This window comes from Flagellimonas allohymeniacidonis, from assembly GCF_004296335.1.
GTDB classification, from domain to species: Bacteria; Bacteroidota; Bacteroidia; order Flavobacteriales; family Flavobacteriaceae; genus Flagellimonas; species Flagellimonas allohymeniacidonis.
In genome coordinates, this window is the sequence record NZ_SGIU01000002.1 from 935,489 (window position 1) to 1,050,831 (window position 115,343).

The following is a 115,343-nucleotide window of genomic DNA, read 5'->3' on the forward strand; positions in this document are numbered from 1 at the left end:
TCCAAAGTCTTTGCAATGGCAGCTACAGTAGAAGCTTTTTGTCCTACAGCAACATAAATACAATACACAGGTTCACCTGCATCATAAAATTCTTTTTGATTCAAGATGGTGTCGATACAAACGGTGGTCTTACCTGTTTGACGGTCGCCAATAACCAACTCCCTTTGTCCTCTACCGATTGGAATCATGGCATCAACCGCTTTGATTCCTGTTTGCAGTGGTTCGTTTACCGGCTGACGAAAAATAACCCCAGGGGCTTTACGTTCCAATGGCATTTCGTAGGTTTCGCCAGAGATAGGTCCTTTACCATCAATTGGTGCTCCTAACGTATCAACGACACGCCCAACAATTCCTTCACCAACATTAATGGATGCAATACGCTGGGTTCTTTTTACAGTAGCTCCCTCCATAATTTCTTTGGATGGGCCCAACAAAACTACACCAACGTTGTCTTCCTCTAGGTTCAAAACGATACCTTCCATACCGCCATCGAACTCCACAAGCTCACCATATTGAGCGTTGGAAAGTCCATATACACGTGCAATACCGTCCCCTACTTGCAGTACAGTTCCTACTTCATCCAAAGATGCCGTAGCTTCGAACCCGGATAATTGCTTTTTCAAAATTGCTGATACCTCAGCGGCTTTTACTCCTGCCATTTTTATAGACTATTTGTAAATTCTCTTTTTAAATTGTTCAGTTTGTTTGAAATGCTTGCATCATATTGCAAATCTCCTAACCTCAGCACAAATCCGCCGATGATGCTTTCGTCAACTTTATTCTCAAGGGTGACCTTGTTCCCTGTAATTTTGGTCACTTCACCCAATATTTTCTTTTCCAATGCTGCGTTCAATGGGACCGCAGTGGTCACGTAGGCAACATCCTCCCCTTTCAATTGTTCGTGAAGAATGATATACTTGAAGGCAACCTCTTGTAACATTCCAATCCGTTTATTGTCGGTCAATGTGTTTAAGAGGCCTTTGGTGATTTCATTGGAGCTCTTGAAGATTTCGTTCAATGATTTCTTCTTGATTTCCGCCTTGATCACAGGGCTTCCCAAAAGGTTTTGCAAATCCTCATTTTCGGTTATGGTGGCCGAAATGGTTCTCATATCCTTTTCCACAGCTTCAGCCGATTTTTTCTCGACCGCGTAATCCAAGGTTGCTTTTGCGTACCGTATTGCTGCTCTTGCCTCGTTCATTTCGGATTAATTCAGTTTGATGTCTCCCAACATATCGTCCACCAACTTGTGCTGTTTCTTTTTGTCGGACAGTTCTTCTTTGATTACTTTTTCAGCAATGTCTACAGAAAGATTGGCTACCTGAGCTTTGATGTCAGCCACAGCTGCTTTCTTTTCACTTTCAATGGCAGCCTGCGCCTGCTTGATCATTTTATCACCCTCCACTTGAGCTTGGTCTTTTGCTTCAGCTACAATTCTTTCCTTTATCTCACGTGCTTCTTTCAACAGCGTCTCTCTTTCCGCTCTTGCTTCTTTTAGAAGCTTCTCGCTATCGGCAGTAACATTCTGCATTTCCTTCTTGGCCTCTTCCGCTGCATCCAAAGCATTTTTGATTCCTTCCTCCCGATCGTTGACCGCATTAAGGATGGGCTTCCATGCAAATTTCCATAGAAGAAAAAGCAACAAGCCAAATAGCAAAGTCTGCCAGAAAAACAATCCTACCGAAAACTCTTCCAATAACTTTTCCATAATCTGTCTTTTATCTTATCAATTTTTAAACAAGCTAAGGCCGCAACCAACCGTTACGGCCTTTCGCTTTACTTGTTTTGATTACACTGCGAAAAGAGCAGCAAAACCAATACCTTCAATCAACGCTGCTGCAATCAACATCGCTGTTTGGATTTTTCCGTAAGCTTCAGGCTGACGTGCGATGGCCTCCATAGCAGAACCACCGATTCTACCAATACCTAAACCAACACCGATAACTACCAAACCTGCACCTACCATTACTGGAATTTCCATATCTATCTAGTTTAAAAATTAAATATTCAATTTATCAAACACCTCTCAAACATGTCTCGAGGTGACAATTCAATCATTGTTACTGTGCCACTTCGGCTTCATGTTCATGCTCATGCTCTTCTGAGGCAAACCCAAAGTATAGTGCAGAAAGCATGGTGAATATATAGGCCTGTAGCAATGCTACTAATATTTCTATCAATGAGATGGCAAAAGCCAATCCGAAAGACAATGGGCTTCCTATCCAACTTTTAAAAATGAACATCAACCCAATCAAGCTTCCTATCACAATATGCCCTGCTTGCATATTCGCATACAAACGAATCAACAGTGAGAACGGCTTGATTATCAATCCCAACAATTCAATAGGAACCAAGATGATGTACAAAACGATTTTTCCATACCAAGGTAAAGACTTGCCAAGCGGGTCAAATTGGTGCATCCAATAGTCTTTTGTTCCGGTAAAGTTGGTGATGATAAAGGTTAAAACCGCTAATGAGGTGGTAATCGCAATATTTCCTGTTACGTTTATACCTAGCGGGGTCATGCCGAACATGTTCAAAAACCATATAAAGAAAAAGATGGTCAACAAGAAGGGCATGTATTTTTTATAACGCTTCTCTCCAATATTGGGACGAGCGATATCGTCTCTTATATAAAGTACAATCGGCTCAAAGAAACGTCCCGCTCCAGTGGGAATACCATTGTTTTTGGCATAAGACCTAGCAAGACTTCCAAACAACAACAACATTAAAAGTCCCGTGATAATAATCATAACCACGTTTTTCGTGATTGAAAAATCCAATGGCTTTATGTTGGCAGGGTGATGCTCTTCATCATAATTGATGGTTCCTTCAGCATCTGTCTTATAGATTTTGTTGTGGTACAATTTGTAATAATTGCCGTCCACTTCTGCCAAGGTTTCCCCATGATGGAATTTTGAGGACGAAAATACCTGTAGTCCTTCGTCCCATAGAATCACAGGCAGTGGAAAACCTACATACTTATGTTCCCCATTTTCTTTGGTATATGAAAACAGTGAAAAATCGTGGGAATCCTTAAGGTGATGAAAAATGTAATCCTTTATCTCAGTCTTGAGGTCTGTACCTTGCTCTTCAGATATTGCCTCCTTGGCCTCACTAGCGAAGGAAAATTGACCTAAAAAAAGTGCTGCAATAAGTAGAAATCTCGTAAAAGTGTCTTTTCGCATTTCGCTCAAAATATCGGTCTCTCAAAAATCGGTGCAAATGTAAGCGTTTCTTACAAAAAGAAAAAAGCTTTCAAGCTTTTATTTTTGAGGTTTTTAAGAGTCTTGATTTACCGAGGAACCCTCTATTTTTTTAAGCAATTTTGAAATGAAAATCGTCTCAAAGATCAGGGCAATCGCGTAGGGAATAAAAAAGGCTCCAAATTCTAATCGCGACATGTCCCCATCTTGCTTGTAGGTGGGATAAAAAAGTATAAAGAAAAAGGCGAATTTGATCAAACTGCCCCCCATAAACAAAAACCCAATGAGGTTTTTAAGCTTTTCACGAAAAATATAGATCAATAGGAAAATGACAGCGGCCAAAATCGCATTGACCCAGTATGCACGGAAAATAAGATTTTCGAAGGGTGGCAAGTCCAGACTTTTCAATATTTGGGTATGAACCAAAAAAGAGAGGGACAGCAAGAAAACCAGAATCAAAATAAACTGGGCAGGTAAATTGGGTTTAGTCATTTAATATTTGATTCGTTTTAACTGCTGCAAAACTACCCAAATAGAAATTGCCACTCCCAAAAGAGTGGCAATTACCGTAAAAATATTCTTTTCGTTTTGATAATGGTCATCCAGCCATTTACCACCTTGAACAGATAGGTAAATGATGATCCCCATTTCAAACGCGATACCCGTAAGTACCGCCGCGTTTTTAAAAGCGTCCTTTTTCTTAGGAGACTTTGGCTGGCTCATTTGTCTTCGTCGGCTGCAATCTGTGGGTTGAGCTCGAAGCGCTGGAACTTGAAGAAGTTGAAGCGGCAGCTTTGCCCATGGTACATGAAGCATTGAAAGTGGCTCCTGGTTCTACGGCCAATTTGGCCACGGTCACCGTGCCTTCAATCACTGCAGAAGATTTCAGGGAAAGCAGGTCGCTCACATGGAGTTCTCCATTGAATTTTCCTTCTATGTCTGCATTGACACATTCTACTTTTCCTTTAATCAATCCTTCCCTTCCGATTACTACTTTTCCGGAGGTTTTTACATTCCCTTCCAATTTGCCGTCTATTCTAAAGTCAGCTTCGGAAGTAATATCACCTTTAATTTTGGTGTTCTTTTCAATTCTGTTGGGTTGTCCGCCAAGTTCTGTCATAGGTCGAGGTTTTTTGTTGTCAGAAAACATTGTGTTCTACGGTTTTGGGGTTAAAATTTGTTCTTTGTATGATTCTAAATTTTTATGGACCTGTATGATCTTGTAATTCAGCGACAAAACTACGAAATTATCGTTGTTGATCCTGTAGTCCTTGTTGTTTTTTATGAGCTCGGTGAAGCCTAAGGCAAATTCTTTTGATTTAAAGCCATGCACCACTACAAACTGATCTTCCAAATTATAAATGTCCTTGGAAATGATGTTCTTGTAATTGAGATCCTTTCGTACTTCTTCCAAGCGTTGCTTTAATTGTAACGCACTTTCGTTGTCAGATATTTTAAATGGGAACACAACTTTCCAATTTCCTTTCCCAGAAGAGCCTGTTTCGGGTGAAAAATCCTTGTTCTCCAACTTGGGCAATTGATCCTTCACCATCTGCTCGGCCTTCTTGCCCTCTGCATTGTTGGGATAGGTCAGCGCCACATAATTTAAAGCTTCCTTAAAAGATTCAAAACCCTGTAGCCTTCCAATGGCATTGGCCTTCAGCATTTCCAATTTTGGCACTATGGGGTCTCCCATAAACTTTTGGATATTTTCTTGGGTCTGGGTGATGACGTTCAGATATTCTTGCTTTTCGTAAAGTTTGTAAAGTGCTTCATACCTGGCATCAGGACTATCGGTATTGCCAACCAGCACTGCCTGTGGATTAAGAAGTATCTCCGCATAGCGGGTATCCGGATGGTTTGATACAATGTTCCTTTTCATATTCTCGGCCAACGGACTTCCCGATTCCTCATAAATTTTATAGAGATTGTACTTTGATGGAAGGATCAATCGCTCTTCCGGATTGGAAGCCAGTACATTTTCCAATTTTCCGGCGGCCAATAAATTTTCTTTAAACTTCTCCTTGTAGATTAATCCCAACTGATAGTTGGCAAAGTTCTTTTCTGTTTGAAGGCTGTCAATCACGCTCAAGTCGGTAGGCACTTGCTCCAGATAATACTCCAAGGAATACTTTTTATCCTCCGGTACTTCCTCTTGCTCATTGCTATCAACCGCGACCACATCACCGGTTGCCTCAGAAATCAAGGTTCTGTTTTTATTGCTCCATCGCCAATCGTCTTCAAGTTCGCGATTGCCCCATCTTGTTCTAAAGTCATTTTTGCCGTAGCCCAAGCTGGTGATGTTATAGAAATAGAATTTTCCCTTGTTCGCTTTTCCACCTTTGGATTCAGCAAAAGCCGCGAAACCTGCCGTTGTTCTTTGAAGTTCTTTCTCGGCGGCCTCTTCTTCCTTCCATTTAAGCTCGGCGATGTAGTCTTCAAAATATGAAGTTCGTTCCTCTTCTGGCATGTAATAGATGGTGATGACACTATCGGCATATTGAGCGATGTCTTCATATTTGATCACATCTTCTAAATTGTCCAACTTCTTCTTTATTCTTCTGTGCTTTTTTGTGTTCTCCTTCAGGTTGGTCAATGTACTGTCATAGTAAGCCCCTGACGTTTTGTAGAGGTCTTGATCAAAATAATAATCCGCTAGGCTTTGGTAGTTCAATGCACTTAATTTACGGTCGCCCCTGTTAGCTTTTAACGATTTGTTGTAATACACAATCGCTAAACTATCCGATTTTGTCGACAGATGAAACTGGGCAATCTCACGATATATTTTATCCAAAAAAGGGCGGTTTTCGCGGTTCTCCTCCAAATCAGTCAGATACTCCAATAACTCTTCTTCATTTGCTTCAGAAATCTCGGTGTTCTGAATCTTTTTTAGATGGGCATTGATCATATAGATTCTCGGAGATTTTCGGTTTAAGGCAATCACCTTGTCAAAGGCATAGTTGGCACTGTCTTTATATCCCAGTTGATTGTAAAGTTGTCCTATGATGAAAAGATATCTTCCTCTTTCGTTATTTTTTTTGGTGTAGGCTTGGGCAATTTTTAGTTTTTGAATCGCAGTATCCCGTACCTTGAGATTGATATAGCATTGCGCCAAAACAGCATTGGCATCCGCATATTCTTGGTCTTTCAAATCTTCAAACTTGAAAAGTCGCTTGATATTTTTTATCGCCAATTCAGGGTTGTCCAGCCGCATGTTGGTCTTTTCTCTCCAAATAGTGGCTTCATTGAGTTTGTTGCTCTCGGCATATTTTCGAAGCACGTAGTTGAAGGATTCCAATGCAGGAATGTACCGTTGATCAAAATAACGGGCCTTTCCCAAAAGAAGAAAGGCTTCATCAATTTGAGGATTGCGTTCCTCATCTTTGATATCCATGCTATGCTTCTGAATGGCCTTTGTGGCCTTTTCCTCTGCAATTATGAAGTTTGGATTGTTATCTTCTGAGTCAAGTTTGACCTCATCGGTCACCTCAAGGCGTTCCACAGGAAGCACCTCCCAATAGTCATCACGGTAGTTCGCATTGAGTTCTTCCCGACCTACTTCAAAAGCCAAATTACCATTGTACAAGGTATTGTACTTGGTGTTCAAGGCATGCCAGTTGCGGTTGATAAACTTGTCTTTTTTGACAGAACAGGAATTAAAAAATACCCCAGCCAAAAGAAGCGCCCCAAAAAGTTTAAAAAGAAGTTTCAAAATTGTTGCTAATCGTACTTAACCTAACTCAAAAAAAGCCATATTATTATAAGGCTTATCGACAAAATACGCCATTGCATAATGTATTGAAAAAAATGACTCCGATTTGATTCCCTACCAAGCGGTCAAACTATCGAACTGAGCGGTTATCCTATTGTATTTGCTCTTGTAGGCTACAGGGGACAATCCGACGTATTTTTTGAAAACGGTTCTGAAAGACTTTTGGTCCATGTAACCCACTTGGTACATTACCTCGTTCACATTTTGGGGTGTGGATTCCAGGCTTCTTTTTGCAGCCTCAATTTTTACCCTTTGAATGTATTCCAAAGGCGTGTTTTGGGTCGCTTTTTTAAACCTTCGTACAAAATTTCGACTACTAATGGCGTGCCGTTGTGCCAACCATTCCACAGATATTTTTTCCCGCACATTTTGTTCAATATAGTTCTGTGCTTCCTTTATGGCTTGATCATCATGGTCTTTCTGACCCTGAAATATGGCAAACTGATTTTGGTCTATCCGGTCAATCTCAATTTCAAAAAACTTGGAAAGATAAATTGCCGTAGGTCTTCCGCAGTATTTCTGCACCAGATGAATCATTAGATTTAAGAAAGAGTATGCTCCGCCGCTGGAATAAATGCCATCTTCTTCCGTCACAATTTTGTTGGATACCAAATGTACCTTTGGAAACATTTGTTTAAAAATATCCATCGCCGCCCAATGTGTAGCGCATTGTTTGCCATCGATCAAGCCGGTGCTGGCGAGTACAAAAGCTCCCAAACACATGCTGGCCACCTCTGCTTTATGAACCTCGCGCTGTTTTAAAATCCAGGGGATGTATCCCGCGTTTTCTTCCAATTCCTCCATCAAAAAATCTGGGCGAAAAGCTGGAATCAAGACAATGTCTGTTTTTTCCACCTCATCAATGGTATGTTCACAATGAATACGGAAAGCCCCGTCATAGAGCACAGTGTCCTTTTCCAGACCGACAATATGGATCTCAAAAAAATCATCTTCCCTTACCCCTGTTTTCTTCAAGAACTGATTAGCGGCCAATAGCACTTTGTAAGGCCCCACCACATTGCTCAAAATAGCATTTCGCTTGGGAACCAAAATAGATACATGTTTCATTTACTGGATGTTGTGATAGACTCAAAGGTAAAAAATGAGCTTGGCCGAATCAACCCTTTAAAGTGTCTTATTTGCCCTTATGGAGGAGGTGGGTGCTTTTGTAGTTTTGGGATAATGGAATTGGAAGCATTTGAAGAAATTAGAAAATTTTATTGTAGAAACCATCCTGAAGTGACCCAGGGCAAAATGATGAGCTCCCCTGCTATCCATTACAAAAACAAGGTCTTCGCCTTTCTTTCAAGAAAGAACAATATGGTTTTTAAACTTGGAAAAGGCTTCGATTTGAATTCCATAAAAGTTGAGCTTGGGGAATTTAGTCCCTTCAAGACCAAGAAGCCCTTGTCTGGCTGGTATGAATTGGGTTTTGAACACCGCGAAAATTGGATGCCGTTGACGGAATTGGCATTAAATCATATTAAATCTGAATAACTATGGGAACAAAAGGTGATAAGCTAACACCTGTTAGTCAAGCTGCTGCTGAACAACTTGTTTCCAGATTGGCAAAGGTTGAAGGAATTTCCGCCAAAAAAATGTTTGGCGGGCATGGCATCTTCCATCAAGGAAAAATGTTTGGGATTGTTGATTCTAAAGGTAATGTCTATTTTAAAGTCAATGATTCGTCATATAAGAAATATGCGGAACAAGATTCACACAAACATGGAAAAATGCCCTATTATTCAGTTCCTGTAAAGGTGTTGGAGAATGAAGTGACGCTTTTGGAATGGGCATGGGAATCCATTGAAATATCTAAACTATGATTACTTCAAAGTACAGCTCATTCTTCAAAGAGCTTGCCAAAAACAATACCAAAGAGTGGTTTCATGCCAACAAGGCACGTTATGAAAACGATGTTAAGTTGCCCTTTCTAAATTTACTTGAAGAGGTAATTCCTGAATTAATGGAGTGGAACAACCAAATTCAAACTGATCCCAAAAAAGCGCTGTTTCGGATTAATCGTGACATCCGATTTGCAAAGGACAAATCTCCTTATCACACCATAATGAAAGCGGGCTTTTCCGCTGGAGGAAAAAAATCGGAGCTACCAGGGTTCTACTTGGGTATCGATGCGGTACATGTTCATGTGGGTGGTGGACTGTTTATGGTAAGCACTCCACTGCTTAAAAAAGTAAGACACCATATTGCAAAAAATACAGACCAATTGTTGGGGATCGTGGGGGATACCAATTTTCAAAATGCATTTGGGAAACTAAAAGGTGAAAAGGCCAAGCGACTGGACAAAGATTTACAGCCCACCGCGGAGAAAACGGACCTCATTTTCCATAAGCAATTTTATGCCATGGCAGAGTTTCCCTTGGATCCCTTCTATGATTCCGATGCCTTGAGAGACGAAATATTGAACCATTTTGAAGCGATTCGGCCGTTGAATTCCTTTTTGAACGAAGCCTTGGAAGAAGGCTAAACAGATATCAATTAATCAATAAATACAAACAAAATGACTACACAAGAAGTTGCAGACAAGTTGGTATCCCTTTGTAGAGAGGGAAAATACGAGGAAGCTTATGGGCTCTATGCTCAAGATTCAGTAAGTGTTGAAATGCCGGGTTTGCCTAATGAGGTGACCGAAGGTTTGGATAACATTTTGAAAGGGTTCGAAAACTGGGCTAGCATGATTGCCGAATCCCATGGTGGTTCGGTAGGTGATCCCATTGTTGCAGGAAATCACTTCGCTGTACCAATGACCAGTGATGTCACTTTTAAGGATGGAAGAAGAGTAAATATGGAAGAGATTTCCCTTTACCAAGTGGAAAATGGAAAGATCAAAAAGGCTTCCTTTCATTATGATCCTTCTGTTATGTTCTAAACGAATGCCTTGAGGTTGTGAGTTGAGCGCTTCCGAATTGGAAGCGCTTTTTTTATCCTCCAAAGAAGCTTTCCAATTCCTTGAGGGTCTCTGTTGAAGTTTGAATATCTTTTACAATTTCTCCTTTATTGAGCACTACAATACGTTCGCAAACCTCCGTCACGTGAATCAAGTCATGGCTTGATACCAAAACCGTGACATCCTGTTTCGCTGCTAAATCCTTGATGATGGCCTTTAATCTAATTTGGGTGGTGGGGTCTAAATTGGCAAAGGGTTCGTCCAAAATAACGACTTCGGGATTCCCAATAAATGATGCCACGATTCCGGCTTTTTTTTGGTTTCCTTTGGAAAGGTCACGAAGGTATTTTTTCTGTCCCAAAATTTCTCCGTGGAAAAAGTCTTCAAATTGTGCCAGCAGGGCATCAACATCTGCCTTGTTACGGCCACGGAGCTCTCCGATGAAATAGAAGTACTCTTCCGGTGTCAAGTACCCGATAAGAAAAGTTTCATCAATAAAGGCCGACGTAAAAGGCTTCCATTCCTCACTGGCGTTCACCTGCACCCCATTGTTTTCAACTTTACCAGAAGTGGGTTGAATCAAATCGAGAAGTAGGCTGAAAAAAGTAGTCTTGCCGGCACCGTTGTTTCCCACCAAACCAAAACTTTGGCCTTTGGGAATTTCCAAATGATCAATGTTCAAAACTTCTTGTGAACCGTATTTTTTTGTGAGGTTATCTGCAACAATCATTGTAACAATTTTATAAAGGTGGTTATTTCAATTAGCTGTTTTTTTCTTTAAATCCCGCAATCATGCCATACTTCCTTTTTCGATATTGCTCGGTAATCTTATCCAGGAAATAATTCCGAAATGCGAATCCCACAATTCCCAGAACGGAAAGTACGATTACTGCGGCCTCTATTGAAATCAAGTAGTAAATCACTGTAAAAATCAAAATGGGCAAGCCCAAAACTGGAAGCATAATCAGAAATTGGGTGCCACTGGTCCCCTGCATATTACCAAAGGGGCTTTTGTCCAATTCGATACGCTTTTTGTTGAAGGAACCGAAATAGAGAATCACCGGAATGTTAACACCCAGATTATAGAGTGCACTACCAAAATTGACCGCAAGGGCTTTCCATCCGAAATATACATAGGGTATGGTCAGTAAGAACATCACCACAACGCTGACAGCTATTAGACCGGCTTTTGACTCAAGGTATTTGCGAAGCGGAATGTTTTGAGACATCATCATACCGTAGTAAGCACTATCCCATGCCGGAATGAACTGACCAAAATTGGCCAAAAAGATTCCTGTCATAAAAATGCCCAAAAAAGCATACATGGGCATCATGTTGGCGTAAACTTCCTGCGTGTAAAATATGAGTCCATAAAAAACGAACAAAAGTGAGATGAATACTTGGGCCTTGGTTCGCTTATTCCTCCAAATAAGTTTAAGGTCCAATCGCAGGAAGGGGGCTATATCCCCAAATCGACGAGTCCAAGCCAAATCGGAAGTATTCGCTTCTTGGGATTTGGCCTTAAGGGAGGCATCTAGAAAAATACGGTTCCTTAAATATTTGTAATTAATCCAATAAACCAATATCGCAAGGGCCATGGGAACGAGCACAGTAATGGGATAGGCATACAATCCGTGAAAAATTGGGCCAAAGAAAGCCTTAACAGGAAGTAAAGCGAAATAGTCCATGGCATAAAGGGCAACTATAATTCCCCCGATAACCAATAATGCCTTGTCGCTTTTGTTTACAATAAAGTTTACGTAGTTAACGCAAAGGACAATCGCAAAAATAGAAACGACCCAAAACAACACATTGACCGCTGGGTAACCCTTAAATATCAATACAATGGCAAAGGGTACAAAGAAAAAAATAGCCAACAAGTTGTAAATTGAAACTGCCGACCTTCCCAGGATGTAATGGGTAATGGCACTTTTTTTTATGGGATAGGATAGAAAAGGCTTAATATCCATGACTGGGAGTTTCTGCATGAAATACCGCAAAAACAGTTCAATGAGAATCCAATACACAAAATATTGGCTGATGAGCCACATCGGGTTGACATCTGGTGCCAGCTTTCGTAGAATAAAATACATTCCTGCCCCAGTGGCCACCAAAGTGGTCAACATATAAATCCCAAAAAAGATCATTAAAATTTTGAGTGCAATGCCTTTTCCGAAAGAAGAGGACCGAAAAAAGGATTTCCATTGCAGTCGAATGAAATGCTTGAACATGGTTGGCAATTTTTCACAAGTTAGTACCCAAAAGGAAAGATTTGTTACAATCCCATCCGTATTTGCAAAAAATTATGATCAAAAATCAAGCTAATCCTTAGTTTTGCACCAAAAATTGACTAGATGAGTGATTTTCATGCCCTCAAAGTTGTCTCAAAAGAGCAGCTTACCCCAAATGCAGTATCCCTTACTTTTGAAATCCCAGAGAATCTCAAAGAGACTTTTTCCTTTACTGCTGGGCAATACATTACCCTAAAGCATCAAGTAAATGGCGAGGAATTGCGCAGAGCTTACTCCATCTCCTCGGCGCCATCTTCAGGTAAGGTCACTGTTGGAATTAAAAAAATGCCAAAGGGTACATTTTCAGTTTACGCCAACGAAAGTGTCAAGGAGGGGGACTTGTTGGAAGTAATGCCCCCTGAGGGGCGTTTTATTTTTCAAGCCAATGGGACTTCAAAAAACATTGCGGCTTTTGCTGCTGGAAGTGGTATCACTCCCATTATGAGCATTGCGCAAACGGTTTTGGAAAGTAGTCCTGAAAACAAATTTGTGCTGGTTTTTGGAAATCAGACCGCAGAAGAGACCATGTACCTTTCGGCCATTGAGAATTTGCAAAAGGAGTACGGCGATCGATTCTTTGTTCAGCATATTTACAGCAGAGCTCAAGAGAACAACGCCATGTTCGGCAGAATCGAAAGATCCACGGTCAATTTTATTGTCAAAAATAAATTCAAGGATACCTCATTTGATGCTTTTTATCTGTGTGGCCCAGAGGAAATGATTGAAACCGTCACCGATACCTTAAAAAACAATGGGATCCCCCAAGAGCAAATTTTATTCGAACTGTTCTCTTCCCCGGAAACAGAAGACACCCTTGCGGAAAATCTAAAAGGGAAAACACAATTGGAGGTCATCGTTGATGATGAATCCTTTACATTGACGATGGACAAAAAGGAGTTGGTGTTGGATGTGGTTCTAAAGGAAAACATCGATGCCCCTTATTCTTGCCAGGGTGGGGTGTGCAGTAGTTGTATAGCCCGCATTACTGAAGGAAAAGCCGAGATGGTGAAAAATCAAATTTTGACCAATGGAGAGGTTGCGGAAGGCCTTATCCTCACCTGCCAAGCGCATCCATTAACTCCCACTTTGAAAGTGGATTATGATGATGTGTAATCCATGATAGGTCTAAAAATTGTATACGTCGCCAACATTCTGGTTGCCGGTTGGATAAGCTTCACCAGCTTGTTTTTTCCCAAAGTGGCCGTTCGTTCGATTTTCGAAAATTCCGTGGCTTATTCAGAAATTATTCGGTTGGTAGGTTCTTTGTGGGGGGCGATTTTTGTACTCTCCTGTTTGGGCCTAATTTACCCGAAGCGCATGGCCTTGGTATTGCTTTTTCAATTGATTTACAAAGGAAGCTGGCTACTTGCCGTGGCCTTACCTGCTATTTTGGCCAAAAAGCCTTTTCCATCCGGAATGGCAGTTTTCTTTCTTATTTGGTGCCTGGTTTTACCTTTTGTTATTCCTTGGAAAACCATTTTTCAATAGTCCTACTACCATGATCATATCCAATCATAAAGGCTTTTTCTATACCCTTCTTGTCCAAAACCCCAATTTTCTCCAACTCCAAGGGCTCTATATACAGATCACACTCCGTTAGTTTTTTATGACTTGATGCATAGATCATCAAGCCTGTGATTCTTCCGGCTAGTTGTAAAGAATTTTTGAGGTCTTTTTTTCGTACTTCCCCCGCGATGGAAACATTGCTGCCAATAACTAAGTCAACTTTGTCTTCCACATATTCTTTGGGAAAATTGTTCATCACACCTCCATCAGCATACAGAACACCATCAATGTCCACAGGGCTAAAAACAGGAGTTAAAGCTGCAGATGCCAAAAGGGGTTTGATTAGATCACCTTGATAAAATACTTTTTCCTCGCCTTTCATAAGGTCTGTGGTGACCACATGAAGCGGTTTGTCCAGGCTTTCAAAGGAATCATTGGGAAAATACCCTTTAAAAATGGGGTAGTACCTTTCCGTGTCAATAAATCCAGGTTTGTTGATGGCAAAAAAATTATACTTAAACAATGGGGTCTCCCTAAAAAACTGGAGCATGTCCTCGGCAGAATTTCCATTGGCATACAACGCCCCGACCAGCGCCCCTACACTTGTTCCAGAAATTACATCAGCTTCAAGACCATTTTCATGCATTGCCTTGATCAGTCCAATATGTGCCATTCCCCTTATTCCACCTCCAGAAAGTACAAGGCCGATAGTTTTTGGTTTTTTTTCGTTTTGGGACATGTTGTGGAACAAGTTCAATGCTTAAAATTAGACAGTACTTAACAAATTATGCCATACATCGATGAATTTAATAGAGAATTAACCAACTGCTTGGTCTGTTGTTTTTGTAAACGGTGGTGGTTTTGGAAACTTTATCCATAAAATAGGCCTAGTAAACGGCTTCACAGTTCTGAAATCGTTTCTTGCACCGACTTAGGCGTCGGTATGTTAAAAAAAGTGGTTGTTCATAGAATATGTAATGTGGTATCTTGATTCACGACTAAAAGAAAATACTTTTTTATCGTAAGTTTACGGAAAAGGCCCGTTCCCTTGAGAGCAAACCATCTTCAAGATATCGCTGTTTTGTTTTTTGCGAATTCCGCAATGGAGGACGCACGCCAAAAAAAATTCTTTGGAGAACCTTCACTCTTCAAAGCTTTATCCGAACAAACCTTAAAAACTATTAAGGCCTCCGGCCTTCCTTTTTTTCATTTCAGTGACACGGAGCAAAAAGGTGCCAATTTTGGGGAGCGATTTGCCCATGCCATTCAAGCCATAATTGAATTGGGCTTTTCAAAAGTCATAACCGTTGGGAATGACAGCCCCAATCTATCCAAACAACATATTGACAAAGCCGCTTTGCAACTGTCCCAGGGGAATTCAGTTGTAGGTCCTTCCAAGGATGGTGGTTGTTATCTTATTGGGATTCATGCAAGTGACTTTCATATGGAAGATTTTGTTGCGTTGCCCTGGCAAACCTCTAGCTTGCGCAAGGCGTTGAATCTTTTTATTTTGGCTAAGGGTAGAAGCGTCCGCCAGTTGAACCTTCTTGATGATATTGATTCCATTTCAGATTTAAAAAGGCTCTCCAATTTTGTAAGGCAAGTGGGTTTAAAATTGCTTCAACTTTTTTCCAACATCTGTTCGACTACAAAACACGTCTTTGAAATTGATTTCCTTTCAAGCCAACTTCATTTTTCAAACATTCCTTTCAATAAGGGCTCACCCTTAGGTTTTGCTGCTAGCAGAATCCAATAGACCCTAGCATTCCTATTTATTATTATAAAAGTACTTCTTCCGAAGAAGCACAATAATCTATTTAAAGCAAAACAAATGGCTAACTCATATTATGATCCAGCGGATCTTAGAAAATTTGGAAAAATAACCGAATGGAGCGAAGAACTTGGTACTAAATTCTTCGACTATTATGGAAAAGTTTTTGAAGAAGGGGCATTAAGTGCAAGGGAAAAATCATTAATCGCCTTGGCGGTTGCCCATGTGGTGAAATGTCCTTATTGTATCGATGCCTATACCAAAGATGGACTGGAACGTGGCATTACCAAAGAGGAAATGATGGAAGCCGTCCACGCCGGTGCCGCCATTGAAAGTGGAGCTACCCTAGTGCACGGCGTGCAAATGATGAACAAGTACAACAAATTATCCATGTAATCGTCCCTTATGGAACAGAGCATATTGCCGGAAATTAAAAAAGCAGCCAAAAAATCACTGAAAGCACGTGAAAATGAGCTCGCCTCTACCAACAAACAATTGGAAATCCTAAATGGTGGTCCCTTTGCGGAAGGGGAACTTCCCTATTTTAAGGACAAGATAGCCGAAATAGGACATGCCCCTTTACGTCCCAGAAAATTGGAAATTCTTCAAATCAATGTGGGCTATATGTGCAATCAGGTATGCGAGCATTGCCATGTGGATGCAGGGCCCGACCGAAAGGAAATCATGACACGGGAGACGATGGAGCTGTGCTTAGAAGTTATCCGCAACACAGGAGCGCATACCTTGGACCTAACCGGAGGTGCGCCTGAAATGAACCCCAACTTCAGATGGTTTGTAGAGGAAGCGGCCAAAGCGGGAATACAGGATTTCATTGTTCGTTCCAACCTTACCATTATCCGAGCCAATAAAAAATACTACGATTTACCAGACTTCTTCAAGAAGCATAACGTGCATGTGGTTTCTTCAATGCCCCACTATACTAGGGGAAAAACGGACAAGCAGCGGGGCGATGGGGTTTTTGATAAATCCATCAAAGCATTGCAAGAGCTGAATGCCGTTGGATATGGCATGCCCGACAGTAGTTTGCGACTAGATCTAGTCTATAATCCTTCCGGAGCTTTTTTACCAGGAGATCAAGAAGCCATGGAGCGGGATTTCAAAAAAGCATTGAAAGAAGATTTTGATATTGATTTTCATAGCCTTTTTGCCATTACCAACCTTCCTATATCACGCTTTTTGGATTATCTCATCGCTTCTGACAATTATGAAGACTATATGTATGCCTTGGTGGATGCCTATAATCCTTCCGCAGTGGCCAATGTGATGTGTACCAACACCATTTCCGTTAGCTGGGATGGATGGCTGTACGATTGTGATTTTAATCAGATGTTGGATTTAAAGGTGGGCAGTAAGGTAAAACACATCAAAGATTACAATGAAGACATTTTGAATGATCGGAACATTGTGATTTCACAACATTGTTATGGGTGTACCGCTGGAGCGGGCAGTAGTTGTCAGGGAACTGTGGCTTAAGTAAAACCCTTTTGTCTCCGTAATCAAACACTTAAACCGACCCTCTGGTCGGTTTCTTTCTTTGGGAAGATGCCGTTTTCTCAATTTTTGAGCTTTTTAACGATTTTTCTTAGGAGAACATCCCTTTTTGTTATCCCCCCTACTTGATTCACAGAACTTTGTAACAGACCAAAGGGTCTAAAACACCCAAAACCAAATCTTATGCAAAAGAACCTAAAATCAAGGGTTACCATAAACCGACTTTGTTATAAAGGACTTGATGTTTTTACCAAAAAGGGATACCACAATACCAGTCTTGATGATATCTTAAAAGAGTTGGAACTGTCCAAGGGGGCTTTCTATCACCATTTCAAATCAAAAGAGGATTATTTCATTTACATTATTCAAAATTTGGTGGTGCGTAAAATTTTCTCACTTTTAATCGAACCCTTGGATACGCACGACAATCCAATCCCGGTGATTGTCGAAACCATAGAAAATGCTCTGGAGCCCGACAAGAACAATGAACTGGCCTACGGGTTTTTATTATCAGATTTTTTGGCAGAGTTCAACAACCGAAATGAAGAAATAAACAAATACTTGCAGGACATCTTGAGTTTGTGGGAGGTCAACTTGGTTTCTCTTCTAAAAAAAGGAAAATATGATGGGCATATTGCTCGACATGTGGACTGCGAAGGTGCGGCGGCCTATATTATTGCTTCTTACCTTGGAATGCGAACCCTATTAAAAGGGTCAGATTCAAAACAGTTTGTTTATCGATACATTCAGCAACTGAAAAGCTATTTTAATAGTCTGAAGCCGATTGCGATTTATGCCTAGCTGACCAATAGTGCATTAATTTTGGCAATTACTTCTTCCACAGAAATCGATTCCATAACCTTCTCGTATCCCTTGGGAACTTTGTTTCCGTATACTGAAGTTGGGATTAAAGGGAATTGTTCCCGATCAGAAAGCAAGGCATTTTCCATAGGTTGATCAAAGGGATAAAACCCTGCATAGGGGTGGGTAACCCCCCAAAGGGTAATTACCGGAATACCATAATTTGCCGCCAAATGTGCATTTCCACTGTCCATAGATACCATCACATCCAAATTGGAGATCAATATCAATTCTTCAGAAAGGGATAGTTTTCCAGCAACATTGACGATATTGGTTTTTTCCTGAGCTAACCTGTCCAAATGAATGATTTCTTGTTCACCACCTCCAAACAATATAATTTTATACTTATTGGTATCATTTAAAGTGCTTATTACTTTTTCCATAGAGGACAATGAAAACATTTTGCCCTCGTGGGCCGCAAAAGGAGCGATTCCCACCCATTTTTTGGAATCTTGTTGAACAAGGTTGAGGAGTTTATCCGATAGTGGTTGTCTTTTTAGGAGCTGAACTTCGCGTAAATCAATCGGGAAATCCAAGACTGAAAAAACGTCTGCATAACGTTGATGAGTGGGCTTTAATGGCTTAAAGGCGTCTTCTTTTCCTTTGGTTAATGCCCGTTTTTCTTTTCTTCCCTTATCTATCTGCTGAAAAGGAATACCGCTTAAAAGAAAATATTTTTTGAGAACCTGGCTTCGCAAAACGTTGTGTAGGTCTGCTACCCCAGTGACTTTTAACTTTTCAAGTTCTTTGTACAACCGCCATAAGCCCATAAGCCCTTTATGTCGTTTTTTGACGTCGGCTGTATGTACTTCTACGTTTGGGATTCCTTCGAAAATAGGAGCGAACTGTCTTTTTGTTAATACGGTCAGTCTTAGGGAAGGGTATTTGGCGACCAAACCCAAGATAACGGGTGCCAGCATGGCCACATCGCCCAAAGCAGATAATCGTATGACCAAAATATGGGCCGATTCATCCTTTTTGCTCACGGAGTACAGGATTCAATTCGTCATCGTTGTACATCTTCATCTGTTTGTAGACCTTCATGTACTTGGTTCCAGCTTCAATATCTGCCAATAGTTGGTCTATGGCACTGGATAAATCCTTTTTTTGTTCCAACAAAACAGCAAGCTTGGTTCCACACTTTTCAATATGTTGGGGAGAAGCATCTTTTCTATCGACTTCTTCTTGCATATGATAGACTTTTAGCGCCAAAATAGATAACCTATCTATCGCCCAGGCTGGACTCTCAGTGTTGATGGTAGCATCCTCTTCTACTTGTACCGATTGGTATTTGTTTAAAAAGTAACTGTCAATATACTCCACTAAATCGGTTCGATCTTGATTGCTGGCGTCAATCTTCCGTTTCAAATCAAGTGCATCGACAGGTTCAATATTGGGATCTCTAATTATATCCTCATAATGCCATTGCACCGTGTCAATCCAGTTTTTTCGAAAGAGCAGGTGCTCAATTCTATCTTTTGGATAAGGATTTCGAAAGTCTTGATATACATCATCCTTGATATGATAGGTGTTGATACTTTCTTCAAAAACCGCAAAGGCGAGTGCGCTGAACATATTCTTTTCAATTTTTGCAAAGATATTGTATTAAGGTTTAAGAGGTCAATCCTAAGGTAAAAATCAAAAGGGGAACCAATATGAAAAGTGAAACCGCTATTTCTCTATATCGTGTATTGCGAATAGTCTCCACATAGTTCGTCAAAAAAACGGCGACTGGGAAAAAGCACAGTATCAACGGACTTGAGCTTTTCATTTTGAATAGGGTTAAAATCATGGAAATCAGAAAAGCAAAGAACAGAATGCGAAGTGCCAATAACTTTCCGCCCCCTTTTTTACGGAGTCTAATAAACACCAAGGTCATTAGCGCTAATGAGAAAATAAAAAAAAGCAGAAACCTACTGTTTTTAATACGCCATTGGGTCTCTCCCAAAAACTCAGGGGAAAAGGTGTAATGCTGCACGAAAAACGTGGTGTTGTCATACACCCTTAAGATGGAAAAAGCCAAAACAAAAACAGTGGAAATAGCCACAAATGGAACCAACCAATTTTTATAATTGTTTCTTTCGTACACATTGATCACCAAGAAAATCAAGACCAAAAAGATTAGCATCCAGTCATAAAAAAAGCTGGAGATGCAAACAAATAATGCTGCATCAAAGATCTTGTGCTTTACATTTTTCATGGATTTTATGGCCAGTAGTCTCCAAAGTGCCAATAGCAAAAATAAGTTTGCAAAAATTCCATTCTTGTCCAAAACTGTGTCCGAAAACGAAAGCAACAACAAGACGAAAAAAAGCATAGTAAACGAACTGAAGCCCGTTATTTTTTCAGTTCGGATTATTTCATTGATTACAAAAAGTTCGAGAACAAGGACCATTACCGCCAGCCCCTCTGAAATTGGTTTTTCAGTCCAGATTTGTACAGAATTCTCAAACGACACATAAAATCCGTAAAACAACACCAGAGAAACCGCCAAAATGATATAATTAACCGGTTTTGTTTTACTGAAAAAGCTTGAAATCATGTTGGGTTTTACTACTTTTGCAGAGTAAATATAGACAAGATGAGCAAGTTTTTTTATGGCATTGAAGACTTATTCGTAAATGTACTTTTCGCGCCTTACGATTTTTTTAGGTTTATGGAAAACTGGTGGGCCGAGAATACAGTAAACTGGTTGTTCTTTGTATTCGGTTTTGTTGCCATGATCTATTGGATGCAACAACTTAAGATTTTCAACGATCGAGGGGAAGAGGACAAAAGCATCAGCTCTCATTCTTACCTATAGGTCAAACCCTAAATCCTTTCGGTAATATATTCCTTCAAAATCCAATTTCTTGATATTGGCATAGGAAGTTTTTAATGCTTCCCTGAAGTCCTTTCCAAAGCCGGTAATGGCTATGACCCTTCCTCCATTGGTCAAGACCTTCCCGTTGTCTTCCTTAGTGCCTGCATGAAAAACCAAGGCTTCTTTTATATTTTCAATTCCCGTAATTTCCTTACCTTTTTCATAAGCTTCTGGATATCCACCTGAAACTGCCATTACCGTAGTGGCTGCTCTTGCATCAATCTCAAGATTGACTGCGTTCAAGTTTCCATCAGCAGCTGCACACAAAAGGTCAACGGCATCAGTTTTTATTCGAGGAAAGACGACTTCAGTTTCTGGGTCCCCCATACGTACATTGTACTCAATCACTTTGGGTTCATCTCCTACCTTGATAAGCCCAATGAAGATGAAACCTTTGTAGGGTAAATTATCTGTTTTTAGGCCCGCAACGGTTGGTTTTACAATCTTGCGTTCAATTTTCTCCATCAATACCTTATCAACAAAAGGTACTGGAGAAATGGCCCCCATACCCCCTGTATTTAATCCAGTATCACCTTCACCTATACGTTTGTAATCTTTGGCGGTAGGGAGTATCTTGTAATCGGTTCCATCTGTTAGTACGAAACAACTTAGTTCGATGCCATCCAAAAATTCCTCAATGACGACCGTTTCACTGGCTTTTCCGAATTTGGCATCCAATAACATGGATTTCAACTCCTGTTTTGCATCCTCTAGGTCGGGAAGAATCAAAACCCCTTTACCTGCCGCCAATCCGTCCGCTTTCAATACGTAAGGCGGAGAAAGTGTTTCTAAAAATTCGTAGGCTTGATCCAGTTCCTGTGAAGTAAAACTTTGATACGCCGCAGTTGGGATTTTATGTCTCATCATAAATTCCTTTGCAAACTCCTTACTGCCCTCCAAAGTTGCAGCAGCCTTCTGCGGACCAATTACGGATACATGTTTTATATCATCATCAGCAAGAAAAAAATCGTGGATTCCATTGACCAATGGGTCTTCTGGTCCTACGACAACAAGATCTATTTTCTCATCAACAACCAAATTTTTGATGGCATTAAAGTCGTTTACTCCAATGGCCACGTTCTTGGCAATTTGGGCGGTCCCGGCATTTCCCGGAGCAACCAACAATGTGCCCACTTTTGGACTTTGTGAAATTTTGAGGGAAATAGCATGCTCACGACCTCCGGAGCCAAGGACAAGAATGTTCATTGTTCAAATTTTGGGCTAAAATACGTTTTGACAGGGATTTCTCTATTTGTTATTTGAAAAATCACGATGTGCTTCCCACAGTTGTTCGGGTGAAAGTGATTTGAAATAGTTGTAGGCTTTTTTAAGCCCCTCTGCTCGCTCTACTTTGGGTTCCCAGTCTAAGATTTCTTTGGCCCTGGAAATATCTGGCTGACGCTGAAGAGGGTCGTCCTGTGGAAGGGGTTTGAAGACAATTTTTTGGTCCGTTCCTGTGAGTTTGATAATTTCTTCGGCGAATTCAAGAATAGTGGTTTCCTCTGGATTACCAATGTTGACCGGTTCAACATAATCACTCATCAAGAGCCTGTAAATGCCCTCGATTTGATCATCGATATAGGTAAAAGACCGTGTTTGGGAACCGTCTCCAAAAACCGTTAAATCCTGCCCTCTAAGGGCCTGGCCGATGAAGGCTGGTACGACGCGCCCATCATTCAAGCGCATTCGGGAACCATAGGTGTTGAAAATTCGAACAATACGTGTGTCCAGTCCATGATGCCTATGATAGGCCATGGTAATGGACTCCAAAAACCTCTTGGCCTCATCATAAACTCCTCTGGGCCCAATTGGACTTACATTGCCATAATAGTCTTCATTCTGGGGGTGTACAAGGGGGTCACCGTATACCTCAGAGGTAGAGGCGACCAAGATTCTAGCACCATGATCCTTGGCCAATCCCAATAAATTTAACGTTCCCAATGAACCTACCTTTAAGGTATCGATAGGGATTTTTAAATAATCGATTGGACTTGCCGGGGATGCGAAGTGTAAAATATAATCCATCTTCCCGGGCACGTGAACAAACTTTGTAACGTCGTGATGGTAAAACTCAAACCGTTCTAAAGGAAACAGGTGTTCAATGTTCTTGAGGTCTCCCGTGATAAGGTTGTCCATGCCAATGACATGATGCCCTTCAGCTATAAAGCGATCACAAAGATGAGATCCGAGAAATCCGGCTGCACCGGTGATGAGGGTTTTTTTCAATCGTTCTTATCTTTTTTTTTCAATGGCTTTTCAATCTTCCCCTTAAGACTATCCATTTTTCTTCTGAGCAGAATCTTTTGTTTTAGGGTAGTAAAGTTGTAGTTGTATTTAAAAAAAATGTAGGCCAAGAAAATTACTACAGCGACCAGCATGATCACCATCCCCAAGTTTTTAGCCTTACTGCCCAAAATGATAAAGAGCACTACAAACAATATATTGAAGCATCCAATAATAAAACTCGCCTGCTTGTGAGAGAGTCCCCAAAAATCAATCAAAACATGATGGACATGGTTCCTGTCAGGAGATAACGGAGATTTTTTGTTGGCCAGTCTAAGAGCGAATACCCGTGCAGTATCAAAAAGAGGAACAATTAAAATGCTTATGGCAATCAAGGGTGCATTTTCCAAAAGGAATGGCAGACCTTCATAGGATTCAGGTTTTAAAGCGAGAAACTTGAGCGTCAATACGCTGATTATAAAACCAACAATCAATGAACCCGTGTCACCCATGAATATTTTTTTGTTGGAAGAAATATTAAACCCAAAAAATGCCATAAGGCAAGCGTTCATTGTTATACTCAATAACGCAAAAAAATATTCTCCTGACAAATAGAATATTGTTGTATAAATCATCATTATTACAACACCAACTATGGAAGCCAATCCGTCAATACCGTCAATAAGGTTGTACGAATTTATAATGGTCAACATTAAAAATCCTGCGATAATAAGATTAAGAAAGTACGGGATTTCATAGACATTCAAAAAACCATTGAGAGACTCTATCTCAAAACTATTATTGGCTATAATAAAAGCAACTGCCAAAGTTTGAGCTACTAGCTTTGAACCAGGAGATAGGACCACCAGGTCATCCTTGAGACCAATAATAAAAAGAATAGTCAAGCTAGGAATTAGGTAGATTATTTCGTTCGATGCTTCCCAATCTTTTATAAAAAACAAGGCAAAAACCAAAGTGAAGAAAAACGATACCCCACCCAAAGTAGGTGTTTTGTTTTTGTGCGAACTCCTGCTGTTAGGGTCATCCATCAGTCTTTTATACTCAACAACGCCTATTATCTTTGGAATAGTAAGATAAACCAACAAAAAGGAAGCTATGAAAACTAAAACAGCTGTTTCTAAAAAATTCATTCCCCAAAGGTAGAAAAACTTAACTCAATCACTTAAATACCCCAGCATTTGCCTAGCTAGATTTGACCTATCGAAATCCGAGGTCATTTCATTAAACCTTTCTTTTTTAATTTCAGAATTGAGGGCCATATTAAGTTTTTCCTTGAAATCAATCATGTTTTCTGGTTCAAAGCAAAATCCTACGGCATACTTTTGAATAAGTTCTTTTGATTCTCCCTCAACACCCAATAAGATAGGTTTGTGCATCCCGGCAAGTTCAAAAATCTTTGAAGGCAAAACGGACTTAAAAGTATTGGACTTCCTTAAGTTGACCAAGGCAACATCCAATATAGAGATATACTGTTTTACTCTTTCTTTTTCAACAGGTGGCAGCATGGTCACATTGGTCAAGGCCAGTTTTTTGCATAGGGCAAGCAAATTTGCTTTTTCAGCCCCAGTTCCTATCAAAAGAAAATGCAACCTATCATCTTTTATTTCTGCAGCACATTCTAAAATAAAATCCAATTTGTGCGCCATTCCGTGTGTGCCAATGTAGCCTATAATACGTTTATTCTGAAGCCCTAATTCCTTTAAAATTGCCTGGTTCTTTGGCATGGGTTTAAACACTTCAGAATTAACTCCATTTTTGACTACTTCTATTTTGCTTGCTGATATTTCCTTTTCTTTCACCAATTGCTCTTTAAAAGAGTCTGTAACAGTGATTATTTTCCATGCACTTTTGTACATACGCAGTTCAAGAAATTCGAAAAAGCGGATAACCGCGTTTCTCTCCATAGCTCCAACAGCTCTAATGGATTCGGGCCAAATATCTCGCACTTCCATCACCCAGGGTTTGCGCTTCCAAAAAGATAACCAACGTCCGGATACCGCTGTAAAAAATTGAGGAGAGGTGGCAACAATTAAATCAGTTTTAACGAAAAGGCCTGCCCAAAACGACATTGCCATAAAGCTTAAAAAATCAATAATTCGCCTTAGGAACCCTTTGTTGGCTGCTATATAGGTCCAAACCCTGATAATCTTTATGCCATCAATTATTTCGGTTTGGCGCCACTTGTTCCTATAACCCATAAACACTTTGCCTTCCGGAAAATTGGGCGCACAGGTGATTACAGTGACATCAGCACCTTGTTTTACCCACTGCTTACAATGTTCAAAAGTACGTGTTGCCGGGGCATTAAATTCTGGCGGAAAATTATCTGTCAAGAATAATAGCCTCATACCTCTATCTGGGCATTAAGGTTTCTTTGAAAAGATACTATTATTTTAAGTGACTTTTCTCTTAGGTTAAACCCTTTACAGAAATTGTATTTGCCTATTTCTATTCCTATGGCTCCGTCGAATTTTATGGTGATATTTTCATTGCACAATTCTACGAGATTTTGATTCAAATCGATTTTCTTAACCGAAGGATGAAAGTGGAAAAACGCACTTTGTTTTTGCATAGTGTTCTTGTTCAGCTCGTCATTAATTATGACTCGTGAAGGTTCAAACGTAAAGCTCCTTGTGTGTTCAATGCCAAGATTGCTATATCCATTATGTGTCGCCTTTACGTAATCTGGTCCTTCTTCCAAAGAAACGATTCTCGCTCGTTTTGCAACTCGAAATCCACCCCACACCTGGGTTTGGTCTTGATTACCTACTTGAACCGTGTTGTGAGACACCGTTCCTCTTTCTTGTCTACGTAATCTGTTTTTCTCGTAAGTAGAGATGCCAGTATCGACGATTACAGGTCTGCCAGAGACATACATTTCAAAGTTGAAAGTGTCCGAATGGGCATGCCCCGGTTGATAGTCCGGACCTACATTCCCAACGTCTAAGAAAAATTCATACTTAGAACGAAAAAACTTTCTATAGCCGGAGTCCGTAAGTTGTCCTTTCGTCCAATTCAATTTGAGTTTTTCGGCATAATCGAATATTTGTCTTGATGTTGGGGCAATTCCATATGCACTGTCATTAACCATTGGAATATTTCCATTGGAGAAGGTCGTCTCTTCAAGCCAAGAGAGCATTTTAGATGCTTTTTGCCTTAAAAAAAGTTCTATCCCATCTTCTTTCCATTTGTTATGATGAGAAAGATTAATACACTCCATCAGTCGGTACAAAACAATCTGATGATACATTGGAGAAAGTTCAAAATGGGCCCCATCCTTTAAAATTTGTTCATTGAGCTCCTCCTTCAGTATTTTAATGGCCTTTTTGTACAATACCTCATCTTTAAAAAAATAGGCTCCAAAGAAAAGAGAAAAACCATTTTCCAAAAGATGATTTCCTAAAAGATGGTATTCCAGGTTGTGAAAAAGTATTTGGTAATGACCGAATAGCGCTTTGTTGATGTCATAATCAACTATAGAATGCTTTGACAGGAATTTAATCCAATTGATTCCTCGAAGTGAAATTGGGTATGGCTCTTTACCGTCTTTTAAGCTATCATTTTCAGCAATAAATTTCTGGATTAGAAATAAGCCATCATTCAATGAGATTTCTTCTTGATTCAAATAATCAAAATAATTCAGGTTATACGTCCATAATTTTCCATAGTCATTTAAGTTCCAGTCAAATTTTTCGCTAAATGAATGCCGAATATTAAGAAATTCAAATGTATTTGTGCTCAATAAGCTGTTTTCGCTCAACACAAAATCCTCCCAAATTATTGATTGGAAAGGTTCATTCAAATCCCTTGCTGAATTATAATTGCCAATTTTTAAAACAGCTTTTAAACGATAATAGCATTGGTAATAGACCTGTTTTAGTTTAAAATAACGAACTGTTTGTAGAAATTTAATCATCAAAAACCATTCAAAGTGGGAGTTTAGTTTATATTAAAAAAATTAGCGAAAGCATAGCGCTCTTCAAATTCTGTCGATAGACATAAAAACAAAAGCAGCTGAAAATTCCCTTTATCTATGCTCAAATTATTTTCGTTTCACAAAATATATGGCCAAGTTTTTATTGTGATATGTTTTTTGCCAGAATACCATCATAGATGCGAATTTAATCCAAATGGACGCCAAATTATGCTACTTGGTCATTGTTTTGTTTTGCCTTTAAAAATTGTAGTGCCCTCATAAAACCTTGAAACATTTTTAAGGGTGATGCTTCCTCCAGTATGGTCTTCGTTGCCTGTGAAGAGAGGAGGGCCAATTCTTCAGGGTTATTCAAAATTTCAACAATTTTTTCCTTTAGCTTTATTTCGTCTTCAGCAATATATCCGTTTTTTCCATTTTTCAAATAGACAATTTCCGGGCTATGATGAACATTCATAGTCAATACTGGAAGACCCCAATACATCGCTTGGTTAATGCCCAGGCCATTGGTTCCTGGAATACAAAACACATCCGAGCATTTAAAAATTTCATTGATTTTCAATTTGTCATATATGGGACCAAGGTAAATTACATTGGTCATTCTTTCAATTGTCTCTTCAATTGCTTTAGGCATGTTTGACCCTACAATTATCAAGCCAGTATCCATGTCTTTAATGTCCCTGAAAATATTAATAATTACATCTAACCTCTTTCTCTTTTGTATTCTTCCAACGAACAAAACTATTTTTGTAAACTTAAAACTATGTTTTTTTCTTAACTCTTCTTTGCTGTCGGTTATTTTTGGAAAATCAAAAAAGTTAATGGTATTGTTGGCTACAAAAGTTTTTTGGCGATTTCTTTTAGAAACATACTTTAATTCATTTTTTGAGTACAAAAGGATGCTATCCGCCGAAAATCTGAGGTACGCATAAATCATGCGTTTTAATTTGTTATTTGGATTTTGCATACTGACTCCATGGCTCCAATAGACTATTTTTATCCCTCTATTTTTGAGCCATAACCAATAACTCCACGATGCCAGATTGTATGGATTCCAATGAAATATTACGGTATCTGGTCTAAGTTCCAGTGTTGTCCTTTTCAGTTGGGAATATCTAAATTCTCCATGAGAGTAATTAAATTGAATTTGGGTGTCCTCCAATTTCTTGTCCGAGAACACATGAAGCTCTATTTGGTTGCTTCGAAAATATGTATGGAACAAATTGTATAAGGATACCCTGTAATGAAGCATCAATTCTGAAACCAATAGTACCCTTTTTGTCATAATGTATTCATATAAAAAGCTAAGTTTTTCAGTTGTAATTTAGATGCCGGTCAAAAACTTCAATATTATCTGTAGAAGATTTTAAGCGTTCTGTTGACATTCTTGCCCCAATACAGCTTATGATGTCGAGGTTACCGATCTCAAACCAGGCTGTTCATAGAATCAGAATTAAAAACATTTTGAAATAAGAACAAAGAAAGTTATTCATTTACTAATTCAGATTTGACAAAGATTCCAATAAAAAAAAGGCTGGTGAACATTCCCATCTGCCTACTCAACAAGGGTTCCACCAAACAAAGAATTGAGATCGTCCCTATTAAAATACCCATTGCCAAATTTTTCTCTTTAATTGAAAAAAATAGGGGCGTAATAAGAGCCATAGTCAAAAGCAGAAAGCCTATCAAGCCTGTGCCAACAAGTGCTTTTAAGAATTCATTGTGTGGGTCGTACGAGGGTTGTTCAAGTTTATCCGCGTAGTTGAGGTGCTCCATCTTTTGTTTCATTACAGTCCGAACATCCCCGAACCCATGTCCAATAATTGGGGCCTCCTTAATCAAAGCAATAGCGGTGTTGGTGTAATTTATCCTCTCAATAAAACTTCCATTGGTGTTCTCAGAAATATTGGATATCTCGTTTATCATTCTGTTAAATCTTGGGCTTGAAACATGAAACCCCAGTAGTAGAACAGACCCAAATACTATTGAAGCCCAGAACTTCACTTTAACGGGCTTTTTTCGAACTTCGACAAGAAAAATAGTGACAAGCAGAATCACCAGAATAATCACTGTGATTTTGGCCTGCAGTAAAAATATTACAAATGAAATTAGCCCAAGGGCGAGATATTTTATATGTGTGCCGAAGTATGATTTTTTGGAAAAGAACAATACCAAGATGCAGATAATGAGCGAAAAGCAAAAATATGTTCTGTGGATATCCAAAAAAATAAAATTATTCCTTCCATGGAATATTAAATATGAAGCTGTTTCGCTATTTACCCCTTCTTGAAGGGTTCTTTCAATGAAATGCATTTTTTCGGTAATAAAGAAAATGACAAGATGTACAAATCCTGCTAGGCACAATATAATGTTACTCACAATGTAAGCCTTGACAGGCTTTATAAATTCAATCCTGTTTGTAAGAACAAAAAGGGCCGGGGCGACGATATAGAAGGCCCTTCGTCCCAATTTGTCCACACCAAAAGAAACTTCCGTAGTCCAAATCAAGGAAATAGCTTGCCATACAAACAATAGAACAAAGCCAATAAAATAAGGGATAAAAAGTTTAAGGTTTTGTAATATTGTCTCTTTTTGAATTCGAAGCAAGGCAATACCAAGCAATGCTGCCAAAAGTAAGGGCAGAAGTTTAAGATTTAGGGGTAATAATGCTGCAAATGCCAACATTAAAATGTCATTCAGGTGCACCAATATTCTCTTGTGCTGAAGTCTTTCCGATTTCACAAGGCTAATTTCTAAATTCCATTTTACTTGTCGAGACTCCTAAAGGATATTGCGCTCGTTTTTTCTTTAACCCAGAATATAAAATGTGTTGAGCATCTTCAACCCAATTATTTGTAATGCATGGCTTCATTTGATTTTTAGCTTAGTGTTTCTTAACTAATTTGTGCTAAAAGTAGTATAAGTTTGGTATAAAGGCCAATCGTTAAATTGAACGATATTCTTAAAACTTAGTATTAGAGTGCCTTCTTCTGCTAATTAAACTAATGGGAAATTATACATCCCAGAGTCTAGTAGCCCAAGTAGGTATTATATTACCTATTTGTCATAAAACATATCTTTGTCGAATACCATAAACTATTTAATTCAGAATTTGGTTTCAAATACTCGTCTCTTTAAAGTTATCCTTGCCTTAACTGCGTTTCTATTTTTCAATAGTTCTGGATGCCCAGAAAAAAACGACGTAGAATTAAGCCGCGAGATTTCCACCCCGATAAGACAATATCTGAACCTGTTAGACCTTAATAAACTAAACAACCTAAAAAAAGAAGTGCGAACTGGAAATCATAAAGCCTTATATGCAAAGTTCTTGCGGTCAGCAAACAAATTATTGGCTGAAGGCCCATTTTCAGTCACTCAAAAGACCCAAATTCCACCCAGTGGAGACAAGCATGATTACATTTCTATCGGACCATATTGGTGGCCAGACCCAGAAAAATCCAATGGTTTACCATGGATAAATAAGGATGGACAGATAAATCCCATTACTCAAGGAGGAAATACAGATAATGTCCGTAAAAGCACATTCTTCCAGAACGTATACGTTCTATCATTGGCGTATTTTTTTTCTGAGAAAAAAAAATATGCAAAGAAAGCTGAAGAGCTTTTGAGAGTGTGGTTTGTAGATTCTGAAACCAAGATGAATCCGAACCTTAATTTCGCACAGGGAGTACCGGGAAGAATCCCGGGGAGAAGCTCTGGAATTATTGAGTTTTCCGGGATACGACTAGTAATAACTTCCATTGAAATACTTGATTCCCAAAGTGCCATTAACAAAGAAATAATTGACGAACTAAAAATTTGGTTTGCCGACTATCTACATTGGCTTCAAACTAGTGAAGGTGGAATAGAAGCTAAAAAGGCACAGAACAATCATGGAACCTGGTATGATGTCCAAGAAATCACGTTGCTATTGTACTTGGAAAGGTTTGAAGAAGCAAGATTATCCTTGGAGATGGTCAAAACAAATCGCATTGCAACACAAATTGGGCCTGACGGTGCCCAACCCAAAGAATTGATCAGGACCAAAGCTCTGCATTATTCTACATTTAATCTACATGCTTTTACCCTACTGGCCCATTTAGCCGAAAAAAACGACATGGATCTGTGGAACTATCAAGCGGAGAATGGGGCAAGCGTTCAAAAGGCTTATGCTTTCTTAATACCTTACGTTACTGAACAAAAGGAATGGGATTATCAGCAAATAACGAATATAAAAGCTGCCAAGCGCAAGTTGTTGCTCTTGTTTGGAGAAGCCTCAAGCGCTTTTAAGAATACGGAGTTTTGCGAAATAGCCCTATCAAGAAATTCTCAGAAAGATCGGTTTCTTGATTTGGTTACCTCTAAATGCTCTGTCCTATAATTGTGCGGAGTAATCCAAGTACTGTTGCTTTTCAAGTAATTATTTTCAGCTCGCTAATAAAATTGTTACCCAAAAACTCAGGGGTTTTATTTGGAATATAATTCATAAACCTCCGCCCCAGCGCATAAAAACGCACCAGTACCATAAACCTCAGTCTTGTCTGCCCAGGCATTCCCCGGAGCAGCCCCGATGGGTTGCACATAACCTAGCATGCCTTCCTCTGTTACATGCCCAACTAAGTTTGTCCACCCCTTTTTTATTGCTGGTTCAAAGGTTTGCCTATCCAATATTTCGTTGTTTACTCCCCATGTCAAGCCATAAACATAAAAAGACGAACCACTGGTCTCTGGAGTCGGGTAAAACTCTTGACCCAACAAGCTCATGGCCCAATGGCCCTTTGGTGTTTGAAGTTCCAACAGCCTATGTGCCATTTTCTGAAAAATGTTCAAGAAATATTTGTATTCTTTGGACTTAGAATCCAATTCATTCATAATGTGAACAAGGCCCGCAAAAACCCATCCGTTACCTCTTGACCAAAAAATTTTCGTTCCATTGTCTCTCTTAGACATATAGCTTTCATCGCGATAAAATAAACTTTCCTTGTCGTCGAATAGGAAATTTACAGTTGCGGTGTATTCATTCATCAAAAAATCCAGATATTTCTGCTCGCTTGTAATGTTGTAGAGCTTTGCCCAAACTGGAGGAGACATAAATAAGGCATCACACCAATTCCAACGATCTTGGTGATATGGAGTTCTCCATTTCAAAGAAGTCATTGCCGGATGAAACAAAATAAAATCGAATTGTTTAACCGTTGGTTTTATCATTTTATTTAAACCATACTTCCGATAAAGCTCAAGATATAACTGTGCCACGGCGTGGTCATCCGCGTGGTACATGCGTTTGTGTAGTTTCCATTTGTTACGTTCCCCAACGTCCTTAAGCCATTCAAAATACTTGTTTTCATCAGCAATTTTTGCCCATTTTAAGAGACCTATATATAAAGCACTATTGGGCCAAGCCAATGGATGATGATTCTTTAACCCCTTACTGTTCACATCTTGAAAATGTTGAATTTGCCAATTAGCAACTTTTTCCATTATCTCTTTTACTTCCATCGGCTTTATTTCCTGGGCTTTCAGCATACCGAACCCTGACAATAAAAGCAGAATGGAACAAACACTTAAGGGCCTTATTATTTTCATGCCTAAAATTCTTGGAAAAACTCTCATAGCCATTTTCAAACTTAATTTAAAAATAGCAAAATGTGATTAGACAAATAATTATTCAGGCTATTGCCGTTGCCCATGTGGTTTTGATTCATGGATTGAACACCTAATGTTAGGCAGTTATGGAAAATTCAAGTCTTTGAGCTATCCTAATATTGATGCTGTTCTGCTTCCAATTGCTAGGACAGCCTTATTCCGACATTCATTGAAAAAATCAACCTCAAGTAATTCCCATTTATACAATAGTGGAACATGTCCACATAATACCAGCCCGGTTTTTGTTTTGGTTTTTTATTTCTTTCAGCACTACAAAAGCAAAGGAGGAATTTGCAAGAAATGATAATTTGATTTTGCAGAAAACTCGGACAGGGAAAGGTGCCTTATTGGAAATACCAAGACTCTTTGATCGAGGAGTCGCTCCAAACAAGTCGTTTAACTCCTTCTTTTGTGTTCTGATGGTAGTATTGATAATTATCTAAAAGTATACTTATGGATTTGTCAATTTCCTCAAGGTCGTCACCATCTGTCTCCATTGCAATGCCATATTCCCCCGATTCAACAATTTCCGTCATAGGTTCATTCTTTCCTACAACAACAGGCACGTTCATAATAATGGCTTGGTATAGTCGATTGGGCTCACAATATCTATTATTGGGAGTCTTGATATCGTACAAAATGATGCTAAATTTTGCTTTTCTTAAGTATGCCGGGATATGAAGTTGGTTTACAAGTCCAGCAAAGTAAACCCTGTTATTTAGCATATTCCCGTACTTTTCCTTTAGTCGCAAAAGAGTGGGTTTGTCAAAATTCCCAACAACTATGGCTTTCAGGTTTGCCCTGTTAAGTATTGCCTCAACCGTATTGTATGGATGACGTCTGGGCATGGACAGTCCCTGTAGGTAAACATAATCTGAACCATCAAGCCATACAATAAAATCCTTGTAATTCCTGTCCTTCATTGTCGATTCGAGAAACTGTTTGTCCGGCAGGTTCCTCAAATAGTCATGCTTTTTTGGATGCTTGATAACACTTTGCTCTGTTAAGTATTTAATTCGATGGTTGTTGGCATGCAAAATTTTTCTGCTCTTTTTTTCTATATAGTTAAATACTTGTTTCATGCCTTTTCTTTCAAACCGAAACGGAATTTCATGAAGATCCCAAATACATCCGTTTGGTTTTGCGAACAACGGAAACATAAAAGTATATTCCTCATGGGACCATACCAGATCGTATTGCTTTAGATAAGGATATACCCGAAAGTAAAATTCCAAGGACTTGATCAAAAGATACTTCGCCGAGGGCAGACGTTCTCGAGAGGATAGCTTAAAGGATTTAAAAGGCGTACCATACGAAGTCAGCCCTTCTTCTTGTCTATTATCTTCAAAATTCACAAATATGAAAACATCATGTTTTTTTGAAAGACTTATGCATTCCTTTCTGATTCTATCGTCATATTCTAATCCTTTAGTTCTTGCTACAAAGGCGATTTTCATATTAGTAATTGTCTATGCCCCTTAAATCGAAAAGGTTGGGGATTTATAAGCTCAAATTTCCCTCATTTTTTTGAAATGTCTACTGTAAATGAATAGAATCAGCAAAAGAAGTTGAAACGGCAGCTTTAATCGTTGGTGGGACCCTCCAAAATGTGCTATGGAGTATATAGGTAAGAATGCCAAAAGCCACAATAAAAAAGCTTTTTGCTCAAACACCAAAATTCTGAGTGACCTATAGACAGTTCTCAAATTAAAAAGAAGCCATATGAGTATAAAGTAATAGACCAATTGTGTATAAAGTCTTAGCGCTTCACTGGTAATGCCGTATTCTGTTGATAGTTCTGAAGAAAACATTCTTTCAACAATTGCATGGGGCATTGGGGTTAGAACGTATCTAACATGGCTCATAAATATTGCTTTTGGCATATTTGAAGCATCTATCACTCCATCTGCTCTTCTTTGTTTTGCCCTTTCTTCGTATCCCTTGGTTACTAGATAAGTTGCGTTGTATTGATAGGATCGTATTTTTTTCCCTATTGTTGGAGAGGCAAAAAACACAACTATTCCTAGGGCCAGGACAAATACTAGGAAGCTCGCTATTCTTTTTACATTAATTTTAGTAATCAGGTTTTTAATGAACGGGCCTATTTCAAAAAATATAACCGCCAACCATACGGTTGCCAGCATAAATGGTCTTAACATATAAAGGGCAATTGAACAAAAAACTGCAAACACATACCAATTTATCTCCCTTTTATTGTAATTTCTTATTATCAAAATAGCCAATAGCCAAATCAACAAATCCCTTAAATTGGAAATGGCCAAAAACAATAGGTAGGGATAAAAGAAGATGAAAATATAGGGAGATTTGATAAGTGGGAAGGTTTTTTGAAAATAATACAGGAACAGTAAGAGAATGGGAATATTGATAATCTTAATGAAGATACCACCGAGTGGATCCCAATACTTTTCCACATAGTTGACATATCCCCAAAAAGATCTATCAATATTTGCAATCCATACCTCAGGCTCTTCAAAATACTTCAGCCCGTCACTAATTAGATAATCGACATTTCCAGTAAGAAACTCAATTAAAAAAAGAAAATAGGTCACGAAACAAAGACCCAATATGATTACAAAACTTGAGAGCCTTTTTTTAAGAAAATAAGGTATTAATGCCAATAACAACAATAAGGAAAAAAGTATCATAAAAACACCTTTGCATGCACCTCTGCTGACCTATCCCAGGAGTTTTTTTCCAGGAAGTGAGAGCAATTGGTTTTATAAAAATCATAATTCTTTTGAATATTCTGATAACATTCACCAATCGAAGAGGAGTCTTTGACGACAACACCAATTTTGTAATCGTGAATAATCGTATTCAGTGGCTTATGGTCTAAACATAGTATGGGTATTCCATAGCTTGCATACATATAGATTGATGTTGGTACCGACATGTTATCATGACCGATGTAGCCAATTATCTTTTCCCTTGTGTTCAAAATTGTCTTTAGCTCCTTCCTCACAAATCCGGAAAAGAAAAAGATATTCTTGTATTGGCCTTTAAGGATTTGATTTTTTCGGTTTGGTGCAATAATTAAAGTACTCAGTTTTTTTTCTTGAACTCCCAATATCAAAGGTTTAAGATTATTTCTTTTCGCTGCAGATACGGAAATGATGTCAGGATTCGTCTTGTTGTTGGCTTTAAGCCATTCTTGATAGCCTTTTAAAAATTCTTCATTTGGTTCGTTCTGATTTTCAATAAACGATCTATAGTTTCCAAAGCAGGCAACGAAAATCTTCTTTTTAGCCCATTTTGGAAGTTCTTTTTTTATGTCTTCGTGAAATACTACTATTTTATTTGATACCCTGCATAGTATGAATCTTAAAAAATCATTTTCTCTTTTGGAAGGCACATTGTGTTCATAAATATTATGACATGACCATAAGATTCTAGAGCCAGTTAACTTACAAACAAAGAAAATGACCAATATTCTCAGTGGTGTAAGAATCTTGCCTCTGTAGGAAATATACCTGATGTGATACCTTGAATCCTTGCTTTTTAGTAATTGCTTTAAAAGATGAAGATACGTGCCCTCAATTGTATTTATGCCATCCAATCGTGAAAAGACATTTTCGTATTTATAGTCAATTCTTGATTCGCAGAAAATGGATTTTGATTTCACAATTATTTTGTTGTTGAATCCATTTCTGCATTTAAAAAAATAAGATTCTCTCCTTTATGCGAAAAGATGAAATCATATTGACTTACAGCTTTGAAAAGACTTTTGGAACATCCAGGCTTTTTTCTGTCGTGAAGCTCAATAATGAGACATCGTGTTTTGGGCAGCCAGTCCTCAAAATTAGATTCAAAAAGTTCTTTTTCAGCTCCTTCAATATCAATTTTAACGACATCAATGGATGTCAAATTATAAAGCTCCATCAGATGCGGTATGGATATGGTTGTCAAGTTTGAAGCAATATTGCCATCAACGAAATTTTCCGTTTTTTCCGTCATAAAGCCCCATTTACCTTGCCCACTGTCAATTAAACTTATCGTTTCTCCATCAATATTTGAAAGAGCATTTTTATGACATTCAATATTCGGATATCCATGAACATTTTGCTCTAACATTTCAAAATTTGAGTCCTCAGGTTCAATGCAAGCTATTTTCGTGTCAGGGTATTTGTTTACAAAGTATATTGCTGCCAAGCCTATATTGGCTCCTGCGTCAATTATAAATTCCGGTTCGAACCCCAAGGCAATTTCATACTGTTTTTCAAGGAAAATATGCCTAAAGGTCGGCAGGTCACTGGTATGCCTTCTTAGAGTAAAAGGAACTGGTGAGTTTGGTAAAAAAACATTGTCGGTTTTTTCAAATTTAATCTTAAAAAAAATTTCAACCCCTTTCATTCCAAAGGTCTTGATATATCTGTATAAATGTAAAAGGAATCTCATTCTATATTCTTGTTGGTGATCACTTCTTTTCTTAAGTACTTATAATAATAAAAAGTCATAATAATTGACCAAAATATATAAAGTAGCAAATACGATATGCCTGCGCCTTGAAGACCAAAAAACTCTACCAAAAAAAAGAAGAACGAAAAATATAATAAAGTAGATAATAGTAATACCTTAAAAGAAATTCTTGGATAACCCATGGCCAAAACAGCTGGCGTTATAGGGAAGGCTGTCATGGAAAGAACAGCTCCACATAAATACCAAAGTAAGGTTGGTAAACTACCCAAGTAATTCTCCCCAACCGTTAAATAAATAATGTCTTCTCCAAAAACCACAAAGCACAATAGCGCTATTATTCCGAAAATAAAAGTAATAAAAGAAAACTTTTTAATTACTGATGCGAATTCCGTGGTTTTATTTTCCGACCATAATCTGGCAAGCTCTGGATAAATTGATTTGTACAGCGGCTGCGAAAACTGTGTGAATATTTTGGCAAATTGCTTCGCTACTTTATAAAGACCTGTAGCTACACTTCCCAAAAGCGTGTCAACAAGAATAACATCTAAATTTAGTGTTGCCATACGTACTGTGCCATGAAGGTTGGTGGTCCAAATAAAGCTTTTTAGACCCTCGAAACTATTTGCCGTATTCTTTATTTCCTTGTAATTGGGAACGTATTTACCTAGACCTATTTTCTTTTTGTTCAAAAGCGACAAACTACTTAAAATCAAATATATATAGCCGCCAATTTGCGACAGCATTGTAACTATAACGAAATAGATCAGGCCGGATTCCAAGTAATAACCGATTACAACCAAAACAAGTTTCAATATGGCGGCGCCAACGCTACCAATAGCAAAATGTTTGAAGCTATTGAATAGTCTAAGGATGGCGGTAGGGGTGCCTTCAATATTAAATAGTATGGCAATTGAAAACAATGAAGCCATTTGTGCTTTCAAGTCTGACCACCCCAAAAAATAACCAACAACATATGCCAAAATACAGCCTGTGACCGAAGCTAATATGGCTGTGCCTACATCCAGCGAGAAACCCAATCTTAGTAAAGAGGTCAAATCCTCTTTCCTGTCATCTTTCAAAGTTTCGGAGCCATACTTTATAAGAGCCTGCCAAGACTGAAAATTTAAAATCTTATCAATTATCAGTGCATATGCCTGCACTAATGCCAAGACTCCAAATAGTTCTGCCTCCAGGATTCTTGCTATTAGAGCAAAAGAAACAAGACCTATAATTGAAGAGGTTACACTGCCAGATGCGAGAATACCTGCATTATAGAATATCTTTTTAAAAATTGCGGTCTTAAAAAGCTTCAAAGGAATAATTAATTGAATTTAGCCTTCAAAGAAGTCTACATAAAACTCCTATGAATACAGGTCATAGTATATACTTATTGACTATTGGTGAAGAACACCACAAAAATCTAAAACGTCCTTACCACTATCGATAATCAAATTTTTGAATTCCTTATGTGCTACCAAAAAAACAATTAGGTCTGCAATTACAACAGCTTCCTTATAGTCAGTAAGTTTAAAAATTTTGTGTTCTTCAATATTGGGCTCGACAATATAGTACTCTTCGTCATTCGCATCTTGCAGCACTTTTTGTACAATATACTTGGCCGGTGATTCCCTCAAATCGTCAATGTCGGGTTTAAAAGCAAGGCCCATAAGGGCAATTCTTGGTTTTTTCCCATGTTTAAGTTGAAATTCCAATTTTGCATTCTTTACTTTCTCTGCACACCAAAAGGCCTTGTAATTGTTTATTTCCCTTGCCTTTCCAATAAGTTGCGATTCCATAGGGTAATCTGATACAATGAAATAGGGGTCCACCGCAATACAGTGCCCTCCGACCCCGCACCCTGGTCTTAAAATATTTACTCTTGGATGTTTGTTCGCCAAATCAATAAGTTCCCAAACATTTATTGATGCCTTATCGCATATCAGTGAAAGTTCATTTGCAAAAGCAATTTGCACATCCCTAGATGAATTTTCCACTAACTTGCACATTTCTGCAGTTCTGGCATTTGTCTCATGTAATTTTCCTTTTACATATTTCCTGTAAAAATCCACAGCCTTTTCTGTTGATTCGCTATCAATCCCTCCAATAACCCTGTCATTGTGGACCAATTCATACATAACATTACCAGGTAACACTCTTTCCGGGCAGTAGGCAATATGTAGTTTTCCTTCTAGGTCTAGCCTTTCCGTGTAAATCAAATCGCGCATCTTTTCAGTAGTCCCGACCGGTGAGGTGGACTCAATGATATATAAATCTCCTTCCTTCAACAAGGGGAGTATTGCCTTGGTGGCGGCTTGGACAAAAGAAATGTCTGGCTCGTTTTTACCTTTAAAGGGTGTCGGTACAACTATCAGGTATGTGTTGGCTTTCTTAGGAGCAATTTCTGCTTCCAGATAACCATTTGCCACCGCAGCGGCCACTGATGTGTCTAGGTCAGGTTCAACTATATGTATTTTTCCTGCATTGATTGTTTCCACAACCTGTGGATTGACGTCCACTCCTAATACCTTTGTTTTGTTTTTAGCAATAAGCGCGGCAGTAGGCAAGCCTATATAACCCAAGCCCATCATTACTACTTCTGGATTCTCCATTCTAATACAGATTTTTGATGTAATCAATAATTCTTAAACATGCCTTCCCATCTCCATAAGGATTATGGAGCCTACTCATTTTGGAATAAGCATCTTCATCGACAAGCAGCCTATTGGCTTCCTTAACAATTTTGTGTTTATCTGTTCCCACCAGCAGTACCGTTCCTACTTCCACAGCCTCGGGTCGTTCGGTAGTATCCCGCATTACCAATACAGGTTTACCAAGACTTGGTGCTTCCTCTTGGACCCCTCCGCTATCTGTAATTATCAAGTAAGACTTGTTCATTAACCAAATAAAAGAAGGATAAGAAATGGGGTCAATTAAATAGAGGTTATTGATGTTTTGCAAAAGCTCATAAACGGGTTTCTGAACATTGGGGTTGAGATGAACTGGGTAAATAATTTGGCAATCCTCATTCTCTTTGGCAATTTGCTTAAGTGCATTGCAAATGTTTATGAATCCCTGACCATGATTTTCCCGACGGTGACCAGTTACCAAAATGATTTTTTTTGATTCGTCCAAAAACTTCTTGACATTTTCAATATCCTTGTCCTTAAAATGAGGAGAGTTTACCTTATCGACACTAAATTCTAATGCGTCTATCACTGTATTGCCAGTCACAAGAATCTCATCTTCTTTCTTGTTTTCCAGAAGCAAATTGTTTTTTGAGGTGGTCGTAGGTGCGAAGTGAACACTTGAAACCACAGCTGTAATAGAACGGTTTACTTCTTCCGGGAACGGAGCGTATCTATTAAAAGTTCTTAGTCCTGCCTCCACATGACAAACTTTGGAACCTGAATAAAACGATGCGATTGAAGCCGCCATCGTAGTTGTCGTATCACCGTGTACATAAACGAAGTCAGGTGAAAACTCTTGTAAGATGGGTTTTAGATTAATCAATATATCTCCCGTAAGTGAAAATAAGTCTTGGTTTGGCTTCATCAAATCCAAATCGTAATCGGGAATAATTTCAAAAAAGTCCAAAACTTGATCTAGCATTTCCCGATGCTGGGCCGTTACGCAAACCTTTGTCAGAAAACTATCGCCATGCTTTTCGAATTCCTTTACCAATGGTGCCATCTTTATGGCCTCTGGTCTTGTTCCAAATACAATTAAGTTTTTCTTTTTTTTCAAATCGATGAATTTCTAAATAGACAATAATTAAATAATGCATGTCAAAATGCGCGTTCATGCAAAAAGGGAATGTATTCGGATAACTGCATTCATAACAATTCAGACGACTTTCGATTTAAGTAACTTATTATCTCAAAAGTGAAAAACAAAAACAAGAAAACAGTTGGCAATAGGACCAATTTCTGCCCAAAAAAAGATTTTTCCATACTCTGGGTACGTCCAAAATTAATAACGTTTATGGCTTGGGTTTGCTCGCGAAGTTCTATTTCCTTCCTTTGGGTGTTTTCAATCAAAGAGTTCTTCAGTCTCAGTAAACCTGTCAAATCCATTGGTTCCTCATTATCCAATAAGATGCGCCCATCTAGATTCTGATTGGTTTTCTGATCAAGCCCTGAGGTATACTTTTGAATTAATTCATCTATTTGGTCAATAAGCAATTCATTGAGCTCAATCCGATTTTTTGCATTTCGGTTACTGGTAAGTATGAGTTCTTTGTAGTACTCTGCTGAATTGATGTAGGCCATGACTTTTTCCGAAAATAGAGGGCCTTTTGAAGGGTCTCTGAATGAAAAGATTATGCGATGGTTCAATACACTGCTTTTCAACAGTTCTTTACGGACGATATCTTGGAATTGTTCATCATTTCTGAATTTCTCAAGTAGCTGAAGATATTCCAAGTCCCCTTTAATATTTTTTTTCTGTTCGATAGGTGTCACGGAAACCTTGTATTGGCTCAATTCTTCTATTGGTGCCCCGATGCTTTTAAAAAAAAAAGTGTCTTTGGTTCTGATATTGCTTTGAATTTCATTAACAACATCATAAAGGTAGTTTTCACTATCCAAATTAGGTTTCACAATAACCTCTATCTTCATTTTTTTCTCAACAATTTGGTTTAAACCATAACCAATTCCTATACCTAAAACGATAAGGCCTCCTAAAATAAAGGCTCGTTTCTTAACATAGAGAAATAGTCTTAAAAAGGCGATTCCAATTTTGTTGAAGCCTCTGCCAATCATTTGAAACAGTTGTCCCAAATCGATTTCATCCGAGTTATTTTGTTTTGCCGGTTGGTCTGCCATTTTATATGCCGAATATTTGTTTTAAAATTCTGTCTGTAATTAGATAGGTAGGTTTTACCCCCGTTGTTCCCAGTCCACCGGAGGCCAATGTACTTCCAGTTTCCAAAGGGTTATCAGATGCGTAGTAAGCATATCTAACCTTGACATCTTTCTTTATGCTCTTTCTAATTTTGGATGCGGATTGAATGGCCTTTTGATAATGTACGCCCTCCATTTCCAATCCAATTACATTCCATGTGGATTCGTGAAAAAACCTCAAGACATCTTTGTTTTGTAATGATGTTCCCAAAACGGTAACCATAGTGCCTTCCATTACCCTAAGACCATAGCCTTCAAAATCCTTTGCACAGAGCTCATTTTTAAAAGGGTAATTATCTGCTGTGCCTTCAAAGATGTGGGCATTGGGTATCATCAAATCTCCTTTTCCTCCTTCCAAAATACCAGCTTTGCCCATAATCGAAACGGAGTCCACATTTAAGAATATCCTATTGGTATCATTAACAATAGGTTTCAAAAGCTCATCAATAGTTTCATAGGCTTGTTCTCCAAACGCATAATCCATTACAAAGATAACGGGTTTTTCATCGTCAGAAATACTCGTTTGGAAATCATAACAGCAGACATCTTTGCCAAATTTAGCGGTATCAAAAATTTGAACATCGATGTTGGCCCCTGACTCATCGTCTATGAAAATCATCCCGTTCTTTTCGGCAACTGCCCTTACCCTATCTTGCAATTTCTTGTTCTTTACATTGCTCAACCCTTCGTAAATTTCCAAAGACTGTAAATCGGGAAACTCTTTGGCCAATGCCTTGCGTGCAAAAAGGGAGTTCATCACACTATGCATGTTAGCACTTATGATATGAATGGGCCTTGTTGTCAATTTATGTTCAACCAAAGCGTTCTTTATGGAGTCCGCCCAGCGTTCCCCATGGATATGATGCCCCAATCTTTCCCTAAGCAATGGGCTGAAAGTAATAGTTCTTTTGTTTCCAGTAGTCTCTTCCTCTATGGCCAGTTTTCCCAACCAGTAAATCAAATTAAGGAAACGGTCTTCCTCCTTGGCATTATTCAATTTGGAATGCATCTCCACAACCTCATCAAAGGTTCTTCCCAAGATGTTGGCTGTATGGATGAGGGCAACTTCCCGCTCCGATTCTTCTTTTTCCTCCTGCTTGACAAATTCCTCCAACTTGTCCCAATCCCTTATGGTAGCCTTCCCATCTTCGACCAAAACCCTTTTGCAAATCTTTCCAGACTCTACAAAAAGGAAGGTAAGGTGGGTCAAAATATCGTAAATATCGCTTCGCCCACGGGTAATCTCAATGTTCATTTGTTCTTCATCAATGCGATAACAATTCCTCCTTCGTTTGGGAGGGATAATCGCCTTTAAATGGGATTTTGAAAAACCTTCGTCTGAGGTCAAATTGATAAACCTACATTCTTCTATACCTTCAGGAAGACGTTCTAAAACGTAAATAAGTCCATTGAGTTCGGCTTTATCTTCCGCAATGGAACCATAAATTTCGGGCCGCAATACCAAAAGAGCAGTTCGCAGCGCATTCCCGGAAACACCCGAAGGTTTATAAAAACCACGGTTGAGTAAATGGCGCATGGTTATGTAGAGACGCTCTATGGCGTTGGTGGATTCTTGTGCCCTGGTTGTCTGTTTTACTGGTATAGCCATGGTAAATTTGGGCAAAAATACACGAATTCCTCTGAAAGCGTATCGTTTGTTGTGGTCTATTTCTTGAAAGGGGACAAACCTTCTGCTACCTTTCGATCATTGGCCAAACGCTGCACCTTGTTTTGGCCTCCCAATTTGCCAATGGATTTCATATAGTCTTGAAATCCACCTGGACGAACCTGGCATATTTTTAGGGGTTGTAAAATTTTACCCTCAATCAAATCAAAATAATAGCTATTCTGTTTTTGCATGGATTTATCTATGGTTTCGGCAAATTTTGAAATGTTTTCTGGAGGCCTCTCAAATTCAATGAACCATTCATGGTACGGCAATTCCTCCTCCGAAGGTGATGTTTGGGGAGCGACACTGAACTCGTTCACTAAAGCATCCGACTCGGAGACGGCCTGATTCAAAGCTTCTTCAACTTCTTTTGCAATGACATGCTCCCCAAAGGCCGAAATAAAATGTTTGATTCTTCCAGAAACTACAATTCTATAGGGGTTCAAAGAAACAAACCGAACGGTATCTCCAATATTATACGCCCATAGACCAGCATTGGTAGAGATAATTAGGGCATAGTCCATTTGAAGCTCAACTTCCGCCAAAGTCAACCGTCTAGGGTTTTCCTCAAAAAACTCGTCCGCCTTTATGAATTCATAGAACATTCCTGAATTCAGAAGTAAAAGCATTCCAGGTTCATTTTGGGAGTCTTGATAGGCAAAAAATCCCTCACTGGCCGGAAACAATTCGATGCTATCGACCTTTCGGCCTATCAAATTTTCAAACTTTGCTTTATAGGGCTGGTAGTTTACACCTCCATAAATAAATAGTTGAAAATTTTTAAAAAGGTCGCCGATCTTCTTGCCTGTTTTGGCATGGAGCCTCTCAAAATACATTTGCACCCAAGAAGGAATTCCTGCAATAACAGTCATATCCTCGTTTTGGGTCTCTTCAATTATTTTTTCCACCTTGGTTTCCCAATCTTCAATGCAATTGGTCTCCCAACTTGGCAATCGGTTCTTCTGAAGGTAGTTGGGCACGTAATGGGCAGAGATGCCTGAAAGTCTTCCCAGCTTAATTCCATTCTTTTCCTCCAGCAAAGGACTGCCCTGCAAAAAAATCATCCGGCCATCCACAAAATTGGTGTTTCCTGTTTCATGGATGTAGCTCAATATGGCATCGCGTGATGCGTTGATGTGATATTTGATGGAATCCTTTGTAATGGGAATATATTTCGCTCCGGATGTGGTTCCCGAGGTTTTTGCAAAATAGATGGGTTTACCAGGCCACAATACATCATTTTGGCCATTGATGATTTGATCAACATAATTCTTCAGTTGTTCATAATCCCTTACGGGAACCCTTTCCACAAAATCAGAATGGTTTTTAATTTGGTTGAAGCGGTGATCTTTTCCGAATTGGGTCTCCCCGGCTTTACGAATAAGCTCCTCGAAGACTTTCCTTTGCGTTTCAATTGGATTTTTTATCCACTTGTTGTTTTTACGCGCTACTTTATGCGCAAACAGTCTTGCCGCGAATGCTTTTAAGGACATTTATTTAAAGTCGATGTAATTTAGGGGGTCAACGGGCTTGCCATTTTTCCACAGTTCTAGATGAAGATGAGGGCCGGTGGTGAGCTCTCCCGTGTTTCCAACTTCTGCTATTACCTCTCCTGCACGCACCAAATCTCCTTGCGATTTACTCAATGAACCATTATGTTTATAGACAGATGTAAGATCATCTTGGTGCTCAATAATAATGACATAACCGGTTTGGGATGTCCATTCGGCAAAAACAACGGTTCCATTTGCAATGCTTTTTACCGGGGTTTGTTTAGGAGCTACAATATCAATAGCATAATGCTTGATGCGAGCATCAAACTTTTGCGATATCGTACCGCTAATAGGTGAAAAAAGCAGGGTCTCAACGTTTTCAATATTGCGTTCAAAAAGGTTGTACTTGTCTTCGAGCTCTACTTCCTCCCTAAGCAACAAATCCTCACGAATAGGGGTCAAATCTATGGTTGAAGGATCCAATTTGAACTTTTCAAACAAAGAATCGCGGTTAACCACATTATTTTCAATATCACCACTAAGAACGAGACGAATATTGTCTAAATACCGATTAGTATAGTCTAAAACGGTTACCAAAGAATCCGTCTTATAGGTAAGCTCTGTGGCCTGCCTTTTGAGACGAGTGGACGAATAACCAGGAATATACTCCCTTAAGGGAGTAAAGGCAATAATCAAAGTGGTAAGTCCAATCAGAACGATTATAAAGAGTGTTCCCGTAACAAAAACGTTCAATCGATTCAGCTTAAACGATATCTTTTCCTCAAAAGTATTCTCGTTTAAAATGACCAAACGGTACTTATGCAGTAGCTTCCGCCTTAGCTCTTTTCTTTTCTTTTTGTCTTTTGCCATGTCCAACAAAGATAATCTTAGATTTTAATTAAGATGTTAAGCTTTTTAAAATGTGCCCTACACTTTGCCGTACCATCACAATTAGAAATGCTAATTTTCGTTATTTACGTATTGTTATCGGGTACTTTTAGTACCTTTATCTTTAATTTGAAAGGAAAAAATCATGATTCTTCAAAATATTTTTCTTGGAATGCTGGGTCCCTGGCAGATTGTATTGATTGTGCTCGTCGTGCTTCTTCTTTTTGGCGGAAAAAAAATACCTGAACTTATGAGAGGTCTCGGTAGCGGAATCAAAGAGTTTAAGGACGCTTCAAAAGATGACGAAAAATTGGAGGGCCCGAAAGAATCGGACTCCTAAATTCAGTTTTAAGGTGTTTTGATAGGCTAGCTAAGCCCTTTTTTTTCAAGGCCTTATCGATGAAAAACAACATTTTTGGCGTATTCACTCCTTAAAAGTTCTTTTTCACAACAAAAACTTACTTCCCCTGCACCCTTAATCTATTTTTGTTTAAGATTTCGCACGGATTGCGATTTCACGTCTATTCCTAACCATTATGTGTTAGAAAGGAGTGATAATGAAAAACCTCATTTTAGCACTTTGCTTTTTATCCCTGTTTGGGTCATATGCCCAATCTATTTCCCATCTTGATTTTCAGGATGAACAGGAAACGGAACTGGTTGCTCAAAACCAAGAGGGCCCTTCATTTCAATCCTTGGACACTTTATCGAATAAGGAACTGCATAAATTTGTAAAGGAAAAAGGCACAACTGCCAAACTTATACGCCAAGCCAATAACTATTTTGAGAAAATGTGGTATGCCGAAGCCGCACGTATTTATGATATCGTACTTGAAAAAGGAGAGACCAAAGTAACATTCGATCTACTATCCAAAGCGGGCGACTCCCATTACTACAGCGGAAACCTTGAAAAGGCATACAAATGGTACCACAAGCTGTACCAAATACACAAGGATGATATCCCAGAGGACAAGTTTTTTAAGTACACTCATAGTTTAAAAGCTACAGGGCGCTATAAACGAGCGGAACGATTAACTAAAATGTTTCAAAAAAATCGTGCGCCTTCAGATGCGATATCTTCCGAAAATAATACCATTCGGGATTTTTCTTCCCGTATTGCCGTTAAAAATGTATCCATCAATTCGCAGTATTCTGACTTTGCCCCTATGTTTCACCATGAGGGGCAGGTTGTTTTCTCTTCGGCGGTAGACTCTTCGTTTCTCACCACAAGAAAATATCGTTGGAACAATCAACCTTTTTTGGATCTATATACTGCAAAAACCAATGAAGAAGGTGAGGACCTGGTACAGGCCAAAAAGCTTTCGAAAAACATCAACACCAAGTACCACGAGGCTTCCGTAGCCTTTTCTCCTGACCAGAAGACCATTTATTTCACAAGAAACAATTATGGCAAGAAGTTAAGAAGAGGTAAAAATGGTGTGAATCACCTCAAAATTTATAAGTCCAACTTTGTTGATGGAAACTGGACCAAGGCCGTGGAACTCCCTTTCAACAGTGAAAATTACTCCAATGGTCATCCCGCGATAAGCCCAGATGGTCAAAAAATGTACTTCGTTTCAGACAGGCCAGGGGGCTATGGCGGAACAGATATATACGTGGTAGACATATTGGAGAACGGGAAATTTTCTGAACCAACAAACTTGGGCAGAACCATTAACACGTCCAAAAAAGAAATGTTCCCCTACGTAACGGACAACGCAATTTATTTTTCCTCGGATCGTGCCATGGGCATGGGTGGATTAGACATTTATAAATCAGACCATGCCGAAGGATTCTTCAGTGTAGCTGTAAATCTTGGTAAGCCCATTAATAGCAATAGGGATGATTTTTCCTATATCGTGGATGAAAAGACCCAAAAGGGATACTTTGCCTCAAACAGAAAAGGAGGGAAGGGTGATGACGATATTTACTCCTTTAAACAATTGCTGAATCTTACTGCAATCTCAGGGGTTGTCAATGACAGTACCACTCACGACCTGATTCCTGGTACCACCGTTGCCCTTTTTGATGAAAATGGAGAAAAAGTATCGGAGATAGTCACTGATGAAAACGGCAGTTTCGTTTTTGAGAATCTGGAACCCAATGCCGATTATAATGTAGTATCGGTTAAGGACGGTTATTTTGAGGAAAAAACACAGGTGCGGACAAAACCCAACGAGAGTATCAGTGTAACACAAACTTTAAAAAGGCTTAAGGAAGTAATTGCTGAGGAAAAAGGTGTGCTCAAAATTGAGACCGAGGCCATTTATTTTGATTTTGATAAGTTCAACATCAAACCGCAAGCAGCAGAGGAGCTCGACAAGTTGGTTGAGGTTATGAGAGCTTATCCTGATATGGTGATCCGTATTGAATCCCACACCGACTCTTGGGGAAGTAAAGCATACAATAAGTACCTATCGGACAAAAGGGCCAAATCGTCAAGGAATTATATTATCTCAAAAGGTATTGATGCCTCCCGAATTGAAAGTGCCATCGGTTTTGGGGAAGAGAACCTGCTCAATGATTGCTCGGATGGCGTGCGTTGTTCCAGGGAGCTACACAAACTCAATCGAAGATCGGAGTTTATCATCATTTCCATGTGACGTATTTCCCAAAATCTATAGAACGGCCCCAAAATCAAGGGGCTTTTTTTATGGATAAAATTAAAATCGGCAGTTCATCGAATAAAGCTCTCGACGAAGGACTTTGCAAAATTTGCAGTTCATCGATCAAACCAAAAGGTTCATAGTGTATCAACAATAAGAATGTCATTTATCACTCTTTTTCTGCCTTTTATCTTTTCATTTTCCAATAGCGGTCCTAAATGCCAAATTTTGTCTTGTCTTTAAATCTTAAAACGCTTACATATGAAGAAATTAATACTTGTCAAAGAAATTTATTTAGATGCATTTAGAAACCTAGGCCATATCCTATTGCAGCGCTACTTTAAACTGTTCTCGTGGTTCTGTTTTGTTATGTTCTTTATTGTGCTTTACGCTTTTGTTTACAGATTGTCCACAGGATTCGCTTTTGATTAAAAAATCACGTTAAGCATTTAAAGAACAAAAAAGCCCGGCAATTAACATGCTGGGCTTTTTTGCATACTGGAAGAACGTTTAAGATCCCATATCAAACTTTATGGTTCTTAATATCGCTTCCAATTCGAACATATAATCTCTTTTCTCGGCGGAAGGAGCAAAGGTGAATCCTTCTAAGACCAACTTTCTGTTGTTTTCCTTATCGTTGATTATATATGTTAGGAAAGGTCCTGCCATAGGATAGCCGTTAATCTCCCAAATACCTCTAACCTCAGCTGCCTTTTTACCCCCAATTTCGGCGGGAAACACATAAGGCGCAAAAGCTTTTTCCGTCATCATAAAGGTGTTTTCATAAGGCCCTGGAACATATTTTTCACCAATAGAATCTCGCATTTTAATAATATCTCCTACAAAGGTGGAATCGCTTTCAAAGCTTTCCAAAGGCATCTCATAGGCAATGATATTCATAGTCCCTTTTGGGATTTGAATGTCCATCCAAACGAAGTTCTTTTCACGTCGTCCCACTTTATATAGCGAAGGAACTTTTAAGCTGATGCCAAACTCTTCTTGAAGGGCCGTTTCCTTGCTTAAGGATCGTGTAAACCTTTTTTGGGCTTCTGTAATTTCGACATGCTTGAATGCGGCTATTGCAGCTTGGGCGAGTTCTTCAACGCCTCCCTCAAGATCGTTATAGGTCTCCCCTTTGATAACGGCAACTTTCTGGGGGGTAGCGTACACATTGTCCTTTATATGGGTGAGCGAAAGGGTGTCTTGTTCCACAAACAATACTGACCGGGAATGCGTTACTCCGCCTTTGAAGACTTGAGGTGGAATTTGTGTGATGCTAAAAATGGGCTCTCCTTGGGGTAATCCCAATACCGGGGCAGCAAAGTATTCCCGTATCTTATCTCCGATACCTCCTTGCCATAATTCAGTATCCATTACTACCATCAATGAATTAATGCCTCCTGTAGAGGGTGGAAGAAACCTTTTTTTAGGTCCAGAATTGTTGCATGAGATAATTATTGCCACGCTTATGGCAACAAAAAATAGTGTCCTGATCTTTTTCATCTTGTGTTAAATTTACGAAGAACAATCGCACAATTTCAACTTTGTGCCTGGTTTTAGGTTATTACCACTAAGACCGTTCCATTCTCGTAAATTTTCAATGGAAATTCCAGGATATTTTCTTGAAATGGTCCAAAGGGAGTCTCCGCTTTGTACGGTATGGACCTTAGCCCCTTTTGTAGAACTCGGGGTCTTGTTAGACTTTGAGGTTTTGCCCTGAGCAACCGTTTTTTGAAAATAAGGTTTTCTTGGAAATATAGTCAACCTCTGCCCAATTCTAAGATTGTTGCTTCGCAGTCCATTCCATCTTTTTATTTGACTTACGCCAACTCCGTATCGTTCAGCAATTTTCCCCAAGTAATCCCCGCTTCTTACCTTGTACCTAATTTGGTTTTTGGTCTCCACCAATTGAGGCAACGGCTTTTCCAAAGAGTCCAGCTCTTTTTTTGCATAGGCATAGATGGCGTTTTCGTTATTTACAAACTTCCCGATTTTAGAGACCGGTAAACGAAGGGCATAGGTCTTGCCTTTTATTTTGGGAATAATGTTCAGCTTGTATGCTGGATTCAGCATTTCCAATTCTTCCTTGCTGATATCGACAAGTTTTGAAATTTGGTCAAACGTGATTAGGTTCTTTACATGCACCGTGTCTGTCTGAAAATAGGGGCGCTCAATATTTTCTTTTCGCAATCCATGCTCTTCTGCGTACTCAAAAATGTACATGGTTGCCAAAAAAGCAGGCACATATCCTGCGGTTTCACGTGGAAGGTTTCGTCTAATGTTCCAATAGTTTTTATATCCGCCTGACCTTCTGATGGCCTTATTTACATTCCCTGGTCCTGAATTGTACGCAGCAAGGGCCAAATCCCAATCACCAAAAATGTCATGAAGCTTGTCCAAGTATTTACAAGCCGCTTTTGTAGCCAAGATAGGGTCGTTTCGTTCATCAATGTAACTACTCACATTTAAACCGTACATTTTTCCGGTGCTGAACATAAACTGCCATAAGCCTTTTGCCCCAACCCTGGAGCGTGCCCTTGGGTTTAAAGCAGATTCTACAATAGCCAAGTATTTAATTTCCAAAGGGATATCATGGTTGTCCAATTCTTGTTCAAAGAGTGGAAAATAGAATTGGCTGGCCGTCAGCATGCGCTCCATCAGTCCTTTTTTGCGAATCAAAAATGATTTAATCACACTTTCCAATGATGGGTTATAGGAAATATTAAAAGGTGTTTTTTCGTTCAACCGGGCCAATCGAGCCTTTAAGGTATCAGTGGGTAAATCTATACTTGTATTATCTTCTTCCAAAGGATTTTGCACCTCATCCTGCATCTCTGTAAACCATTCGGCACTTTTGTGAAGCTCGGTAAGCCAAAGGCTGTCATATTTTGAAGCCACCTCTAAATCTTTTAGTTGAAATTCACTGCTTTTGCCTGTAAAGGTCAAGGGAATTTCACCATCAATCTTCGTAGACGAAGTATTGCTTTCAGAGATGTCAACTTGCTCAATTTCGGTCGAATCCGTTCGCATGGCAGGAATGGCCAGCTCCTTGGTTCTTGAAGATGTCAAAGCAAGTGAGTCACTTTGCTGAGCCGTCAAAAAAGGGCCAACAAAGAGCATTGCAATATATAAAGTCGTTCTCACGCTTTGGTACATTTTGGTAAAGGTTTGGTTTGAAACAAACGAAAATGGTGTTTTTTTCCGAAAAACTAAAACTTTCGGAGCAAAACAAAAGTTAAAGCCTAAGCTTCTTATGAATTAACAACGTGGGAGTTAGTCCAATATTGCAGCAATTCCCGGTAAGGTTTTGCCTTCCAAACTTTCTAGCATGGCGCCTCCCCCTGTAGAGACATAACTCACCTTATCTTGAAACCCAAATTGCTTCACTGCAGCAACAGAATCACCGCCTCCGACCAATGAGAAGGCCCCATTTTGAGTGGCTTCATCTATGGCGTTGCCAACTGCTATGGTCCCCTTGGCGAAGTTTTCCATTTCAAAAACGCCTACCGGGCCATTCCATAAAATAGTCTTTGATGCCAAAATGACCTTCTTGAAGTTTTCCAAAGTTTGGGGTCCGGCATCCAAGCCTTGCCAACTATCTGGGATTTCATCAACACTAACGAACTGGGTGTCCGCCTCATTGCTAAAATCATCTGCAGCCAACACGTCGACCGGCAGGTGAACTTCAACTCCTTTGGCTTTAGCTTGTTTTAAAATGTCCAGGGCCAAATCCATTTTATCATCCTCGCAAATGGAGTCACCTACGTTTCCGCCCTGCGCTTTGATAAAAGTATAGGTCATTCCACCACCGATTATCAGATGGTCGACTTTATCCAAAATATTCTCAATGATGGTTATTTTTGAAGACACCTTTGCCCCGCCCAAAATTGCGGTAACCGGCTTCTCACCGGTTTGCATCACCTTTTCAATTGCCTTTATTTCTTTGGCCAATAAATAACCAAAACACTTATTCTCTGGGAAGAATTTAGCCACAATGGTAGTAGAAGCATGGGCCCTATGCGCGGTTCCAAAAGCATCGTTTACATAGACATCCCCAAGTTTTGAAAGTTGCTCTGCAAAAGCATCGTCACCAGCTTCTTCCTCTGCGTGGAAACGTAGATTTTCCAATAACAATACCTCCCCATTTTCAAGCGCGCCGGCTGCTGCTTTGGCCTTATCCCCAACGCAATCCTCAGCAAACTTAACCTGAACCCCAATGATTTCAGAGACTTTTTCGCAGATATGGGAAAGCGACATGTCTGGATTTACCTTGCCTTTCGGTCTACCCAAGTGGCTCATCAGAATGGCACTGCCCCCATCTTCCAAAACCTTGAGTATGGTAGGTGTTGCTGCAGCAATTCTACTGGTGTCGGTAACCTCGAAGTCTTGATTCAAGGGGACATTGAAGTCCACTCTAATAAGAGCCTTTTTACTTTCAAAATTGAAATCATCTATGGTTTTCATCTGCTTGGATTTATGCGCTTTCAAAAGTAAAGATTTCCTTCTTTTCCATTGAGGAACATTTGTTATATTTTTAGGCTTTCGATAGTGCCTTTGGCTATCAAAACCTTTATTTAAGGATTATGCTCTTCCGAGATGTATTGGGGTTGGAACATATTAAAAATCATTTGGCTGCAACTGCAGACAATGGTCGGGTCGCCCATGCGCAATTGTTTGTTGGCCCAGAAGGTTGCGGAACATTGCCCATGGCGATTGCATACGCCCAATACCTTCTATGTGATAATTCGAATGGAGAAAATGAGGGTGGAAATGAGGCATGTAATTTAAAGTGCGCCTCCCTTTCGCATCCCGACCTTCATTTTGCTTTTCCTGTTTCCAATTCTGATAAGGTGAAATCACATGCCGTTAGCAATCACTTTTTGGAGGACTGGCGCAAATTTGTTCATGAGCAACCCTATGGCAATTTGTTTGATTGGTATCGCGCCATTGGGATTGAAAAGAAACAAGGGCAAATTGGTGTGGATGAAGCCCATGATATCGTGAAGAAGTTATCCTTAAAGTCCTATGAAGGTGGGCGAAAGGTCATGGTCATTTGGATGGCCGAAAAAATGAACATTGCTGCCTCGAATAAGTTGTTGAAACTTATAGAGGAGCCACCCCATAATACTATTCTGATCTTAATTGCTGAGGATGAGGAGCAGATCATCAACACCATCCGGTCTCGTTGTCAGATTCTTCATTTTCCACCACTTGCAGAAGGTGTCATTCTTAATGCATTAAAGGTTAAAGGCGTTTTGGAGCCGGAGGCTATCTCGATTGCGCATGAGGCCAACGGGAACTACAACAAGGCTCTGGATTTGCTTCACAAGGATTCAGAAGATTTAGTTTTTGAGCGCTGGTTTGTACAATGGGTGCGAAGCGCATTTAAAGCCAAAGGCAACAAGGGTGCGGTTCATGAACTTATCCTTTGGAGCGACGAAGTCTCGAAAACAGGTAGAGAAGTGCAAAAAAAGTTTATTCAATACTGCCTTACCGTGATGCGGCAGGCCATGTTAATGAACTATAAGGCCGATTCCCTGGTTTATTTAAAACTGCATGTTGAGGGTTTTGACTTGAAAAAATTCGCTCCTTTTGTTCATGAAAACAATATTCTTGATATCGTTAAAGAACTTGAAACTGCTCTATTTCACGTGGAACGCAATGGTAATTCCAAACTTATTTTTACCGACCTCTCCATTAAACTAACTCGATTGCTTCATAGTAAAGCTGCATAAAATCATCTACATGGAAAATTTCTCACAACATCCCACTCAAATACTATTATTGGCCTTTTTAGCCATTACCTTCCTGCAAAGTGGGATAGATAAGATTTTGGACTGGAACGGAAATATGGGCTGGTTAAAGGGTCATTTCTCCAAGACCTTTTTAAAAAGTCTTGTACCAATGCTTTTGGCCATAGTCCTCATCTTGGAATGTGCGGTGGGCATTATGGGGGTGGTTGGCATCTTTGAGTTCTTCAGTAATGGACAAAGTTCGACCGCTTTTTCAACTGCCGTTTTATCTTGTGTAACCCTTTTGCTGTTGCTTTTCGGACAACGTGTTGCCAAAGACTATGACGGCGCCAGAACCATTGTCATCTATTTTGTGCCTGCCATTATCCTTCTTTTTTTAGTGCAATAAAAAAGCCCATCTGTTGGATGGGCCTAATGCTAATTTTGGGCAATCTATTTTTTGTACTTGTCGTTCAAAATTTGAAGAAGCTCATCGGTTAAGTCTTGCGCTTCCACACCATAAAGCACGCTACCTCCATCACCTCCACCTAAAATGTAGGTAAACCCGTTGGCCTTTCCGTAGGACTTTATTTCGTCCTTTACCTTCTTTACCAACGAATCCATTTCGGTTTGACTATTCTGCTGTAAAGCTTGCTCTTCCTGCTGCAATTGCTGGGCAACAAACTGCCCCCGTTGCTGAAGAAGGTTATATTGTTCTTGGGCGTTTTTCTGGGACATGCTTTGGGCAAGGGATTGAAATTCTTGAAGTTCCAACTGAAAGGCTTTTGAAATACTGTCCCTTTTCTTGGTTAATCCATCAACTTTGACATTGAACTTTGCCTCCACATCAACTTTTTCCTGATAACCATCCAGAAGTTTTACATTGTCTACAAAGCCAATTTTATTCTGCTGGCAGGATATTGCCGTCATTGCAAAAATAAGTACGGTAAGTTTTTTCATTTCTGAGATTTAAAGATGCGCAAAAATAGAAAAGCTTTTTTAATGCAGCTGTTAAGTTTTTCAATGCTTTGGATATTCCAGAGGAGTCCCATAGAGATTGTTTATGGATTTTTAAAGTTCCAATTGATTATTTCTATTTGGTTTGGTTTGAAAATAGGGCCTCAGCCAGCGTTTTGGTTTTTCTTTAAGACAATATGCACGGCGCATTAAAAGTATGCAATAAGAAAAGCTTAAATGGCTAAACTTGCTTTTTTAATACATAAATCAGAGAAGAATACTCTTTTGTAAATAAGGCATTAAGATTTGACCACAGTCCTTTAAAAAACCCCTTTACAAAATGCAGATTGCTCCCCTTATATTTTTCAGATAGCATGGATACATAAAAAGCATCAAAAATCATGGGGCGAATTGAAACTAACTTAAGTCCATGTTTATCAAAAATCTGAGCAATGGCTGTTCTGGAAAAATGGGATAGGTGTCTGGGAACATCATAGGCTGCCCAAAACGATTTGTAATGTTTCGCGTCCCAAGATTTATAGTTGGGAACGGCAACAATTAAAACACCTTCGTTTTCGAGGTAAGGAATTAATTGTTCTATATGGGTATCAACATTGGGAAGATGTTCCAGAACATGCCACAGGGTAATCACTTGGAATTTCTTCTGAGCCAGCTCTTGTATATTTGGTACCAGCTGCACTTCTTTTTCTTGGGCTCTCCGCCTCGCGCTAGCGTTGGGTTCAATCCCAAAAACCTCAAAACCTTTTGCTTTTGAAAACGCTAAAAAATCTCCTGTTCCCGCACCAAAATCAAGGATTGACTTCCTTTTAACTATTTGATTATCAATTATTTGTACCTTTTTTTTCAGGTTCCAAAGCTTCACCGCCTGATACAAACGGTCAATCAATGACTTTTTCGAGTCCGTATGGGAAATATAGTTTTCGCTTTGATAGTATTTATCCAAGTTTTGGGGAACGGGGGTTGTTACCAACATTTCCTTCTCCTTGTCATAGATCAATTCAAAGTCTTCTCCAGAGACCGAATAATCCTTAGTTTTTAAATACAACTTCATTGTAGTTGCTCGTATTCAAATATTCTTGTTTCAATTGGGAAAGATACGCTATAACCTCTTTCCGTAATACATAATTTTGGCTCAAGCAATTTTCACCGTTTTCATCATAAGCTTCAATGGCTATATAGTAATTCCCGTTTCGAGACTCGTGCACTTCTTCAAACATTGGACCCATTTCAGCGCTGCTTAGTAGCGCATCTGCCACCAAAGGAACAAGGTTAATGGTCTTATCTGGAATATCGGTTTCATAAAATGAAAAGAAATACTGATTGCCGTTAATCTGAAATGGAACATTGATATCGACATAGGTGCCCTTTAGATCAAATTTTGTGTGAACATAATGAAAGAATTCATCCGCCCTTTTTGGGTCTTCGAATATGAACAAATCTTTCTTTGGCAAGCCTCTTCTAAATCTTTTGCCCTTTACAATCTTATAGTCTTCTATATTGAGTGCAATTCTAAGAGGTACACAAGAACTCAAAAAGGAAATTAAACTGATTACTAGAAAAAATCTCTTCATGGCTGCTTGGTTGGCCAAAAAGAAATCAAAAATTACGCCAATCCTTCAGCAATACCACAAGAAAAGTTCCACGTGGAACAAATTTTCAGTTACCTGCCCAAAAAAACCAAAAGCACGCTTATATCTGAAGGAGAAACTCCACTAATTCTTGATGCCTGCGATATAGTAACAGGTCGAATAGCCTCCAATTTTTCCCTTGCTTCAAATGACAAAGATTTCAACTTGGTATAGTCAAAATTATCCGGAATCTTTACATTTTCCAATCTGTGAAGTTTGTCTGCATTGGTTTTCTCTTTTTCGATATACCCCGCGTACTTCACCTGAATTTCCGCCTGCTCCAAAACTTCGTTCTTAAGTTCATTTTCAGAAACAAAACTGGATACTGATTCCAGCGTTAACATATGTTCCATGGTAACTCTTGGTCGAGAAAAAACTTTAAAAAGCTTATCTGATTGCTTTACCAGCGCTGAATCTACCGACTTTAAAATTGGATTGATTTCATCAGGAGCAAAACTTGTTTTCTTAAAGAAATTGATGAATTCATTGGATTTCTTTTGCTTTTCCTCCATCCGTTTCAATCTTTCCTCACTAGCCAGGCCCAACTCATGACTTCGAGGGGTCAGTCTAAGGTCTGCATTATCTTGGCGTAGAAGGGTGCGATATTCCGCCCTTGAAGTGAACATTCGGTACGGCTCTTCCGTCCCTTTGGTAATTAGGTCATCAATAAGCACGCCGATGTAGGCCTCATCCCTTTTAAGAATAAAGGGTTCCCTTTCACTAATCTTTAAATGGGCATTTATTCCTGCCATAAGACCTTGCGATGCAGCTTCCTCATATCCAGTGGTTCCATTGATTTGACCCGCGAAATAAAGGTTCTTCACAAGCTTAGTTTCTAAAGTATGCTTGAGCTGAGTGGGAGGAAAATAATCGTATTCAATGGCATACCCAGGCCTAAAGAACTTTACATTTTCGAATCCCTTTACTGAGCTCAAGGCTTTGAACTGAATGTCCTCGGGCAAAGAGGTGGAAAAACCATTTACATAAACCTCAACCGTATGCCACCCTTCAGGCTCCACAAAAATCTGATGAGCGTCCTTGTCGGCAAATCGATGAATTTTGTCTTCAATGGATGGGCAATACCGAGGGCCAATACTTTTGATTCTACCATTGAACATTGGGGAGCGATCAAATCCCTCGCGCAGTAAATCGTGTACCATTTTGCTGGTATGGGTCATATAACAATCCCTCTGCTCATTCAACACTACGGTGTCCAAATAGGAAAATTTCTCGGGATATTCATCACCTGGTTGCACTATCATTTTGGAATAATCCAACGACCTGCCATCAACCCTCGGTGGCGTGCCCGTCTTCATTCTACCACTGTCAAATCCAAAATCGACCAATTGCTCCGTGATTCCGGTAGCGGCCTTTTCACCTGCCCTTCCTCCTCCAAATTGCTTTTCTCCAATGTGGATAAGTCCATTTAAAAAAGTTCCATTCGTAAGTACAACAGCCCTGGATCTAACATCTATTCCCAACGAGGTTCGCACACCAACCACTTTGTCACCTTCAACCAATAAGCCTGAAACCATCTCTTGATAAAAATCAACATTTGGGGTTTCCTCCAACATTTTACGCCATTCTTCCGCAAACCGCATCCGATCATTCTGAGCTCTCGGGCTCCACATGGCCGGACCTTTAGACTTATTGAGCATCTTAAACTGTATGGCAGACCTATCAGTTACAATACCACTATATCCGCCCAATGCATCAATTTCCCTAACAATCTGCCCCTTTGCAATTCCGCCCATGGCTGGATTGCAAGACATTTGCCCTATAGTCTGAAGGTTCATTGTAATCAACAGTGTGCGTGAACCCATATTTGCCGAAGCAGCAGCAGCTTCCGCGCCTGCATGGCCGCCTCCAACAACGATAACATCATATTCCTTTTCAAACATAGCTAACGTTCCACGTGGAACAATTTAATCTTTTCATCCTCTTTCTCGCGCATAACAACACTACTATCATTATCCTTGTCACTAAACCCCATCAGGTGCAATAGGCCGTGCGCCATAACCCTCAAAAGCTCCTCTTCAAAATCTACCTGATACTCCTTAGCGTTCTCGTTTACCCTCTCAGTTGAGATAAAAATATCCCCTGAAATCACCCTTCCCTGAACGTAATCAAAAGTGATAATATCGGTATACCAATCATGGTTCAAATAACTCTGATTGATTCTAAGTAGCCCATCGTCATCCTTGAAGATATATGAAACATCACCAACCCTAAAGCCCTCGCCTTCAATTACTCTATTTACCCAATCGGAATATTTGGTTTTGTCATCAAGCTTGAAGTCCGACTCAAAATGAAATTCAATCATTCTTAAAATAAACCTTGACCTTTCTCTCGTAATTTTGCCGCAAAGGTAACGCTTGTCTATTTAATATTTCAATGTTGTTTTGGTAGTCTTTAAGCAGGTCTGGTCTGGTCGTAATAGGGTTCGCAAATTGCTGTTCATTGGTACTGCTCTGCCTCTCTTTCTTTTTACCCTGTTTCAAAGAGGCGTTTTTAAGCTTTAGCAGTTCATGCTGAATTCTGTTTACCTTGTCCTTGGTTCTCTGTGTTATGCCATTCTCTAACAAATCATTTTGGAAATCCTCCATCTGACGTATAAGCTTCTTGGCCAGGTTTCTGTCTTCATTTCGAATCATGTCCTCTAATTGCTTTTCCAGTTGCTCCCTGATAAACTGCTGCTCCTTATAGATCTCATATACCTTACTGAGCTCCATTTCCCCTTCATTTCCCAATTCGCCTGTACCGCCTCGACCTCCCTCTGAGCCAGACCCCTTTTGTCCCGTACCCTCTTTCGTTCCATTCTTGCCGTCTTTGCCACCTTCTCCCTCTTTACCTTGATTACCATTCTTTCCTTCTCCACTATTCCCCTTTTCCTGGCCACTAGAAGAACTCTTGCCCTCCTTTCCAGAACCATTCATTTTTTCTTGCAAGCCCTGTTGACCTTGTATAATGTCGGGTAATTGAAAATCCTGACTGCCTTGACCAGACCCTTGACCAGACTGCATACTTTCCTGCATATTGTCCAAAATGTTGGCCAAGAAATCTGCCAAACTATTTGTGGCATTAACCACATACTGTTGGTACGATGCTCCCTGATAAATTTGGTTGTCGGCAATGCTCTCCAAGGATTTATCAATGTTGTAATACACTTCCGTTATTTGCTCATTTACAAATTCCGATAGCTCGGCCCTACGAAGTGAAAGCGCAAATAAACTATCATCTACATGTTCAAACAATCTTCGTAACTCTTTTTGATCCCGCACCGTTTTAGCGAATTGTGCAATATCAACATTGGCATCTTCTATTGACTCAAAAAGTTTCTCTTGATTAAAGGAAAAGGTAACCAGATTATCCAGAATTTGTCGGAGCATTTCGGCATCTTCGGTATCACTGGAGCCGCTAGCAGACATAGCGCCCTGCTGCAACGCTTTGCTCATTTCTTTCATCTTTTGCGATGCGGATTTCTGCTTTTGCGATGCATTTTGTTGTTTTTTCGATTGAGCTTCCGGACCTTTTTCCTCTCCATCATCCCCTTTATTCAATTCTTCCAGAGCATCCTCTTGATCTTGTTTTACCCCTTCCTCCTGTGATTCAGAAACATTAATTTCCATCGGCTTCTTAAGACCTTTATTATCCTTTTTTAGCTCTTGCAACTCCTTGGCAAGCCGGTCAAACTCTTCCTTAAGGTCCTTTTGCATTTCCACTTCCTGCTTCACTTCCTCATTAGCCAACTTCTCCTGTTCTTTCGATAAGTCATCTAACTGCTTAGCCATTTGGGCCATCTTCTCTGAGACATAGTACCGCTTGGTAAGCTCTAAAATCTGTTCTAAGTTTCTGGCACCGGAACTTTGTTTTTTACCTAATTCATCAAGCCTTTTCTTCAGTTCTTCCTTGTCAATTTTATCGGCAAGTTTATTCAACTCATCCAAAAGTTTCTCATTCTTTCTAGCCTCCAATTCTTGCCGCTCCAACCGTTCCTTCAACATTTCATTACGCTCACTATCAGAGTTTTCCTTATCTAGGCTTTCTTTTAACTGCCGGCTAAACTTCTCCATTAACTGCTCCTGCTCTTCTTGCTTTTGCAAAAAATCCTTAATCCTATTTTTATCCTCGAAATCAAAACCGTTCTCTTCTTTTTGTTCCTTATTCAACTTCAGTAACTCTTCTTGCTGCTCCTTGTATTTCTCCAGCGACTTATCCAAATTATCAATAACCGTATTTTGAAACTCTAAGTCTTTGTCTTTCAGTTGTTTATCATTATATAGGGTTGTCTTAAACGTCTTGCTCCTAGTGCTCTTACCTCCTCTAATTCCATCATTATCAACGATTTCAAAATAGAGTCTATACTCCTTTCCCTCAATAAGTGCCAGGCCTGAAGGGAAGGTATAATAGAATTGATGAACGTTGGTGTTCGGTCGATCTAACACTATGCGTTGTACATTTTGTTTATCATCCACAGGGAAGCAAACCAACCTGATCTCGCTCAAGCCATAATCATCCGCTGCTTGGCCTGTAAAAAAAGATTGATTCGGACTGATAGAGTCCAAAATTTGTTCCACCTTAATTGTGGGTCTTGCATCCTTTATTATGCCAAGAGAATATTCTAATCTTTCAAAGTTCCGTACCCGGCTATTAGATGTGCTCAACGCGTACTCCAAATCGTCATACACTGATTTAGCTATAACAAATCCTTTGGCGGCTTTTTTTAGGAAGAAGCTGGTATCGATTTGATGCATGGTTATGCTATCTATGTTTCTTCCCAATATTTTCCACTCAACCCTAGTGCCTTCGGGCACCACTGCATTCCCCGTGCCGGTTATCACCTCGGCCTTCTTCTTGATGTACCCTGGATAGTTGAGTTTCATTTCAAAATCAATCAGCGCGGGTGTCTTGATGCTACTTATATGATAAGTCCTTGAGCCCCATCCATTCGCCGTCAAATAGAAGTCAGTATCCACAACTGGGGCCTGGAACCTGTGGGTAAATGTCCCAGATTGTCTTTTCATTAAAAGTCTTTCTCCGGCTATATCAATATATACTTCCTCAGGAGTAAGTTCACCCACTATTTCCACTTGTAGTGTCAAGGTTTGATTATCGAGCACCTCCAAACTTTCATTCAGAACACGAAACTGAAACGGTGCGGGTTGTTCATATGCTAAATCATAATTGACCACGCGTTTGTGAGAATTAAAAAACTCCCCGACATTCCCGGTCACCCAAATGATGCCCAGTATACCTAATGGAATTATCACATACTTCACATAGCTCAAGCTTTCCTTAACATTGATCGCTTGGGTAAAAGGAACCCGCCCCAAGCCATCGGCTCTCTGCTGTATACTGGCCACTAAAAGGTCGGACTTCTCCCTGCTTTCAGATAATTGCAACAAATTGTAAAGCTTATCATCCACCTCAGGAAAGTGTTTTCCAATCAATTTTGATGCTTCCTTTGTGGAAATTCCTTTTCGAAACCTCAAAAGATAGGCAAGCGGAACCAATAAAAACTTGTAAATCAAGAACAGTTCAATTACCACAAACACAGTAAAAAGCAAGACCCTCCATCGGGTGTCCAACCATAATGCAAACTCCACGGTAAGCACAGCTAACCAAAAGAGAACACCAAGGGTTAAAAAAAGTAAGGTTCCCTTTATCAGTTGTTTTGTGTAATACTTGGTTATAAACTGGCTTAACTTCTCAAGTATCCTGTTGTAACTATCCAAAATCCACTATATTTATTACCAAGATACCCGATACCGGCAAAATGCCCTGAAAATTTTTTGTTAAAACATGGCTATGAGAGACTTAAAGTACTTGGCTGCCATGACCATTCCTCTTTCGGCAGCCCTTAGCATCCTATTATTGGATTATTGGAGTTTTTTTACCCCATTTTATGCCTTTGTCATCATCCCCGTAATGGAATTGCTACTTCCTCAAGATGCTTCCAACCTATCCGAAGAAGAAAGGGAAACGAAGACAAAAAGCAAATTTTTTGATTGGATGCTTTATTTTAATGTCCCTATAGTCTTTGGTTTTCTGTTTTTTACCCTTTGGAAAGTGTCCAACACAGAGCTTTATCTCCATGAAATTATTGGCTTGGTCTTTTCCATCGGAATCGTTCTAGGGGTCAACGGAATAAATGTTGGGCACGAACTTGGTCATCGCCAGCAAACCCCGGAACGCTTTCTGGGAAAGCTATTATTGCTGCCCTCCTTATATATGCACTTTTATATTGAGCACAATTTTGGTCATCATGCCAATGCCGCCACCAAAGAAGACCCTGCTACGGCCCGATACAATCAATCCGTATATTCCTTTTGGTTCACCTCGGTATTCCGGCAGTATTTCAGCGCATGGAAGATACAGTCCAAGCTATTGAAAGCAGATGGGCTTTCCTTTTTTACCATAAAAAATGATATGCTCTGGTATACCCTATTCCAAGTAGCCTATTTGGCTCTGGTCTATTTTCTGTTCGGCTTTATAGGTCTATGGTTTGCCCTAGGTGCAGGAGTCATCGGGTTTTTGTTGTTGGAGACGGTCAATTATATTGAACATTACGGTTTGATGCGTAAAAAACTGTCCTCAGGGAGATACGAACGTGTACGCGAAAGCCATTCTTGGAACAGCAATCACGTAATAGGAAGAATCGTTCTTTATGAATTGACCCGCCATAGCGACCACCATTATAAATCCGCAAAAAAGTATCAGCTGTTGGACTATCATGATATCTCTCCTCAAATGCCGTATGGTTATCCGACCTCCATGGTACTTTCATTCGTTCCGCCTTTATGGTTCCACATCATGAACCAACGGATTCCAAAAGAAATGAAACCTGATCAGGATTCGCTTTCGCTGGCCTAAGGCTTTTTATACCTTTGCGGCTAAATTTGACTTCTATGTCCAACGTTAGGGTGCGTTTTGCTCCAAGTCCTACAGGTCCTTTGCATATTGGCGGTATTCGAACCGCGCTGTTTAACTATCTATTTGCAAAAAAGCATGGGGGGACGTTTGTGCTGCGTATAGAGGATACCGATCAAAATCGCTATGTTGAAGGAGCCGAAGACTACATCATTGAAGCTCTAAATTGGTGCGGCATTCCATTTGATGAAGGTCCTGGAAAAAAAGGCAATTTTGGTCCTTACCGCCAAAGTGAAAGGAAAGAGCATTACTATTCCTATGCTCAAAAACTCATAGAAAAAGGCCATGCCTATTATGCATTTGACACCCCTGAGACCTTGGACTTTCACAGAAAAGATCACGAAGCCAAGGGGAAAACTTTCATCTACAACTGGCACAATCGTTTAAAACTTTCCAATTCTCTTTCTCTCTCTGGGGACGAGGTTCAAAAAAAGTTGAACGCCGGTGAGGACTATGTCATTCGATTTAAATCTCCAGAAAATAAAGAACTGATTCTAAACGATATCGTTCGAGGAGAAATCAAAATTGACACCAATATTCTTGATGATAAAATACTGTTCAAAAGCGATGGTATGCCCACATATCATTTAGCCAATATTGTTGATGACCATTTGATGGAGATTTCCCATGTAATACGGGGAGAAGAATGGCTGCCGTCGTTGGCCCTGCATCAATTGTTATACGATGCCTTTGGTTGGGAAGCGCCAGAATTTGCCCATTTGCCCTTGATCATGAAGCCTGTCGGGAAAGGTAAATTGAGCAAAAGGGATGGCGAAAAAGGAGGGTTTCCCGTTTTCCCACTTTCCTGGAATGAATCGATAGGGTATCGAGAAACAGGTTATTTTCCTGGTGCAGTCATCAATTTTCTAGCTATGTTAGGGTGGAATCCCGGCACTGAAAAAGAGTTGTTTTCCTTGGAAGAATTGGTAGAAGCCTTTTCACTAGAAAGAGTCAACAAGTCTGGTGCGAGGTTCGATCCGGAAAAAACAAAATGGTACAATCATCAATACCTTCAGCAGAAGAGCAATTCAGAATTGGCACAACTGTTTGTTTCAACACAAGGACAACAACATCCATCAATACTTGAAAAAGACAAATCGTATCTTGAAACCGTAGTTTCGCTTATTAAGGAACGCAGTACTTTCGTTTCCGATTTTTGGAACCTTGGAGATTATTTTTTTGTGCCGCCTTCGAGCTACAACGAAAAGGCAGTCAAAAAACAATGGAAAGAAAACACCCAACAAATACTTGAAAACTTGGTTTCTTTCCTGTCATCCTTGGACAGCTTTACCTCTGAATACGTAGAACAGATGGTTAAGGGCTGGATAAATGAAACCGGCCTACCGCTGGGCAAGGTTATGGCTCCTCTTCGCTTGGTTATCGTTGGTGATCTTAAGGGGCCCCACCTCTTCCACATTCTTGAACTTATAGGTAAAGAGGAAAGTTTAAGCCGTATCAAAAATGCGCTAAGCACATTAGCCTGAGGGCTTTAGGAGAAATATTTATTACATTTAGGGGTAATCAACCTTTGAACCAATATTATGCGCACATGTTTTCCGCCTTTGCGCTCAATTCTCTTGGTGGGAATTCTATGCCTTTGTCAGAACGTTAATTCGCAAGACGTTGCTAACAACTTCCCTCTAAAAAATGGTATCTCCAAACCTAACATTTTGCCAACCCATCCTTTAGGTATTTTGTTTTACACCCTGCCACACAATTTCAAAGCGGTCCCAGATAGAGTGGGGTCAATAGATTTGCAAATTAATAGCGGCAACATTTGGGGGCAACCCGTAACCACATTCATCCCCTTGGAAGAAGGAGATCGCCTTAGGATAGAAGACATTGTATTCTTTAGTCGCATTTTTGAGTTTGACCAGGACACATCCCCCTCCGATTCGTATTCAATTCAATACGACGGCATAATCAAAGATATTCGAATGACCTACACGCTTCCTGTTGGAAAACAAAGTGATTTGAGCCTCACGGGGCGTTCCTTTGTTTTGATGGATGGAACCTTCCCTTTCAGCACAATCACGGGCGATCGATTTATTGAATTCTTTCATAAAACCGTGGCTGGAGGTGATGATCCTTTTGCCCGTGAACAGATTGGTTTAGACAAAGCAGCAATAGCTTATACGGACAGAAATGGAAGGGAATTAAAGATATCTCAGGGTGAATTTGTTTTTTCTGGAATAGAAGCAGTACTGTACTTCTATAAGAAAGCGTTTCAAAATACAGTTTCTCTAAATTTTGGAACACACTTAGGGGTGAACCTTAGTCGATTCAATACTTCCCTAGACCTCGGGGTTTCATTGGCTGGATTTAGACAAGTGCGTTTAACCCAAAAAAGCAACTTACTTATGGGCCTTGGAATTAACCTAATGGGGAAAGATGCCCTAGTCTTTCACCAAAACCAACCTGACCTTGGCACCAGTAGGTTCTTCGGAAGCTTTGAAGGTCATATTGAATATTCAATAAAGAACAAGCGGGAAAGGTTTCACTCCTTCGGCCTTAACTATAGGATTCAAACACCCTACAACAACAAGAAGGAGGAGGGTTATTATGTGCCTTCATCTCCGACACGAATAGCCCGTTGGCATGATGCATCAAGGCATCTCTATAAATTTCTCAGCTACTGGACGCTTATTTATTCGATTACAGGGAAGACGGAATTTTCCATTTTTATTCAGCAGGACATGTTGGTCAACAATGTGCCGGACCTTCAAACAGGAATCCGACTTAGAATTCCCCTCTTCTTGTAACAAAATCCATTCTTTTCATACACATTATTTGTATGGGTTTTGTACCTTAATCTTCATTCTAAAATCATATTTCTTATGGGCAACTTAATATTCATCCCTATTATCTTTATTGGACTTATTGTCCTTATCTCAGCTTTTTTCATTGTTAAACAGCAAACTGCAGTAATCATCGAACGTTTTGGACGATTTCAAAGCATACGAAATTCAGGCCTTCAAATGAAAATACCCTTAGTAGATCGTATCTCGGGGCGGTTAAGCCTTAAAATTCAACAGTTGGATGTTATCATTGAAACTAAAACTCTAGATGATGTATTTGTAAAACTTAAGGTTTCGGTGCAATATGTGGTCATAAGAAGTAAAGTCTATGAAGCATTTTACAAATTGGAATATCCACACGACCAGATTACCTCCTATGTGTTTGATGTTGTAAGGGCCGAGGTACCCAAAATGAAGTTGGATGACGTGTTTGTAAAAAAGGACGATATCGCCATTGCCGTAAAAGCAGAGCTTCAAGATGCAATGTTGGAATATGGTTATGATATTATAAAGACCTTGGTAACCGATATTGATCCTGATGCACAAGTAAAAGAAGCTATGAACCGAATCAATGCATCCGAACGTGAAAAAATTGCAGCTCAATTTGAAGGTGATGCCGCACGAATCCTAATCGTGGAAAAGGCAAAGGCAGAAGCCGAAAGCAAGCGTCTTCAGGGCCAAGGTATTGCTGATCAGCGTCGTGAGATTGCCAGAGGCCTCGAAGAATCCGTGGAGGTCCTGAACAAAGTGGGCATCAATTCTCAAGAAGCCTCAGCTTTGATTGTGGTAACGCAACATTACGATACCCTCCAATCCATCGGTGAAGAAACCAATACCAACTTAATACTATTGCCGAATTCACCCCAAGCCGGCAGCGACATGTTAAATGATATGGTAGCTTCTTTTACGGCCAGCAATATGATCGGGGAGCAAATGAAAAAGACAAATGTCCCAAAAAAGGAGTAGGTCTTTATAGCAAATAGGGCTTGGTCCAAAGAAATTCTAATTTTGTCTTTTGCCTAGACTAAAAACGCAAAACAAAGCCCACAGTGTATTGTTCTAAACGAAAATATACTGCTGGGTTTTCTTTTTTTAAAATACTCTCAGAGCCCATATATAGGCCTTGTTTTAATCAGAAAAACCTATGGGTATTTTGTTTAAGATAGGAAAAGGTTATGCTAGCTTTTTTGGTCCAATTTTGCCCATGTGTCTCTAAGGGTAACCGTTCTGTTGAAAACCAAGTTGTCCTTAGTTGAATCAAGGTCCACATTAAAATAGCCCAGACGCTGAAACTGAAATCTGTCTCCAATTTGCGCATTCTTCAGACTAGGTTCCAAATATCCTGTAAGCTTGGTAAGCGAATCAGGGTTTACAAATTCCATAAAGTCTTTGTCCTTATGTGAATCGGGGGTAGGGTCGTTGAACAACCTATCGTATAAACGCACCTCGGCTTCAATGGCATGTGGAATGGACACCCAATGTAAAGTACCTTTTACCTTTCGAAGACTTTCTTCCGTGCCACTACCGCTTTTACTTTTAGGGTCATAGGTGCACTGCACTTCCAAGATATTGCCTGCTTCATCTTTCGTGCAGCTCTCCGCCTTAATGATGTATCCGTTTTTAAGCCGTACTTCTCCCCCCAACTTCAATCGAAAGAACTTCCGATTGGCTTCTTCCCTGAAATCTTCCTGCTCTATATACAACTCCCTTGAAAATGGAACTTTTCGGCTTCCAGCTGATTCGTCTTCCGGATTGTTTTCTGCATCCAACCACTCCTCTTTACCTTCTCCATAATTCGTGATGACCAGTTTCAACGGATTCAAAACTGCCATAACTCTTGGGGCAATCTTGTTCAAATGTTCACGGATATGAAATTCCAATAAGGAAACATCCACAACATTCTCCCTTTTGGCAATACCTATGGTGTCCGTGAAATTGCGAATAGATTCTGGTGTATACCCTCTTCTTCGCAAACCCGATATAGTAGGCATCCTTGGGTCATCCCATCCGCTGACATGGCCTCCCTCCACCAATTGTAGCAACTTGCGCTTGCTCACTACCGTATGGCTCAAGTTCCTACGTGCAAATTCTCTTTGCTTTGGTCTTAACCTATCCTCTGATACCAATTGGTCCAAAAACCAATCGTAAAGCTCTCTGTGCGGCAAGAACTCCAGAGTGCATAGGGAATGGGATACTTGTTCGATATAATCACTTTCACCATGTGTCCAGTCGTATAATGGATAAATACACCAATCGGTATTGGTGCGGTGATGTGCCTTGTGAAGTACCCTGTACATGACCGGGTCTCTCATCAACATATTGGTAGAAGCCATGTCAATTTTAGCCCTCAAAACGTGCTCTCCTTCCTTGAAATCACCATTTTTCATTGCTTCAAATAGCCGCAAATTCTCCTCAACGGGTCTATCTCGATATGGACTTGCAGTCCCTGGTTCGGTAGGAGTGCCTTTTTGCTTTGCTATTTCTTCTGAGGTCTGGCTGTCCACATAGGCTTTGCCGTTTTTAATAAGCTCTACGGCCCAATCGTACAGCTGTTGAAAATAATCAGAGGCGTAGCGCTCTGACTCCCATTCGTAGCCCAGCCATTCAACATCTCTTTTAATCGCCTCAACATATTCCTTTTCTTCCTTGGCGGGGTTCGTATCGTCAAATCTCAGGTTGACCGGGGCATTATATTTCTCCCCTAAACCGAAATTCAAACAAATTGAACTGGCATGGCCTATATGAAGATACCCATTGGGTTCTGGCGGAAATCTAAATCGTAACTCTTCTTTGGAGTATCCTTTCTCGAGATCCTCCTCAATGATATGCTCGATAAAATTCAGCGACTTTACCTCTTCTTCCATAATCCAAAATTGAAGCGCAAATGTAGCAAAATCCTAGGTTCGTAGCTATTATTCTACCCATGGTGTATACAAAGAAAGCCATTTCACAACACTTTTGCGAAGGGCCACAACAATATCTTTTAATAGCATTAAAATAAAGTCATATTTGTTATTGGAATACTATATGTGAACAAAAGCGTCTCGGCGCTTTCAACAACTGAACATCTTAAGGGGCACATTTTGGGGCATTATTGTCAACAACCTCTTAAAACTAACGCTGATGAAAAAAACTAGTTCAACATTTAGCATTCTAGCTATTGCCATTGTGCTAATCGCATTGAGTCCGATGGGCATAAACGCTCAGGTACTCAACCAGCCCGAAGCCGCACCTAACCCAAATTTAGGAACTACGTCCGCTTGGACCGCTGCCTGTGCTTCCGACAGTTTCAACGAATATTTTGTGAACTTCACTTGGAGCCCTCCACTTGTGGCTTCCAACAACGAATTCATTTTAGAGCTTTCCGATTCCAACGGTAACTTTGGTTCTCCTTTGGAGCTAGATCGCGTCACTGACAAGAACACTGTTTTTGATTTTGACTTTCAATTTGCCGTTCCTACCACCACTAGGGGAGAAAACTACAGGATGAGGGTCAGAAGTACGAATCCGGCCAAGACCAGCCCTCCCTCCGTGGCTTATCCTATGCACTATGTAGATTTTGATAGTCCACTTTTGATAAGTGAGGATGGAAATGGAACAATTCCGCCTGGAGGTACCATCCAACAGTGCAGCGGTAGCTCAGTAACACTGGCCGCCCATAACATTCCCAATCCGGAAACTTACCAATACAATTGGTATCGTAGTGGCACGCCGCTTAGCGAAAAGTCACATGAAATTACCGTGTCAACACCCGGTATGTACTATGTGGAACTGGACTACGGCTCTGTTTGTTCCGGTTCAGCCAACACTCAGTCCAACACTATCGAAATTACAACAGGGAGCGCCTCCGGCATAGCCATCAATGGTGCAAGTACGGTTAGCCTGTGTGCAGGCGACCCATATACCCTGGTATCAAATATTTCAGGTTTAGGATTAACCTATACTTGGTACAAAGATGGTTCCGTCGTAGCTGGGCCGACTTTGGAAGGACATACCTTTAACATTAATACTTCCGTTTCCGGTTTTGAAGGAAATTATGAAGTAGAAATTGAGGGGCCTTCTACCTGTCTGGAAAGATCTTCGGCCGTTACCATTCAAAATCTGGGTTCACTTCAAGTGACAAGGCAGAACGATGCGGATATTGTGCTTCTTCCAGGACAGAACACAACTCTTTCAGTCACCACTACGGCTTCAACGCCTACCTATCAGTGGTACAAAGACGGAACGCCCATCACCGGTGAGACGAATAGCACCTTGAACATTAATGATACAGGAGTGTACTTTGTTAGGGTCACTGAAACTGGAGGGCCGTGTGCCGGAGCACCCGTAGATTCAGAAAGCACCACCGTGGCCTCTCCCGATTCCTTTGAGTTCGTTGTTGAGTTTGTAGGTTCGTATGGCCCTTGTCAAAATACCGAAGCTACTCTGAATCTTTCTACCATTAACGCAGTTAGTGCTTTGGGGGCGAAAACCAATGTGACCTCTGATTTGGAAAGCTCTTTTGCATATCAATGGTCTTACGAAGGAAATACCCTCGGTGGAGAAACCTCCCGAACTTTAACGGTTTCTGACCAATCCAATAATGGACAATATGTGCTAAATGGTGTTTTGAACACTTATAATGTGGCCTCAAATACCTTAGAGGTAAGGCTCGCTTCTGACGAAATATTGAACATTGCCAGTAATAGTACAATATTATGTGTAGGGGCAGACCCTATTACTATCAACACATTTAGGGCGCTTTCTGGCGAAACTTTTGAATGGCAACGAAACGGAACTGTTGTGGACACCTCCAATGAAGTCTTAGTTGCAACAGAGGTAGGAACCTATCAATTGGTTATCCGTACGAATGCTTGCCCCATTGTTTCCAATGAAATTGAAATTCAGCTATTTGATGAATCATTACTTGTTCTCGACAGTCCTGAAAACATAATAATAATTGAAGGTGAAACCGAAACGGTTACGGCAAGTGGTGCTTCCTCCTATGAGTGGTTCGACGCCAATAACAACTTGCTGGGCACGTTGGATTCGTTCAGTTTTGACCAAGAAGGAGAATATCTTTTGGTTGCTGATTTTGGTAACTGTAGTGTCAGCCGTGTAATAACGGTATCCTTCAGGGATACGTTTGCCATTCCAAATGTAATCACTGCCAATGGCGATGGAATCAATGACCTATGGGTGTTGCCCAATACCTTTTCAAGAGACCCCCAAGTGTTGGTGACCATTTTTGATGAACGAGGAAGGGAAGTGTTCAGCCAGTTTAATTATGAAAACAACTGGCCTGAATCGACCACTTCTTTCAGCCAACAGAATATGATTTTTTATTATAAAGTAACCAAAGAAGGAAAAAGCTTAAAACAAGGAACCATTACAGTCATTAAATAAGTAGAATGCGCCTCAACAAACCTATACTACTACTCCTATTGACATTGCTATGCTCTGGGCTCAAGGCACAAGAGGAAAACCCTTTTGTGGTTTACGATGTGCCTTCTCAGAACTTGCTAAAGTTTAATAGGTTCTTGATCAACCCAACATTTTCAACGGTTCGGGAAGACAAGTCATACATCAATCTTTTTCATAGAAACCAATCGGTATCTTTTGATGACAATAACCAAATATATTTTCTGAGTTATAGTGGTAGGGTTGGAGACCGCAGCGGTGTAGGTTTAAGTTTGTTTACCAATCGAGAAGGGCTTTTCAATAACTTCGGACTGCATGCCAATTACGCATATGGTGTTCGCCTTAGTCCAAAAAGTAACTTCACCTTTGGCGCCAATTTCTCATATTATCAAAGTGCTTTTAACCAAAATAGGGCTAACGCAGTTGAAGATGACCCTTTCTTGAATTCTCTGGAAAGTAGTTCCTTGATACTCTTTCAGCCAGGTTTCAACATTTCTTTTGGAAAATTTGACTTTGGTGGATTTGCCGAGAATTTATTCGATTACAACTTAAAAAACAGTGAATCCATCACTGATTTCAATGAAAAAACCTATTCCGGTCATATTCAATATACCCATCAGTTTAAAAACGGTGCAGGCATTTTGGAGCAAGGTAGATTAATGCCTTTGGCAAGGGTTCGCATGGTTGGAGAAGAGGACATAACCTTAGGAGGTAGTCTTGTTATGGACCTTCCCAAATTGGGTTGGGTACAAGCTGGTTATGATGACTTTTATGGAGCATCAGCAGGTTTAGGCTTTAATTTGAACAAAAACCTTTCCCTTGGATATACGGTTGAAAAAGGCTTGACCAACAATTTTGAAAACTTTGGCGTCAGCCATGAGGTTTCCCTTGCTTACTCCTTCACACCGAACCTAACGGAAGACAGAGTTCTCTTGGAAAAAGATGGTGAGGAATTGGTGGAAAACGATGAAACTCCCACTGAAAATCTGACCCTTTCAGAAAAGGACTTGGAAATCGCACAGCTCAGAGAAAAATTAGCTGAAAATGATGCCATTCTTGATGAATTGCTATTCCGTCAAGATTCTATCGAGACTACACGAAGAAAAGACTTGGAGCGACGTTTTGAAACCGTTATGAAAATGGTAAGGCGAGAGACCAACGGGGAACGGCCCGACCTAGAAAAGCGCGCTGAGGAACTATACTTCACCAATATGGATAGTACGGGGCTTGTTGCAAAAAACAACACCCGTCCGATTTCCAATTCTGGGCTTGCCAACACCATGTCCACTAAAAAGGTCATCCGTTTGGACAATTCAAGCTCCAAAGGAAAATTCAATAATCAAAGCTCTACAAAAGATAGAACCTATACAGCTTCGCGAAGATCTACCAAAAAGGTGCTCACGCGACATAAGGAATTTGACATGCCCAATGTTGAAAATGGACATTACCTCATTGCCAATGTATTTCGAAACGAAGAAAACCTGAACAGATTTCTTGGTGAAATGCGCGCTCGGGGGATTGAGGCCGATTATTTCGTCAACCCAAAGAACGACTTGAAATATGTCTATGTGGAACGTTCGGGTTCACGAAGAGAAATAGCTAAAAAATTTAAGGGCAACGTGGATGGGAAGTTTGACGGCCCCATGTGGGTAATGACCGTTCAAAATCCGTCTTCCAATACATCGCAAGTAGCCTTTGCCAAACCCAAAAAGAAAAGGTTTTCCAAAAAGAATATGGTAAAAACCTTTGAGGTTGGAGGTATTGGTTCGGGCTTCTACATCGTTGCTGAGGTATTTGACCGGAGCAGTGAAGCCAGGAGACACGTAAGAAAATTGAAATCAGAAGGTGTTGAAGCCAAATACTTCGTCAATCCCGTTGACGGAAAAAGGTATGTCTATATAGAAAGACATGATACCTGGACCAATGCATTAACCTCGTATTACAACGAACTAAACCATTCGTACGAAGACGAAATGTGGATCGTGCGAATCAAACCAAACTACACCAGTTAAAATGACCAATCACATATCAAAAACCATTGTATGGCTTATCGGCGTATGCCTTTTTGCCTATAAAGGTATGTCGCAAGAGGTTCCCTTTTCCCCTAGATTGCTTGATAACGGCAATTCATACATCAATATAAAAGGGGACTATACCTTTCTTTCGAATAGTGTTATGAACCGGGTATTTTCTGATGGTACTGGGGTCAACACCCCATACAACGGAAATGGAAGTAACAACAGTCTGCATGTTGAATATGTTGACATCGATTCAGATCCAACCACCTTCAATTCCAGTAGTTCTACGCTTACTTTGCCTGATTGTTCCCAAATTTATTGGGCTGGATTGTATTGGGCTGGTAACTACGATGTGGAAAGGGATGGAGATCATCGAAGTCGATATGTGCATACCTATACGGACGACCCTAACCACTATGATGTCACCTCGGTAAAGTTCAGGGTGCCAGGAAGCGCTACCTACATAGATCTTCAAGCTGATACCGCTGCAGACCCTGCTGGTGAAGAAGACGACATTATTGTCGATGGTTACAATACCCTTCCCAATGACCCATACGTTTGCTACAAAAACGTTACCAACATCATGCAGGCATTGGCCGACCCAACTGGAGAGTACTTCGTCGGTAATGTTAGGGGTACCAGAGGGGCAACCACCTATGGTTGTGCTGGATGGACCCTAGTGGTTATCTACGAAAACCCAACTTTGCCAGGTAGATACATTTCCGTATTTGATGGATATGAAGGAATTACCACCCAAACCGGAAACAGTACCGCAGACATTACGGTATCTGGATTTAATACAATTCCTGTTGGCCCCGTAAACGCCAGAATTGGTGTTAGTACGCTTGAGGGAGAAACCTCTTTGTCGGGAGATACCTTTGGTATTGTTTCAAACAGTAGTTCAACCTTCACCGACATTAGCGACTCGGCCAATCCCAATGACAACTTCTTTAACTCCACTATTTCAGAGGATGGTGCCAATGTAACCACAAGAAATATCAACAGTACCAACGCCATCGGATTTGATTCCGATGTGTTTGATTTAAATAATCCTGGAAACAGTATTATCGATAATGGTGACACTGCTGCTACGTTAAGGTTAGGTACCAGCGGGGACTGGTTTGCCTCATTTCTCGTAACTTTTGGAGTAGAGATTATTGAACCCACCATTGTTCTTGAAAAAAGAGTTGAGGACATCGGTGGAAACGATATTACCGGGCTTGGTGTAAACCTTGGCCAGGTCTTGGACTATGTCCTTTCCTTTGTAAATACTGGAAACGACGATGCCACCAACTACGTAATCAGGGATGTCCTCCCGACCAACGTAACCCTCGATGAAACTACATTGACACTTCCCCCGGGAGTTACCTATGTCTATGATGAGCCAAATCGAGAAATTACGTTCAGCATCCCAGACAATTTAGTGGAGGAGGGGGATCCCATTTCCTCTATTAGAATGCGGGTTCAGGTGGCCGAAAACTGCTTTGACTTTGTGGACGCCTGTACCGATATTATTGAAAATCAGGCCTTCTCCACTTACGAAGGTGTTATCAATAGCAATCAGATTAGTGATGACCCCAGTGTATCCAATTTTGATGATTGTGGATTCACCACTCCTGGTGCCACAAACTTCCTTCTGGATGATTTAACGGCCTGTAATTATACCCGTACTGTGCAACTATGCGGTGCTAATGTAACATTGGACGCCGGAGATAACTTCGATGCCTATGTTTGGTATCGTGATGAAAATGGAAATAATCAAATTGATGCTTCCGACACTGTGCTTAACGATGGTGACCCTGACGGAGACCCAAGTACTTTGGTTGTAAGTGATATAGGAACCTACATTGTTGACAAACAAGTAGCTGACCCCTGTAAAGATTTCACAGAAATTATTGTTGTTGAACTTTTTGGTGCCACACAATCCAACCCTATAAGCGCCTTAATCAACGACACCACCAATACTGTTGAAGGTGAAATTGTCATCTGTCCAAATGATGGTAGCGAGCTTCCCGAAGTGTTCCTTTGTGGATTAAACGATACAGAGCTTATCCAGGTCAACATTCCAGATGCTGATAGTATTGAATGGGAGCAATTGGATGAATCTAGTTGTGGCGCTGCAACTGCTGACTGTGCCAATACCGATAACTCATGTACATGGAATGTGGTGGGCACAGGGAACGATTTTCTAGCGGCCGATGCTGGTCAATATCGATTGGTGATCAACTATCAAAATGGTTGCTTTAGCCGATTCTATTTCAACATCTTCAAAAATCCGCTAGACCCACAATATAATGCTACCGATATCATTTGTACCTCAGATGGCAATATCACGGTTACGAACATGCCTTTGGATTATGAATATCGATTGATAGACCAAGGCACGGGCAATGTGGTACAGGCGTATCAAACCAGTCCAAGTTTTACAATTACAAACAATGGCGCCTATACTGTTGAAATGCGTCAGCAAGGTGTTACCGATGGTTGTGTTTTCATATTGGACAACATCGGAATTTTAGAAAGGGATTTTCAAGTAGACGTTACCACCAAAGACACTGACTGCAATGGTCTGGGAGAAATCTCCATATCTGTTCTAAATGTAGAGCCGCAGTATTACTACGAGATTTCACAAGGTGGAACCACAGTGGATACGTTTGGTCCTTCTGGCGACAACAACTATACCTTCCAAAACTTGAACGATGGCGTTTATGACGTTTTGGTGACCACAGATGACGGTTGTAATTATACAGAGCAGGTAACCATAAATGACGTGACTGATTTGGCGCTGTCAGCTTTGACAACAAAGAATATCGATTGTACAGATGGTGTAATTACCGTCACAGGTTCAGGCGGTTTCCCCAACCCCAATTATGCCTACGCCATTTGGAGTTACAATGGAGTTGACCTGTATGCAAGTGTGGGAGACATCCCAGGAAGCGCCTACCAGTTCAACAACGACTTTACCTTTACCAACGGTGAAGAAGGCGATTATGAATTTATAGTAGTTGATGGGAACAATTGTTCCTTTGTTTCCAATGTGGCCACGATTGTTGTTGCCCCTGCAATAACCTATACAACATCACAAACAGAGGTTTCCTGTTTTGGTGGAAATGATGGTTCCATAGCCTATAATGTCACGAATACCAACGGGTATACGCTAAGTTTCACGTTAACGCCTACTGTGGGCGCCCCAATAGTGAATAGCTCAGGAACATTTACTAACCTAACGGCTGGTGACTATACCGTTACGGTAACCCAAACCCAAGGAGCAGTAAGCTGTGATATCGTTGACAATTTTACTATTACAGAACCCGCGGCTGGAATTTCAGGAGATGCCGTATTGGTTCAAGATTATACCTGTTTACAAAACGGAATTATAGAAGCGCAAAACGTAGCTGGAGGTACCGCTCCCTATGAGTTTAGCATTGACGGCATCAACTTCGTGAGTGGCGCTGGAGCGGAAACTTTTTCCAACTTGACAAATGGCACCTACGCCATTACTATCAGGGATGCGAACAACTGTACCTTTGTAACCAATTCGATTACCATTGATCCGCTGAATCCACCTACGGATTTAACGTTCTCAGCAACAACACCCAACTGTCCTTCTTTAACATCCGATGTTACGGTTACCGCCGTTGACGGAAATACGCCTTTTGTATTTGAGATTATAGCCCCTGCTCCCATAGCAGCGACATCAACAGCAGCTACTTCTGCGGATTTTGATGGTCTTGCTCCGGACACCTATACTTTTAGGGTTACTGATGATAAGGGATGTACTTACGAGGAATCTTTTACCATTGCGCCGGTTTCCCAAATTAATGTGACCGGACAGTTAATCAGTAATATTACTTGTTTCTCGGATACGGATGGAGAACTCGTCTTCAATGTATCCGATTTTAATACAGACTATAATTACACTATAACGGGACCTTCAAATTTCAATGGAACCAACGAAACCAACACTTCTATTCCCCTGAACGGACTGGATGATGGTACCTACGACATTACTGTTACCGATAATTTGACTAATTGTACAGCGACTGCGAGTGTGACCATCAATGGCCCCCCCGCAGCTTTAACCCTTAGCGCGGCGGAGACCCAGCCGACTTGTCTTACGGATGGAAGTGTAATTCTGACCTCAACAGGAGGTTGGGGAGGCAACTCATTTACTTTGACCAATCCTGATGCTACAGTTTTTGGAACCAATGGAACAGGTTCATTTACAGGGTTGACCCAAACAGGTCTTTATTCAGCTTCGGTTACAGATTCCAACGGATGCATTGAAACAACAACATTCACGCTTGACCCAGCCATTGCTCCTGTTCTGGCCATTGTTCCAAATGATTTTTGCTACGACGATGCCGTAGGGCTAACCCTTACCGCCAATGTAACCTCAGGGGGTGACGGTAATTTTGAATACAGCCTCAACGGTGGTGCATTTGGCACAAACAATGTTTTCACAGGGTTGACTTCGGGCACATACACTATAGATGTGCGAGATGGGAAGAATTGTACCAATTCCGAAACCATTACTATCAATCCAGAGTTGACCGTCGTGGCTTCTGCCCCGAACATTACGGCTTGTACAACATCAACCAATGTTGATATTACAGCCGCTGGTGGTGACGGAAATTACGTTTACGCCATTGTTGGTGATGGGGTTACCCCGACAGGAGGAGACTTTGCCACCACCAATCCAGTTTCCATTACAGGAGCTGGAGATTACGATGTTTATGTAAGGGATAACAATGGTGGCGCAGGATTCTGTGAAGCTTCTTTCGACCTGACCATCGTTCAAGATGCTCCTCTTTCACTTTCAATAGTGGATACGGGAATTCAATGTAGCGGAGAAGCGCAAGCGACCATTACCGTAACCGCCTCTGGTGGAGAAGGGCCTTATGAATACAGCATTAACAACGGTACGACGTATCAAAGCTCCAATACTTTTGTGAACCAATTGGCTGGCAGTTACACGATTCGTGTGCGGGATGCCAACAATTGCGATATCACACAAATCTATACGATAACAGAGCCTTTAACGCTCTCTGCTTCTGCCGCAGTAACCCAGCTTGCAGAGTGTAATCCAGGTCTGGGCGCAGAGGTGCGAATTACCAATGTCTTGGGCGGTACGGCTCCTTACGAATATAGCTTTGATGGTGGAACCAACTATGGTGCCAGCTCAATCGGATTCCTTTTGCCTGGAACACATACAGTTTATGTTCGGGATGCGAACAACTGTACGTATCCGATGAGTGTTACCATTGAACCAGAACCAACTCCTCCAGGGGTTACATCAAGCATCGTCTATGAGTGCGATGGGGAAGGTACGGTGACCATTACTGCAGACAACCCAGGTTACGACTACACTTATGAAATTAATGGTGTCGACAACACTCCGAATACTTCAAACATCTTTTCTGATGTGCCGGTCGGAAATCACACTATTACCGTAAATTATATCAACAGCACACCGCCATCTCAAAGTGTACTGTTATTGGAGAATTTTGGAACTGGGCCCAATACCAGTATTCCTGAAGTGGACCCTGCATACTGCTACGAGCCCCAAGATGGAAGCGTTAACTCTTGTGGATGGGCCATAAACAACAGAATTCAGGATGGAGAATATTCAGTTACTCAGGTAATCGTAAATCCTTACGGTTCATGGAGAAGTCCTAACGATCATTCTGCTTTGGCCAATGGTAGATTTTTGGCCATGAATGTAGGGGGAGTTGTTGGTCCAAATGGAATCATTTACGCCAAGCGAAACATTGAGGTTATTCCAAACAGGGATATTACAATTTCACTTTGGGCATTTAACTTGCTTAGAGTAGGAACCGGAGGTGCTGATCCCGATATCAACATCCAACTTGTGGATGGATTGGGTACCGTCATTGCAAGTACCACTACAGGAAACGTTCCTAAAAACAATGATGCCGATGATTGGCAAAACTATACCGTAACACTAGATCCAGGTGCAAATACGAATCTTGATATTGTAATCCGCACCAACTCTGCGGTTACTGGGGGTAATGACATTGCCATCGATGATATTCAGGCCACCCAAACCCCTGAAGTTTGCGAGGGTAGCGTTGACCTACCTATTGTAATTGAAGACGGGAATGCGTTCGATGCTCAGCTGACTGATTTTGATGATGTTAGTTGTAACGCTGGAAGTGATGGAACCATCACCTTTGAAATTGAAAACTTTGATCTAGCGACCGGATTCACATACCAAGTAGATGCAGGGCCTGTTTCGGCAGCCCAATTTGCAAGTCCCATTACTGTAAATAGTCTTACCGCCGGAAATTATACGATTACCGTTGTAGATTTACGCGACCCTGCTTGTTCTGTAACCTTAAATCAAACCATTTCCGAACCAACAGCTGTTGTAGCTTCTGCCTCTATTACCGATGTAATGACCTGTACCAATGGGGGCGCTACCATTACAGCCAGTGCTTCTGGAGGAACACCTACATATGAATACCAGTTAGAAGATAATGTGGGCGGCATTTTAACAGCATACCAAGCTTCCAACGTCTTCACAGGCCTTGTGGCTGGAGACTATATTGTTCGTGCCAGAGACACCAATCTTTGTGAAGATCCAATAGATGCGGCTATCACCGTTGTGGCACCAACCCCAATCACCTTTACATCTACTCCAACAGCCTGTTATAGTGGAAATAATGACGGCAGTATCACCGCAAACGTTACCGGTGGAAATGGTGATTATCAATTCAGCTTGAATGGAGGCCCGTTCTTGGTACCAACACCCACTTCGGCAACAACATATACCTTTAACGGTCTTTCCTCAGGAAACTACACCGTTAATGTGAGTGATGGTTTTGGTTGTGTAGGAACGATTCAAAACCTTACTATAACCGATGCATTGGTGGCTACTGTTGATGTAGTTGACATTAGTTCATGTGCGGATGGTAGTATAACTGTGACCGCTTCAGGAGGCGTTCCAAATCTGGAATATGCTTTCGTTCCAACGACCACAAGTCCAACAGGGTTGTTTTCAACTACAAACACCTTTGCTGTTACAACTGGAAATGATGGGGATTACGACGTTTATGTACGTGACAATTCTGCTACGGCTCCTTATTGTGAGTATGTAGAGACAGTAACCGTGAATCCCGCTACACCTTTGGTTTACACGAGTACGCCAACCGACCCACAATGCCATGACGGAACTGGTTCTATTGAGGTTGATATTACCTCCGGGCTTTCTCCGTTTACCATTCAAATCATCGATTTGGATAATGGGGGCGCAGGTGACCAAACGGACACCAACGTCTTGGTGACCAATAGGACCTATTTCAATTTAATGCCAGGTGACTATACCATAAATGTTACCGACAGTGCCGGTTGTACCGTTACCGATACTCCGGTAACCATTAACAATCCTGATGAGCTTACAGCAACCATACAGGGCGTAACCCCGGCAACGTGTACTGGAGACCCGAATGATTTTGGTTTTGAGTTTGTGGCATACCCTGGAACTTTGGGAACAATTGAGTTCAGCGCCGATGGAGGCGCTACCTGGACCGGTGATAACAGTAATCCCGGTACTACTGACCGCTTCACCGGATACAATTCTGGTGATACCGTTTTCCCTTCCATGAGAACCGTGGATGGCTTTGGAAATACTTTATGTCAGACAGATTTCCCTCCATACATTATTCCATATCCCTTGGATGATTTGGACATTACAATATTGCCAATTATTGTAAACTGTAACGAACTACAGGTTACGGTAAGAGGTCAAAATGGTACCGCTCCCTATGAGTACACATATTCCGACGACCCAGCTAATTTTGACCCTGCAACAGCAACTTGGACGGCGCCATTGGCTCTGGGTGTAACCCACACATTTGTTGGCCTTGTTCCAGGTAGAACGTATACTTTTTATGTTCGGGATTTTGCAGGCTGTGTCCGGGAAAGTAGTGTCAATGTGAATGATTTGATTGCTGTTCCTTTAGAAATCACATCAGCCATCACTCCTTCCTGTTCAGGGGCCAGCAATGGAAGCATTACCTATACCGTGACCGATAATCAGGCTCCTTTTGGAACAGAGTTCAGATGGACTGTTTTTGATATGACCTCTGGGTCTCCAGTAATGGTGGCCAACAGTGGTGGAAATGTCCCTTATACCTCTCCTCAGGATGTAACGGTTTCAGGCCTAGGTGCTGGAAACTATTTCATCGAAGTAGTCGAAGTTGACGGTGGTGTTGATAGTTGTGTGGGTGCTACTGAAAATGAAATTCTTGATGAATTGGACCCACTAACAGGAACTCCTGCTGTTTTACAAAATATCAGTTGTGACCAGCCAGGATTGATTCAAGTTCAGAGTCCCTTTGGTGGAGGCGGAGTTTATACGTATACCGTAACCGGACCTGCTCCATTTGTTACCATCAGCTCTACTTCGGACAATCCAATTGAAATTCCAGCAAATTCCCCAGCAGGTGCTTATGACGTGACTATTGAAGACCAGTATGGCTGTTCGGCCAATTTAGGTTCGGTGAACCTAACGCTCACTCCTAATCCAACCATTGATGCTGTCAACGTAGATAACTGTACAGACCCTGCAACTGTGACCATTACAGCTTCTAGCACAGCACCACAAATTCTTTACTCGTTGGATGGTGGAACTACATATTTGGACAATGCAGGCATTTTCACTGGAATAGCTGCCGGAACTTATAACATTTCCATACTTGATAGTAATGGATGTATGGATACAAGTACGGTAACCGTTCATCCAGTCCTTCAAGTAGATGTTGCCCTAACCAAACTATTGGACTGTTCAGCAACACCTGATGCCCAAATTACCATTGACATTTTGTCTGGGTCGGGAAGCTACGATTATGAGATTGTAGATGGAGGTGGAACGGTTGTTGCCAGAACAGGGCTTCCAAGTGATCCTTATGTTTTCAATACAACAACAGCGGAAAATTACACGATCACTATTTTCGACAACAATACATCAACACCTTGTACTAGGGTATTCAATATTGCAGTTCCCCCTGCTGTCTATCCAACACTCAATGTTGATTCGTTTAGCGATGTTACCTGTAATGGCGCTGATGATGGAAGTATTTCCGTAAGTGCCGTGGACAATGGAAATGGACCCTACACCTTTGAAATTATTTCAGGTCCCGGTAGCTCAGCAACATTCCCCATTGCGCCAACTTCCTCTAATGCCACAACGGCAACCTTTACTGGGCTTGAAGGTACTTTGGCCGGTATCACCTATACCATTGAGGTGACCTCAGCCAACGGATGTACTTCAACCGAAACTCAGGTAATTACCCAGCCTGACCCCATTGCCAATGTCAACGCAACGGTTGTTGAATTTGGTTGTACATCAGGAAACAATCCCGACAACGCAACCATTACAGTGGATATGGCGGCCATTACTGGAGGTAGCGGTAACTATGTCATCTACGAATTCATTAATGACCAAGGTACGCCTGCGACTGGCGATGATGTTGTTGAGCAAATTGGTGCTAACAATGTGTACACCGAAACGAATACCGCGGGTGGAAGTTATATTATCAACGTTTATGATGACGCAGGATGCGTTGGTTCAACCACAGCAACGATCGCTCAGTTTGATGAGCTACAATCTGCTAGTGTTGCAATTGATGTAATAGCTACTTGTGTTACTGGTGAGGATATTACCATAACTGCTACAGGTTCGCTGACCAACTCCACGGCAAATCCTGCAAATTATGAATTCAGGTTGTTGCCTGCAGGTACTTTCCAGGCTTCGGGAAGTTTTACCGGTTTGGCCATTGGAGTGCACAATTTTGAGGTTCGAAACACTGTAACCGGTTGTGTAATTACAACATCCCATGAGGTCGCTGACCCAGCCGTATTGCATTTGGATGTAATCAGCACCAACGATATTACTTGTTTTGGTGACACTGATGGAGAGGTTAGCCTAGACCTTCAGGATGTAGCCAATGTTACATACACAGGTGCGACAAGCTATACTTTGTATTATGACATTAACAATACACCAACCAATCTTGCTGATGACGTTGTAACCGCTGGAGGCGATGCTGATGGTGCTTTTACAATCAACGGTCTTGCTGCAGGAACGTATTACATCGAAGTTATAGATGACAATCCTCCTGGATCCGATTGTACCTATACACAATCCTTCAACATTGCAGGTCCAAACGTAGGTCTTTCAGCAAATACCCAAGTGACCGATGTTACTTGTGCCCTAAACGATGGAAGCATTGAAATCATTAATGCTGCCGGCGGATGGGGTGGATATTCCTACTTTGTGGGAACGTCTTCACCAACAGGTCCTGGAGATTATGTGGCTTCGCCTTTGTTCCAAAACCTTTCCGGTGGATTGGCCCCGGGTACCACTTACGAAGTATGGGTCAAAGATCAATTTGATTGTGAGCTTCAATTGCCTGATGTGATATTGGTAGATCCAACTCCAATTACGGCAACACTACAAATCAATGCCCCCAACTGTACCAATATTGAAGGGGAAATTGAGGTTGTGGGAACTACTGGTGGCCAAGGAAGTAATTATACGTATCAGCTTCGAAGAAACGGAACCTTGGTAGGTTCGCCCCAGACCTCAGCAATTTTCTCAGGATTGGGAGGAGGAACCTACATAGTGGAAATCGCCGACCAATGGTCATGTACGTTTACCACAAATGCTGTGGTGCTTTACGATGAGATTGTTCCGGTGGCAACCGTTGTGAAACCTATTGACTGTACCATTAACCCTGGCGGTGAAATTACGATAACTCAAACTGGAGGCTCAGGAAGTTTTACCTATGCGGTTACCTTCCCAGATTTATCAACTCCATTGCCTTCCAATGCTACAGGAGTGTTTACTGGATTGACACAAGTGGGAACCTATACGTTCACCATTACGGATAATGCTGCAGGACATGCTTGTGTAAAAACCATTACGCAAGACCTAGATGATAGCATAGACCCAATCATTACCAACGTGGTTCCGACCCATGTAAGTTGTAATGGCGGCTCTGATGGCACACTAACCGTAGAGTTGGATCCTGTAACAGTGGTTCATCCCGTTTATACCTATGAACTCTATGAAATGTCCAATTTGGTGACGCCGTATAGAGCAGCACAGACAAGTCCAATATTTGATAACCTTCCAGCAGGAGATTATCGAGTGCGGGTCATTTCGGCAAGGTCATGTGAGGATTTCTTTGATCAAACCATAACAGAACCCAATGCACTAACGGTTTCAGCTGCTGCCAATGCATTTGTGTGTAATGCTGGCAATACAGTAAATACGTCAACGATTACTGTAACTGCGTCCGATGGAACGGCTCCGTACCTCTACAGTATTGACAATGTGAACTTCCAGACGTCTAACACTTTTGATGTTGTGGATACTGGCGCTGTACAAAACATTACAGTTTTTGTAAGGGATGCCAATGCGTGTTTGGAAACCGATGCAGTAACCATTCAGCCTATCAATGTATTTACTGCCGCAGTTACCCAAAATGTTGCTATCAGTTGTGCTAATCCTGAAGAGGTGTTGATTACCGTTTCCGATGATGGAAACCCTGCAAACATCTATACTTATGAGTTGTTGCCAATTGGAAATACTTTAGGAACCCTAACAGGTACTCCGACCAACACAACGGCAACTTTCGAATTAACCGCTCCGGGCACCTATACTTTTAGGGTAACGGATACGGCCACAAACTGTTACTTTGATACCACACCTTACACCATTGCTCCTTTCGACTTGATTGAAGTAACGGTAACACCAACAGTAGCTGTTACCTGCTTTGGTGGAACCGATGGTGAAGCTGAAATCAATATAACAGGATACACTGGTGCATATGACTATGAGGTGTTCAATGCTAACGGAACTACAACCGGTATTACGAATTCAGGAAATACCGCTACCAATCCGTTGACCATAACCAACTTGCCTGGTGGAAACTACTTTATTAGGGTTACGGAAACTGCGAACCCATTATGTGTTGAGGATTCCAATACATTTACTATTGCATCGCCTGATATGCCTTTGGATGCCACTCCAACGGAAGAGGCCAATGTAACCTGTACCAATGACCAAGGAGAAATTGAAGTATCTCCGACAGGAGGATATGCTCCATATGATATCCAATTGACCAATACAACCACAGGTCAACCACCGTACAATGCCACTGACGTGGCCAGCTTTGTGTTCTCAGGACTTTCGGCGGGTAATTTTGATGTGGTGATCACCGATGACAACGGCTGCGTAATCAATAGGTCGATTACACTTACCCAGCCAATTCCAATTACCGCTGATATCACGGCAACCCCTACCTCTTTGGTTTGTTATGGAGATACCAATGCTACAGTTGAAGCTATCAACGTATTAAATGGACGTGGAGTTTATCAATATCAACTAAATGAATACGATCCAACAGGGACGACCATTATTGCTACTTCAGGTGCACAGAGTAGTGCAATTTTCAATAACCTAGGTGCTGGTATCTATACCATTGCCGTATCTGATGGCTGGAGTTGTGATGTGGAAACCATACAGGTGACCATTTCTGAACCCGTTGAGGTAATGGCCAATTTGATTCAGCTTACCCCATTGACCTGTACCAATCCAGCAGAAATTCAGTTGAGCGCAGCTGGTGGAACTGCTCCCTATGAGTACAGTACCGATGGAGTAGCCTATACAGCAATGTCCGGTGGTTCTACCCATACATTTACGGTACCTGCAGGAGCATACCAATACTATGTAAGGGACGCTTTTGGCTGTGAGGCCATGATCTCCAATCAGGTTACAGTTGACCCAATTGTTCCATTGGATGTTATTATCGATGATAGCGCCGCACTTATCAATTGTACCGGTGAAGCATCGGCGACAATCATTGCGGAAGCTGTGGGCGGACTGGGCAACTATTCCTATGAACTGTTTACAGATGTTGGACTGACCAATTCTGTGGCGGGGCCTCAACCTGATGGAGAGTTCAACAACCTTATAGCGGGTACGTACTACGTGCATGTGACCAGCATGGATTGTCAAGTGACTAGTACAGTAATTGACATCATTGATCCTATTCCGTTGCAAATTGACAGACAAGAGTCTACAGATGTTACTTGTGCAGGTCTGGAAGATGGTACAATTACCGTTGAGGTATCCGGAGGTACTGGTGAGATTTTCTATGCCATTACGCCGAACCTGAACCAATTTGATACCGTTAACACCTTCACTGATTTGGCACCAGGAATCTACGATGTAATAGCTCAGGATAGAAATGGATGTTTTGAAACCTTCCAGTTCGAGATACTTCAGCCTGAACCATTGACTGCTGACGCTATTAATATTATGCATGAGGTGTGCTTTAATAGTGCTGATGGCTCCTTCGAATTGGATATTGCTGGCGGTACAGCGCCATATTTTACAGCTTTAAACTCCAATGCGGATGCCGATTTTGTCCAAGACCAAATTGCCTTTGCATCACTGCCGGCTGGACTCCATGTGGTGTTCGTAAGAGATTCACAGGATTGTGAAGTCAATGTGATTGTTGAAATCAACCCAGGCGTAAATCTAGCCGCAACGGTTACGCCAATGTATACCTGTAATGGGAACATTCCTGATAATTCCATTTTAGTGGCCTTCGAAGATCAATCGGTAACGAGTGACGTGCTGTATGCCCTTGATTCAACCGATCCTGCGGATATGCAGCTGACTTCGGACTTTACAAATATTGCCCCTGGTGACCATTTCTTGACCATCGCTCATTCAAATGGTTGTATAAATACCGTTGACTTTACAATTCAAGGGTTTGAACCACTGACCTTGGTGTTGGAGAATAGCAACATCAATGAAATTACAGCTACTGCTACAGGCGGACTTGAAGATTACACCTTCATCTTCGGCGATGTTGACAATGGTACGGACAATACCTTTATCATCAACAGAACCGACACTTATCCTGTAACGGTTATTGATCAAAACGGGTGTGAGGTGACCATGGAAATCTTTATGGAGTTCATAGATATTGAAATTCCTGATTTCTTTACCCCTGATGGAGACAACCTTAACGATTACTGGCTGCCAGATAATCTTGAGGCGTTCCCGAACGTACTAATGATCATTTTTGATCGTTATGGTAGAGAGCTCTATCGCATGGGATATGGCGATTCTGGCTGGAATGGCATTTATAATAACAGCGAGCTCCCCACCGGTGATTATTGGTACATCATTAAGCTTCAGGGCGAAAATGACAACCGGGAATTCATCGGACACTTTACCCTATATCGACAATGATGCTTAACCTGCTTGAACATGTTCAAAAAAACCTATATTTCAATCCTTCTTGTACTTTTGGCCCATGGCATTCGCGGTCAAGAGTTGACCATACCCCAATTGTCCCAGTACATTGCGGATAACCCCTTTTTAATGTCTCCTACCTATGCTGGGATTGGGGACCACATTAAGGTTCGATTAAACGGCCTTACCCAATGGGTGGGCATTGAAGATGCGCCCGATACACAAACCCTTGCAGCCGATGCCCGAATAGGGAATCGCTCAGGTCTGGGAATGTTACTTTATAACGATAGCAACGGTGAGACCAAACAACGGGGATCCCGCGTTTCTTTTGCACATCACCTTACCTTGAACAGGTATGACGACATTTTCTTGTCTTTCGGAATTTCATACAACTTCAATCAGTTTCGAATTGATGTAGAAAACTTTACCGATGTCAATGGCCAGCTTCCAACAGACGATAAGGCCACTACGAACCATAATTTTGATATTGGGGTGCTCTATCGTTTTGACAAGTTCTATTTCAGCCTTAATGCATCCAACTTGTTGAACAAGGACCTTTCTCAATTCAACCAAGTATTTGAGCCGAATACGCTCCGTAACTACTATGTTTATACCGGGTACAGTATTTCAAAAAATAAGAACAGTAAGCTTGAAATTGAACCCTCGGTTTTTTTCCAATGGTTTGAAAGTGATGGGCGTTCAGTTACTGATTTGAATGCCAAGTTCCGGTTCCATGATTTTGAAGATTACTACTACTTGGGTGTAACCTATCGTTTTTTGAACGATCAGCTGGGTGAACCCCTGTACATTGCCCCAATTGCAGGATTAAAAAAGAGCAATTTCTATTTTGGGTATTCTTATCAGGTGATTACCAACGAAATATTGGGGTACAGCACAGGGACCCATGTACTTACGGTGGGAATGGACCTTTTTCAAGGGTTGAGCAATTGTAGGTGTACCTATTAATTGGATTTCCTTTAATTTAGCCCCCGCTTAACTACATGACACGTGGGGAAAATTACTGTAAATAACATAAGAGTACATTCCAATCATGGTTGCCTCAAAGAAGAAAAACTTATTGGTAGTGATTATAGGGTAGATTTGGAAGTATCCGCCGACCTTTCCAAGCCGGCTGTTTCAGATAGATTATCGGAGACTGTAGATTACGTACATCTCAACAATATCGTTAAAGAAGAAATGGCAATTCCATCAAAACTCTTGGAAAATGTCGCCCAGCGAATTCTAAATCGAATTCTGTCGGAAATTGAAACGGTGAACAGCGCCGAAATCACTGTTTCCAAAATTAACCCCCCTATTGGTGGCGATGTTGAAAGCGTTTCGGTGAAAATCAAAAATTCTCGATGAACTCCATCCTTTCGACCCCTTACTGCTGTTAAAGTTTTACTAATTTTGTTCTATCCCGGCATTGTGGTCGAATTGGATAGACAAAATCTCGCAAAGGTTTTCATGGTGGTTCGAGTCCACCCGATGCCTCTAAGTCGTTCCCCCAGACATAAACTTACATTTAAGGCCTTCCTGTCTTATAGATTCGCAAAATATTTTTAGCTTTGCCACCCATTGGCATCGTGGCCGAGTGGCTAGGCACAGCTCTGCAAAAGCTTGTACAGCGGTTCGAATCCGCTCGATGCCTCACCAACACCCAGTTCTTCAGTAATAGGACTGGGTTTTTTATTCACTAATCCTTTCTATTCCTTCTTGAATATTGAATTTTTCCTTGGGCAAGAAGCCCTTGGTAATCAACACGATACCACAAATGACCAAAACAATCCCCAAACCTTTTTTAATGAGCACTATTCTCTCTTCCGTTAGATAGCGTCTGAGCTGTTTTGCCAACAGAATCTTTATTAAATCCGTCAAAAAATACACAAGAATCACGGTGCTAAAAAACACCAATATCCTGTTGGGATTGTTATCAAGACTTGGTCCAACAATTACCACTAGCCCCAACCAAAAAGCCAAAACTCCAATATTTATAAAATTGAGCAAAAACCCTTTTGCCATTAAGCCCAAGTACGTACCCTTTTTTACTTTTAAGCTTGCCTTCTTTTTGGTTTCCTTTTTTGCAAAAGTCACTATTCCATAGACCAATAGAATCATTCCGCCAAAAACAAAAAGTCCGGGTTGGTTGCTCAGGTTTTCCAGTAGCTGAAAACTACTGAAATAGGCAATGATCAAGAAGACAATATCCGCGATGATCACTCCGAGGTCAAAGCTAACCCCGGCTCTAAATCCCTTGGTGGCGCTTGTCTCTAAAAGCACAAAGAAAACTGGGCCTATTACAAAACTTAGTAAAAAGCCTAAAGGAATAGCCGTTTGTACATCTTCAAACATACTTAGGTTTACATTCGAATTATTTTGCCGCCAAACACCTTTTTTTCATCCATTTTGGCCGGATCTCCAAAAACTTTCACCTCACCTCCAGCTTTTACATTGGCTTGGACATATTCGGTTGCATAAATCTGAGCATTTCCACCCGCGTTGACAGAAATAGTGGTGAACTCTGTTTTGAACTCCTTTCCATCATAACTTCCGCCAGTATTGATAATAATATCTTGGTTCTTAGAAAAGCCCCTGGTGTTTACTTCTCCTCCCGTTACAGACTTTACCAACAGTTGTTCCACCTGACAATTTATCACCAATTCACCTCCTTCTTGAGCCTTTAGTTCAAGTATATCCTGCACAAACGGCTCTTCGGCATAAATTCTGGCATCTTCGTTAACATCAATTACATTAAGTTCTTCTGTGTGGTATAAGTCTATAAAAGTTCGATACCCACTGAAAATTTTATCAATTTCCATTCGTAGTTTTAGTGTTCCATTGGTATTTACAATGGCAACTTTCTTTGTGTTGGCTCCGGTAATCACCGCTTTGTTTTCGTTGGCCTTTATCAGATTAATAGATAAGCCATCAAAGCCCTTTACCTGGGTAAATTGTTGCAACTCTTGGGTCAACTTCTCGCTCTGCGGAAAAACCAAGTTGATGCATAACATCAGGAAAATTATGCTTAGCGCTTTCATTGGTTTAAAATTAACATCTATCTCAAACAAAAGTTATTCCAAATAATCAGTCGTTCTTGCCAATAAGTGAAAAATCCAAGTGTCTTTTGACCAAATCGGTGTCCTTTACCATTACCCAAACCTCATCCCCAAGCTGGTACATTCGTTTTCTTCGCTCTCCAATTATTGCAAACTGTCTTTCGTCAAAAATATAATAGTCGTCCTTTATGTCGCGTATCCTTACCATACCTTCACACTTATTTTCGATTATTTCAACATAAATCCCCCATTCAGTCACTCCGGATATCACACCAAGAAACTCTTTGTCCTTGTGATTTTCCATAAACTTTATTTGCATATACTTCACTGAATCCCTTTCTGCGTTTGCGGCCAAAAGTTCCATGTCCGATGAATGCTTGCATTTTTCTTCGTAAACAATTTCCTTGGGCTGTTTGCCCCCGCCCAAATAATGTTGCAACAGACGGTGGACCATAACATCAGGGTAGCGCCTAATTGGGGAGGTGAAGTGTGTATAATATTCAAAACCCAGACCATAATGGCCTATGTTCTCGGTAGTATAAATAGCCTTACTCATACTGCGTATCGCCAAGGTATCCACTAAATTCTGTTCTTTCTTTCCCCGAACATCCTGCAGTAATTTATTTAAAGAACTGTTGAGGTTTTTCCGGTTTCTTAGATCAATACTGTGTCCAAACCTTGAAATGATACCACTTAAAGCCAATAATTTCTCCTCATCGGGCTCGTCATGTATACGATACACAAAGGTTTTCTTTTGCTTTCCAATAAATTCAGCTACTTTTTTATTGGCCAACAGCATAAACTCCTCAATTAATTTATTGGCATCTTTTGCTTCCTTGAAATAGACACTTTCCGGTTCATTTTCCTCGGTTAGGTTGAACTTTACCTCTATTTTATCAAAGGATATCGCGCCAGAATCCATACGTTCTTGCCTCATAATCTTGGCAAGCCGATCAATACATAAAATAGCCTCAATTACCTCGTTAACAACTGTGTACGGTCCCTTTCTTATTGAAATTTTCTCTGGAATGTCTCCTTTACCCGTTTCTATTACATGTTGAGCTTCTTCGTATGCAAACCGTTCATTGGAATTAATTACTGTACGTCCAAACCATTGATTTATGATTTGGGCCTTTTCATTCATTTCAAAGATTGCAGAGAAGGTATATTTTTCTTCATTAGGACGAAGGGAGCAGGCGTTGTTTGAAAGTATTTCTGGCAGCATGGGCACTACGCGGTCTACCAAGTACACCGATGTTGCTCTTTCGTAGGCTTCGTCGTCTAAAATAGTGCCTGATTGGAGGTAATGTGAAACATCGGCGATATGAATCCCTATTTCAAAGTTTCCATTCTCCAAAATTTGAAAAGACAGTGCATCATCAAAATCCTTGGCGTCCTTGGGATCGATCGTAAAGGTAAGTACCTCCCTCATATCCCTTCTTTTTTTGATTTCTTCCGATTTTATCGACGTATCCATTTGATTGGCGTACTGCTCTATTTCGTGAGGAAATTCATAAGGCAGCCCGTAATCGGCCAAAATCGAATGGATTTCTGTATGATGCTCCCCTGGTTTGCCCAAAATCTGAACAATCTCCCCAAATGGTGAGTCGGCATCCTCTGGCCACAGGCCTATATCCACCAACACTTTGTCACCATCCTCGGCATTTTTCATCTTCTCCTTTGGAATAAAGATGTCGGTATACATTTTACCATCGGTGGGTCTTACAAAAGCAAAGGTCTTTTGCTTATCAACAATCCCTACAAAACTTGATTTTTTCCGCTCAAGTACTTTTGAAATCTCACCTTCTGGCTTCTTTCCATTCCGTTTTGGTTTTAAGAACACTTCCACCATATCACCATGAAATGCCTTGTTCAACCGGTTGAAGGGAACAAAGATATCCTCATCCAAATCTTCAACCACAACATAGGCGTTCCCAGTGGTGGTCATATCAACTTTTCCCTCGAAATAGGTATTAAGCGAAGGTTTCTTCTGGAATTTGCCTCGTTCAACCTCCACAATTCGATCACCGGCTTTTAACTGGCCCAATCGTTTGATTAAATCATTTCGGTCCCTTGTTTCAGTAATTCCAAGTTTAGCAGCAATCTGGCGATAGTTAAAACTTTTGGAAGGTTCTTTTTCGAGAACCGTGAAAATGCCCTTGGTAATTTCGTTTTTACGTTGGCTTCTAGACCGCTTTTTCTTCTTAGACATTTACCATCAAGTTTTTGGAAAAATACAAATTATAATCCGTTGCAAAATCAACTCCATTTTAAGCTAGACAAAGAACATCTTTTATTAACATTATATATCATCATTTATTTTTTATTTCTAATTCTTATTTAAAAATGGTGATAATGATAGTGTGTTGATTTATGGAATAATTTTTTGACGAATTATTTGCTTTCAACAGAGATTATTTTTTGTTCACATTTTATCATGTATTAAAAATTATCAAAATCAGATGATTAACCTTTTTCTTCACCATTTTTAATAAGTGTTTTCAACATCAATTTATTGAAAAGTAAAAAGTGATTTAATGTTAACTTTTACCCAATCACTTTTGAAAAAGTTGAAGTAACTATTTATTGAACCCAAAAGAAATATTCAATGGAATTACGTATTGGGATTATTTTGAAGAAAAACAAAATTTACTTTCGTTTAGTTTTCTTAAATGAGTTAACATTTTTACATTGATGTAATGCATTGGAATTAAGCACAATATGATTTATAGGGAAACACTTGTGAACATTGGCAGATAAAAGAATCGTACCTTTACTTAACGATTAAATCAGGGCAATTATGAAAATATCCATAGGTAATGATCATGCGGGCACAGAGTATAAGTTGGCTATTATCGGCATGCTCAAATCAAAAGGAATTGAGATTATAAACCATGGAACCGATGGCTCCGATAGTGTGGACTATCCCGATTTTGTTCATCCGGTTGCTACGGATGTGGGAGATGGCAAAGCGGCAATGGGGATTGTTATTTGTGGAAGCGGCAATGGCGCCTCCATGACCATCAACAAACACTCAAAAATTCGGGGAGCGTTGTGTTGGAACAAAGAAATTGTAGCCTTGGCAAGGGAACATAATGATGCCAATATTCTGAGCCTTCCTGCTCGTTTTATCGCCTTACAGCAAGCTTTGGAGATGGTAGAGACATTTTTGAACACAAAATTTGATGGAGGTAGACATGAACGGAGAATAGAAAAGATACCATGTAGCGTAAAGTGAAAAAGTATGGGGCATAATCACCATCATGGCCACAATCATTCACATTCTGATTTAAAGGGAAGAAACCTTCTTATCTCCATTGTTCTTAATGTTGGAATTACCGCTGCCCAGGTGGTGGGAGGAATACTATCTGGGAGCTTGGCCTTACTTTCCGACGCCCTTCACAACTTTAGCGATGTACTTTCACTCATCATTAGTTTTTTAGCTAATAAACTTTCCAAGAAACGGGCCAGTTCAAAAAAGACGTTTGGCTATAAAAGAGCTGAAATTTTAGCGGCCTTCATAAACGCCGCCACACTGATTGTTGTGGCAGTTGTGCTTATGATAGAGGCCACGAAACGATTCGTAGACCCCCAGGAGATAGGTTCTGATTTGGTTATTTGGCTGTCGCTTGTTGGAATTGTGGCCAACGGCTTTAGTGTGCTGTTACTTAAAAAGGACGCGAGTGAAAATATGAATATGAAATCCGCTTATCTTCATTTGTTAACAGACATGATGGCTTCCGTTGCGGTTTTCATAGGTGGATGGCTAATGAAATGGTATCAGATTTATTGGGTTGACGCCCTCCTTACCCTTCTCATCGGTATTTATCTGATTTATATGGGCTATGATCTTCTAAAGGAATCGACCAAAGTACTGATGTTGTTCACGCCAAAATCGATTACGGTTAATGAGATAGTTGAATCAATTTGTACTATCGAACCCGTAAAAAATGTGCATCATGTTCATATATGGCAACTCAATGAGGATGAAATTCACATGGAGGCCCATATCGATTTTAAAGAAGACATCAAGCTTTCTGAATTTGATGAAATATTAAATCGAATAGAGGAACATGTTTACCATAAACATGGTATCAACCACGTGAACATACAGCCAGAGTATGACAAATGTGACTCCAAAACCATAATTGTACAGGATTGATGAATATACTGGTAAAGACCTTCGCAGAATTGTCAAGGGACGAATTGTATGAACTGTTGCGACTTCGGTGCGAAGTTTTTGTGGTTGAACAAAATTGCCCTTATCAAGATTTGGATAACAAGGACCAGAAAGCACTCCATGTTTTAGGCCGAGACAAGAATGCTTTGGTGGCCTACACACGTATTTTTGGTCCTGGAGATTATGCAGAAAACACTTCAATTGGAAGGGTGGTGGTCGCGCCCCATGGCAGGAAGCATGGATATGGCAAAAAAATCATGGAAGCTTCCCTAAATGAAGCACAGAAGAGGTTTCCAAAGTGCCCCGTTGAACTTTCCGCTCAAACCTATTTAATAAAATTCTACAATGATTTGGGTTTTTCGGCTATAGGAGAAGAATATTTGGAAGATGGAATTCCACATATAAGAATGATCAAATAAGTCGTTTGGCCACTTCAATTTGATGGAGAAAGTCGAGGTACAAAACCAAATTGACAGGCTTTTCTTTCTTGTTTTTACTTGAAAAATAAACATAGCCTTCAAATTTTGGGTCTAAGGCTTCAAGATGCATTTTCCCATGGAAACCTAAATTAGGCAGAATTAGCTTCTTAAGCTTTTCGGCCGAGACCAGTTTCTTTTCCAAAGCGGTGATTAGCTTTTTTCGGTTTACAAAAGTGATATCACAGGAAGTGTATTGGCCGGGGTTATCTGAAAAAATACTGGTAACCAATGCATAAAACTCGGTCTTCTTCTCAGCATCAAAAAACCACCCCGGTTTTAGTTCACTATTTTTTTCATAATAAAGCTCAAAAGCAAAAGTGGATAACCGCTCATTTACGTAGTCTAGCTGGGCTTTTTCATCGATAGGGTAAGAGCGCCCCCTTTTCTTATGTCGAAACATGATATCCACGCCTGCCAGTTGCTCTTTTTTGTCCAAGACCCGATTGAAAGTATATTGTTTCAAATGTTTGGTATAGTAAGAATCGAGGAGCTGAGAAAGGCGTTTTTCCTTCTCCAGATCTTTGCGAAAGCTACTTTTCAAAATCTATGATTTTTTTAAAAAGTACTTTTCCCAATTTTTCTACAATGCCGACCACCAAGGCATTGCCCATGAAAAAGGCACGCTTTGTATCGGATATTCCATCCAATTTGGTGTGGTTGTCGGGAAACATGTTAAGTCGTTCAAGCTCTAAGGGCGAAAGCCTTCGAAGCCCTTTAGGTGTGCTGACCACATGCTTGAATCGGGATGGGGATTTCCCGCCTTCGCCAGTAATAATGGTCCTTGAAGGTTGATCCAATGAATCTGGAAAAACCATGGCTCCTTCACTATAATTATAAGTAAATCCCGCTCTGGTTTTTCGAACTTCCTTTTTGCTTCCTTTTAAATATTCCCATTTACCCAAGTCTTTTTCATCAATAAAAAGCTCAGGATTCACGGTGCCGTTTTCCAAAATCGCCTCTAAAAAAACAGGTCGCCCATCATACATAGGAGAGGTGGCAGAAGTAAAAATGTCCCCAGCAATACACAGGCCACTATTCAAAAATGGAGATAGAGCCTGGGACTTGTTGAACCCATCTGAGATTTGTAAGACATCTCTGGGTAATGGAAACGACTCAAGTTGGCCCACATTTGGTATTACTGGAAAGGCTTTAGCAAATCCACCATCGTCAAAAAGCCATTCTTGAGGAGAGGCTCCTTTGAGTTTTTCATGGATTTCTGACAATCTATGGTATCCCAGCAAAAAAACGCGCCTTCTTCTTTGGGGCATCCCGTAATCGGCCGCATTGATAACGCGCCATTCTACGGCATAACCTAGGTCGGAGAGACTGCGGAGCATTATGGCAAAATCTCGCCCCCGTTGTTTGACCGGTGATTTTAAAAGGCGATCTACATTTTCGAGGATTAAGTATTTGGGCTTCTGTTTCTTTTCAGAAAGAATGCGGTGTATAGACCACCACAGCACCCCTTTTTTGCCCAACAGCCCTTTTGAGTTTTTCAGAGAGGTTGCCACGGAATAGTCTTGGCATGGAAAACCCCCAACAAGAACATCATGGTCTGGAATGGTATCGGTAGGAACATCTTCAATATTGATGTTAGAATGGTTATTGGACCCAAATCTTGCTTCATACACCATTGAGGCATGTTGGGTTTTCGTCGAAGGCTCCCATTGGTTGCTCCATACCACCTCGAAATTGCCATATTTTTCAAGTCCCAATCGAAAACCCCCAACTCCGGCAAAAAGCTCACACACCTTCAGTCGTTCCATGCCTAAAAATAGAATTTGTTTTTGTAACACAAATTCCTGAGTTTGGAAAACAAAGAAAACACCAAGGCCATTGGGTAAAATATTGACCTTGGTGTGCGAGTTAAATCAGACTTTAAACATTATGACAGAGTTTAACTATTTTAGTTGAAGCGCGATCAATTCGTTGTCCAACATTTGTGGTACAAGAATTAGGTTTTCAGACTTATTGTAAAAGAAATCGGCAGAACCTGGCTTAAGTTCCTTCACCAACTGGCTTTTACCTTCACCATCAATGGAAATCAGCCCTCCAGAAATCCAGTCCGATACGAGGAAATAATCTTTAAAGGCTTCAAGGCCGTCCAAATTACCAGTTGGTTTTGATAACTCTGTTATTTGCTTGGTTTCAAGGTTGACCTTTAAAAGTTTACCGGGAATTTCTGTTCCAAAGGTCTCGGAATTGGTCACCACGCCCCAGGTGGAAACGAGGATAGAATCGTCAACAAGTTTAAGTCCATTTGGATAGTCTAAGGCTTCATTTTTCAACCATAACTCGATTTGAGAATCCCTAATTCGATAAATTGAATTTCCACCAAAAGTATCGGTAACATAAACGGCACCATCAACTGCGATTTCAATATCATTTAGGAAAGTAGCCCCCTCGGCAGGAAACCGCTTCACAATCTTTCCCTCTTGGACATCCACTTGAATCACCTCGTCAATATCAGCGATAAAAAGTTGATTGTAATAAAGACCCAATCCCTTTGGGGCATTTAGTCCGCTAATCCATTTTTTTACAAGAATTTTGCCGTCTGAACTGAGAATGGAAATAAAACCTTGGCCATTTTTCTCGGCAGGCTGTCCGGAAACATTGGATACATAATACTGCTTTGAGGTGTGATCATAAACCACAGACTCTGGAGCCTCCAACCCTTTTACCACCCATTTTGTACCGAAATCCTGAGCTTGTATGTTGCCGATATACAATAGTGTCAACAACAAAAATGTCATTTTATACTTCATCTTGTTTTTTATGCAAATTTCTTGGGAATACAAGACAAGGCATAGGAGCTAGCTCACTATTTTGATGTGAGCTACATCACTTAAAGTCGACTAAGGGTTTCTCTGGAAACGCCCAAATACGATGCGAGCATTTTTTTGGGACTCTTTGAAGCAAATCCGGATAGAGGTCAACAAATTGTTTGAAACGATCTTCAGCAGACATGCGCAAAAGGGACAAAATGCGCTTTTGAAGAGCTACGTACCCTGAATTGGAGCGCACACGCCAAAAACGTTCCATTTTGTGCGATTCTTTACAAAGTTGCTCTCGATTTTCAAGCGAAATGGCCAACAACTCGCAATCTTCAACACAATCAATATAGATTGAGGCCTTTTCCCGGTTATAAAATGCGCCGTAGTCTGTTGTCCACCAGGTTTCAGTAGCAAATTTCAAAATATGCTCCTTGCCGTTGGCATCAAGATAGTATTCCTTTAAACAACCCTTCACTACCCAAAACTCATAGGGGACATTTTCGTTTTCCTGAACCAAAAATTGGTGCTTTTTTCTTTTAACGGGTTTAAAGAATGATAAAATATGGGCAAACTCCTCATCGGAAAGTTTAGAGGTAATTTGCTCAATATGTTGTTTTAGAAGAAGGCTCATTCTGTGGAATAGGCTACTTCGACTTAAAAGTAGCGATTGGTCTAAATTAACGAGCATCATCAACAAAAACAATTTGTTGGATTAGGAATAACCTTTCCTAAACAGATTGCAGCTAGAACTTCAGCTATTTAAAAATGAACTTTCCCTCTGAATTGATGGGGTGCAAACCCATTATCGCGTCCTTACACTTGGAACAAACCAAGCCGTGTTCCAATCCGGACTTAGAATCCTCATTGGTGTGTTCGTGAACATGCTTAGGCAAATGAAGCCTAGCCATTATGGCCTTGGTATCAATAACGCAATCGTAGTAGACCCATTCGCGGCAATTTTTGCTCCATGCCTGCCCTCGGAAGGTCTCCTTTATGTTTAGCCGAAGAAGCTCTTCTTCCAGAATTTTGAGATGTTCACACATAAAGGCAAAGGTATTTAGTAGTACTGTTTAAATTTTATACCTGAAATGCCCTATGATTTTAAAATCAAACAGGCAGTCCTCCAACTCTTGACCATTTCCGATATTGTGAACAATCAAATTTCGCATACCATCATGTGATTTTTTGTTGACCACAATCCCAATATGGGTGACGGCACCACCTAAATTCCAGCAAACGATATCTCCCGGCAAATAATCTTTGGCCCTATTGGAAATGGGCAACTCGGCCCCTTGACGCGTGAAGAAGGTCATGAGGTTGGGCACCCTTCTATGATCAATGTTTTTATCAGTGCTGCCTAAACCCCAAATTTTCGGGTACGCTCCAAAGGCAGCCATCATGTCTTCGTGCACTTCTTTTTGTAGATCTATTCCAATTTTTCGATAAGCACGGATGATTACATCGGTACACACTCCTTTATCGCTGGGCACATCCCCATTTGGGTAATCAATGGAGAAATAACTCGGGTCATACACGACCCTTTGTTGGGTGAGATCAAGAGCTGCTTCTTCAAGGGCAATCTGGTTTACTGTGGATTGGCAAATACCCCATTTGAAACAAAACAGTAATCCTATTAGAAATAACCACTTCATGCTTTGAAAGGTAAAAGAAAATAGAGAGCTAAGCTCTTAAATAACTATTAAACGTAATTACTTGAAGCCCTAGAGCACTATTTGGCCGGGGGTTCGTTCCAAAGGGGAACATCATCCATGGGAATATCTGGCACCTTGGCAAACCAACTTAAGCTATACCGAAACTGACTTGGCGGGTAGGCGATTGTGGTATCCCTGTTAAAATCACGACTTACATTGCTGATAAGACCATTAGTGCTCAAAATCCAATTGGATTGAATAGGAAGCAAGGTCATGCTTAGAGTATCGCCGGTAAGTTGCGGCCGCTGTGCATAAAAAGGTTGAATTTGAACAAATAGCTCCTTGCCATTGGCAATGGTCAAAAAATCACCATTTACGGTGTGTTCAACACTTCTTGTAGTATCATTTTTTCTTCGGGACGCCCACCCCACCCGAATGGGATAGCCTTTTCGTGCAATGGCCAACAGCTCACTTTTACTACCAAATATGGCATTGCCATTAGGGTCGTTTTTATAGATTAATTGCCAAGCCTGGGAGTCATTCAATGTATCATTTTTTTTGTTTTGATTAGTACACGATACTAAGAACAGGACGATCAGAACGATTTTAAGGAATTTAGATTTCATTTGTTTTTGGATTGATGTTTATAAGAGGCTAACGAAGTTAAGGGCTAAATCGTAGAATGCCATAACAAATTAAAGTTGAAAAGGGCAAACACTTTTACACCATTAAATTAATGATTACTTTAAGAGCCAAATCAACCTGACATCCAATGAAAACAAGAATTGTATCCGTATTTCTCTTTCTTCTAATTGGTTTTGGAGTTTGTGCCCAAGAAGAAGTATATGAACTTAGAACCTATGAGCTGGGCTTTTTCGGACCGGCCGAAGTTTTACACAACTACTTTGAGCAAGCACTCATCCCTGCACTGAATCGACAAGGCATCGACAATGTTGGGGCTTTTGAAGAATCGGTTGAGACCATGCCCAAGAAGATATATCTTTTGATTGGCTATGACAATATCCAATCTTTTCAAGATAGCAAGGATGCATTGGCAAAAGACGAAAAATACCTGCAAGATGCAGACTCGTACCTGAATGCTCCAGAGGCGTCTATCCCTTTTAAAAGAATTTCCACAAGTTTAATTCGCTCCACCACAGGCTTCCCAAAATTGGTAAAACCAAACGATGATGCGAATCTTTTCGAGCTACGGATTTATGACAGCTACAATGAAGATGCTTTGCGAAGAAAAGTGAAGATGTTCAACGATAGTGAGTTTGTGATTTTTGATGAGGTTGGACTGCCCATGGTGTTTTTTGGCCACAACATCGCAGGAAATCAGATGCCTTGTCTTACTTATTTGTTGGCGTTTAAAGATATGAATGCACATGGGGAGGCCTGGTCAAAATTTCTGGCCCATCCAGAATGGGTTCGGATTCTGAAACTTGAAGAATATGCCAATACGATTAATGAGATTACCCGGGTATTTTTAAAACCATTGCCGTATTCGCAACTGTAAAGGACTTGTTGTAACGTTCTTACTTTTCCCCTTGTAAGCCATAAATAGTGGTTTGCATGCCGGCGATTTTCCATTGGCCGTCCACTTTTTCCATAAGTCGTGTCTCACGTTTTAGCCCTCGCAATGAATCTTGTTGTTCGTAGGTGACCCATGCCCCATTTCCGTACAAGCGAACCTCAATGTCTTTTACCATTGAGGGCACTGGCTCAGGTTCTGGATGCTCTTCAATAAAGGTTTTTACAAAACCACTGATTTCTTCCCATCCGACCGATTCTGAAAAAGTGCTATCGGCAAAGTTGATGTATATTTTGGTAATTGTGGGGTCATGTACCCATTTGTCTTTCCAGCCCTCATAATCTCTTTGAAAAGCAGCTGCAGTTTCCTGATGCAAGGTTTCCAAAATGGCTTTCTTCTCGGATTCATAATTGATTTCGGGGGTGATGGAAACATCATCCTTTTCCGTTTGGGTCTCTTTGCATCCCGCGAGACATAGAAATAATGTTAAAAGGATTGTGGTCAGCGAGTTCTTGATCATACTTTTTTGAATGAGCAGCTTAGGGGTTAAACGTGTTGATCAATTAGAATAGCATTTCCATCGGGATCTAACAGTGTGATACTGGCAGGCCCAGTTGTACTTTCATCAGCTTCTTTCTGCAAAGCCACCCCTTTTTCCTTTAAAGAGCTTTGAATTTGTCGTACATCATCAAAATCATCCAGTTTTTGCGCATTGGCGTTCCATCCGGGGTTAAAGGTCAATATGTTGTTTTCAAACATGCCTTGGAACAGGCCGATAAGGGTGTCCTCGTTTTTCATAATAAGGTAGTTTCTGTCCATATCACCCGCAAAAACTTGAAATCCCAAAGTTTCATAAAACGTTTTGGAAGCCTTGATGTCCTTTACACTAAGACTTACCGAAAATGCTCCTAATTTCATTTCTTTATTCTGTTTTGGATTTATAGATTTTCCCATCTTTCATGACGAAAGATACGTCCTCTAGAATTTCGATGTTCTCCAAAGGATTTCCTTTTACGGCAATAAGATCGGCCCATTTGCCATCTTCAACACTTCCTGTTTTCTTGTCGATTCCAATGAGTTCCGCTGCATTGATTGTTGCCGATTGTATAATATGTAAGGGTTTCATACCCGCATCCTGCATGAGCTTAAATTGTTCGGCATTCCGCCCATGCTCAAAAATTGATGCATCTGTGCCGAAGGCCATTTTTACCCCTTTTTTGTAGGCCATACCGAATTTCTTCGCATAATCATAGTAGAGTTCTTGATTACTTTGATCAATTTCTTTATCAGTTATATCTTCATTCATTTCGATTAAGCTTATATAGGCAGCTAATAAGTCCATGACAAGATATACCCCATATTGCCTCATCAGATCAAGCGACTCTTGATCTAAGAAGGTTCCGTGCTCTATGGAGTTAACACCGGCTTTGATAGCATTTTTAATTCCATCTGCTCCATGCGCATGGGCAGCAACCCTTAATCCTCTTTTGTTAGCTTCGATGACCGCAGCCTGAATTTCTTCAACAGAGAAAGATGCGGCTCCGGGTATGGAGTTTGAGGTTCCAAAACCCCCTGTTGCATTTATTTTTAGTAAATCAACACCACTTTTGATAAGTGTTCGCGCACGTTTTTTGACTTCAACCTCCCCATCCACAGGATTTCCTGGATTAGGCTCAAGTTTAAGATGGGGCGCCATCCAATTGCCCCAGGCGCCATGACCACCCGTCATAGTAATTGCCTTTCCGCTAACATACATTCTTGGTCCTTCAATCCAACCATCTTTGATGGCATCACGCAGGGCAACATCACTGAAAAAATAACCTCCAACGTCACGAACGGTGGTGAAACCGGCATGTAAAGTTTTTTTGGCATACAGGGAACCAAGAATACCATATGATGCGATGGGAAGCTCATAAACATCCAATGATTTATTAAAGGAAGGTCCGGTCAAATGGGTATGACAATCAATCAACCCCGGCAGAACGGTATATTCAGATAGGTCTAAGTAATCATCAATTTCAGATAAATCAAGTTGATATGAAATTTTGGTAATCGTATTGCCTTGGATGGAAATCAGGACATTTTGCTTGAGTTGGCCCGTTCTCACATCCAACAGATTTCCTGCCAAAATATGCTGTGCTGATTCTTGGGCCAATGCTCCATGCAGAGAAAGCAGTAAGAAAACAAGAAGAAAAAGGATGATTTTGAGAAGGCGCTGAATCATAGGCTTTAAGGTAGCAAAAAACTAGCATTGAAATGTCTTCTAACTCTTAATTCATGGGGCAAGGGAGGAACAAACTTGATTCAACCTGCTTTCGTGTAACTGACCAAGAGCATATTATCCTTTACCATACCAATACCGAAGTCAGTGGTATTCCCATTCTCTTTCCAGGTAAGATGGTAAGTTCCGGATTCGAATGAAATGGTCAAATGAAGTTTTGGAGATGTGCTTCCATTTGTATCCGTGTAGGTAATCTCAAATTCCCCTTCAAACCTTTGGGTTTGGTTCAGTTCGGTCAATCGTATGCCACGTCCCGTTCCTCGCTCTAGTTCGGCATCTTTGCGAAATACCCATTCGGCGTATATTTCATCTTCCGTTTCTGTATAGACCACACAACCCAATTTGATGTTGCTCTCCATAGATGTGGTTTATAAAATGGAAATGTAGGTTTCCACCTCTGCATTGTCGCCGTCGTAGTACTTTGCGCCGTGTATGGTAACATCAACGTGAAAAGCTCTTTTTAGGGCTTTGTTCTCCCAAATTTCTGTCCAGGTTTTCACAATGGCTTCTGGCATTTTACCTTTTGAAACAAACTTTTGGCTTTTACCGATGCATAGTTCACGTCCGGTAAAACCCTTTGGAATATCATCAAGGGTTATCACAGGAAGCCCGATAATGATCGTGTATTTCCCCAAATCTTGATTTTCGTAATCGGTATACACGGCGTAAATGTCTGTATTGACCCTGTTCGGAACTTGGCTCTGTATGTCCTCTCCCCAAAATCGGCCCCAGAGTTTCTCTATGTCATGTAGCGATTGTCCATTTTGATTGGTGGTCTCCATGGCAATTCCAATAATCTTAAAGCAGTCCAAAGGTTCCATCTTTCCTGGTTCTTATTTCGAATTAGGTTGGGTTTTCAATCGGAAAGATACTGAGATAAATAAAAAGGGCTCAAGTCTCTGCCTGAACCCCTTCTTCTTTTGTGTAAGCACGCTAAACATTTTATTCCTCAGGCTTGGTATAGGTCACAATGTCAATTCCAACTCCATTCGGGTCAACAATGGCAAAGTGTCTATCCCCCCAAGGTTCATCCCTAATCTCAATTTCCATGGCACAGCCTTTATTTTTTAGCTCTTCGTAAACTTTGTCCACATCGTCCACCTCAATGGTGAGATATATCCCTTGCCCTCTAAAAGGGGATTGAAAAATAGGCTTCTGACTTGGGTGATTCGGTAATAGAAAACTGAGTTCCGCTGATTTGTTTGGAGTTTGCAGTAGCATGTAAAAGTCATTTTCAAATAACACCTTAAAGTCTAGCGTCTTAGTGTAAAACTCTTTGGTTTCCTCTAATTTTTCGGTAATAATTCCTGCGTTCAATTTCATATTGTGTGCGGTTTGTGCATTTACCAATCCGACCATTAGTAAAAATGCGATGAATACCATTTTTCTCATGTCCACGTATTTGTTGCTCAAATGTAGCTTGAGCGAATAGGGAGAGATTGTAAAAATCGGACAAAACTTAGCGGAAGGCTTCAGATGGGGTTACGCCGTAAAAAGTCTTGAAATTTTTAATAAAATGGGCCTGGTCAAAGAAACCCACATCGAAATACAGTTTGTTTGCCTTAAGGCTTTGATTGGAAGCTTTTGCACTTAGAATGTGCTGAAAACGAACAACATTGCTAAAAGCCTTGGGTGTGGTTCCGATATAATAGTTGAAAATTCTACGAAGTTGGCGGGGGCTCAAGCCTGTATCCAGGTCTTTCTCGGTATCTAAAAATCCGTTTTTTTGAAAAATAAGATGTAGTGAACTGAAAAATCTTTGGTCAAACTTTAGCTCCCGTTTATTTAACACTTTTCCCAATTGCATGTTTAAATGTCCCGCCACTTTTTCAAAGGGAAGGGATGCCTTGACTACTTTGGAAATCCAGGCGGAAAAATCAGGCAATACATTTTTTAAATCTTGAGATCGATTACTAAGCAGTTTTGCATCGATTCCAAACAAGAGAGAAAAGGCAGAGGGCAAAAACCGAATTCCGATATAGTCGAATTCTTTACCGATTGAGAACTCTGCATATTTTCTGCAAAAGCCCATCACAAAATTTTCAGATGGACGATTATGATTAAAGAATATGTCGATACACCCGTCGGAAACCACGCTATAAACATAGGGCTTGGCTAGGGCTTGCTTGGTTTTTAGCTGCCAAAAACAATAAACGAAATCTTCAATTTTTTTATTGGGCCTTATTTCGTGGTAAAAGATATCCGTGTTTTCAGCCTTTACTGTGGGCTGAATCGGGTTATAAAATTCTTTTATGGCTTCAAATTCTTTCAATTCTTGTTTTTGGTGACAGAATAACAGAATTAATCCGCTTGAATCTAAAAATAACGTATTGCAGATTTAATTATGAGATGGTAATTTTTGGTATTCCCTACCTTCCCTGACCATAGAAGTGTCATTTTTTCTCTCTTCTATAAAAGCAAGAACCTGATCTATGGTTTTTTGATCAAGTTCTTTTTTTTGAACCTTCTTTTGGTTGTCATCGATAAAGTAACCCCCTTCAATTTCAAATGATATTCGGGAGAGATCCCTCACCATATTTGCATAGTAATTATGAAACAGCTTTAGTTCGTTGATAGAATCGTTGACCTGAACCATGAAGCGCTTGATTTGAGTTTGATATCCTTGGGTTTGATATTCAATTTTTATTGTGTCAGCCCTTTTTAAAATAACAGAGACCTCGTCTTCCTCTGAGGTAAACTCCGGTATTTTCACTTGAGTATGCTGGTCGTCCACGACTAGGGCTTCGGTTTTTTCGTCGTAGGGCCTGTAGTAATGCAAAACGATATCGTCCTTGTTCTTGGGATTGCTTCCACCGTAGATAAAAAAGTCTTGCATTAAATCTTTGTCTGGATAAAAAACCAGCACATTGTTGTTGAAGACGCCGTATTCTCCGTACACCTTCAAATCAACATTACCAAAGGAGGCAAAATAGAAAAACGTTTTATTTTCCAAAAGGTAAACACCAGCGGCAACTTCAAAACTGGACAAATCATAAAACCCCTCTGCAGTTTTGTGGGGATCTTGAGCATGTGTTGAAGTCATAAACAGGGCGGTTAAGATTAATACATAACGAAACATGGGCTGACGTGATTCTATGAACTCTTAAAAATAGGGATTAAACCCGATGGGTTGTAGGCCTTGTCACGAAAGTTATTTTCCCTTTTCTTGATAAATGATGATCTGCAGCCCATCAGGATCTCTTAAGTAGAGATAGTGGGAGCCCCAAGGGCGAAGTACGGGACCCCTGGCCCTCCATTTTTCATGTAAAAGGCCGGCCCAATAGTTGACATCTTCCGTTCTCAACTGAATATCAGCTTTATCATTTTCAAAGCTTTCGCTAAATGCCTTTTGATAATAGCTATGATCCTGGGTTATTTCAGAAATTTCCAAAAACGCGTTACTGCCCTGAGGTCCCAGCCTCAGAATTACGCCCTTTGAACCGTTGCCATCGTTGTATTCCTCTGCGATTTCCAAACTGAGAATTTGAGTATAAAATGTTTTTGAAGCTTCAAAGTTCTTCGTTCGTATTACCGTTTTTAAGCTTAATAAGCTATTCTGGGGAGAAACGTTTTCCATATGAATCGTTTTCGTAAGATATTGGAGTGCTAACGGCCATAATTCCTGCCAGAGCCTAAAATGTACGTTTGGACGGGTTGGTCAACCGTTAAACTACAACCTGCCAGTCCTCTGGCAGGTCGATTACGTTCATTGTTGTTGGTTTTATCCTTTATCTTCTTCCTCTTTGCGCCAAAATTCAAATTGTTCATTTAACAGGGTTACAGCGGGCTTACCTCCTTTTTCGATTCCCTGAATCGCTAATTTTAAAATAGCACCGTCTTGAGGTCCGTAGACCATAATAAAAGCTGACCTTGCATATTGGGTTTCACATCTTTTATCACCACCTGCTTGTTCTCCAGCCTTTAGAGCCATCATCAGCCTTTCTGCTAATGATTTGTCCCTATTTTCATCAAATGCCTTGTAAGCATTCAAAACAACTTGTTCGTCGGGAAGGATATTGCCCATAACAGCAAAATCCTTGCCCACTTTTTCGCCATTCCAGTCACTGATTTCGGCACCGGAATAAACAAGGGGGCTTGAGTCTGTTCCTAATAAAATTATACCGTATTGTTGTCTCTCGGGATTGAACCTTTCATCCTTCATGGCATTCAAAATTTCTTCAAGGCTCATCCCTTTGTTCATCAGTTCCACGCCCTTCATTCGTGCGAAATAGTCGCTTCCAGCCTGAACCACAACGGCTCCTTTCCCTGGCACAATTGAAGCAATACCAGAAACGTCAAAAGTACAGGAGGCCCCTACAATTCCAATTTCCCCTGTTTTACGGTCTACAGCTATTATAGACCAAGTAGCGTAACAATGTGTTGAAAAAAAAGTGGTTAAAATTACTAGTAATGTAATACTTGTCTTGTTCATTTTTTGATTGGATTTTGATGTTTATAATCTTAATAGACAAGTTAAAATTCACTTTGTTACATAATAATAAAAATTATGGCCAATGTGCAGTAGATGAAACACGGCAACGGCATGAAAGATATCCAGTTGTATACATCGTTGGGCTCGTTTTTTTTACCTAGAACCTACTCTCAAAAAAATAGAAGAGATCTTAATTAATATTTATATCTAAACTTTTGAGATCATAGGCATATATAGCTCCACCAACAGAATAATAGAGAGTCCTTTTGTCTTCTCTAACAAAAACGCCCCATCCATATTCCAGCGCATCTATTTTTTGTGCCTTTTGCCATTTATTGTCTTCGAATCGACTCACAAAAATTCCGGTATTTTCATTTGAAGATGCGTCATATCTGGTAAAAATCATCATACTATTCCTCTTGTTTACCCAAGGGCTAAACTCAGTAGCTTCTGTATTGATATTTTGGTTCAAACGCTTTGGTTTTTGATAACGACCATGCCTAAAAGCGACATAATATATATCATCATATGGATGTAATTCGTTTTCTTGGACACCGCTAAAGTAAAATGAATTATCATTTAAAATATGATAATACCCCCCGTTGAAAGAATATCCATAGTCGGAGTTTAGGTCTTTTGGAATGGACCATTTCCCTTTTTCTTTTAAACATAGCCATGTTTTATCTTCTTTACAAAACAGTGCCCTATTACCATCTGGAGATACGCTCATATTATATAAACTATCCACAAATTCAATTTTAATTGGTTTACCCCATACACCATCAGCAAAGTAACTTTTGAACCCTAATTGAGATTTTTGCCATTTACTATCAACGGTTTGGGTGAAATACAGAGTTTGTCCATCTTGGGTAAAGGATATTTCATGTGTGGTTTTTTCTGGCACAGAAATAGTATTAGGCTCAAAAACAAATTCCTGTGCATCGGAATATATCGCAACAAAAAAGAAAATGAGGAAATATATCGAGGGTTTTTTCATGTTGTTTTTGTTGATACGAAGAGGTTCGCATAGTGTGCCGGATAGGGTTTTTAAGTTAGTAATTTTAAGGCATTCGGAGCCTCTAGCGGACTGCGGTCTTTTGCTTGGAAAAGTAATTTTTATTTTTCGCGGTGTATGATTGCCCATCGCTCATTTGCTTTTTCCAAATTGCCTTTCTCATTCGATTCCCAGACCTTTAAAAAGTTATATCCACTTTCATTGTAAAACAGGTATAATTTGTCGTCAATTATTTTGAAGGTTTTTGGATTGACCGGATACTTGCCAGGGGGATAACCATTCCCATCAACCTCCATGGCCAATCCGTAGGCGCAATACCCTCCAAATTCAGGTTTATACTTTTCGGGATTTTCAATAAATAATGATCTGTTCTTTTCGCTTGCAAATAAATAGGTAACACCTTGGTTTTTATATTGGAATTCGGAAGAGCCTTTTGAAGCGGTATTGCCTAGAAAATATTCCGTTACGTCGTAACCTTTTACAGCCAAACTATCTTGGCCAACATTATGATAAGGCGCATCGGCATTGGCGAACTTTAGGGTTTCCTTTTGGGAATGGGAAACTGAAGTTGTGAGCAGGGCAAGTAGAATTAAACAGCTATTTTTCATTCGGTTCTTTTTAATGCTTTCCAATGGCTGCAACCAAACACTATCTTTTTCTTGGATGTAAATGGACAAATTCGTCATAAATCAGTTTAAACTTTTCTTTGTCAATCGGCTTATACACTTCTTTCTGAGTAACAGGATGGTTTTTAATACAATTGGGTGTGATACATTTATTGGGCCTCGTGGGTCGATTTGTAAAACCACCGCCACAGTTGGGGCATACATTTTCTAAGATGTTCTCAACACAATCTTTACAAAAAGTGCACTCGTAGGTGCATATCATCGCCTCTTCACTTTCATTGGGAAGAGGTTTTCTACAATTTTCGCAGACCGGGCGCATTTCCAACATAGCTCTAAATTTTAAGATTGGATTGTTTCTTTATTTCTACCCCAAGATTTCTTAAGGCACCTTAATCATCGCTACTCACTTGTTTTGCCCTTTAACCTCTCCATTATCGGCCTAAAATCTATCCAATAAATATCTCCAGATTTCTCTTCGTCCTCAATATAGGTCCCTCTATGAAAGAACAAATACCTGCCATCAGGTGACACGCTGGCACACATTTCGGTTTGGCCGGTATTGATTTCCGGTCCCAGATTTTGTGCCTCCGTCCAGCTGCCATTTTTATTAAAGCTGATGTACAGATCATTATCGCCAAAACCTGAATCACTTTCCCCATCAAAAATAATGTAGCTTTCATCGGGAGCGATGTACGGATGCGCTTTCAGTTTTAATCCTTTAAGGTTGATTTCTTCTCCCATTCTATTTACACTGCCATATTGCCCTTCTTTGCGCATCGCGTTATAAATGCCACCGTCGTCATGACCTTCTCCTTCCTCCTCAGAGGTGAAATAGAGATTGCCATTTGCTGAAGATGTCAAATACATAACAAAACGGTCCTTAAAAGGTGCCTCCAAAGGCACGGGTTGGCTCCATCCGTTTGCATTTTTTTCACTGTACCATTGGTGCAGCTCCCTTTTTTCAATAGTGTCGTTAAGGGGTCGTATGCTTCCAAAATAGAGGATGTCTCCCTTGGGGTTGATGTGGGGCTCAAAGTCCCACCCTTTTTCGGGTGTAAAAAAAGCCAGTTCAGGGTCGGACCATGCGCCATCGACCAATTTTATGGCATAGATCTCATTGCTCGATTCAGGTTGTCTTCGTGTAAAGAACATCTCGTCCATTTCTGGACTAAAGGTGATGGCGAACTCAAAGGCATCCGTGGAGACTACACCTTCCCCAAAAACCAGGGCGGTATCCGTTGGGACTTGATCGCTAAAAAGGGTAAGGTTTGATTTTTCTTCCTCCTTACAAGACGAAATCAAGATCAGAAGGACGGTTAACTTGGATAAGGTTTTTAAAAATTTCATGTTCGTTTTTTCAATGTTATTTCATGTTCGTTTTTTCAATACGCTCTCTTAATCGAATGAAATCGACCCAATACAAATCTGCCAGCCAATACGTACTGCCATCGTCCCTGACCTTTTCTTCTCCTCTGGAAAAGAACAAATACTTTCCATCGGGTGAGACTGTTGCAGCATTTTCACTTAAATCTGTATTTATCTCAGGTCCCAAACTATATGACTCACTCCAGACGCCATTTTTATTGAAACTGATGTACAAATCACCATTTTCAGGAATGGAGGTTCGCTCTGCATCATAGATGATATAGCTTTCGTCCGGTGCAATGTAGGGGTGGGCTATCCATGTGCCGGGCTCATTGATTTCTTTGCCCATTTTTTGGGATGGACCCAATTTGCCTTCTTGATTCAAGGCGAAATAAATGCCTTCATTTTCAGGTTTTTGCCCCTCTTCCCTTGAGGTGTAGTAGAGATTGCCGTTTTCGGAAGCGGTGACGCACATGATCCATCTATCCACCAAAGGTTTTGCCATGGGAACGGGTTCTCCCCATCCGTTTTCATTCTTATCAACATACCATTGGTGGAAACCTGATGTTTCAGTCGTATCGGGAAGGGGCCTTCGACTTCCAAAATAAAGCCGGTTGCCCTGTGGGTTGAAGCGAGGGTGAACATCCAAATATTTGGTATTGGTGGAGAAGCGTGCGAGTTGAGGTGTCGTCCACGAACCATTGACCCATTTTATGGTATAAACGTTATGGCTCTCTCTTGGTTTCCTTTGGTTGAAAAAAATCTCATCCATTTCTGGACTGAACGTAATCGAACCTTCAAGAAGGCTATCTACTGTAATGATGTCTGGCGCAAAAATCAGGGGAACATCCTTTGGGATTTCAGGACTGAGCAGTATAAGATTTGATTTTTCTTCTTGTAAGCAGGAAGAAATCATCAGCAAAAAGACAGCTAACACGAATATGGTTTTTACTAGTTTCATGTGCAGTATTACTTTAATTTATTCCAAGTCAAACAAGCCCGATTTGGCAAGCTGCCGACTGATAGCCGGGAGCTGATGTTCTTTTTTGTTTACATCGTAGGTGCCATAAAATGCAATGACCAAATCTCGCGAAGGGGAGATGTAGAGCCCTTGACCGGCATGGCCGCCTTTGTAGAAATCACCATCTTCATAAATCTCGTCCCATTGGTGGCCGGGATATTTTATGTCTTCCGAAAACCAGGATTTTGCTTTTAGGTTTTTGTTTACGTCCCGAATTCTTGCCAGATGGGCATCTGAAACAATGGGATTCGAGCCTTTTCTTCCACTAGGGGTGTAGGCCAAACCAAACCGGGCCAAATCGCGCAGTGTGGATGACACGCCATAACTAGAGGTGGCTGCCAGACCATTGCTTCTTTTTCCCAAAAGGCCATTGAATTCTGACCCAATCTTTCTCCAAATTTCTTGTTCCAAAAAATCGCTGAAGGTAAGACCACTAACCTCTTCAACAAGCAATGTAAGCATGGCGGTGTTGATGCCCCTATAGTCGTACTCTGTGCCCGAAGGCTTAACAGATTTTGCCGAGGCCAAGGCTTTAATTTGCTCTTGGGTCGTATAGGCGGTTCTGAGCTTTTGGCTACTGGAGCCGGATTCCATTCCCGAGCTCATGGCCAGAATGTCCACTATGGGAATGCCTTCCCAGTCCGAGCCCTTTAGGGCTTCCAAATATGTGTCGATGGGTTGGCGGCTATCGAGGAGGCCACGATCTTCCAAAATGCCCACGGCTGTGCTCACATAGATTTTGGTCACCGAATAATTCACGTGAAAATCTGTGGGGAACATCCGCGGATAGCCCTCAAATACAATTTTGCCCTTATGAACGATGATCAAACCATCCACTTCGGCTTGTTTAATGTATTTGGTTAATGGTAAACCACCACCTGTCTTTAAATGCTTTGGAGTCAAAAAATTCTGGACATCAGCCCGGGGTGTTTCTTCAAGGATTTTTGGGGTATCTGACCGGAGAATGCGGGAGTGCTTCTCCAGTTCGGCATAGTTTAAAAAATAAAACCGGCTGTGATCACCGCCATACCTGCGGCTGCCTCCCTCCAATAGGTGTTTGTGATAAGCTTGCTTTTCTTCCTTGGTAAACCCTGCATAGCCATAGGTTTCATACTTTGGACCGGTTTCGCTTGGCGGCTCCGGCTCCATTTGGGATTCAGTTTTGCAAGCGACAAGCAGAACAACGATAAACCAAAGCTTTTTCATGGCGCTATTCCTTTGTTATTTTAGACAACCACCGTACACTCTCAACCCCCGCTAAAGGAAATACGGTCTGATGACTTCCTTCGAGCACTACATGTTCCAAAGACAGGGTTTCGTCCTTTTTGCTTTTCACCATGGTAACAAACTCTTCCACATGCGGACCCAATTCGTCTTCCAACGCGCCATACGAGACAAATACATTGGCATGAAAACCTTTATATTTTGTGAGGCTGGTCGTTCCCAACTCGGAGAGCAAGGCTATATCACCGTCAACGGTCGGACTGCCCAAAATATAGTTTTTAAAGGTGTCCGGTTTTGCCATTAAAATAAAAGCACCAAAGTTACCACCCATGGAATAGCCGAAATAGGAGCGGGTCGATGCATCGGTGCGGTAGTTTTTTTCCACATAGGGAATGACATCGTTTCGAATGAAATTCAGGTGACTGTGCGCCTGCCCAAATTTATATTTGGCCTGGTGCTCTGGATTGGACGATTCCTTTATGGAATAGTCCCGATATCGGCTTACATGCTCGCCCGCCTCTTCCAAAAGGTCTTCGGGCATGTCCTTTTGCCAAGAAATGCCCACTAAAACAGCGTCTTCCATGAGGTACTCTGCCGAAGCGGACAAAATATCCATATGCCAAATGGCATCGGTAAAATAGATTACGGGATGAATTGAATCTTTGTGTTCGGAATAGCTTTCGGGCAGTTTAATATACAATTCGTACTGACCTCCCAGCCTAGAATTTTTGATGGGGACCACTTGGGTCCTGGGAATCTCATACCCTTGGGGTTTCTTTACCTCAGCGGTGGTCGGTTCGGGTTCTGTGGATTGCTGTTTTTTGGTGTTGCACGCGGTAACGCACAGTGCAAGCACAAGTATTAAAAATACTGGGATGCCTTTGCTCATTTTTTGATTAGATGTTGGTTGGGAACGGGTCTTGCACTGAGCCAAAACCCTTATTCCCCCATTACGGCTACCCAAGATAAATGCTTTCGAAAGACCCCGCTATGGGTTTAACCTTTTGTTGGGAAATGGTGTTGATTATGTTCTTATCATCAGCTCACCCTTCTTTCGTTGCAGAAAGTTGTTACCGCCTTTTCGCTTTTTTCCTTTGTGATATTTCAATCCACCTACGGCAAAGTCCACCTTCACCTTTGGTTTTAGATTTATTAAAATCCAACCTCCCTTGGCCATAAACCCTCCTAAGATAGGTACATGCTCTTTCTTTATGTAGTTGATGGATTTGATGTTTTCACCTTTTAGGATTTCATTGGCAAATTCGTTTACCAAATGCCCTTCAACAATATCCAACCGATAGCTATATTTCATGTTCACTGTAATAAGCATTGAATAATGATTTCGGTTTTTAGTTCTTCCATTAATGTGGATTAAGTCTTTTCTGTTAAATTGAATCGTATCGGAAAGGACTT

The 115,343-nt window shown here is 40.6% G+C and carries 103 protein-coding genes and 2 tRNA genes (2 of these 105 running past the window's edge); 32 read left to right on the forward strand and 73 right to left on the reverse strand.

The genetic code is table 11. The features are described 5' to 3' along the window. From atpA to EW142_RS12665, 10 genes are all read right to left on the reverse strand, one after another. Positions 1-659: the 5' portion of a F0F1 ATP synthase subunit alpha gene (gene atpA / locus EW142_RS12620; RefSeq protein ID WP_130614373.1), read on the reverse strand. It extends 922 nt beyond the left edge of the window; the window shows 659 of its 1,581 coding nt (coding positions 1-659); its start codon is at positions 657-659; the stop codon falls past the left edge of the window. 2 nt (positions 660-661) lie between these two features. After that, positions 662-1,201 carry an ATP synthase F1 subunit delta gene (gene atpH, locus EW142_RS12625; protein WP_130614375.1) on the reverse strand — a complete coding sequence of 180 codons (540 nt, stop codon included), beginning with the start codon at positions 1,199-1,201 and terminating at the stop codon, positions 662-664. A 6-nt stretch (positions 1,202-1,207) separates the two neighbouring features. Beyond that, complete coding sequence (locus tag EW142_RS12630) at positions 1,208-1,708, reverse strand: F0F1 ATP synthase subunit B (protein WP_130614377.1); 501 nt, start codon at positions 1,706-1,708, stop codon at positions 1,208-1,210. A gap of 81 nt (positions 1,709-1,789) precedes the next feature. After that, a complete protein-coding gene (gene atpE, locus EW142_RS12635; RefSeq protein ID WP_045801726.1) occupies positions 1,790-1,981 on the reverse strand; it encodes an ATP synthase F0 subunit C in 192 nt (63 codons plus the stop codon). Between the two features lie 79 nt (positions 1,982-2,060). After that, positions 2,061-3,188, reverse strand: coding sequence for a F0F1 ATP synthase subunit A (gene atpB / locus EW142_RS12640; protein WP_130614379.1), 1,128 nt, complete (start codon positions 3,186-3,188; stop codon positions 2,061-2,063). Positions 3,189-3,281: 93 nt separating this feature from the next. After that, entirely contained in the window at positions 3,282-3,698 is a 417-nt protein-coding gene (locus tag EW142_RS12645; protein ID WP_130614381.1) for an MFS transporter, read from the reverse strand. Further along, on the reverse strand, positions 3,699-3,929 hold the full coding sequence (locus tag EW142_RS12650) for an AtpZ/AtpI family protein (RefSeq protein ID WP_130614383.1): 231 nt from the start codon (positions 3,927-3,929) through the stop codon (positions 3,699-3,701). Further along, positions 3,907-4,356, reverse strand: a complete 450-nt coding sequence (locus tag EW142_RS12655) for a bactofilin family protein (RefSeq protein ID WP_130614385.1) — start codon at positions 4,354-4,356, stop codon at positions 3,907-3,909. Before EW142_RS12655 ends, EW142_RS12650 begins: the two co-directional genes overlap by 23 nt. A gap of 6 nt (positions 4,357-4,362) precedes the next feature. Continuing rightward, positions 4,363-6,918: a type IX secretion system periplasmic lipoprotein PorW/SprE gene (gene porW, locus EW142_RS12660; RefSeq protein ID WP_130614387.1), complete on the reverse strand. Its 2,556-nt coding sequence runs from the start codon at positions 6,916-6,918 to the stop codon at positions 4,363-4,365. Between the two features lie 114 nt (positions 6,919-7,032). Next, positions 7,033-8,046: a GlxA family transcriptional regulator gene (locus EW142_RS12665; RefSeq protein WP_130614389.1), complete on the reverse strand. Its 1,014-nt coding sequence runs from the start codon at positions 8,044-8,046 to the stop codon at positions 7,033-7,035. On the opposite strand from EW142_RS12665, the gene EW142_RS12670 reads away from it, so the two are divergent. Genes EW142_RS12670 through EW142_RS12685 form a run of 4 tightly spaced genes read left to right on the forward strand, consistent with a single transcriptional unit; the run spans position 8,038 to position 9,868 of the window. Beyond that, positions 8,038-8,475 carry a hypothetical protein gene (locus EW142_RS12670; protein WP_130614391.1) on the forward strand — a complete coding sequence of 146 codons (438 nt, stop codon included), beginning with the start codon at positions 8,038-8,040 and terminating at the stop codon, positions 8,473-8,475. The two genes, EW142_RS12665 and EW142_RS12670, sit on opposite strands and share 9 nt — an antisense overlap. A gap of 2 nt (positions 8,476-8,477) precedes the next feature. After that, positions 8,478-8,804, forward strand: a complete 327-nt coding sequence (locus tag EW142_RS12675; protein WP_130614393.1) for a TfoX/Sxy family protein — start codon at positions 8,478-8,480, stop codon at positions 8,802-8,804. Beyond that, complete coding sequence (locus tag EW142_RS12680) at positions 8,801-9,466, forward strand: DUF2461 domain-containing protein (protein ID WP_130614395.1); 666 nt, start codon at positions 8,801-8,803, stop codon at positions 9,464-9,466. The genes EW142_RS12675 and EW142_RS12680 overlap by 4 nt, the downstream gene beginning before the upstream one ends. Positions 9,467-9,499: 33 nt before the next feature. After that, a complete protein-coding gene (locus EW142_RS12685; protein WP_130614397.1) occupies positions 9,500-9,868 on the forward strand; it encodes a nuclear transport factor 2 family protein in 369 nt (122 codons plus the stop codon). A 52-nt stretch (positions 9,869-9,920) separates the two neighbouring features. Here the strand turns inward: EW142_RS12685 and EW142_RS12690 are convergent, their stop codons facing one another. Next, positions 9,921-10,616, reverse strand: a complete 696-nt coding sequence (locus EW142_RS12690; RefSeq protein WP_130614399.1) for an ABC transporter ATP-binding protein — start codon at positions 10,614-10,616, stop codon at positions 9,921-9,923. Positions 10,617-10,647: 31 nt separating this feature from the next. Continuing rightward, the gene (locus EW142_RS12695; protein ID WP_130614401.1) at positions 10,648-12,117 is read right to left on the reverse strand and encodes a DUF5687 family protein; all 1,470 of its coding nucleotides are present in this window, start codon (positions 12,115-12,117) and stop codon (positions 10,648-10,650) included. A gap of 123 nt (positions 12,118-12,240) precedes the next feature. Here EW142_RS12695 and EW142_RS12700 point away from each other — a divergent pair, with 123 nt between their 5' ends. Together EW142_RS12700 and EW142_RS12705 are read left to right on the forward strand one after the other, a co-directional pair. Next, a complete protein-coding gene (locus EW142_RS12700) occupies positions 12,241-13,290 on the forward strand; it encodes a ferredoxin--NADP reductase (protein ID WP_130614403.1) in 1,050 nt (349 codons plus the stop codon). Positions 13,291-13,293: 3 nt separating this feature from the next. Further along, positions 13,294-13,665, forward strand: a complete 372-nt coding sequence (locus EW142_RS12705; protein ID WP_130614405.1) for a hypothetical protein — start codon at positions 13,294-13,296, stop codon at positions 13,663-13,665. Here EW142_RS12705 and EW142_RS12710 read toward each other — a convergent pair. After that, complete coding sequence (locus tag EW142_RS12710) at positions 13,637-14,422, reverse strand: patatin-like phospholipase family protein (protein ID WP_130614407.1); 786 nt, start codon at positions 14,420-14,422, stop codon at positions 13,637-13,639. The two genes, EW142_RS12705 and EW142_RS12710, sit on opposite strands and share 29 nt — an antisense overlap. A gap of 309 nt (positions 14,423-14,731) precedes the next feature. On the opposite strand from EW142_RS12710, the gene EW142_RS12715 reads away from it, so the two are divergent. The 4 genes from EW142_RS12715 (at position 14,732) to EW142_RS12730 (ending at position 17,767) form a co-directional block, all read left to right on the forward strand. Then, a complete protein-coding gene (locus EW142_RS12715; protein ID WP_130614409.1) occupies positions 14,732-15,439 on the forward strand; it encodes a TIGR04282 family arsenosugar biosynthesis glycosyltransferase in 708 nt (235 codons plus the stop codon). A gap of 75 nt (positions 15,440-15,514) precedes the next feature. After that, positions 15,515-15,850, forward strand: a complete 336-nt coding sequence (locus EW142_RS12720) for an arsenosugar biosynthesis-associated peroxidase-like protein (RefSeq protein ID WP_130614410.1) — start codon at positions 15,515-15,517, stop codon at positions 15,848-15,850. A 9-nt stretch (positions 15,851-15,859) separates the two neighbouring features. Continuing rightward, complete coding sequence (gene arsS, locus EW142_RS12725; protein WP_130614412.1) at positions 15,860-16,948, forward strand: arsenosugar biosynthesis radical SAM (seleno)protein ArsS; 1,089 nt, start codon at positions 15,860-15,862, stop codon at positions 16,946-16,948. A 201-nt stretch (positions 16,949-17,149) separates the two neighbouring features. Further along, positions 17,150-17,767 carry a TetR/AcrR family transcriptional regulator gene (locus EW142_RS12730; RefSeq protein WP_130614414.1) on the forward strand — a complete coding sequence of 206 codons (618 nt, stop codon included), beginning with the start codon at positions 17,150-17,152 and terminating at the stop codon, positions 17,765-17,767. Here EW142_RS12730 and EW142_RS12735 read toward each other — a convergent pair. Genes EW142_RS12735 through EW142_RS12745 form a run of 3 tightly spaced genes read right to left on the reverse strand, consistent with a single transcriptional unit; the run spans position 17,764 to position 20,369 of the window. After that, positions 17,764-18,813 carry a glycosyltransferase family 9 protein gene (locus EW142_RS12735; protein ID WP_240740213.1) on the reverse strand — a complete coding sequence of 350 codons (1,050 nt, stop codon included), beginning with the start codon at positions 18,811-18,813 and terminating at the stop codon, positions 17,764-17,766. The two genes, EW142_RS12730 and EW142_RS12735, sit on opposite strands and share 4 nt — an antisense overlap. After that, a complete protein-coding gene (locus EW142_RS12740; protein ID WP_130614415.1) occupies positions 18,797-19,402 on the reverse strand; it encodes a DUF4254 domain-containing protein in 606 nt (201 codons plus the stop codon). The genes EW142_RS12735 and EW142_RS12740 overlap by 17 nt, the downstream gene beginning before the upstream one ends. Before the next feature lie 37 nt (positions 19,403-19,439). Then, positions 19,440-20,369 carry a DUF6427 family protein gene (locus tag EW142_RS12745; RefSeq protein ID WP_130614417.1) on the reverse strand — a complete coding sequence of 310 codons (930 nt, stop codon included), beginning with the start codon at positions 20,367-20,369 and terminating at the stop codon, positions 19,440-19,442. A gap of 39 nt (positions 20,370-20,408) precedes the next feature. On the opposite strand from EW142_RS12745, the gene EW142_RS12750 reads away from it, so the two are divergent. Continuing rightward, positions 20,409-20,630 carry a DUF6341 family protein gene (locus EW142_RS12750; RefSeq protein ID WP_130614419.1) on the forward strand — a complete coding sequence of 74 codons (222 nt, stop codon included), beginning with the start codon at positions 20,409-20,411 and terminating at the stop codon, positions 20,628-20,630. On the opposite strand, the gene purD is transcribed toward EW142_RS12750, so the two are convergent. From purD to EW142_RS12785, 7 genes are all read right to left on the reverse strand, one after another. Next, entirely contained in the window at positions 20,625-21,896 is a 1,272-nt protein-coding gene (gene purD / locus EW142_RS12755) for a phosphoribosylamine--glycine ligase (protein WP_130614421.1), read from the reverse strand. The genes EW142_RS12750 and purD overlap by 6 nt on opposite strands. 42 nt (positions 21,897-21,938) lie before the next feature. Beyond that, complete coding sequence (locus EW142_RS12760; protein WP_130614423.1) at positions 21,939-22,916, reverse strand: UDP-glucuronic acid decarboxylase family protein; 978 nt, start codon at positions 22,914-22,916, stop codon at positions 21,939-21,941. After that, positions 22,913-24,064 carry an MraY family glycosyltransferase gene (locus EW142_RS12765; protein WP_130614425.1) on the reverse strand — a complete coding sequence of 384 codons (1,152 nt, stop codon included), beginning with the start codon at positions 24,062-24,064 and terminating at the stop codon, positions 22,913-22,915. Before EW142_RS12765 ends, EW142_RS12760 begins: the two co-directional genes overlap by 4 nt. Positions 24,065-24,088: 24 nt before the next feature. Then, positions 24,089-25,282 carry a glycosyltransferase family 4 protein gene (locus tag EW142_RS12770; RefSeq protein WP_130614427.1) on the reverse strand — a complete coding sequence of 398 codons (1,194 nt, stop codon included), beginning with the start codon at positions 25,280-25,282 and terminating at the stop codon, positions 24,089-24,091. Continuing rightward, positions 25,279-26,850 (reverse strand): alginate lyase family protein, encoded by a 1,572-nt coding sequence (locus EW142_RS12775; protein WP_130614429.1) that lies wholly within the window; start codon positions 26,848-26,850, stop codon positions 25,279-25,281. Before EW142_RS12775 ends, EW142_RS12770 begins: the two co-directional genes overlap by 4 nt. Before the next feature lie 226 nt (positions 26,851-27,076). Beyond that, the gene (locus EW142_RS16735; RefSeq protein WP_165395277.1) at positions 27,077-27,763 is read right to left on the reverse strand and encodes a glycosyltransferase family 4 protein; all 687 of its coding nucleotides are present in this window, start codon (positions 27,761-27,763) and stop codon (positions 27,077-27,079) included. A gap of 590 nt (positions 27,764-28,353) precedes the next feature. Next, positions 28,354-29,610 (reverse strand): O-antigen ligase family protein, encoded by a 1,257-nt coding sequence (locus EW142_RS12785; RefSeq protein ID WP_130614433.1) that lies wholly within the window; start codon positions 29,608-29,610, stop codon positions 28,354-28,356. Between the two features lie 586 nt (positions 29,611-30,196). Here EW142_RS12785 and EW142_RS12790 point away from each other — a divergent pair. Further along, entirely contained in the window at positions 30,197-31,249 is a 1,053-nt protein-coding gene (locus EW142_RS12790; protein WP_165395278.1) for an alginate lyase family protein, read from the forward strand. Between the two features lie 86 nt (positions 31,250-31,335). Here EW142_RS12790 and EW142_RS12795 read toward each other — a convergent pair whose 3' ends face one another. The 12 genes from EW142_RS12795 to EW142_RS12850 form a co-directional block, all read right to left on the reverse strand. Then, entirely contained in the window at positions 31,336-32,454 is a 1,119-nt protein-coding gene (locus tag EW142_RS12795; protein WP_130614436.1) for a glycoside hydrolase family 88/105 protein, read from the reverse strand. 404 nt (positions 32,455-32,858) lie between these two features. After that, a complete protein-coding gene (locus tag EW142_RS12800; protein WP_130614438.1) occupies positions 32,859-33,971 on the reverse strand; it encodes a glycosyltransferase in 1,113 nt (370 codons plus the stop codon). 51 nt (positions 33,972-34,022) lie between these two features. Then, positions 34,023-34,796 carry a hypothetical protein gene (locus tag EW142_RS12805; RefSeq protein ID WP_130614440.1) on the reverse strand — a complete coding sequence of 258 codons (774 nt, stop codon included), beginning with the start codon at positions 34,794-34,796 and terminating at the stop codon, positions 34,023-34,025. 380 nt (positions 34,797-35,176) lie between these two features. Then, positions 35,177-36,157, reverse strand: coding sequence for a hypothetical protein (locus tag EW142_RS12810; RefSeq protein WP_130614442.1), 981 nt, complete (start codon positions 36,155-36,157; stop codon positions 35,177-35,179). Between the two features lie 2 nt (positions 36,158-36,159). Further along, entirely contained in the window at positions 36,160-36,930 is a 771-nt protein-coding gene (locus EW142_RS12815) for an FkbM family methyltransferase (RefSeq protein WP_130614443.1), read from the reverse strand. Beyond that, positions 36,927-38,264, reverse strand: coding sequence for a lipopolysaccharide biosynthesis protein (locus EW142_RS12820; protein WP_165395279.1), 1,338 nt, complete (start codon positions 38,262-38,264; stop codon positions 36,927-36,929). The genes EW142_RS12815 and EW142_RS12820 overlap by 4 nt, the downstream gene beginning before the upstream one ends. Positions 38,265-38,345: 81 nt before the next feature. Continuing rightward, entirely contained in the window at positions 38,346-39,560 is a 1,215-nt protein-coding gene (gene wecC / locus EW142_RS12825; RefSeq protein ID WP_130614447.1) for a UDP-N-acetyl-D-mannosamine dehydrogenase, read from the reverse strand. A 1-nt stretch (position 39,561) separates the two neighbouring features. Further along, entirely contained in the window at positions 39,562-40,641 is a 1,080-nt protein-coding gene (gene wecB / locus EW142_RS12830) for a non-hydrolyzing UDP-N-acetylglucosamine 2-epimerase (RefSeq protein ID WP_240740238.1), read from the reverse strand. A 143-nt stretch (positions 40,642-40,784) separates the two neighbouring features. Continuing rightward, entirely contained in the window at positions 40,785-41,774 is a 990-nt protein-coding gene (locus EW142_RS12835) for a hypothetical protein (RefSeq protein WP_130614451.1), read from the reverse strand. A gap of 1 nt (position 41,775) precedes the next feature. Continuing rightward, complete coding sequence (locus tag EW142_RS12840; RefSeq protein ID WP_130614452.1) at positions 41,776-43,461, reverse strand: DUF6909 family protein; 1,686 nt, start codon at positions 43,459-43,461, stop codon at positions 41,776-41,778. 56 nt (positions 43,462-43,517) lie between these two features. Further along, positions 43,518-45,014 carry a GH3 auxin-responsive promoter family protein gene (locus tag EW142_RS12845; protein WP_130614454.1) on the reverse strand — a complete coding sequence of 499 codons (1,497 nt, stop codon included), beginning with the start codon at positions 45,012-45,014 and terminating at the stop codon, positions 43,518-43,520. Next, positions 45,015-45,884: a M23 family metallopeptidase gene (locus EW142_RS12850; RefSeq protein ID WP_130614456.1), complete on the reverse strand. Its 870-nt coding sequence runs from the start codon at positions 45,882-45,884 to the stop codon at positions 45,015-45,017. It lies immediately after the preceding gene. Positions 45,885-46,047: 163 nt separating this feature from the next. On the opposite strand from EW142_RS12850, the gene tatA reads away from it, so the two are divergent. The 3 genes from tatA to EW142_RS16740 all read left to right on the forward strand — a co-directional run bounded on the left by tatA (position 46,048) and on the right by EW142_RS16740 (position 48,940). Further along, positions 46,048-46,242 (forward strand): twin-arginine translocase TatA/TatE family subunit, encoded by a 195-nt coding sequence (gene tatA / locus EW142_RS12855; protein WP_130614458.1) that lies wholly within the window; start codon positions 46,048-46,050, stop codon positions 46,240-46,242. Positions 46,243-46,459: 217 nt separating this feature from the next. Continuing rightward, positions 46,460-48,505, forward strand: a complete 2,046-nt coding sequence (locus EW142_RS12860) for an OmpA family protein (RefSeq protein ID WP_130614460.1) — start codon at positions 46,460-46,462, stop codon at positions 48,503-48,505. 264 nt (positions 48,506-48,769) lie between these two features. After that, positions 48,770-48,940, forward strand: coding sequence for a DUF6747 family protein (locus EW142_RS16740; RefSeq protein WP_165395280.1), 171 nt, complete (start codon positions 48,770-48,772; stop codon positions 48,938-48,940). Positions 48,941-49,018: 78 nt separating this feature from the next. Here EW142_RS16740 and EW142_RS12865 read toward each other — a convergent pair whose 3' ends face one another. The 3 genes from EW142_RS12865 to EW142_RS12875 all read right to left on the reverse strand — a co-directional run bounded on the left by EW142_RS12865 (position 49,019) and on the right by EW142_RS12875 (position 52,972). Further along, positions 49,019-50,011 carry a DUF4837 family protein gene (locus EW142_RS12865; protein ID WP_130614462.1) on the reverse strand — a complete coding sequence of 331 codons (993 nt, stop codon included), beginning with the start codon at positions 50,009-50,011 and terminating at the stop codon, positions 49,019-49,021. 12 nt (positions 50,012-50,023) lie between these two features. Beyond that, positions 50,024-51,664, reverse strand: a complete 1,641-nt coding sequence (locus EW142_RS12870) for a lytic transglycosylase domain-containing protein (RefSeq protein WP_417935788.1) — start codon at positions 51,662-51,664, stop codon at positions 50,024-50,026. Positions 51,665-51,781: 117 nt separating this feature from the next. Next, positions 51,782-52,972, reverse strand: coding sequence for a phosphoglycerate kinase (locus EW142_RS12875; RefSeq protein WP_130614464.1), 1,191 nt, complete (start codon positions 52,970-52,972; stop codon positions 51,782-51,784). A gap of 119 nt (positions 52,973-53,091) precedes the next feature. Between EW142_RS12875 and EW142_RS12880 the strand changes: the two genes are divergently transcribed. Both EW142_RS12880 and EW142_RS12885 read left to right on the forward strand, forming a co-directional pair. After that, complete coding sequence (locus tag EW142_RS12880) at positions 53,092-54,243, forward strand: DNA polymerase III subunit (RefSeq protein WP_130614466.1); 1,152 nt, start codon at positions 53,092-53,094, stop codon at positions 54,241-54,243. A gap of 10 nt (positions 54,244-54,253) precedes the next feature. Continuing rightward, positions 54,254-54,649 (forward strand): DoxX family protein, encoded by a 396-nt coding sequence (locus EW142_RS12885; RefSeq protein WP_130614468.1) that lies wholly within the window; start codon positions 54,254-54,256, stop codon positions 54,647-54,649. 44 nt (positions 54,650-54,693) lie between these two features. Here the strand turns inward: EW142_RS12885 and EW142_RS12890 are convergent, their stop codons facing one another. The 6 genes from EW142_RS12890 to EW142_RS12915 form a co-directional block, all read right to left on the reverse strand. Next, positions 54,694-55,200: an OmpH/Skp family outer membrane protein gene (locus EW142_RS12890; RefSeq protein WP_130614470.1), complete on the reverse strand. Its 507-nt coding sequence runs from the start codon at positions 55,198-55,200 to the stop codon at positions 54,694-54,696. A gap of 238 nt (positions 55,201-55,438) precedes the next feature. After that, positions 55,439-56,269 carry a class I SAM-dependent methyltransferase gene (locus tag EW142_RS12895; protein WP_130614472.1) on the reverse strand — a complete coding sequence of 277 codons (831 nt, stop codon included), beginning with the start codon at positions 56,267-56,269 and terminating at the stop codon, positions 55,439-55,441. Beyond that, positions 56,247-56,789, reverse strand: coding sequence for a hypothetical protein (locus tag EW142_RS12900; RefSeq protein WP_130614474.1), 543 nt, complete (start codon positions 56,787-56,789; stop codon positions 56,247-56,249). The genes EW142_RS12895 and EW142_RS12900 overlap by 23 nt, the downstream gene beginning before the upstream one ends. An 89-nt stretch (positions 56,790-56,878) precedes the next feature. Then, positions 56,879-58,747, reverse strand: coding sequence for a tRNA uridine-5-carboxymethylaminomethyl(34) synthesis enzyme MnmG (mnmG, locus tag EW142_RS12905; RefSeq protein WP_130614476.1), 1,869 nt, complete (start codon positions 58,745-58,747; stop codon positions 56,879-56,881). A 2-nt stretch (positions 58,748-58,749) separates the two neighbouring features. Continuing rightward, the gene (gene ybeY / locus EW142_RS12910) at positions 58,750-59,169 is read right to left on the reverse strand and encodes an rRNA maturation RNase YbeY (RefSeq protein WP_130614478.1); all 420 of its coding nucleotides are present in this window, start codon (positions 59,167-59,169) and stop codon (positions 58,750-58,752) included. Beyond that, positions 59,162-62,581, reverse strand: a complete 3,420-nt coding sequence (locus tag EW142_RS12915) for a hypothetical protein (RefSeq protein ID WP_130614479.1) — start codon at positions 62,579-62,581, stop codon at positions 59,162-59,164. The genes ybeY and EW142_RS12915 overlap by 8 nt, the downstream gene beginning before the upstream one ends. Before the next feature lie 73 nt (positions 62,582-62,654). On the opposite strand from EW142_RS12915, the gene EW142_RS12920 reads away from it, so the two are divergent. From EW142_RS12920 to EW142_RS12935, 4 genes are all read left to right on the forward strand, one after another. After that, positions 62,655-63,719 carry an alkane 1-monooxygenase gene (locus EW142_RS12920; protein WP_130614481.1) on the forward strand — a complete coding sequence of 355 codons (1,065 nt, stop codon included), beginning with the start codon at positions 62,655-62,657 and terminating at the stop codon, positions 63,717-63,719. 35 nt (positions 63,720-63,754) lie between these two features. Beyond that, on the forward strand, positions 63,755-65,260 hold the full coding sequence (gene gltX, locus EW142_RS12925) for a glutamate--tRNA ligase (protein ID WP_130614483.1): 1,506 nt from the start codon (positions 63,755-63,757) through the stop codon (positions 65,258-65,260). Positions 65,261-65,446: 186 nt separating this feature from the next. Further along, positions 65,447-66,538, forward strand: a complete 1,092-nt coding sequence (locus EW142_RS12930) for a hypothetical protein (protein ID WP_130614485.1) — start codon at positions 65,447-65,449, stop codon at positions 66,536-66,538. A 75-nt stretch (positions 66,539-66,613) separates the two neighbouring features. Then, positions 66,614-67,540 carry an SPFH domain-containing protein gene (locus EW142_RS12935; RefSeq protein ID WP_130614487.1) on the forward strand — a complete coding sequence of 309 codons (927 nt, stop codon included), beginning with the start codon at positions 66,614-66,616 and terminating at the stop codon, positions 67,538-67,540. A gap of 212 nt (positions 67,541-67,752) precedes the next feature. Here EW142_RS12935 and EW142_RS12940 read toward each other — a convergent pair whose 3' ends face one another. Continuing rightward, a complete protein-coding gene (locus EW142_RS12940) occupies positions 67,753-69,438 on the reverse strand; it encodes a glutamine--tRNA ligase/YqeY domain fusion protein (RefSeq protein WP_130614489.1) in 1,686 nt (561 codons plus the stop codon). A 259-nt stretch (positions 69,439-69,697) separates the two neighbouring features. Here EW142_RS12940 and EW142_RS12945 point away from each other — a divergent pair, with 259 nt between their 5' ends. From EW142_RS12945 to EW142_RS12970, 7 genes are all read left to right on the forward strand, one after another. Next, positions 69,698-71,959, forward strand: a complete 2,262-nt coding sequence (locus EW142_RS12945) for a T9SS type B sorting domain-containing protein (protein WP_130614491.1) — start codon at positions 69,698-69,700, stop codon at positions 71,957-71,959. 5 nt (positions 71,960-71,964) lie between these two features. Further along, complete coding sequence (locus EW142_RS12950; RefSeq protein WP_130614493.1) at positions 71,965-73,986, forward strand: PorP/SprF family type IX secretion system membrane protein; 2,022 nt, start codon at positions 71,965-71,967, stop codon at positions 73,984-73,986. 1 nt (position 73,987) lies between these two features. After that, on the forward strand, positions 73,988-88,288 hold the full coding sequence (locus EW142_RS12955) for a T9SS type B sorting domain-containing protein (protein ID WP_130614495.1): 14,301 nt from the start codon (positions 73,988-73,990) through the stop codon (positions 88,286-88,288). 18 nt (positions 88,289-88,306) lie between these two features. Further along, entirely contained in the window at positions 88,307-89,257 is a 951-nt protein-coding gene (locus EW142_RS12960) for a PorP/SprF family type IX secretion system membrane protein (RefSeq protein WP_130614497.1), read from the forward strand. 42 nt (positions 89,258-89,299) lie between these two features. Beyond that, the gene (folB, locus tag EW142_RS12965; RefSeq protein ID WP_130614499.1) at positions 89,300-89,656 is read left to right on the forward strand and encodes a dihydroneopterin aldolase; all 357 of its coding nucleotides are present in this window, start codon (positions 89,300-89,302) and stop codon (positions 89,654-89,656) included. Positions 89,657-89,713: 57 nt separating this feature from the next. Next, positions 89,714-89,785: transfer RNA gene (locus EW142_RS16745), tRNA-Cys, on the forward strand. A gap of 86 nt (positions 89,786-89,871) precedes the next feature. Next, positions 89,872-89,942: transfer RNA gene (locus EW142_RS12970), tRNA-Cys, on the forward strand. 38 nt (positions 89,943-89,980) lie between these two features. Here EW142_RS12970 and EW142_RS12975 read toward each other — a convergent pair. Genes EW142_RS12975 through rnr form a run of 3 tightly spaced genes read right to left on the reverse strand, consistent with a single transcriptional unit; the run spans position 89,981 to position 93,559 of the window. Continuing rightward, positions 89,981-90,643, reverse strand: coding sequence for a LysE family translocator (locus EW142_RS12975; protein WP_130614501.1), 663 nt, complete (start codon positions 90,641-90,643; stop codon positions 89,981-89,983). An 8-nt stretch (positions 90,644-90,651) separates the two neighbouring features. Beyond that, positions 90,652-91,329, reverse strand: a complete 678-nt coding sequence (locus tag EW142_RS12980) for a head GIN domain-containing protein (RefSeq protein WP_130614503.1) — start codon at positions 91,327-91,329, stop codon at positions 90,652-90,654. Between the two features lie 46 nt (positions 91,330-91,375). After that, the gene (gene rnr, locus EW142_RS12985) at positions 91,376-93,559 is read right to left on the reverse strand and encodes a ribonuclease R (RefSeq protein ID WP_130614505.1); all 2,184 of its coding nucleotides are present in this window, start codon (positions 93,557-93,559) and stop codon (positions 91,376-91,378) included. A gap of 588 nt (positions 93,560-94,147) precedes the next feature. Between rnr and EW142_RS12990 the strand changes: the two genes are divergently transcribed. Genes EW142_RS12990 through EW142_RS13000 form a run of 3 tightly spaced genes read left to right on the forward strand, consistent with a single transcriptional unit; the run spans position 94,148 to position 95,946 of the window. Next, entirely contained in the window at positions 94,148-94,585 is a 438-nt protein-coding gene (locus tag EW142_RS12990) for an RpiB/LacA/LacB family sugar-phosphate isomerase (RefSeq protein WP_130614507.1), read from the forward strand. 6 nt (positions 94,586-94,591) lie between these two features. Beyond that, positions 94,592-95,509, forward strand: a complete 918-nt coding sequence (locus EW142_RS12995; RefSeq protein WP_130614509.1) for a cation diffusion facilitator family transporter — start codon at positions 94,592-94,594, stop codon at positions 95,507-95,509. Then, entirely contained in the window at positions 95,509-95,946 is a 438-nt protein-coding gene (locus tag EW142_RS13000) for a GNAT family N-acetyltransferase (RefSeq protein WP_130614511.1), read from the forward strand. The genes EW142_RS12995 and EW142_RS13000 overlap by 1 nt, the downstream gene beginning before the upstream one ends. Here EW142_RS13000 and EW142_RS13005 read toward each other — a convergent pair. The 7 genes from EW142_RS13005 to EW142_RS13035 form a co-directional block, all read right to left on the reverse strand. Beyond that, positions 95,939-96,547, reverse strand: coding sequence for a hypothetical protein (locus EW142_RS13005; protein WP_130614513.1), 609 nt, complete (start codon positions 96,545-96,547; stop codon positions 95,939-95,941). The two genes, EW142_RS13000 and EW142_RS13005, sit on opposite strands and share 8 nt — an antisense overlap. Next, positions 96,537-97,772 (reverse strand): DNA (cytosine-5-)-methyltransferase, encoded by a 1,236-nt coding sequence (gene dcm, locus EW142_RS13010; RefSeq protein WP_130614515.1) that lies wholly within the window; start codon positions 97,770-97,772, stop codon positions 96,537-96,539. The genes EW142_RS13005 and dcm overlap by 11 nt, the downstream gene beginning before the upstream one ends. A 135-nt stretch (positions 97,773-97,907) precedes the next feature. Beyond that, positions 97,908-98,771 carry an SMP-30/gluconolactonase/LRE family protein gene (locus EW142_RS13015; RefSeq protein ID WP_130614517.1) on the reverse strand — a complete coding sequence of 288 codons (864 nt, stop codon included), beginning with the start codon at positions 98,769-98,771 and terminating at the stop codon, positions 97,908-97,910. Between the two features lie 76 nt (positions 98,772-98,847). Beyond that, complete coding sequence (locus EW142_RS13020; RefSeq protein WP_313790915.1) at positions 98,848-99,471, reverse strand: Crp/Fnr family transcriptional regulator; 624 nt, start codon at positions 99,469-99,471, stop codon at positions 98,848-98,850. A 64-nt stretch (positions 99,472-99,535) separates the two neighbouring features. After that, complete coding sequence (locus tag EW142_RS13025) at positions 99,536-99,823, reverse strand: hypothetical protein (protein ID WP_130614518.1); 288 nt, start codon at positions 99,821-99,823, stop codon at positions 99,536-99,538. A 27-nt stretch (positions 99,824-99,850) separates the two neighbouring features. Then, complete coding sequence (locus EW142_RS13030) at positions 99,851-100,432, reverse strand: DUF1287 domain-containing protein (protein ID WP_130614520.1); 582 nt, start codon at positions 100,430-100,432, stop codon at positions 99,851-99,853. A gap of 77 nt (positions 100,433-100,509) precedes the next feature. Then, complete coding sequence (locus EW142_RS13035) at positions 100,510-101,058, reverse strand: hypothetical protein (protein ID WP_130614522.1); 549 nt, start codon at positions 101,056-101,058, stop codon at positions 100,510-100,512. A 146-nt stretch (positions 101,059-101,204) separates the two neighbouring features. On the opposite strand from EW142_RS13035, the gene EW142_RS13040 reads away from it, so the two are divergent. After that, a complete protein-coding gene (locus tag EW142_RS13040; RefSeq protein ID WP_130614524.1) occupies positions 101,205-101,951 on the forward strand; it encodes an NIPSNAP family protein in 747 nt (248 codons plus the stop codon). 19 nt (positions 101,952-101,970) lie between these two features. On the opposite strand, the gene EW142_RS13045 is transcribed toward EW142_RS13040, so the two are convergent. From EW142_RS13045 to EW142_RS13130, 18 genes are all read right to left on the reverse strand, one after another. Beyond that, positions 101,971-102,486 (reverse strand): hypothetical protein, encoded by a 516-nt coding sequence (locus EW142_RS13045; protein ID WP_130614526.1) that lies wholly within the window; start codon positions 102,484-102,486, stop codon positions 101,971-101,973. A gap of 26 nt (positions 102,487-102,512) precedes the next feature. Beyond that, positions 102,513-102,884: a VOC family protein gene (locus EW142_RS13050; RefSeq protein ID WP_130614528.1), complete on the reverse strand. Its 372-nt coding sequence runs from the start codon at positions 102,882-102,884 to the stop codon at positions 102,513-102,515. A 4-nt stretch (positions 102,885-102,888) separates the two neighbouring features. Further along, positions 102,889-104,190 carry a metal-dependent hydrolase family protein gene (locus EW142_RS13055; protein WP_130614530.1) on the reverse strand — a complete coding sequence of 434 codons (1,302 nt, stop codon included), beginning with the start codon at positions 104,188-104,190 and terminating at the stop codon, positions 102,889-102,891. Between the two features lie 80 nt (positions 104,191-104,270). Further along, a complete protein-coding gene (locus tag EW142_RS13060; protein WP_130614532.1) occupies positions 104,271-104,606 on the reverse strand; it encodes a hypothetical protein in 336 nt (111 codons plus the stop codon). Between the two features lie 9 nt (positions 104,607-104,615). Then, positions 104,616-105,068, reverse strand: coding sequence for a GyrI-like domain-containing protein (locus EW142_RS13065; protein WP_240740214.1), 453 nt, complete (start codon positions 105,066-105,068; stop codon positions 104,616-104,618). Positions 105,069-105,189: 121 nt separating this feature from the next. Continuing rightward, entirely contained in the window at positions 105,190-105,570 is a 381-nt protein-coding gene (locus tag EW142_RS13070) for a VOC family protein (RefSeq protein ID WP_130615726.1), read from the reverse strand. A gap of 136 nt (positions 105,571-105,706) precedes the next feature. Further along, complete coding sequence (locus EW142_RS13075) at positions 105,707-106,519, reverse strand: AraC family transcriptional regulator (protein WP_205783273.1); 813 nt, start codon at positions 106,517-106,519, stop codon at positions 105,707-105,709. A gap of 66 nt (positions 106,520-106,585) precedes the next feature. Further along, a complete protein-coding gene (locus EW142_RS13080) occupies positions 106,586-107,290 on the reverse strand; it encodes a hypothetical protein (RefSeq protein WP_130614536.1) in 705 nt (234 codons plus the stop codon). Between the two features lie 108 nt (positions 107,291-107,398). Beyond that, a complete protein-coding gene (locus EW142_RS13085; protein WP_130614538.1) occupies positions 107,399-107,824 on the reverse strand; it encodes a VOC family protein in 426 nt (141 codons plus the stop codon). A 144-nt stretch (positions 107,825-107,968) separates the two neighbouring features. After that, positions 107,969-108,679 carry a DUF1028 domain-containing protein gene (locus EW142_RS13090; protein WP_130614540.1) on the reverse strand — a complete coding sequence of 237 codons (711 nt, stop codon included), beginning with the start codon at positions 108,677-108,679 and terminating at the stop codon, positions 107,969-107,971. Between the two features lie 190 nt (positions 108,680-108,869). Further along, a complete protein-coding gene (locus EW142_RS13095; protein ID WP_165395281.1) occupies positions 108,870-109,676 on the reverse strand; it encodes a PD40 domain-containing protein in 807 nt (268 codons plus the stop codon). A gap of 119 nt (positions 109,677-109,795) precedes the next feature. After that, positions 109,796-110,302 carry a YHS domain-containing (seleno)protein gene (locus EW142_RS13100; RefSeq protein WP_165395282.1) on the reverse strand — a complete coding sequence of 169 codons (507 nt, stop codon included), beginning with the start codon at positions 110,300-110,302 and terminating at the stop codon, positions 109,796-109,798. A gap of 40 nt (positions 110,303-110,342) precedes the next feature. Beyond that, complete coding sequence (locus EW142_RS13105; protein ID WP_130614545.1) at positions 110,343-110,648, reverse strand: DUF1272 domain-containing protein; 306 nt, start codon at positions 110,646-110,648, stop codon at positions 110,343-110,345. 71 nt (positions 110,649-110,719) lie between these two features. Next, a complete protein-coding gene (locus EW142_RS13110) occupies positions 110,720-111,667 on the reverse strand; it encodes a TolB-like translocation protein (RefSeq protein WP_130614547.1) in 948 nt (315 codons plus the stop codon). Positions 111,668-111,683: 16 nt separating this feature from the next. Then, positions 111,684-112,646 carry a TolB-like translocation protein gene (locus EW142_RS13115; protein ID WP_130614549.1) on the reverse strand — a complete coding sequence of 321 codons (963 nt, stop codon included), beginning with the start codon at positions 112,644-112,646 and terminating at the stop codon, positions 111,684-111,686. 18 nt (positions 112,647-112,664) lie between these two features. Continuing rightward, positions 112,665-113,912 carry a serine hydrolase domain-containing protein gene (locus EW142_RS13120; protein WP_130614551.1) on the reverse strand — a complete coding sequence of 416 codons (1,248 nt, stop codon included), beginning with the start codon at positions 113,910-113,912 and terminating at the stop codon, positions 112,665-112,667. 4 nt (positions 113,913-113,916) lie between these two features. Continuing rightward, a complete protein-coding gene (locus EW142_RS13125) occupies positions 113,917-114,819 on the reverse strand; it encodes an alpha/beta hydrolase (RefSeq protein WP_130614553.1) in 903 nt (300 codons plus the stop codon). A 135-nt stretch (positions 114,820-114,954) separates the two neighbouring features. Next, positions 114,955-115,343, reverse strand: partial view of a hypothetical protein gene (locus EW142_RS13130; RefSeq protein ID WP_130614555.1) — the 3' portion only. Its footprint extends 139 nt past the window's final position; the window shows 389 of its 528 coding nt (coding positions 140-528); its start codon lies off the right edge, out of view; its stop codon occupies positions 114,955-114,957.

Coding starts and splice junctions, on each gene's coding strand:
- atpH (WP_130614375.1), bottom strand. CDS start 1,201: ATGAACGAGGCAAGAGCAGCAATACGGTACGCAAAAGCAACCTTGGAT.
- EW142_RS12630 (WP_130614377.1), bottom strand. CDS start 1,708: ATGGAAAAGTTATTGGAAGAGTTTTCGGTAGGATTGTTTTTCTGGCAG.
- atpE (WP_045801726.1), bottom strand. CDS start 1,981: ATGGAAATTCCAGTAATGGTAGGTGCAGGTTTGGTAGTTATCGGTGTT.
- atpB (WP_130614379.1), bottom strand. CDS start 3,188: ATGCGAAAAGACACTTTTACGAGATTTCTACTTATTGCAGCACTTTTT.
- EW142_RS12645 (WP_130614381.1), bottom strand. CDS start 3,698: ATGACTAAACCCAATTTACCTGCCCAGTTTATTTTGATTCTGGTTTTC.
- EW142_RS12650 (WP_130614383.1), bottom strand. CDS start 3,929: ATGAGCCAGCCAAAGTCTCCTAAGAAAAAGGACGCTTTTAAAAACGCG.
- EW142_RS12655 (WP_130614385.1), bottom strand. CDS start 4,356: ATGTTTTCTGACAACAAAAAACCTCGACCTATGACAGAACTTGGCGGA.
- EW142_RS12670 (WP_130614391.1), top strand. CDS start 8,038: ATGTTTCATTTACTGGATGTTGTGATAGACTCAAAGGTAAAAAATGAG.
- EW142_RS12665 (WP_130614389.1), bottom strand. CDS start 8,046: ATGAAACATGTATCTATTTTGGTTCCCAAGCGAAATGCTATTTTGAGC.
- EW142_RS12675 (WP_130614393.1), top strand. CDS start 8,478: ATGGGAACAAAAGGTGATAAGCTAACACCTGTTAGTCAAGCTGCTGCT.
- EW142_RS12680 (WP_130614395.1), top strand. CDS start 8,801: ATGATTACTTCAAAGTACAGCTCATTCTTCAAAGAGCTTGCCAAAAAC.
- EW142_RS12685 (WP_130614397.1), top strand. CDS start 9,500: ATGACTACACAAGAAGTTGCAGACAAGTTGGTATCCCTTTGTAGAGAG.
- EW142_RS12690 (WP_130614399.1), bottom strand. CDS start 10,616: ATGATTGTTGCAGATAACCTCACAAAAAAATACGGTTCACAAGAAGTT.
- EW142_RS12695 (WP_130614401.1), bottom strand. CDS start 12,117: ATGTTCAAGCATTTCATTCGACTGCAATGGAAATCCTTTTTTCGGTCC.
- EW142_RS12700 (WP_130614403.1), top strand. CDS start 12,241: ATGAGTGATTTTCATGCCCTCAAAGTTGTCTCAAAAGAGCAGCTTACC.
- EW142_RS12705 (WP_130614405.1), top strand. CDS start 13,294: ATGATAGGTCTAAAAATTGTATACGTCGCCAACATTCTGGTTGCCGGT.
- EW142_RS12710 (WP_130614407.1), bottom strand. CDS start 14,422: ATGTCCCAAAACGAAAAAAAACCAAAAACTATCGGCCTTGTACTTTCT.
- EW142_RS12720 (WP_130614410.1), top strand. CDS start 15,515: ATGGCTAACTCATATTATGATCCAGCGGATCTTAGAAAATTTGGAAAA.
- arsS (WP_130614412.1), top strand. CDS start 15,860: ATGGAACAGAGCATATTGCCGGAAATTAAAAAAGCAGCCAAAAAATCA.
- EW142_RS12730 (WP_130614414.1), top strand. CDS start 17,150: ATGCAAAAGAACCTAAAATCAAGGGTTACCATAAACCGACTTTGTTAT.
- EW142_RS12740 (WP_130614415.1), bottom strand. CDS start 19,402: ATGTTCAGCGCACTCGCCTTTGCGGTTTTTGAAGAAAGTATCAACACC.
- EW142_RS12745 (WP_130614417.1), bottom strand. CDS start 20,369: ATGATTTCAAGCTTTTTCAGTAAAACAAAACCGGTTAATTATATCATT.
- EW142_RS12750 (WP_130614419.1), top strand. CDS start 20,409: ATGAGCAAGTTTTTTTATGGCATTGAAGACTTATTCGTAAATGTACTT.
- purD (WP_130614421.1), bottom strand. CDS start 21,896: ATGAACATTCTTGTCCTTGGCTCCGGAGGTCGTGAGCATGCTATTTCC.
- EW142_RS12765 (WP_130614425.1), bottom strand. CDS start 24,064: ATGAATTTTTTAGAAACAGCTGTTTTAGTTTTCATAGCTTCCTTTTTG.
- EW142_RS12770 (WP_130614427.1), bottom strand. CDS start 25,282: ATGAGGCTATTATTCTTGACAGATAATTTTCCGCCAGAATTTAATGCC.
- EW142_RS12775 (WP_130614429.1), bottom strand. CDS start 26,850: ATGATTAAATTTCTACAAACAGTTCGTTATTTTAAACTAAAACAGGTC.
- EW142_RS12795 (WP_130614436.1), bottom strand. CDS start 32,454: ATGAAAATAATAAGGCCCTTAAGTGTTTGTTCCATTCTGCTTTTATTG.
- EW142_RS12800 (WP_130614438.1), bottom strand. CDS start 33,971: ATGAAAATCGCCTTTGTAGCAAGAACTAAAGGATTAGAATATGACGAT.
- EW142_RS12815 (WP_130614443.1), bottom strand. CDS start 36,930: ATGAGATTCCTTTTACATTTATACAGATATATCAAGACCTTTGGAATG.
- wecC (WP_130614447.1), bottom strand. CDS start 39,560: ATGGAGAATCCAGAAGTAGTAATGATGGGCTTGGGTTATATAGGCTTG.
- wecB (WP_240740238.1), bottom strand. CDS start 40,641: ATGGCACCATTGGTAAAGGAATTCGAAAAGCATGGCGATAGTTTTCTG.
- EW142_RS12835 (WP_130614451.1), bottom strand. CDS start 41,774: ATGGCAGACCAACCGGCAAAACAAAATAACTCGGATGAAATCGATTTG.
- EW142_RS12840 (WP_130614452.1), bottom strand. CDS start 43,461: ATGGCTATACCAGTAAAACAGACAACCAGGGCACAAGAATCCACCAAC.
- EW142_RS12845 (WP_130614454.1), bottom strand. CDS start 45,014: ATGTCCTTAAAAGCATTCGCGGCAAGACTGTTTGCGCATAAAGTAGCG.
- EW142_RS12850 (WP_130614456.1), bottom strand. CDS start 45,884: ATGGCAAAAGACAAAAAGAAAAGAAAAGAGCTAAGGCGGAAGCTACTG.
- tatA (WP_130614458.1), top strand. CDS start 46,048: ATGATTCTTCAAAATATTTTTCTTGGAATGCTGGGTCCCTGGCAGATT.
- EW142_RS12860 (WP_130614460.1), top strand. CDS start 46,460: ATGAAAAACCTCATTTTAGCACTTTGCTTTTTATCCCTGTTTGGGTCA.
- EW142_RS16740 (WP_165395280.1), top strand. CDS start 48,770: ATGAAGAAATTAATACTTGTCAAAGAAATTTATTTAGATGCATTTAGA.
- EW142_RS12865 (WP_130614462.1), bottom strand. CDS start 50,011: ATGAAAAAGATCAGGACACTATTTTTTGTTGCCATAAGCGTGGCAATA.
- EW142_RS12870 (WP_417935788.1), bottom strand. CDS start 51,664: ATGTACCAAAGCGTGAGAACGACTTTATATATTGCAATGCTCTTTGTT.
- EW142_RS12875 (WP_130614464.1), bottom strand. CDS start 52,972: ATGAAAACCATAGATGATTTCAATTTTGAAAGTAAAAAGGCTCTTATT.
- EW142_RS12880 (WP_130614466.1), top strand. CDS start 53,092: ATGCTCTTCCGAGATGTATTGGGGTTGGAACATATTAAAAATCATTTG.
- EW142_RS12885 (WP_130614468.1), top strand. CDS start 54,254: ATGGAAAATTTCTCACAACATCCCACTCAAATACTATTATTGGCCTTT.
- EW142_RS12890 (WP_130614470.1), bottom strand. CDS start 55,200: ATGAAAAAACTTACCGTACTTATTTTTGCAATGACGGCAATATCCTGC.
- EW142_RS12895 (WP_130614472.1), bottom strand. CDS start 56,269: ATGAAGTTGTATTTAAAAACTAAGGATTATTCGGTCTCTGGAGAAGAC.
- EW142_RS12900 (WP_130614474.1), bottom strand. CDS start 56,789: ATGAAGAGATTTTTTCTAGTAATCAGTTTAATTTCCTTTTTGAGTTCT.
- mnmG (WP_130614476.1), bottom strand. CDS start 58,747: ATGTTTGAAAAGGAATATGATGTTATCGTTGTTGGAGGCGGCCATGCA.
- ybeY (WP_130614478.1), bottom strand. CDS start 59,169: ATGATTGAATTTCATTTTGAGTCGGACTTCAAGCTTGATGACAAAACC.
- EW142_RS12920 (WP_130614481.1), top strand. CDS start 62,655: ATGAGAGACTTAAAGTACTTGGCTGCCATGACCATTCCTCTTTCGGCA.
- gltX (WP_130614483.1), top strand. CDS start 63,755: ATGTCCAACGTTAGGGTGCGTTTTGCTCCAAGTCCTACAGGTCCTTTG.
- EW142_RS12935 (WP_130614487.1), top strand. CDS start 66,614: ATGGGCAACTTAATATTCATCCCTATTATCTTTATTGGACTTATTGTC.
- EW142_RS12940 (WP_130614489.1), bottom strand. CDS start 69,438: ATGGAAGAAGAGGTAAAGTCGCTGAATTTTATCGAGCATATCATTGAG.
- EW142_RS12945 (WP_130614491.1), top strand. CDS start 69,698: ATGAAAAAAACTAGTTCAACATTTAGCATTCTAGCTATTGCCATTGTG.
- EW142_RS12950 (WP_130614493.1), top strand. CDS start 71,965: ATGCGCCTCAACAAACCTATACTACTACTCCTATTGACATTGCTATGC.
- EW142_RS12955 (WP_130614495.1), top strand. CDS start 73,988: ATGACCAATCACATATCAAAAACCATTGTATGGCTTATCGGCGTATGC.
- EW142_RS12960 (WP_130614497.1), top strand. CDS start 88,307: ATGTTCAAAAAAACCTATATTTCAATCCTTCTTGTACTTTTGGCCCAT.
- EW142_RS12975 (WP_130614501.1), bottom strand. CDS start 90,643: ATGTTTGAAGATGTACAAACGGCTATTCCTTTAGGCTTTTTACTAAGT.
- EW142_RS12980 (WP_130614503.1), bottom strand. CDS start 91,329: ATGAAAGCGCTAAGCATAATTTTCCTGATGTTATGCATCAACTTGGTT.
- rnr (WP_130614505.1), bottom strand. CDS start 93,559: ATGTCTAAGAAGAAAAAGCGGTCTAGAAGCCAACGTAAAAACGAAATT.
- EW142_RS12990 (WP_130614507.1), top strand. CDS start 94,148: ATGAAAATATCCATAGGTAATGATCATGCGGGCACAGAGTATAAGTTG.
- EW142_RS12995 (WP_130614509.1), top strand. CDS start 94,592: ATGGGGCATAATCACCATCATGGCCACAATCATTCACATTCTGATTTA.
- EW142_RS13000 (WP_130614511.1), top strand. CDS start 95,509: ATGAATATACTGGTAAAGACCTTCGCAGAATTGTCAAGGGACGAATTG.
- dcm (WP_130614515.1), bottom strand. CDS start 97,772: ATGGAACGACTGAAGGTGTGTGAGCTTTTTGCCGGAGTTGGGGGTTTT.
- EW142_RS13015 (WP_130614517.1), bottom strand. CDS start 98,771: ATGAAGTATAAAATGACATTTTTGTTGTTGACACTATTGTATATCGGC.
- EW142_RS13020 (WP_313790915.1), bottom strand. CDS start 99,471: ATGATGCTCGTTAATTTAGACCAATCGCTACTTTTAAGTCGAAGTAGC.
- EW142_RS13025 (WP_130614518.1), bottom strand. CDS start 99,823: ATGTGTGAACATCTCAAAATTCTGGAAGAAGAGCTTCTTCGGCTAAAC.
- EW142_RS13030 (WP_130614520.1), bottom strand. CDS start 100,432: ATGAAGTGGTTATTTCTAATAGGATTACTGTTTTGTTTCAAATGGGGT.
- EW142_RS13035 (WP_130614522.1), bottom strand. CDS start 101,058: ATGAAATCTAAATTCCTTAAAATCGTTCTGATCGTCCTGTTCTTAGTA.
- EW142_RS13040 (WP_130614524.1), top strand. CDS start 101,205: ATGAAAACAAGAATTGTATCCGTATTTCTCTTTCTTCTAATTGGTTTT.
- EW142_RS13045 (WP_130614526.1), bottom strand. CDS start 102,486: ATGATCAAGAACTCGCTGACCACAATCCTTTTAACATTATTTCTATGT.
- EW142_RS13050 (WP_130614528.1), bottom strand. CDS start 102,884: ATGAAATTAGGAGCATTTTCGGTAAGTCTTAGTGTAAAGGACATCAAG.
- EW142_RS13055 (WP_130614530.1), bottom strand. CDS start 104,190: ATGATTCAGCGCCTTCTCAAAATCATCCTTTTTCTTCTTGTTTTCTTA.
- EW142_RS13060 (WP_130614532.1), bottom strand. CDS start 104,606: ATGGAGAGCAACATCAAATTGGGTTGTGTGGTCTATACAGAAACGGAA.
- EW142_RS13065 (WP_240740214.1), bottom strand. CDS start 105,068: ATGGAACCTTTGGACTGCTTTAAGATTATTGGAATTGCCATGGAGACC.
- EW142_RS13070 (WP_130615726.1), bottom strand. CDS start 105,570: ATGAAATTGAACGCAGGAATTATTACCGAAAAATTAGAGGAAACCAAA.
- EW142_RS13080 (WP_130614536.1), bottom strand. CDS start 107,290: ATGACTTCAACACATGCTCAAGATCCCCACAAAACTGCAGAGGGGTTT.
- EW142_RS13085 (WP_130614538.1), bottom strand. CDS start 107,824: ATGGAAAACGTTTCTCCCCAGAATAGCTTATTAAGCTTAAAAACGGTA.
- EW142_RS13090 (WP_130614540.1), bottom strand. CDS start 108,679: ATGAACAAGACAAGTATTACATTACTAGTAATTTTAACCACTTTTTTT.
- EW142_RS13095 (WP_165395281.1), bottom strand. CDS start 109,676: ATGAAAAAACCCTCGATATATTTCCTCATTTTCTTTTTTGTTGCGATA.
- EW142_RS13100 (WP_165395282.1), bottom strand. CDS start 110,302: ATGAAAAATAGCTGTTTAATTCTACTTGCCCTGCTCACAACTTCAGTT.
- EW142_RS13105 (WP_130614545.1), bottom strand. CDS start 110,648: ATGTTGGAAATGCGCCCGGTCTGCGAAAATTGTAGAAAACCTCTTCCC.
- EW142_RS13110 (WP_130614547.1), bottom strand. CDS start 111,667: ATGAAATTTTTAAAAACCTTATCCAAGTTAACCGTCCTTCTGATCTTG.
- EW142_RS13115 (WP_130614549.1), bottom strand. CDS start 112,646: ATGAAACTAGTAAAAACCATATTCGTGTTAGCTGTCTTTTTGCTGATG.
- EW142_RS13120 (WP_130614551.1), bottom strand. CDS start 113,912: ATGAAAAAGCTTTGGTTTATCGTTGTTCTGCTTGTCGCTTGCAAAACT.
- EW142_RS13125 (WP_130614553.1), bottom strand. CDS start 114,819: ATGAGCAAAGGCATCCCAGTATTTTTAATACTTGTGCTTGCACTGTGC.